Raw genomic sequence first — 115,343 nt, 5'->3', positions numbered from 1 at the left:
GCTGGGGCATCGATGTCTCCTTGTTTTCTAATCTGTCTAGTTAATGAGGGATTCAGCGTCCGACGAGCGCCTGGAAATGCTCGAGCATCCGCATGGCGTCCGGCGCGCGGCCGGTGAAGATCTCGAACGCGTCGACCGCCTGGTAGACCGCCATTCCGCCGCCCGGCAGCGTCTTGCAGCCGAGCGCGTGCGCGGTCCGGATCAGTTCGGTTTCAAGCGGGAAGTAGACGATGTCCGCGACCCACAGGTCGCGGTGCAGCAGTTCGGCGGGCAGCGGCAGGCCGGGATGCTTCAGCATCCCGGTCGGCGTCGCGTGGATCAGGCCGTTCGCGTTCGCGAGCGCGTCGGCGAGCGAGCCGCCCGCGCTCAAGCCTGCTTGCGGGAAGCGCGCCTGCAACTGGTCGGCGAGCGTCCGCGCACGCATCGGGTCGACGTCGAACAGCGCCAGCTCCGCCGCGCCCATCGTCAGCGCCGCATGGGCGACGGCCGCGCCCGCGCCGCCCGCGCCAAGCTGCACGACACGCTCGAGCGGCGCGCCCGGCAGCCCGCGCGCGAACGCCTTTGCGAAACCCGACCAGTCGGTGTTGTGGCCGATCCGCCGGCCGTCGGCGAAGCGCACCGTGTTGACCGCGCCGAGCGCGGCCGCGTCTGGCGACAGTTCGTCGAGCAACTCGATCACGCGCTGCTTGCACGGATGCGTGATGTTCAGGCCGTCGTAGCCCATCCGCTCGGCGGCCGTCAGCAGTTCGGGCAGCGCATCGACCGACAGCCGCAGCGCGTCGAGATCGATGCGCCGGTACACGTAGTTGTAGCCCTGGCGGCGCCCTTCCTCCTCGTGCATCGCAGGCGACAGCGAGCCGCCGATTCCGGAGCCGATCAGGCCGATCAGAAACGAACGTGCGGTCATCGCGCGCCCTCCCGCCCGATCAGCGCCGCGATCCGCTGCAGCGCGAGCACATAGCCGTCGGTGCCGCAGCCGCAGATCACGCCGTCCGCGACCGCGGACACGAACGAATGGTGCCGGAACGCCTCGCGCCGGTGGATGTTCGAGATGTGCACTTCGATGATCGGCTTGCCGAGCGCCGAAAGCGCATCGGCGATCGCGACCGACGTATGCGTGTACGCGGCGGGATTGATCACGACACCCTGCACGCGCTCGCGCGCTTCGTGCAGCCAGTCGATCAGTTCATGCTCGGCGTTCGACTGGCGAAACTCGAGCGCGAGGCCGAGCGTGTGCGCGGCGTCCGCGCAGCGGCGCTCGACGTCCTGCAGCGTTTCCGCGCCGTAGATGTGCGGCTCGCGCTTGCCCAGCAGGTTCAGGTTCGGCCCGTTCAGGACCAGCACCTTCGGCTTGCTCATGTATGACACTCCAGTGAAAAACGGGTACGTATCCGTAGACGAGCACGGCGGCATCGTCAAGATTCGGCGTCAGTGTGCGCTTGCGCGCACGCAATGTCTTTGCGGGTTTTCTATAATTTGTACCATCTAGTTAGTTTGTATAATGCGCGACCAGCGTCCTATCCGATCCTCGATGGGACGCGATCGGCGATCCGCCGTCCATCCGGCCGTGCGCCGCAGCCGATCGCGCACCGTCCTTCGTCCGCAGGAAACCGACCATGCAGCGCTCGATCGCCACCGTCTCGTTGTCAGGCACGCTCGTCGAAAAGCTCAGCGCGATCCGCGCGGCGGGCTTCGACGGCGTCGAGATCTTCGAAAACGACTTGCTGTACTTCGACGGCTCGCCCGCCGACGTCCGCCGCATCGCCGCCGATCTCGGCCTGAAGATCGTGCTGTTCCAGCCGTTCCGCGACTTCGAGGGCGTGCCGGCCGAACGGCTCGCGCGCAACCTCGAACGCGCGAAGCGCAAGTTCGACCTGATGCACGAATTGGGCACGGATCGCATCCTCGTCTGCAGCAACGTGGCGCCGGACACGATCGGCGACGAATCGCTGCTCGTCGACCAGTTGGGCGCGCTCGCGCACGCCGCGCAGCAGGCGGGCGTCGTCGTCGCGTACGAGGCGCTCGCGTGGGGGCGGATCGTGAAGACGTACGGGCACGCGTGGCGGCTCGTCGACGCGGTCGACCATCCGCATCTCGGGCTCGCGCTCGACAGCTTCCACACGCTGTCGCTCGACGACTCGCCGGACGGCATCGTCCGGATTCCGGGCGAGCGGATCGCGTTCGTGCAGATCGCCGACGCGCCGAAGCTCGCGATGGACGTGCTCGAATGGAGCCGCCATTACCGGTCGTTTCCGGGCCAGGGCGATTTCGACGTCGCGGGCTTCACCGCGCGCGTGATCGAATCGGGCTACGCAGGACCGCTGTCGCTCGAGATCTTCAACGACGGCTTTCGCGCCGCGCCGCCCGCGCCGACGGCCGCCGACGGCTATCGGTCGCTGCTGTATCTCGAAGAGACGGCGCGCGCGCGGCTCGCGCGCGCCGCGCGGCAGCCTTCGCAACCCCTCTTCGCGCCGCCGCCCGCCCCCGCGCACGTCGGCTTCCAGTTCATCGAATTCGCGGTCGACGCGGCCGCGGCCGACAACGTCGCCGGCTGGCTCGGCAAGCTGCGCTTCAGGCGCGCGGGCCGCCACCGGTCGAAGGACGTGACGCTGTATCAGCACGGCGCGGCGTCGATCGTGCTGAACGCCGAGCGCGACTCGTTCGCCGACGCGTTCTTCCAGGCGCACGGGCTGTCGCTGTGCGCGTCGGCGTTTCGCGTCGACGACGCGCGGCTCGCGTTCGAGCGCGCGGCGGGCTACGGCTACACGCCGTTCTCGGGCCGCGTCGGCCCGAACGAGCGCGAGTTGCAGAGCGTGCGCGCGCCGGACGGCAGCCTCGAGTATTTCGTCGACGAGGCGCCCGGCGCGCCGACGCTGTACGAATCGGATTTCGTGCTGACCGACGTCGACGGGCCGAGCGAAGTCGGCCCGCTGGCCGGCATCGATCACGTGTGCCTCACGCTACCCGCCGACGCGCTCGACACCTGGGTGCTGTTCTTCAAGACCGCGTTCGGCTTCGAGGCCGAGCGCAACTGGCTCGTGCCCGATCCATACGGGCTCGTGCGCAGCCGCGCGGTGCGCAGCCCGGACGGCTCGGTGCGGATCGCGCTGAACGCATCGGTGGACCGGCATACGGCCGTCGTCGAGTCGCTGCACCGCTATCGCGGCACGGGCCTCAATCACGTCGCGTTCCGCACCGGCGACATCGTCGCGGCGATCGGCGAATTCGCGGCGGACGGCGTGCCGTTCCTGCGGATTCCCCGCAATTACTACGACGATCTCGCCGCGCGCTACGCGCTGCCCGACGACACGATCGAGATGCTGAGCCGCCACCACCTGCTGTACGACCGCAACGAAACGGGCGGCGAGTTCCTGCATGCGTACACCGAGCTCGTCGACAACCGCTTTTCGTTCGAGATCGTCGAGCGGCGCGGCGGCTACGACGGATACGGCGCGGCGAACGCGGCCGTGCGGCTCGCCGCGCAGGCGCAGCGGAGGAAGTGAGCGCGGCGCGCGGCCGCACGCATGACGCCCGCCGCGCGCCGCGCCGCAACGGGCGGCGCGCGCGCCACCCCGACGTCAACGCGGCAGCGCCGGAATCATCCAGCTCAGCACGTGCTGCTGCAGGAACACGAGCACGCCGAGCAGCAGCGTGAGGAACACGCTGTGCCAGAACGTCCGTGCGAACACGACGCCTTCCTGTCCCTTCAGATCCGTCGTCGACACGCCGGTCGCGATGTTCTGCGGCGAGATCATCTTGCCCATCACGCCGCCCGACGAGTTGGTCGCGGCCATCAGCACCGGATCGAAGCCGAGCTGCCGCGCGGCGACCACCTGAAGATTGCCGAACAGCGCGTTGCCCGACGTGTCGCTGCCCGACAGGAACACCGCGATCCAGCCGAGCGTCGCCGACACGAGCGGGAACAGCGCGCCCGTCGACGCGACGCCCATCCCGAGCGTGTAGCTCATCCCCGAGTAGTTGAGCAGATACGCGAGCCCGACGATCATCATCACGGTGACGATCGCGATGCGCGTCTGCCGCCAGGTCTGCGCGACGCAGCCGAAGAAGCTGCCGACGCCGGTGCGCGTCCACACGGCCGTGACGATCGCCGACAATAGAATCGCGGTGCCGGTGCCGAGCGGCTGGAAGTCCCAGATCGCCGCATACGACTTGTGATAGAGCGTCATGTAGACGACGTTGTGCAGGCCGGGCCACTTGATCTTCATGTCGCCGATCGCGGCGACGCCCGCGTGCACCCAGAAGATCACGATCACCGACACGACGAGCCACGGCAGCCAGCCGCCGTAGCCGACGCGATCGCGCGCGGCGCCCACGCCGACGGCGGCGTCGCCGCGCGCGATCGCGAACCGCGGATCGGGCTGCGGCTTCCAGATCTTCAGGAATCCGATCGTCACGATCAGCGACGTCAGCGACGACAGCACGTCGGTCAACTGATAGCTGATGAAATTCGACGTGACGAACTGCGCGAGCGCGAAGCTGCCGCCCGACATGAAGAGCGCCGGCCACAGCTTGCCGATCGATCGAACGCCGCCATAGATCCCGACGACGTAGAACGGCAGCAACAGCGCGAAGAACGGCAACTGGCGGCCGACCATTGCGCCGAGCGTGTCCGGATGCAGCGACGTGACCGCGCCGAGCACGGTGATCGGCACGCCGAGCGCGCCGAACGCGACGGGCGCGGTGTTGAAGATCAGCGCGAAGGTGAGCGCCTCGATCGCCGGAAAGCCGAGCGCGACCAGAAGCGCGCTCGTGATCGCGACCGGCGTGCCGAACCCGGAGATGCCTTCGAGCAGACAGCCGAACGAGAATGCGACGACGAGCAGCACGAGGCGGCGATCGTCGGGCAGATGATCGAGCATCCATTGGCGGAACTGATCGAAGCGGCCCGATTTCACCGCGATGTTGTACAGCAGCAGCGCGTTGAAGACGATCCACATGACGGGAATCAGCGCGAGCGCCATGCCGGCGCCGACCGCGTTCAGCGCGAGCCCGGCGGGCATGCCCCAGACGGCGATCGCGACGACGACGCCGGTCACGAGGCCCGCGAGCGACGCCTGCCACGCGGGGCGTCGGAACAGCCCGAGCATCGCGAGCGCGACCGCGATCGGCAGCACGGCGACGAGAAACGACAAGACGAGCGAGTTGCCGACGGGGGTCAGCGGCTGGGCGAACGCCGTCCCCGCCGGTAGTGCGAATGAAGGGTTCATGTTGTCTCCTATCTCCCCTCGGAATGGTTTTTATGTCGTTCTTGTTGTCGGCTTGCATCGGGCGCCGCATGCTCCATGCGCGGGCCGTCGTCGGATGTCGGATGTCGGATGTCGGATGTCGGATGTCGGATGTCGGATGTCGGATGTCGGATGTCAGATGTCAGATGGGCGGCGGGCGCCGGAGCGCCCGCCCGTCGCGTCAACCCGCTTTCAGGCGCCGCTTGAACGCGAGCCGGTACCGGTGCAGCAGCGGCTCGGTATAGCCGCTCGGCTGCGCCCGGCCTTCCAGCACGAGCGCGCATGCGGCGCGGAACGCGTGCGAGTTCGCGTAATCGGGCGCCATCGGGCGATAATTCGGATCGCCCGCGTTCTGCGCATCGACGACGCGCGCCATCCGCTCGAACACCTCGTCGACGAACGCGCGCGTCACGACGCCGTGACGCAGCCAGTTCGCGACGTGCTGGCTCGAGATGCGCAGCGTCGCGCGGTCCTCCATCAGGCCGACGTCGTGGATGTCGGGCACCTTCGAGCAGCCGACGCCCTGCTCGACCCAGCGCACGACGTAGCCGAGGATGCCTTGCGCGTTGTTCTCGACTTCGGCGCGGATCTCGTCGCCGCTCCACGCCGCGCGCTCGACGACGGGAATCGTCAACAGGCCGTCGAGCAGCGCATCGCGCTCGCGCGCGTAGTCGGTCGTTTCGAGCGCCTGCTGGACCGCTTGCACGTCGACTTCGTGGTAGTGCAGCGCATGCAGCGTCGCTGCGGTCGGCGACGGCACCCATGCGGTGTTCGCGCCCGCGCGCGGATGCGCGATCTTCTGCTCGAGCATCGCGTGCATCAGGTCCGGCATCGCCCACATGCCCTTGCCGATCTGCGCGCGACCGCGCAGCCCGGCAGCGAGGCCCGCCAGCACGTTGTTGCGCTCGTATGCGGCGATCCACGCGGACGACTTCATGTCGCCCTTGCGGTACATCGGCCCGGCTTCCATCGCGCTGTGCATCTCGTCGCCCGTGCGATCGAGAAAGCCCGTGTTGATGAACGCGACGCGCGCCGGCGCCGCCGCGATGCACGCGAACAGGTTCATGCTCGTGCGTCGCTCCTCGTCCATGATCCCCATCTTGATCGTGTGGCGCGGCAGTCCGAGCAGATCCTCGACGCGCGCGAACAGCGTGTCCGCGAACGCGACTTCGGCCGGCCCGTGCATCTTCGGCTTCACGATGTAGATCGAGCCCGTGCGCGAGTTGCGCTTCGACTTCAGGTCGTGCATCGCGCAAAGCGTCGTCACCACGCCGTCGAGGATGCCTTCCGGGATCTCGTTGCCGTCACGGTCGAGCACCGCGTTCGTCGTCATCAGATGTCCGACGTTGCGCACGAACAGGAGCGAGCGGCCATGCAGCGTCAGCGTCGAGCCGTCGGGCGCGCGGTATTCGCGGTCCGCGTTCAGGCGGCGCGTGAACGTGCGCCCGCCCTTGTCCACGGCCTCGGTCAGCGTGCCCTGATTCAGCCCGAGCCAGTTCCGGTAGAGCTGCACCTTGTCGTCCGCGTCGACCGCCGCGACCGAATCCTCGCAATCGATGATCGTGCTCACCGCCGCTTCGAGCACCACGTCGTCCACGTGCGCTGGATCGCCGTTGCCGATCGGCGTCGACGCATCGATCCGGATCTCGATGTGCAGCCCGTGATGCTTGAGCAGCACGGCGGCCGGCGAATCGGCCTCGCCCTGGTGGCCGGCGAACTGGCCCGGGCGCGCGAGCGTCTTCGCGCCGTCGCGCGTGTCGACCGCGAGCGTGCCGTCTTCGACGCGGTAGCGGAGCGCATCGCGGTGCGAGCCGTGCAGCAGCGGCGCCGCGCGATCGAGGAAGTCGCGCGCGTAGCCGATCACGCGCTGCCCGCGCACCGGGTTGTACGCGCCGGCGCGCGTCGCGCCGTCGTCTTCGGGCAGCGCGTCGGTACCGTACAGCGCGTCGTACAGGCTGCCCCAGCGCGCATTCGCCGCGTTCAGCGCGTAGCGCGCGTTCGACAGCGGCACGACGAGCTGCGGCCCCGCCTGCGACGCGATCTCGCCGTCGACGTTCGCAGTCGTTACCGCAACGCGCCCGGGCGGCGGCACCAGATACCCGATCCGCTCGAGGAACACACGGTAGTCGCGCACGTCGCGCACCGGCCCCGGATGCGCGCGGTGCCAGTCGTCGAGCTCGCGCTGCAGGCGGTCGCGCTCGGCGAGCAGCGCGCGGTTTTGCGGCGCAAGATCGTGCACGAGCGCGGCGAAGCCCTGCCAGAACGCGTCGGCGTCGACGCCCGTGCCGGGCATCGCTTCCTGCTCGATGAACCGGGCGAGACCTTCGTCGACCCGGAGTCCGTGTTGTTCGATCATCCTGCTTTCTCCCTCATCCACTTCATTCGGCGCCACGCTCACGCGGCGACGCCCTGCACGCGGCCTTCGCGATCTGCGCATCCTGATCGGACTTCACGCCCGACACGCCGACCGCGCCCGCGACCTGCCCGTCGACGATCACCGGCACGCCGCCTTCGAGCGTCGCCGCGAGCGGCGCGCTCAGGAACGCGGTGCGGCCGCCGTTGATCATGTCTTCATAGAGCTTAGTCTCCCGGCGGCCGAGTGCGGAAGTTCGTGCTTTTTCCAATGCGATGTACGCGCTCGAGGGCGAGGCGCCGTCGAAGCGCGAGAGCCCGAGCGGATGGCCGCCGTCGTCGGCGATCGCGATGGCCCGGCCGTTGCTCGCCGCTTCGGCGCGGGCGGCTTCGAGGGTGCGTTCGACCTCGGCGCGGCCGAGCATGGGTTTCGTCTGCATGTCAGGAATTCTCGTGGTCAGGAGTATGAAGGGAATCGACGAGCTCGATCCAGTGGCGCACGCGCGTGCGGCCCGCGCCGTTCAGGTGCGATTCGCAGCCGACGTTCTCGGTCACGATCTCGTCGGGACGATCGGCTTCGAGCGCGGCGAGCTTGCCCGAGCAGGCGCGCAAGGCGGCGAGCGAGCACATCAAGAGCGTCGTCGAGTGTCTGCGGGAAATCGAGCAAGAGGAGCAGCGGCTCGTGCGCGCGACGCTGCGTCTCGAAGGGTGGAAGTGACGGCGCGCCGCACAACGGCGGCGCGGGCGGCGTGCCCGGCAGTGCGGGCGAGTGCGTCGGGGCGTGTGTTGCCTTCCGGCTTCCGGCCGGCGTGAATGTGCGGCGTCGCAACATCGCCAAGCGGCTTCGCGCACGTCCGCGCGGCGTGGTCCGGCCCCGTTGTGATCCTTGTCCGGCGAGGCTGTTACACGCCGTAACCCCCCCGTTCGGCGCATCCCCGCCACTTTAAGAATCGTTTAAGTCTGCGTCGGCACCATCCGTGACCAATACCCGTTCAGGAGGTTCGCCATGAGCACCGTCGACACATCTGCCGCGGTCCGCCCGGCCGCCCCCCCGGCCAAACCGAAAACCATGCTGCGCCGCCTGCTCAGCCATCACGAGATCGCGACGCTGCTGATCATGCTGCACGCGCCGATCGGCGCGAATGCGAAGCCGGAGCTGCCTGCGCTGCAGGAAGCCGGCCTCGTCGAGATGGTCCGCTCCGACATGGACGCGGCGCCGTCCTTTCGTCTGACGGAAAACGGCACCGCCGTGTTGAAGGGCCTCGGGTATCGGTAATCGTCCGATCGATGCGGCGACGGCCGGGCGATGCCGGTCGAGCGCGCCGACGTTCCGACGATGACCGGCCGGTCGGCCGGTTTGTTTTTGCCGGCGGCTCTTGGTGACGCGCTTTGGCTGTCGGGTTCTTGGCTTTTCGCTTTTCGCTTTTCGCTTTTCGCTTTTCGGCTTCCGGCTTCCGGCTTCCGGCTTCCGGCTTCCGGCTTCCGGCTTCCGGCTTCCGGCTTCCGGAATTATCGAGTTCGTCGGCCCTTGAACGTTTGATGGCCGAGCGATCGAGCGCTCGGCTCCCGGCGCGCCCGTCGCCCCGTTTCTCAATCCGCCGGCATTCCTCCAGCGCTGCGCTCGACAAGCCCGTCCGCTCGCGGCCCCATCGCGCCTCGACATCGCGCGCACCGCACGCGCCAAGCGTTTCCCAGGCGCGACGCCCGCGCTCAAGCCCCTCGCCCCTCCTGCAGCATCAGCCGATACTCGGTCGGCGTCACGCCGACCGTCGCCTTGAACTGCCGCGTGAACGCACTATGGTCGGTGTAGCCGCACAGCGCCGCGACGTCCGTCACCTTGTCGTGCGTGACGAGGAACGCCGTCGCCGCGTCGAGCCGCGCCTTCAGCAGCATCTGCCGCGGCGTCAGATGAAACACCTTGTGGAAGTAGCGTTCGAGCTGCGCGACCGACATCCCCGCCATCGCGGCAAGGTGCTTCAGGTTCAGCGGCTGCACGTAGTGCGCGTGGATGTAGCGGACGACGTCCGCGATGCGGCTGTATGCCGGGTGCGAGCTCTCGTGCGCGCGCAGGTCGCGCGACAGCCCCGCGATCCCGACGATCTTCCCCTGCGCGTTGCGCAGCGGCTCCTTGCAGGTCAGGCACCAGCCGGGCTGGCGGCCCGAGTACAGATGCAGCTCCAACTGGTCGGTCAGTTGCCGGCCGCCCGCGATGATCGCCAGATCCTGCTCGACGTAACTGCGGCCGAAGCGGCGCGGAAAGACTTCGTCCGCGGCCTTGCCGTACAGGTCGCGTTTGTCCTTGTAGCCGCAGCGCTGCGCGAGCGTGCGGTTCACGAGCGCGTAGCGCGCGTGCGCATCCTTCACGAAGAACGCGACGTCGGGCAGCGCATCGAACACCGGCTCGAGCTGCACGAAGTGCGCGAGCATCGCGGCGAAGCCGTCGTCGCCGTCCGGCGCGGCGGGCTGCGCCGAAGCCGATGGCGACGCGGCGGCTGTGGAGACGGCCGCCGTGGAGACGGCCGACGTGGCGGACGACTTCTCGGGCGGTACGGCAAGCAAGGTCATCATACGGATCTCGCGCGTCGAAACACGGATGGCGTCGATTATAGGAGCGCATCGTCGGCCGCGACGAGCAGCGTATCGATTCGCGCAGGTGAGAACGGCGGGCGCGGCGGCGTGTCGTCCCAGCCGAAATACGCGTGCGCCGCCGCGCCGCACACGCGCCCCTGGCACGCGCCCATCCCGCAGCGCGTCTGCAATTTCGCGCCGCGCGCCGATGCGTGCGCGCGCACCGCGCCGATCGTCACGTCCTCGCAGCGGCACAGCAGCGTATCGTCGGGCGGCAGCGTGCGGGCCGCTTCGCGCAGCGCGAACGCATCGGCGATGCGCGCCGCGAAGCGCCGCCATGTCTCGCGGCGGCGCAGCAACGCGGCAAAGCGCGCGCGGCCGTCCGGCGTTGCGTCCGCGCCGCTCGCCGCGAGCCCGGCGAGCTCGCCTTCGATTCGCGCGAGCTCGACGCCGCCGATGCCCGTGCATTCGCCTGCCGCATGAACGTGCTCGACCGACGTGCGCTGCGCGTCGTCGATCGCGATCGCCCGGTCGCGCACCGCGCAGCCGAGCGCCAGCGCGAGCGTCAGGTTCGGCACGAGGCCGAAGCCGCATGCGACGCGGTCGCAGTCGAGCGTCTCGCGCGCACCGTTTCGTTCGATCGTCACCGCGCGCACCCGCGCATCGCCGTGCGCTTCGCGCACGATCGCGCCCGTCAGATAGCGCGTGCCGGCGAAGCCGCGCGTCAGGCGCGCCGCCTGCGCGAGTTTCGACGGCGTCGCCGCGAGCGACAGCGCGAAATGCACGAGCGCATCGAGGGGCGCCTGCTCGACGACCGCGACGACCTTCGCGCCCGCCGCGCGCGCGGTCGCGAGCGATGCGATCAGGAGCGGCCCGCTGCCCGCGATCACGACGCGCTCGCCGCGCACCGGCATGCCGCCCTTGATCAGCGCCTGCAGCCCGCCTGCGCCCGTCACGCCGGGCAGCGTCCAGCCGGGGAACGGCAGCAGTAGCTCGCGCGCGCCGCAGCACAGAATCAGCTTCCGGTAGCCGAGCAGCAGCCCATGTTCCGCATCCTCGAGCAACAGCGTGCCGGCCCGCGGCGCGGCGACGACGCGCGTCGCCGCGAGATGGCGCACGTTCGGCCGCCGCAGCGCGTCGAGGCTCGCCTGCGCCGGCGCGCTCGGCGCGACATCCGGACCCTGCCGCCAGATCTGCCCGCCCGCGCGCGGGTTGTCGTCGACGATCGCGACCGTGCAGCCGCGCTTCGCGACCGCCTGCGCGGCGGCGAGCCCAGCCGGCCCCGCGCCGACGATCGCGACATCGACCGTCAGATGCTCGTTCGTCATCGCGTCCGCTCCACCTGCATGCCCTCGCGGCAGAGCGTCTGGCACGCGAGCCGGCGCCGTCCATCGATCGTCACGCTGCACTCCTGGCAAATGCCCATTCCGCAAAACGGCGCGCGCGCGGCGCCGCTGCACGACGTGCGCGTCGTGTCGTCGCCGCTCAGCGCGACCGCGGCCGCGACGGTCATGCCGTCGGCCACGGTCAGCGCGCGGCGATCCAGATAAATGATCATTGAAGCGCTCCGGTCACGGCCGATTTCGACGTCGACAAGAAGCGCCCCGGCGAGTACGGCTCGACGTCGATCGCCGCGCGCTCGCCGAACATCAGCGCGGCGAGCACGCGCGCGCTGCCGGGCGCGGTCGTCACGCCGAGCCCCTCGTGCCCGACCGCGAGCCACAGGCCGCGCTGCGACGGATGCTCGCCGAGGAGCGGCAGGCCGTCGGGGCTCGCCGAGCGAAAGCCCGTCCACGCGCGGATGCCGTTCAGGCCGGCGAGCGCGGGCAGGTAGCCGACCGCGCGATGCAGCATCCGCGCGAGCACGGGCGCCTCGACGCGCGGGTCCTCGGTGTCGAACTGCCGCGACGAGCCGATCAGCAGTTGCCCCGTCGGCCGCGGCTGCACGTTGAACGCGACCGACGTGCCGTCGCTCGCATGCGCGCTCGCCGCATAGCCGAGCTCGACGAGCTGATGCGACACCTGCGCCGGATAGCGGTCGGTGATCAGCAGATGGCCCTTCTTCGGCCGCAGCGGCAGTTCGGGCAGCAGCGCGCGCGCCGCGACGCCGTTCGCGACGACGACGCGCTCCGCACGCAGCGTGTCGCCGCTTTCGAGCGTCACGCTCGGGCCTTCGACGGCGACGGCTTTCGCGCGGCGCAGCGCGACGCCCGGCAGCCGGTGCAGCAGCCAGTGCGCGGCGGCGGGCGCGTACAGGATGCCGTCGCCCGGAATCTTCAGCGCGCCGCCGAGATCCGCGCGCAGCATCGGCTCGAGCGCCGCGAGCGTCGCGCGATCGATCAGCTCGCCCGCGACGCCGCGCTCGGCGAGCGCCGCCTGCTTCGCGCGCGCGAGGTCCATCTCGTGTGCGTCGGCCGCGAGCCACAGCGTTCCGCAGTTGCGGTACGCGCAGCCGTCGGGCATCGCGTCGCGCAGCGCGTTCCACAGCGCGATCGAGTCATGCGTGAGCGCGAGCTCGGCCGCGTTGTCGTCCATCGCGACGAGGTGGCCCATCCCCGCGCCCGTCGCGCCGCCGCTGCCGTCGTCGACGACGACGACGCGCAGCCCGCGCTGCGCGAACTCGTGCGCGCACGCCGCGCCGACGATGCCCGCGCCGATCACGACGACGTCGGTCTGCGAATCCGTCACGACGCGATGCCCCAGCCGAACGGATCGTCGTCTTCGATCAGGAGCGTCGCCTCGGCGGCGAGGTGCGCGCTGCCGCGAATCGTCGGCACGATGCCGCCGTCGGCGGGCGCGTAGCTCGCCGAGAACACACTGCCGATCACGCTCGCCTGCCGCCACACCGCGCCGGGCGCGAGCTTGCCGTCCGCGGCGAGGCACGCGAGCTTCGCGCTCGTGCCGGTCCCGCACGGCGAGCGGTCGTACGCGTGGCCCGGGCACAGCACGAAGCTGCGGCTGTCGTGCTCGGGATCGTCGGCGAACAGCTCGATGTGATCGATTTCCGCGCCGTCGCGGCCCGTCACGCCCGCGCGTTCGAGCCCCGCGCGCACCGCAGACGCATACGCGGTCAGCGCCGCGACGTTGTCGCCGGCGACGCGCTGGCCGTGGTCGCTCGCGAGGAAGAACCAGTTGCCGCCCCACGCGACGTCGCCCGTCACCGCGCCGTGTCCCGGCACGTCGACGACGACGTCCTTGAGATGCCGGTAAGCGGGCACGTTGCGCACGCTGACCGACAGATCGTCGTGCAGCGTCGCCTCGACATCGCCGACGGGCGTCTCGATCCTGTGCACGCCGGGCGCGATGCGGCCCATGTGATGCAGCGTGCGCACGAGGCCGATCGTGCCGTGCCCGCACATGCCGAGATAGCCCGCGTTGTTGAAGAAGATCACGCCGGCCGCCGCGTCGGCCGCGACCGGTTCGCACAGCAGCGCGCCGACGAGCACGTCGCTGCCGCGCGGCTCGAGGATGCACGCCGCGCGAAAACGGTCGTGGTCGCGCGCGAGCGCCGCGAGGCGTTCGGCCATCGGCCCGTCCCCCAGCGCCGGAAAGCCGGACACGACGACGCGCGTGGGTTCGCCGCCCGTATGCGAATCGATGATGTGGATGTGCTTCATGTCGCGTCGATTCAAGGTGGAAAGGCGCACAGCTTCCCCTGTGGCGCCGCCCGCCGCTTGTGGGTTTTCGATGATGCGCGCGACGAAATCGGCACAGGCCGGCGCACGCGCCGGCGATCGCGCCCCGATTGTGCCGATTTCATCTTTTCACGGCTGGAAAAGCCTCAAGCCTCGCGGCGCATCGACAGCGATACTGGTTCTCGCTCCGACGACGCCCGTCGGCCATCCCATTCGAACGTAGGAGATTCTCAGTGAGCCGTAACGCCATTCAGTGGAGCGGGGTATTCCCCGCCGTCAGCACCCAGTTCAAGCCGGACTTCTCCCTCGACATCGACGCGACGCACCGCGTCGTGAAGAACCTGGTGAACGACGGCGTGTCGGGCCTCGTCGTCTGCGGCACGGTCGGCGAGAACACGTCGCTCAGCACGGCCGAGAAGCTCGCGGTGATCGAGGCGGCGCGCGACGCCGCGGGCGGCAAGATCCCGGTGATCGCCGGCATCGCCGAATTCACGACCGAGTTCGCGCGCAACACGGTGCGCGAGGCGGCGCGCGTCGGCGTCGACGGCGTGATGGTGATGCCCGCGCTCGTCTACTCGGCGAAGCCGCACGAGACGGCCGCGCACTTCCGTGCGGTCGCGACGGGCACCGATCTGCCGGTAATGGTCTACAACAACCCGCCGATCTACAAGAACGACGTGACGCCCGATGTGCTGATCGCGCTTCAGGACTGCGAAAACATCGTCTGCTTCAAGGATTCGTCGGGCGACACGCGCCGCTTCATCGACCTGCGCAACGCGGTCGGCGACCGCTTCGTGCTGTTTGCGGGCCTCGACGACGTCGTCGTCGAGAGCATCGCGGTCGGCGCGGAAGGCTGGGTGTCGGGGATGTCGAACGCATTCCCGAAGGAAGGCGAGACGCTGTTCCGTCTCGCGAAGCAAAAGCGCTTCGACGAAGCGCTTGCGCTGTATCGCTGGTTCATGCCGCTGCTGCATCTCGACGCGCGTCCGGACCTCGTCCAGTGCATCAAGCTGTGCGAAGCGCTCGTCGGCCGCGGCAGCGCGGTCACGCGTCCGCCGCGCCTCGCGCTCTCAGGCGACACGCTCGACGAAGTGAAGGCGATCGTCGCGAAGGCGCTCGCCGCGCGTCCGGCGCTGCCGGACGTCGGTCTCTGACCGACGCGCCCGGCGGCCGGCCGAGGCGCATCGCCCCGGCGACGCGGGCACGCCGCCGCGGACACGCCATCGCGCACCCGCCGGTTTGCGCCCGCCGGTTTGCGCCCGCCGGTTCTCGCCGGATGGTTCTCGCCGGATGGTTCTCGCCGGATGGTTCTCGCCGGATGGTTCTCGCCGGATGGTTCTCGCCGGATGGTTTGCTCCGGATGGTTTGCTCCGGATGGTTTGCGCCGGACGGTTCGCGCCGCACGGTTCGCGCCGGACGGTTCGCGCCGGACGGTTCGCGCCGGACGGTTCGCGCCGCACGGTTCGCGCCGCCCGCCGCCCGCGAACGGGCGCGCGCCGCTTTCCGTCACGCGCGACGGCCGCGCCGCGCCCCCGCCGCAACGCACCGCGCGAAGTACCGCCCGCCGACCGTATCGCTCCGGCCGCCCGTCGGCCCCACTTGTTCGCCCCGACGAGGCCGACCGCCTCAGCCGCGGCGCGCGCAAGCCGCCGCGCCTCCGGCCGCAGCCCGAAACGAAATCACCAATCAAATGGAGACAAGCCCATGCCCGCCCAAGGCAACGTTCATCGATCCGCGCCGCTCGCGCGGTCCGCGCCTCCCGAAGCCGGACACGGCAAGTTCAAGAAACAGCTTTCGCTGACCGATCTGACGTTCATCGGCCTCGGCGCGATTTTCGGTTCAGGGTGGCTGTTCGCCGCGAGCCACGTGTCGACGATCGCGGGCCCGGCCGGCATCCTCTCCTGGCTGCTCGGCGGCTTCGCGGTGCTGCTGCTCGGCATCGTCTATTGCGAGCTCGGCGCCGCGCTGCCGCGCGCGGGCGGCGTCGTCCGCTATCCGGTGTTCTCGCACGGCCCGCTGCTCGGCTACCTGATGGGCGCGATCACGCTGATCGCATTCTCGAGCCTGATCGCGATCGAAGTCGTCGCCGCGCGCCAATACGCGGCCGCGTGGTTTCCGGGCCTGACAGTCGTTGGCTCGAGCAATCCGACGACGCTCGGCTGGCTCGTGCAGGCCGCCCTCCTCTGTTTCTTCTTCTACCTGAACTATTCGAGCGTGAAGACGTTCGCGAAGGCGAACAACATCATCAGCATCTTCAAGTTCGTCGTGCCGCTGTCGGTGATCGGCGTGCTGTTCGCGTTCTTCAAGCCCGCGAACCTGACGATGCACGGCTTCGCGCCGTTCGGCATGCCCGGCATCGAAATGGCCGTGTCGGCGGGCGGCATCATCTTCGCGTATCTGGGCTTGACGCCGATCGTGTCGGTCGCGAGCGAGGTGCGCAATCCGCAGCGGACGATCCCGATCGCGCTGATCCTGTCGATCCTGCTGTCGACGCTGATCTACGTGCTGCTGCAGCTCGCGTTCATCGGCAGCATCCCGACTGCGATGCTCGCGGGCGGCTGGCACGACGTCAGCAAGGCTTTCTCGCTGCCGTATCGCGACATCGCGCTCGCGCTCGGGGTCGGCTGGCTCGCGTATATGGTCGTCGCCGACGCGATGATCTCGCCCTCCGGCTGCGGCAACATCTACATGAACGCGACACCGCGCGTCGTCTACGGCTGGGCGAAGACGGGCACGTTCTTCAAGGTGTTCACGCGTGTCGACGAGGCGTCCGGCATTCCGCGCGCGGGCCTGTGGCTCACGTTCGGCCTCACGGTGTTCTGGACGATGCCGTTTCCGTCGTGGGAGGCGCTCATCAACATCGTGTCGGCCGCGCTCGTGCTGAGCTACGCGGTCGCGCCGATTTCGGTCGCCGCGCTGCGGCGCACCGCGCCCGACCTGCCGCGGCCGTTCCGCGCAAGCGCGTTCGCGATCACCGGCCCCGCGTCGTTCGTGATCGCCGCGCTGATCGTCTACTGGTCGGGCTGGAGCACGGTGTCCTGGCTGCTCGGCCTGCAGATCGCGATGTTCGTCATCTATCTCGCGTGCCGCCGCTGGGTGCCGACCGCGCATCTGAGCCTCGCCGAGCAAGTGCGCTCGTCGCTGTGGCTGATCGCGTTCTACGCGCTGATGATCGCCGCGTCGTATTTCGGCGGCTTCGGCGGCACGGGACAGCTCGCGCATCCGTACGACACCGTCGTCGTCGCGGTCATCGCGCTCGTCATCTACTACTGGGGCGCGCATACCGGCGTGCCGGCCGCGAAGCTGCGGCTCGCCGACGACGAGGACTGACGCGCCACACATCCTTCTTTCTTTTTCATCGGCCGGGCCGGCAAGCCCGGCCTGCACGCTTCGAGGAAAAACCATGCGACTCACAGGCCAGCTTTTGATCGGTCAATCGGCGGCGTTCGGGCAGAACGGCGCATTCCGCGCGATCGAGGCCGCGACCGGCGCGCCGCTCGAACCCGCATTCGGCGGCGCGAGCCTGCACGACCTGGAAACGGCCTGCGCGCTCGCCGACGACGCATTCGACGCGTATCGCGAAACGCGTCTCGACGCGCGCGCCGCGTTTCTCGACGCGATCGGCCGGCACATCATCGCGCTCGGCGACGCACTGATCGAACGCTGCGTCGCCGAATCGGGACTGCCGCGCGCGCGGATCGAAGGCGAGCGCGCGCGCACCGTCGGGCAGCTCGCGCTGTTCGCGTCGATCGTGCGCGACGGCGGGTTCCTCGACGCGCGGATCGATCCCGCGCGCCCGGACCGCAAGCCGCTGCCGCGCGTCGATCTGCGGCTGCGCAACGTCGCGATCGGGCCTGTCGCCGTGTTCGGCGCGTCGAACTTTCCGCTCGCGTTCTCGGTCGCGGGCGGCGACACGGCGTCCGCGCTCGCGGCCGGCTGCCCCGTGATCGTCAAGGCGCATTCCGCGCATCCGGGCACCTCCGAGCTCGTCGGCCGCGCGATCCAGGCGGCCGTGCGCGAATGCGGGCTGCCGGCCGGCGTGTTCTCGCTGCTGTTCGACGCGTCGCGCGAGATCGGCCAGGCGCTCGTCGCCGATCCGCGCATCAAGGCGGTCGGCTTCACCGGCTCGCGGCGCGGCGGCGTCACGTTGATGCACATCGCGGCTGCGCGCCACGAGCCGATTCCGGTCTATGCGGAAATGAGCTCGATCAATCCGGTGCTGCTGCTGCCCGACGCGCTCGCCGCGCGGCACGGCGCGATCGCACAGCAGTTCGCCGCGTCGCTCACGCTCGGCGCGGGGCAGTTCTGCACGAATCCGGGGCTGATCCTCGCGCTCGACGGCCCGGCGTTGCGAGCGTTCGAGGCCGCGGCCGCGGCCGCCGTCGACGCGGCCGCGCCGGCAACGATGCTCACGCCGCACATCCATGCGAGCTATGGCGAAGGCGTCGCGCGGCTCGCGTCGCACGACGCGGTCGAGCGGCTCGGCGAAGGCCCCGCGGGCGATCGCCATCAGGCGCGCGCCGCGCTGTTCGCGACGACGGCGCACGCGTTCATGACGCACGCCGAGCTGCGCGACGAAGTGTTCGGCCCGGCGTCGCTGATCGTCCGCTGCCCGGACGCCGACACGCTGCACCGCGTGCTGAAGTCGCTCGAAGGCCAGTTGACGATCGCCGCGCATCTCGGCGACGGCGACGCGCCGCTCTTCCGCACGCTGCTGCCGACGCTCGAGCGCAAGGCCGGCCGCATTCTCGTCAACGGCTTCGGCACGGGCGTCGAAGTCGGCCACGCGATGGTGCACGGCGGCCCGTTCCCGGCGACGTCGGACACGCGCACGACGTCGGTCGGCGCGCGCGCGATCGAGCGCTTCCTGCGGCCGGTGTCGTATCAGGACCTGCCCGCCGCGCTGCTGCCCGACGCGATCCGGGACGGCAACCCGCTGCGTGTTCCTCAACGCATCGACGGCGCGATCGCGCCGCGGGAGCCGCGCGATGCCTGATCCGCAAGATCTCGCGCAAGACGTCGTCCTGTCGCTCGACGACGTGCAGGCGCTCGCGCTGCGCGTGCTGACGCACCACGGGCTGTCCGACGAGCACGCGCAGGCGATCGCGAACGTCGTCACGCAAGGCCAGCGCGACGAATGCCATTCGCACGGCGTCTACCGGCTGCTCGTCTGCGTGCGCTCGCTGCGCGTCGGCAAGGTCGATCCGCGGGCGGTGCCGACGCTGCGCCGGCGCTCGTCGTCGATCGTGTCGGTCGACGCGCATCGCGGCTTCTCGCTGCTCGCGTTCGAGACCGGCCTGCCGGTGCTCGTCGAGATGGCGCGGCGGCACGGCATTGCGGCGATGACGATCAACCGCTGCTATCACTTCTCCGCGCTGTGGCCGGAAGTCGAGGCGATCGCCGCGCACGGCCTCGCCGGCCTCGCGATGAACCCGAGCCATAGCTGGGTCGCGCCGGAAGGCGGCGCGAAGCCGGTGTTCGGCACGAACCCGCTCGCGTTCGCGTGGCCCCGGCCGGGCGGTCTGCCGTTCGTGTTCGATTTCGCGACGAGCGCGATCGCGCGCGGCGACATCGAATTGCACGCGAAAGCGGACAAGCCGATTCCGCCGCACTGGGCGATCGACGCGAACGGCGAGCCGACCACCGATCCGAAGGCCGCGCTGCAAGGCGCGATGCGCACGTTCGGCGGCCACAAGGGCTCGGCGCTCGCGGCGATGGTCGAGTTGCTCGGCGGCGCGCTGATCGGCGACATGACGAGTCTCGAATCGATGGCGTTCGACGACGGCGTCGGCGCGACGCCGTGCCATGGCGAGCTCGTCGTCGCATTCGATCCGAAGGTGTTCCTCGGCGACGATTTCGACGCGGGCCTCGCGCGCGGCGAGCGGATGCTCGATGCGATCGTCGCGCAGGGCGCGCGGCTGCCGTCGCAACGGCGCTTCGACGCACGCGCGCGCAGCGTCGCGAACGGCGTGCGAATTCCGGTCCGGCTCCACGACGAGATCCTCGCGCTGCTCGATTGACCGATCGTCCGCGTCACCGGACGCCGCTCGCCTGCCGCCCCGCGCAAGCGAGCGACGCGCCCCCACGCATCGTTCGCCGCCGGCCCGCAATTGCCGATTTCCACGATATCGCCCCCGCCTTTCGGCGTTCCGCCGTCCTGTAGAATCGCCGGCATTGCGTCACGTTCGTCTCCGCGCGGCCCGTATCCGGCCGCCGCGCGGTGCGTGTCCCGTGCTCCATCCCGCGCGTTGCACCGTCTGTCCGACGACGAGGCCCGCCGCCCGGCCCCGATCCGCGCGGTACACAACCATTCGAACCCAGATCGCCCTGACCATGCCCGCATCCGAATTGAGCGCCGTTTCGAGCGCCGCGCCACGCGCCCTCACGGGCCGCGACTACAAGACCCTGAGCCTCGCCGCGTTGGGCGGCGCGCTGGAGTTCTACGACTTCATCATCTTCGTGTTCTTCGCGCCCGCGATCGGCCAGTTGTTTTTCCCGCACGACATTCCCGACTGGCTGCGCCAGTTGCAGACGTTCGGCATCTTCGCAGCCGGCTATCTCGCGCGGCCGCTCGGCGGCATCGTGATGGCGCACTTCGGCGACCTCGTCGGCCGCAAGCGGATGTTCACGCTGAGTGTGCTGCTGATGTCGGTGCCGACGCTCCTGATGGGCCTGCTGCCGACCTACGACAGCGTCGGCCTGCTCGCGCCGGTCGCGCTCCTGCTGTTTCGCGTGCTGCAAGGCGCGGCGGTCGGCGGCGAAGTGCCGGGCGCGTGGGTGTTCGTGTCCGAGCACGTGCCGTCGCAGCGCATCGGCTACGCGTGCGGCACGCTGACTTCGGGCCTGACGGCGGGCATTCTGCTCGGCTCGCTCGTCGCGACGGCCGTCAACAGCCGCTTCTCGGCCGCCGAAGTCGGCGCGTTCGCGTGGCGCATTCCGTTCCTGCTCGGCGGCGTGTTCGGCCTCTTCTCCGTCTATCTGCGCCGCTGGCTGCACGAGACGCCCGTGTTCGCCGAGATGAAGGCGCGCAAGACGCTCGCGGCCGAGATCCCGCTGAAGGCGGTGATCCGGGACCACGGCCGCGCGGTGATCGTGTCGATGCTGCTCACGTGGATGCTGTCGGCGGCGATCGTCGTCGTGATCCTGATGACGCCGACGCTGCTGCAAAAGCAATTCCACATCGCGCCCGCGACCGCGCTGTTCGCGAACAGCATCGCGACGCTGTGCCTGACGGCCGGCTGCATCACCGCCGGCTCGCTCGCGGACCGCTTCGGCGCGAAGGCGGTGCTGTCGATCGGCGGCATCGTGCTCGCCGCGTGCTACTACGCGATGTTCACGCAGCTCGCGGCCGACGCGACGCGCCTCGTGCCGCTCTACGCGCTCGCGGGCTTCGTCGTCGGCACGATCGGCGCGGTGCCGTTCGTGCTGGTCAAGAGCTTTCCGGCCGTCGTGCGCTTCTCGGGCATCTCGTTCTCGTACAACGTCGCATATGCGGTGTTCGGCGGGCTCACGCCGGTGATCGTGTCGCTGATGATGAAGTCGAATCCGCTCGCGCCCGCGCTGTACGTCGCGGCGATTTGCGTGCTCGGCGCGGTCGCGGCGATGTTCGCGAAGGACGCTGAATAATCGATGTTCGTGCGGGCGGCGATGGCTGCCGCCCGCTCGGCTTTCCGCGCGTGCAGACGCGCGTTCCCCCCTAACTTCGAACTCGAAGCCTGCCCGACGTGCGTTCGCCGGGCGGCCGTCACGACCTTTCCGGCGCGCGAGCACGTTGCCAGGCGGTTCGGTTTCCCTTGACCGAACGCCCGGCTCCGCCATACACATCAACAAGTCGCACTCGCCCTGCCCCGGCGATGCGTGCATCCGAACGACAATGCCGAACGCACCCCGCCGGGTTCGCCGCGACAGGGCTCAGGACGCGATGATGCTGACCAGATCCACCCGCTGAAACGGCCCGGATACCGAACTATCCCCTGACACCTCGACCTGGATGGTGTACGCGCCCGCGACCTTGGCGTCAAATTCCGCCGCAAGGCGTTCGTGTCCGTCATGGAGGTGAACGACGAAACGCCGATGTCCAAGGATGTCTTCGTCCGGCAACAGCTTGGCGCGCAACACCGCGAGCCTCGCCAGCGGTTCGGGCATTCCGTGGGCGAGATCGGACACGCTCAGCTCCACCGAACCCAGTCTGTCATCGTACTTCGCCAAAGCATCCTGCAAGCTGATGATCGGCGCGATGACGGCCGCATGCGCGCGAACGTTGGTCAACACGCCGCCGTCCTCCGTCAACCGAACGTCGATCGGCAGACGCTGACCAGCCGCGATCGTTCGTGGAACCTGGACGTGCAGCTTCGGCCCCGGCAGCGCGTTTCTCGTCGACGACGGATATTGCAGCGCGCCGCCCGTGCAGTTGATCGTCTGGCCGCGCCCGGCGAATTCCAGTTGAATCTGCCACAGACCGGGCGCCGGGTTGTCGACGTTGTAAATGACGAACCCGTTGCCGACGACGGTCGGATTCAGCGGGCTCGTGCTCCCGGACGGATCGACGAGCGTGACGGACAATTGATTGCCGGACGGGCTGCCGCGCGTGTAGGCAATGCCGCCATCGGACCACACTGCCGATATCTGCGCGCCGCCGGGTGTGTGCGAAACCGTGGCGGGAATCAATTGATAGTCGTTCGAAGGAATATCGTTGAGTTGATTCGCCAGCAGCGCGGCTGTCGCCGATTTCGCCCGGATCGTGTTGTAGACCTTCATCATGTCGGCCGCGCGGGGCACGTAGAAAAACTCGCCGCCCGTGCGTCGCGCGATTTCGGACAGCAACGCCTTGTCTGACTCCGGTCCCATCGCACAGGCCATGACCGGATAGTTCGGCAGCCCGTCCAATGGAGACGGGCCATTGTTCTGGTAGCCGTCGGTCAGCAGCACGCAGGCCTTCGGCAGGGCCGCCGAGTCCAAGAACGTGCGCGCCCACGCGAGCCCCCTCCCGATGGCCGTCCAATCGCCGTTGAACGTCAGCCGGTCGACGGCGGCCGCCGCATTTGCGGTAACCGTCAGCGACGAATCGACCGTCGCGAGTTTCCCGCGATCGGAATACACGTCGTAGGCATTCTCGCCGAACGCGACGACCCCGACCTTGTCGCCCTCCTTTAACAAGCGCAGGAACGCTTTGGTGTCGATGACGGTTTGCGCGACGTAACCGTTGTGCGTCATGCTGTATGACGTGTCGACAATCGGAACGCTGGATACATACGCCATGGTCCGTGCTCCTTGCTCACGACTGGTCGGATTGAGAACGATCGACGCGCACCGCCAATCGCCCGCCGGACGCGACGATGTCGAAGAAGGCGCGTCCCGCTTCGTCGACGGTCGTCTTCGCGATCGGCGCGCCGTCGGACAGCAGTTCGAGAGGCAGGCCCTCGGCGAGCTCGCCGGAGGCCAGGTTGACAACGATGGAAATTGACATGTCGGCTCTCCCCTCAAGGTGTCTTGTCGACGAACACGGTCACGCCCTTGGCGACGGACCCGATCAAAGTAGGCGCGCCGCCTCGGAATTGCCGGAAGATATTGCGCCCTGCCGCTTTGCCGGACGGATCGTCAGGCACGGTCAAGGTCGGGAAATAGTTGCCGTCGAGTTCGGCGTATGGCGACCACGGCCCCGTGTAGGACTGGTTCAAGCCGTTCGTGTAGCTGAACGCATAACGGACAGCCGCTCCGTCGACCCAGTTGGGCGGAACGGGCGTGTGACTCTGCCAGCCGTTCGGTTGGATCGTCGGCGCGACAGTCGGCGCCTCCAGATATCCATTCGGCTTGTTCGGCTCGTAGTTGCGCAGCAGCGTATACGTCGACCATCCCCACCAGTCGGCGGTCCAGTGCCGGTCGTTGAGATCGTTGACGTTCTTGCGACGCAAGACGGTCGATCCGCTCGCGACAAAAAGCGGGGAATAGTTGGTCGTGCTCGTGTTGTCCTGCACCGCCCGGAGATCCGGCAGCCAGGTGTTGGCTGCATAGGCGTCGGGCGTCGGGGCAGTGCCCGTCAGGTAGCTTTCGAACACTTCGTCCACCGAACTCTGCACGATCAGATTCACGTGGTTGCGGTTTGCGACATCGACGGTATCGAAGTATCGCTTGTCGCCGTAGGCGTGCCAGCTTTCGCCGTAGGCGTGCCAGCTTTCGTCGTAGGCATTGACCACGTTGAGGCCGAACTTGCAGTCCTCGTCGTGCATGAAGCGCGACAGCAACGAGCCCAGGTCGCTGGGAGTGACCGTCTGATAGAGCTGCTTGCGCGGCGTGCGCAGGTGGCCGCCCGAGAACAGATCCGACAGGAAGTGGTCGGCGAACGCGTTCATCGCGTAGGCCAGTTCCAGATCGCGACGCGAGCCGCTACCGTGCGCGCGTATGGCCTGGTTCAGAGCCACCGCGTGACCGGCCTTGTAAGCGAGCACCGCCCAGGCCCCGAAATGATCCCAGTTCGTCGCGGCCAGCTTGAGATAGCGGCCCATCGGAATCCACGGCGACACGGCGCTGCCTCCGCCCGTGATCCTGTTCCATTGCTCCGACAGCTTGTCACCCAGTTTGTCGTAGGCTTCGTGCGGCTGAACCCCGTCCAGGATGGCTTGATTGGCGGCGTCGATCTCCTGCTGCATGACGGCAAGAATCCTCGTCGCCTCGTCCTTCGACGCGGGGAGCCGCGCCAGCGTGTCGAACGCACTCGTAAAGCGTTTCACGCGATCCTCCGCCGTCGAGCCGTCGGAAATGGGCCTTTCCGGATCACCGTAAAAATCGCCACCGAGCGCGACAATTTGGCCATAGGTGAGCGCAAGCCCGTTCGGCAGGTTCAGCACCACCTGCCAGGCCGGGAGGCCCGGCTCGCTCGCGGAGAAATAGAGCGTCGCGCTGTCACCGATTGCCGTGTGCTCGCCCCCTTCGAACCGCTCCCGCCGCCCGCTGCCGGTCGCGGGCTTCAACTTCGTCACGGGCGGAGAGGTCATCTTGTGATACTTGAGCGTATGGTCGCCCAACGCGACCAGGATCAGCGTCGCGCCGTCGCCCGGAATCGGAATGCCCTCCTGCGTAAACAAGCGATCGAGCTTGTCTACTATCGTCCCTTTGGGAATTGACGACGCATTCTTCGACAACTCATCAGCTGACATTTTCTGCTCCTTATCGGCTTATTCGCCTCGCCGTTTGCGCCACAGTCGATCAACGCTCGCACGTCCCCGTTCGTGCTCCAAACTAGTGTGCGACCTCGCATACCCTCCCGCTTCCGACGGCACATTGTCTTTCCGCGTGTTGTGCATCCGTGCCGCCCGACATCCGCTGCCGCGGCTCGTTCTCCGCTGGTCCGACACACGATGCCATCGCGGCGCCGCGACGGCATCCCGGTAAGCTCGTCATCGATCCTCGGACTTGCGCCGTATACGAGTATGGGGAGCACGCATCCCGTTCGCTACTACCATTCCTTATAGGCAGCAAGGTGCTTTCCTCGGCACCGGCACCATTCGAGACGGTGCGCATGGATGGCCAGCCCTGGCCACAGCCGGGACATACGGTCTCGGATCGCATGCGGCCATCGAATTCGCACGCCGCGCATCCGACATTTCAGAAGAGTCCGCAACGTCGCCGCGCCGCGCGGCACTACGATGCGCGCATGGACACGCACACGCCCCACCCCGCTCTCTCCCGCGCCGCGCTCGTGCGCATCGTCTCGACCGCGAGCGCCGGCTTCGTCATCACGCAGCTCGACGTCACGATCGTCAACGTCGCGCTCGCGCGCATCGGCCTCGATCTGCGCACGGGCGTCGCGGGCCTGCAATGGATCGTCGACGCGTACACGCTCGCGGTCGCCGGTCTGATGCTGTCGGCCGGCGCGCTCGGCGACCGCTTCGGCGCACGCCGGCTGTTCGCAGCCGGGCTCGCGCTGTTCGCGGTCGCGTCGTTCGTCTGCGGCATCGCCGCGAACGCGACGACGCTGATCGCCGCACGCGCACTGCAAGGACTCGCGGCCGCCGCGATGCTGCCGAACTCGCTCGCGCTCCTCAATCACGCATGCGCGCACGATCCGCGCCTACGGGCGCGCGCGGTCGGCTGGTGGACCGCGTCGGGCGCGATCTCGATCGCCGCCGGCCCGGTGATCGGCGGCGTGCTGATCGCGCAATTCGGCTGGCGCAGCATCTTCTTCGTCAATCTGCCGCTGTGCGCCGCGGGGCTCGTTGCAACGTTGCTGTGGATCGACAAGGATGAAACGAGCGCGGCGGCTTTCGCTTCCGGCAAGCGCGCCGCCGCCGCATCGCGCTTCGCCAATCCGACCGCGAACCCGGATGCGTCCCGTCCGAACGCCGCCGTCCGCGCCGCCGCCGGCATCCGTCCGCGCGGCATCGACCTCCCCGGCCAATCCCTCGCCGTCGTCGCGCTGACACTCTTCACCGGTGCGGTGATCGACTGGCATCCGACGCTCGTCGCCGTCGCGCTCACGGCCGCCGCCGCGTTCGTGTTCGTCGAATCGCGCAGCGCACATCCGATGATGCCGCTCGCGCTGTTCAGGCAGCGCTCGTTCAGCGTCGCCGTGCTGTTCGGCGTCTGCATGAATCTGTCGTACTACGGCGTCATCTTCGTGCTGAGCCTGTATTTGCAGCGCGTGCGGCACGACACACCGCTCGAGGCGGGGCTCGCGTTCCTGCCGCTGACGGGCGGCTTCCTGCTGTCGAACGTCGCGAGCGGCTGGGCCACCGCGCGTTACGGCGCGCGCCGGCCGATGATCGTCGGCGCGCTGATCGGCGCGACCGGGTTCGCGCTGCTGAGCGCGACGCGCGCCGATACGCCGATCGCCGCGCTCGCCGTGCCGTTCCTGCTGATTCCGGGCGGCATGGGGCTCGCCGTGCCCGCGATGACGACGACCGTGCTCGCATCGGTCGAGCGTGCGCGCGCCGCGACTGCGTCGGCCGTGCTCAACACCGCGCGGCAGGCGGGCGGCGCGATCGGCGTTGCCGGATTCGGTGCGCTCGCGAGCGGCGCGCTGCCGGCGCAGATCGTTTCGGGCTTGCACGCGTCGGCGCTCGTGTCGGCGGCGCTCTTCGTCGCCGCGGCGGCGATCGCAACCGCCGCGCGCGGCGCGCCGCATCCCGCCTCGTCCGCCGCGCGCACGGAGCACGCGAATCCCGCAAGCGCGGACGCGCGCTGACGCGGCCGCACCATCCAAGGCCGGCCGGGTCGGTTCCGCCGCGCTGATATGACTCCCGATGTCAATCTGGATCGGTTTTCAAGATCTACTCCGTGGTTAGAGCAAATTTCCTGAGGGCGGCGCAGCAGTAAATCTCGACGGTGGATCAAGCTGATATTCGCGGGTTGGTTACCGCATTACAGAGGTCCGTCTCATGAGCCTGCCGCTTCCTTACTACGCAAGTCGACTGATGTCGTTGCCAAACGCGGTCGCGGGCTACTCGAATACCGGGCTGCGCCGCCTTCAGGAAACTTCCGGTGGTGGTTGGATTTTCGTCGGCTACGTCCTCCATTCATGCGGCTTGTTCGCTTTGCGGTGCAGCCAGAGTCATCCCCAGTCGACCAACGTCCCAGATGAAGGCGGCCAGCTCGCGTGCGACCGCGATGATGGCAACGTGTGCGGTCTTCCCTCTGGCGACGAGCTTACGATATCGCCGGCAAAGCCTCAGCTGCGCGTCCCAGGCGCGATCGATGATCGGTTTGGGTAGACCTTCATGCCGGCGCTGAATATCGATGCTCACGCGTGCCGGATGACGATAGCTCCAGGCGGATTCAACCAGCAGCTTACGTGCGTAGCTGTTGCCGGTCTTGGTAATGCGACCTTGGCGTCGTTTCCCGCCCGAGGAATGCTCCGAAGGCGTCACGCCAATCCAAGCCATCAGTTGGCGCGGATGTTCGAAACGCGTGAGGTCACCCAGTTCGGACACCAGGCCGATTGCCGACGTGAAGTTGATTCCGCGCATCGCTTGCAAAGCCAGTACGACTGGATAGAACCGCCAACTAATGACGGCTTCACGCAAAGCCAGTTCCAGCCGCTCGCATTGCGCGAGCCGGTCCTCAATCGAGCGCCGATGTTCGTCGAACGCCAATTGCTGCCAGGCGCTGTCGAACGAGAACGTACTTAACCAGCGCCTGTGTGTCGGCCCCCAGTTGGGACGGCCGAGATAGTGGATGCCGTGGGCCAGCAGGAAAGATTTGAGCCTGCAGCGTGCTGCCTTCAGGTCTTCCCTGGCAGCCGACCAGGCGCGGGCCAGGTCGCGGAACGCTTCATCTTCAACCGTCGGCACATGCACGGCTGACAGATCGCCGGCACGCAGCGAGCGCACCAGCTTGATCGCGTCGCGGCGGTCTGTCTGCGAAATTGCCATGTCGCGGCGGTCTGTCTTGACACGATCACCCGGCTTGCGTGGAATGAGCGATGGTGCGCAGACCATGCAGTCAAAACCTTTATCGACCAGCCGTCGGTACAGGCCGTACCCGCACGGACCCGCTTCATAGACAAAGCAGATGTGCCGCGCCTTCTGCTGCAGCCGCTTGCACAACCGGTCGAGATCAATCTGCATCGTGCCGACCTTGCCGAATAATTCCACGTCGCTCATCCCGACCGCATAGACGACTGTGATCGAATCCTTGTGGACATCCAGGCCCACATACAGCGTGCTATCGTGTTCCATGCTGGCCTCCGCGGCGGAATACACCGTTGAGTGGCGGTTCCGCCCCCACTCAATGCGGCTCTGGCAGCCATGCTAACCCGCGCAGACCTCCCCACGGCGGCCAGCCCTACCGAGCGGGAGTCATACTGACTTGCTCGATGTCACCGCGTCGCCGCCGGATCGCGGCCGCGTCGCTCGAGGCCGAAGCACGGCGTCTCACGACACCCTCGATCCCGCCGCGCGTTCCCCCCGGCGCGACGCTCGCCGCGCGACATCGGCACGACAATTACATTACAAAGAACATTGCATTCGCCCTTCTATCAAGAGACCGCAGCACGTCGTTCGTAACCCTCACCATTACAAACGGTAATCTATACAAGAATCATTCTCATTTATATTGACTTCCGATTCCCGCGTGCCTACGATGCGCCCGCATCGCGCCATTTATGCGCTTTCACGAACGATCGCAACAAGCCTCTCGCAATGACGATCGCACGACAAAGGGAAGGGACATCAATGCAATTCTCGCCGCGCCTCGGGCAACCCGTTCGCCACCTTCAACACCGCGCCGTCCGACACGCGGCATTCGCCTGCGCGTGGCTCTTCAGCTCGGCCGCCTTCGCCGATGCGTCGCCTGACGCGTTGCCCGAAGCCCCCGAAGCCGACCTCTCGATCCACGCGCAGCCCGCGACGCAATGGACAGGCGTGTGGACGCGCCAAAACCTGCTCGGCGACATCGGCGGCCTGCGTCCGTGGCTCGGCAAATACGGCGTCACGCTCGGCCTCGCCGAAACGAGCGAATATCTCGCGAACCTGCGCGGCGGCTTGAAGCGCGGCGGCACGTACGACGGCCTCACGACCGCGACGCTCACCGTCGACACGCAAAAGGCGTTCGGCCTGCCGGGCGGCACGTTCAACGCGAGCGCGCTGCAGATCCACGGCCGCAACCTGAGCCAGTACAACCTCGGCACGCTGAACACCGCGAGCGGCATCGAGGCGCAGGACACGACGCGCCTCTGGGAGCTGTGGTATCAGCAGTCGTTCCTCGGTCAGCGCGTCGACGTGAAGATCGGCCAGCAGAGCGTCGATCAGGAATTCATGGTCAGCCAGTACGCCGCAACGTTCGTCAACACGATGTTCGGCTGGCCCGCACTGCCGTCGTACGACCTGCCGAACGGCGGGCCGGCGTACCCGCTCGCCGCGCTCGGCGTGCGCGTGCGCGGCAAGATCACGCCGTCGCTGACGGCGCTCGCGGGCGTATTCGACGGCGATCCGCTCGGCAACCATCCGAACAACCTGAGCGGCACCAACTTCAACCTGCACAACGGCACGCTCTTCATAGGCGAGCTGCAATACGCGCTCAACCAGCCGGCCGAAGGCCAGATGGACACGGGGCCGTCGAATGCGCTGCCCGGCACGTACAAGCTCGGCGTCTGGTATCACAACGGCCGCTTCGCTGATCAGCAGATCGACAACACCGGTCTGTCGCTGGCGAACCCGGCGTCGAGCGGCGTCGCGAGCGCGCATCACGGCGACTACAGCGTCTACGCGGTCGCCGACCAGATGGTGTGGCGGCCGGACCCGACGGGCGCGAAGAGCCTCGGCGTGTTCGCGCGCGTGATGGCCGCGCCGGGCGACCGCAACCTCGTGAGCGTCGCCGCGAATGCAGGCGTCGTGCTGAAAGCGCCGTTCGAAGGCCGTGACAACGACAGCGTCGGTCTCGCCGTCACGTACATCAAGGTCGGCTCGCACGCGAGCGCGCTCGACGAGGACTTCGCCAGCGTCACGGGCGGCCCGTACGGCGTGCGCACGAGCGAAACGGCGCTCGAGGCGACCTACCAGTACCAGGTCACGCCATGGTGGCAATTGCAGGCGGACGCGCAGTACACGTTCAACGCGGGCGCGGGCCAGAACCCGAGCGATCCGACGCAGCCGCTGCGCAACACGTTCGTCGTCGGCCTGCGCACGAACATCACGTTCTGAGCGCCGCATCCAGCGGCACGGTTTTCGTCAGTTCATGCGACGGCGCGCAACGCCGTCGCCCCTGCAAGGAGATTCACCGATGCTATCGTCCTCATCCTCGCCGCGCGTGCGCCGCGCCGCGCGCGCATTCGCCGCCGCGCTGGCCGCGCTGGCTGCGGCCGCCGCCGCGCGCGCGGAGCCGCAGGGCTTTCTCGAAACGCTGCATCGCCACGCGACGCTCGTCAACACCGTGCCCGACAACGGCGACCAGAACCCGTACGCGATCGCCGTCGCGCCGGTGTCGGCGGGTGCGGTGCGGCAAGGCGACGTGCTCGTCGACAACTTCAACAACGCGGCGAACCTGCAAGGCACCGGCAGCACGATCGTCGACTATCGCCCGTCGACGAAACAGATGAGCGTGTTCGCCGCGATCCCGCGCGACCTGAAGACGTGCCCGGGCGGCGTCGGCCTGTCGACCGCGATGACGATGCTGAAATCCGGCTGGGTGATCGTCGGCAGCACACCGAGCAACGACGGCACGACCGACACGAAGGGCGCGGGCTGCCTGATCGTGCTCGACAGCGAAGGCAAGGTCGCGTCGACGATCTCGAGCCCGAACATCAACGATCCGTGGGGCAACGTGGCGGTCGTCGACGACGGCGACCGCGCGACGCTCTTCGTCAGCAACGCGGGCTTCGGCGTCGGCGGCGCGAACGGCAATCCGCCCGTGTTCAAGCAGGCCACCGTGCTGCGGCTCGATCTCGAGATTCCGGCCGGCAAGCCGCCCGTCGTGAAGCGAGAGACGGTCGTCGCGAGCGGTCTCGGCGCGCAGGCCGACAAGGGCGTGTTCCTGGTCGGCCCGACGGGCCTCGCGCTGTCGGGCGACCGCAGCAAGCTGTACGTGTCGGACGCGATCGGCAACCGGATCGTCGAGATCGACGATCCGCTCACGCGCGACACGAGCGCGGGCGTCGGCCGCCAGGTGACGGCGGACGGCTTCCTGCGCCGCCCGCTCGCGCTCGCGACCGCGCCGAACGGCCATCTGCTCGTCACCAACGCGCTCAACGGGCAGGTCGTCGAGATCGATCCGGCGACGGGCAAGCAGCTCTATGCGCGCTGGATCGACACCGACAAGGCGCAATCGCCGCCCGGCAACGGCGACCTGTTCGGCATCGCGATGACGCCGGAAGGCGACGGCTTCTATTACGTCGAGGACGACGTGAACACCCTGATGCTGGCGAAGTGAGCGCTCCGATGACAGACGACCTCCATTCTCTTTCACGCCCCGCGCGGCGCGGCTTTCTGAAGGCCGGCGGCGCAGCGATGGCGGCGGGCCTCGCGGCCGCCGCCGTACCCGCGGCCGCCAACGCGGCGCAGGCTGCACCCGCCGGCGCGGCGCCGCACGATGCCGTCGAACCGTTCTACGGCCCGCACCAGGGCGGCATCGTGACGCCGCAGCAGAGTCACGCGTATTTCGCGGCGTTCGACCTGACGGCCGCCACGCGCGCCGACCTGATCGCGCTCCTGAAGTCGTGGACCGAAGCGGCTGCACGCCTTGCCCGCGGTGAAACCGCCCAGCCGCTCGCCGCCGAGGGACCCGGCGACGACAAGCCGCCCGTCGATTCGGGCGACGCGCTCGGCCTCGGCGCGGCGGGCCTCACGATCACGTTCGGCTTCGGACCGGGCATGTTCGTGCTGAACGGCAAGGATCGCTACGGCCTCGCGCGCCGCCGCCCGGCCGCGCTCGTCGATCTGCCGCGCTTCAACGGCGACCAGTTGCTGCCCGAGAAAACGGGCGGCGACCTCTTCGTGCAGGCGTGCGCGAACGACGCGCAAGTCGCGTTCCACGCGGTGCGACAGCTCGCGCGCCTCGGTGCGAGCGCCGCGCGCATCCGCTGGGGCCAGACGGGCTTCATCTCGGGCAAGCCCGGCGAAACGCCGCGCAACCTGATGGGCTTCAAGGACGGCACGCAGAACCCGCCGCGCGACGATCCGGCCGCGATGAAGCAATTTGTCTGGGCGGGCGACGAAGGTCCGGCATGGATGAAGGACGGCACGTACACGGTCGTGCGCCGCATCCGCATCACGCTCGAGCACTGGGACGGCACGGAACTCGGCTTTCAGGAGCAGGTGGTCGGCCGCCACAAGTACAGCGGCGCGCCGCTCGGCAAGCGCAACGAATCCGATCCGCTCGATCTCGATGCAGTCGACGCCGACGGCAATCCGGTGATTCCGGACAACGCGCACGCGCGGCTCGCGTCCGCGCAAGCCAACAACGGCGCGCAGATCCTGCGCCGCGCGTATTCGTACAACGACAGCACGAACTTCTACATCGAGCGCTGGCCGCCGTGGCGCCAGCAGACCGAGTACGACGCGGGGCTGATGTTCGTCGCGCACCAGCGCGACCCGCGCACGGGCTTCATTCCGATCAACGAAAAGCTCGCGAAGCTCGACATCATGAACCAGTTCACGACGCACGTCGGCAGCGCGATCTTCGCGTGCCCGCCGGGTGCGCGAACGGGTTCGTACATCGGCGCCGCGCTGTTCGAAGCCTGAACGCCGACGTCCCGACCAATCCGGATCACCGAAAGAGACACACCGACATGAACAACGCATGCATCCTCCGCGGCCTGCGCCGCCATGCGTCGACGACGGCCATCGCCGCCGCCGCCGCGCTAGCGCTCGCCGGCGCGCTGGCCGCGCCGCTCGCGTCCGCCGCGACGCTCACGCTCTATAGCGCGCAACACGAGCAAGTGGTCAACCAGCTCGTGAAGGACTTCGAAGCGCAGACGGGCATCGGCGTGAAGGTGCGCACGGGCGAAGGCCCGGCGCTCGCCGCGCAGCTCGTCGCCGAAGGCGACAGGACACCCGCCGACGTCTACTTCACCGAGAACTCGCCCGAGCTCGTGCTGCTCGACGAAAAGGGCCTGCTCGCGAAAACCGACGCGGCGACGCTCGCAGCCGTGCCCGACCGCTTCAGCTCGCCGGACGGCAACTGGGTCGGCGTGCTCGCGCGCGAGAACGTGCTCATCTACAACGTCACGAAAATCCAGCCGCAGCAGTTGCCGGCGTCGCTCCTGGATCTCGCGAAGCCGGAATGGAAGGGCAAGGTCGGCATCGCGCCGAGCGACGCCGATTTCCTGCCGCTCGTGAGCGGCGTGCTCGCGCTGAAAGGCGAGGCGGCGACGCTGCAGTGGCTGAAGGGTCTGAAGACCAACGCGCAGATCTTCGACGACGAAGAAGGCGTGACGGCCGCCGTCAATCGCGGCGCCGTCGCGACGGGCATCGTCAACAACTACTACTGGGCGCGCCTGCACGCCGAGCTCGGCGACAAGGCGATCCGCAGCGCGATGTTCCATTTCGCGAACGGCGACGTCGGCGGCCTCGTCAACGTATCGGGCGCGGCTGTGATGAAGGCGTCGAAGCATGGCGCCGACGCGCAGAAGTTCGTCGCCTATCTCGCCGGCGAGCGCGCGCAGAACCTGATGGCGAAGGGGCGCGTCAGCTTCGAGTATCCGCTGCACCCGGGCGTCGCGCCCGATCCGATCCTCAAGCCGTTCGACCAGTTGAGCCCGCCCGCGATCACGTTCAAGCAGCTCGGCGACGACAGCCAGGCCGGCAAGCTGCTGCGCCGCGCCGGCCTCCTGTGAGCGCGCCCGCATGACCGACACCGTCGCCCGCGCGACGCCCGCCGCGCCGCCGTCCGTTCCCGACCGCGTGCCGCGCCGCGTGCCGCGCGGGCTCGCCGCGGCGGCGGCGCTCGGGCCGCTCGCCGTGCTGCTGCCGATCGCGTTTACCGCGTATCGCGCGGCAAGCCTCGGCGCCGGCGACGCGAGCGAGCTGCTGTTCCGCCCGATCGTCGCCGAGCTGCTCGGCAACACGCTCGCGATCACGTTCGCCGCGACGCTCGTGTGCGCGGTGCTCGGCACGGCTGTCGCGTGGCTCGTCGAGCGCACCGATCTGCCCGCACGCCATCTGTGGGCCGCGCTCGCCGCGGCGCCGCTCGCCGTGCCGCCGTTCATCACCAGCTATGCGTGGGTATCGATCAGCCTCGACCTGCAGGATTTTATCGGCGCGCTGCTCGTGCTCGCGTCGTCGTATTTCCCGCTCGTCTATCTGCCCGTCGCCGCCGCGCTGCGCGGGCTCGATCCGGCGCTCGAGGAAAGCGCGCGCACGCTCGGCTGCCGCCCCGCGCACGTGTTCGCGCGCGTCGTGCTGCCGCAACTGCGGCCCGCGCTGCTGGGCGGCATGCTGCTCGTCGCGCTCGGCGTGCTGTCCGAGTTCGGCGCGTTCACGCTGCTGCGCTATCGCACCTTCACGACCGAGATCTACGCCGAATACCGGATCGAGTTCGACGGCGGCGGCGCCTCGCTGCTCGGCTGCCTGCTGATCGCGCTGTGCCTCTTGTGCGTCGTGCTCGAATTCCGCGTGCGCGGCCGCGCACGCTACGACCTCACGCATCGCGGCACGCGTCGCGCCGCTCACCGCTACGCGCTCGGCGCATGGCGCTGGGCGGCGGTCGCGGGCCTCGCGGCGCTCGCCGCCGCGACGCTCGGCGTGCCGCTTACGATGATCGGCTACTGGCTCACCCAGCAGGGCGTCGCCGCCGTCACGCCCGCCGACGTGTCGCCCGAGTTGCTGTGGAACGCGACGCTCGCATCGGCCGGCTTCGGCATCGCCGCCGCCGCGCTCACGGCCGCGCTCGCGCTGCCGCTCGCCTTCCTGCTGGTGCGCTATCCGAGCCGCATCGCAACCGCGCTCGAGCGCCTCGTGTTCACAGCGCAGGGGATGCCCGGCATCGTCGTCGCGCTCGCGATCGTGTCGCTGACTGTGCGGCTGTTGCAGCCGCTGTATCAAAGCACGCCGATGCTGATCGTCGCGTATGCGATCCTGTTCCTGCCGCTCGCGCTCGTCAGCGTGCGTGCGGCGGTTGCGCAGGCGCAGGTGCGCCTGGAGGAAACCGCGCGCGCGCTCGGCCTCACGTGGATGCAAACCATGTGGCGCGTGCTGCTGCCGCTCGCGGGCCCGGGCCTCGGCGCGGCGGCGACGATGGTGTTCATTTCCGTCGTCACCGAGCTGAACGCGACGCTGCTGCTGTCGCCGATCGGCACGCGCACGCTCGCGACGCAGGTATGGAGCGATACGTCGACGCTCGCGTTCGCCGCCGCCGCGCCCTATGCGGCGCTGCTCGTCGCGCTGTCGCTCGTCGCATCCGCACTGCTGTTCGTGCTGCTCGGCCGCTCGGCGGTCCGCGCGGTTCCGTCGGGCGGCGCCTGACATCTTGTCTTTTGCGGTCCCCATGAGCGAACTTCGCATCCAGCACGTGCACAAATCGTTCGACGGCCACGCCGTGCTGCACGACGTGAGCCTGACCGTCGGGCGCGGCGCGCTGCTCGCGCTGCTCGGCCCGTCCGGCAGCGGCAAGACGACGCTGTTGCGCATCCTGTGCGGCTTCGAGCGCGCGGAGCACGGCACCGTCGACATCGACGGACGCCGCGTCGCGGGGCCCGGCGTCCATCTGCCGCCCGAAGCGCGGCGCATCGGCTACGTGCCGCAGGAAGGCGCGCTGTTCCCGCATCTGACGGTCGCCGACAACATCGCGTTCGGCCTGCCGCGCGCGCAGCGGCGCGCGCACCATCGCGTCGCGGAACTGCTCGACATGGTCGGCCTGCCCGGCGCGTTCGCGCACCGCGCGCCGCAGCAGCTCTCGGGCGGCCAGCAGCAGCGCGTCGCGCTCGCCCGCGCGCTCGCACCCGGGCCGTCGCTCGTGATGCTCGACGAACCGTTCTCGTCGCTCGACACGTCTCTGCGGCTCGAAACGCGCGCGGCCGTCGTCGACGCGCTCGCCGCCGCCCGCGCGACCGCCGTGCTCGTCACGCACGATCAGCCCGAAGCGCTGTCGCTCGGCGACGAGGTCGCGGTGATGTGGCAGGGTCGGCTCGTGCAGACGGCGCGGCCCGAAACGCTCTATCGTCAGCCGGCGACGCGCGAGCTCGCGTCGTTCATCGGCGATGCGATGCTGTTCGAAGGCGTCGTCGAACGCGGCTTCGTCGTGTGCGTGCTCGGGCGCCTGCCGCTGCGCGCACCGCTGCCCGACGGCCCCGTCGATGCGCTGCTGCGCCCCGAGCAGATCCGGGTCCAAAGCGCATCCGCGCCGCGCGCCGACCATGAGCGCTGGCACGATGCGATCGTGCGCGACGTGACGTTCGGCGGACAGGATGCATATCTGCGCGCGCAGCTCGTCGACGCGCCCGATACGCTGATCCGCGCGCGCGTGCCGGGCTATCGGTGCCCGGCGCTCGGCGAGCGGATCGTGCTCTCGGTAGACGACGGCGTGATCGCGTATCCGCGCTGAGGGCGCGCGAAGGCAGGCAAGGGAAAGGACCGGTGCGCCGCGCGGGCCGCCGCTATCCGCGGCTCAGCGCAGCGATCCGTACGAGGACGACGACCGCCGCGCGCCATCGATGCTGACGCTGCCCGCGCCCGTCACGTACAGCAGCAGGAAGCCGCCCGCGATCGCGACGTTCTTCCAGAAGTGCACGACCATGTCGCGCTGCAAAGCCGAATTGGTCGCGTCCCAGAAATTGTGACCGATGAGCGCGGCGGCGAGCGTGTAGAACGCGAGCACGAGCGCGAGCGGCTTCACCTTGTACCCGACGACGAGCAGCAGGCCGCCCAGCGCTTCGAGCGCGACGATCGCGGGCGCCGCGACCTGCGTGAACGGCACGCCGAGCCCCTTCAGATAGCCGACGAACTCGCCGTAGCCCAGAAGCTTCATCGCGCCGCCCCAAAGGAACAGCACGGCAAGCAGGAGCCGTGCGAAAAAAATGACGCCGGAATCGACGGAACGCGTCATGCGTGACCTCCTGGTGATGAATCGACGCAGCCGCGCCGGGCGCGGCTATCTCGTAAATCCGCCAGAATAGGAGGTCTCGTCCGTCGTTCCAAGCAAAAGGTTGTAGCAAATCTTTACACGGCAGTCCGTACGAAGCAGCGCAAAACAGGGCCGCAGCGCAGGTGCGCGGACCCGCATGCATCACGTTTTCGCCGGCAGCAACGAGCCAGCCCACGCTGTCACGAACCGCGGCGTGCGCACCGGCGCGCTCGCCGCCGACGCGTTCAATGCACGACCATCCCCGTCAGCCAATACGCCTGCACGCAAGTCATCACGCCGACGATCAACGCGAAGAACAGGCTATGCCGGAGCGTGAAGCGGAACAGATCCGCCTCGTGTCCGACGAGACCGACCGCCGCGCAAGCGACCGCGATCGACTGCGGCGAAATCATCTTGCCCGCGACGCCGCCCGTCGTGTTCGCCGCGACGAGCAGCGTGCTCGGCACGCCGATCTGCTGCGCGGTCGTCGCCTGCAGCGAGCAGAACAGCGCATTCGACGATGTGTCGGAGCCCGTCAGGAACACGCCGATCCAGCCGAGCAGCGGCGAGAAGAACGGGAACGCGGCGCCCGTGCCCGCGAGCAGCAGCGCGAGCGTCGTCGACATCCCCGAATAGTTCTCGACGAACGCGAACGCGAGCACGAGACCGATCGACAGCACCGGACGCTTCAGGTCCTTCAGCGTCTCGACGAACGTGCGCAGCCCGGCGCGCGCCGGAACGTTCAGGATTGCCATCGATACGACCGCCGACAGCAGGATCGCCGTGCCCGTCGCCGCGAGCAGATCCCAGTTGAACACGGCGGGCACGGGCGTCGGATGCGCGACGACGGGCGCCATCTTCTGCGTGAGCTTGTCGAGATGCGGAACGTGGAACGGCAGCGTCGTGAACGCGAGCGCGCCGCCCTTCGCGAACAGCGCCTTGAACGGCTTCATGCTCCAGATCGTCACCATCACGGTCAGCACGACGAATGGCGACCACGCGCGCACGATCTGCGCAAGCGAATACGGCGAAGGCTGACGGCCGCCCATCGCGCGCGCGCCACCCAGGCCGCCCGGCATGCCGCCCAGCGCGAGCGCGCCGCCGCCCGCCGCGGCGACCATGCTCGCGCCCGCGGCCTCGCGCGCGCGCTTCGGCTGCCACACCTTCAGGAACGACGCGAGCGCGACGAGGCTCGCGAGCGCGGACGTCACGTCGGGCAGCTCGGGCCCGATGTAGTTCGACGTGAAGAACTGCACGAGCGAGAAGCTGCCGCCCGCGACGAGCGCGGCGGGCCACGTTTCGCGCACGCCCTTCACGCCGTCCATCACGAACACGAGCCAGAACGGCAGGAAGAACGACAGGAACGGCAACTGGCGTCCCGCCATCGCGCCGACCGCCATCGGATCGAGGCCCGATACCTGCCCCGCGACGATCACGGGAATCCCGAGCGCGCCGAACGCGACGGGCGCGGTATCCGCGATCAGGCAGAGGCCCGCCGCGTAGAGCGGATTGAAGCCGAGGCCGACGAGCAGCGCGGCCGTGATCGCGACCGGCGCGCCGAAGCCCGCCGCGCCTTCGAGGAATGCGCCGAACGAGAAGCCGATCAGCAGCATCTGCAAGCGCTGATCGTCGGTCAGCGACACGATCGAGCTGCGGATGACATCGAACTGGCCGCTCTTCACGACGATCTTGTAGAGGAACACCGCGGTGACGATGATCCATGCGATCGGCCACAGGCCGTACGCGAAGCCGTAGGCGGCCGATGCGAACGCGCGCTCGGCGGGCATCCCGTAGACGGCGATCGCGATGACGAGCGAAAGCGCGAGCGTCAGCGCGCCCGCGACGTGCCCCTTGAGCCGCAGCACCGCGAGCGACACGAAGAAAAGAATGATCGGCGCGCCGGCTGCAAGCGCCGACCAGCCGACGCCGCGAAGCGGCAAATAGACCTGGTTCCAAACCTGCACGGGTGTCTCCTTCCATGAATGAATCTGAATCGGGCGACGGCCTCGCGGCCGTTCGAATCGATGCGCCGGTCAGTGCCGGCGCTTTGGTATCGGTGCGGTGCGCGAGGTGGGCGCGCGTCGCCTGCTTCTGGGTGTCGGGGGATTCAACGTCGTCGAATCGCCGGGTTGCTGCGTTCGGTTTTCGCTTCTTGCCGCTTCTTGCCGCTTCTTTGCTTCTTTGCTTCTTTGCTTCTTTGCTTCTTTGCTTTGATGCTTTGATGCCGCCCCGCGCATTTGCGATATCGCGACGACGCCGCGCAACAATCAGCACACCGCACTGCTTTGCGCGACCGCGTCGTGCATCAACGAGCATTTCGACGAGCAACGCGCGATGCAACGCGCGACTTGACGCGGCACGATCCATCGAGCACGCCGCGGTCGAACGCGGCGCGCATCGGATGCCCCATCCATGCTGGCTTTCAGGCGTCGTCGCAAATCAGCACGAGAACCCGCTGCGGCCCATGCACGCCGACCTGAACGGTCTGCTCGACGTCGGCGGTGCGCGACGGTCCCGTGATCACGTTGACCGCGCGCGGCAACACAGGCACCGACGCGCGCACGCGCGCCCACGCGTCCTCCATCGTCGCGACGATCGCACTGCGATTCACGAGCACGACGTGCGTCGCGGCGACGAAGTTGAGCGACGTCGGCGTCGCTGCCGACGACAGGCACATGACGCTGCCCGTCTCCGCGATCGCCGCGAACGACGGCGTCACGCTGACGAGTCCGTCGCGCCGCAAGTCGACGCCGGGCAGCGCGCCGTGCGTGCGCCACGGCAGCGCTTCGAGCGCCGCCGCGACGACGAACGGCGCACCGGCCAGGCCCGCGTCGCGCAGATATGCATCGACGGCCGCGGGCGCGTCGGCGGCCGTCGCGATACGCGTGCACGTCGCCGACACCTGCTGCGCCTTCGCGACGAAGCGCGCGACGAGATCGACGTCGCCGAGCGAAATCGCCGGGCCGCACGCGGCGGAAGACGCGGCGGAAAACGATGCGTCCGGCGCGAACGCGGCATTCGCATTCGACGCGGCGGATGCACCCGCGCCCTTCGTTTGCGCCTGCGCCGGAAACTGCGCGGCGAGCTGCGCGCGCTCGCTGCCGAGCGCCGCGCGAATACGGCCGAGAATGTCGTCGCGCGCGCTCATCGACGCACCTCCGATTGGTTCGCGCGCGTCGCGTCCCACGTCTCGAAGAACGTGCGCGGCGGCGGTTTCGGCAATTCGCGCGAATCGGTCCAGCCGGATGCGAACGGCACGCGCGCGATGCTGCCGCGCTTGCCGCCGAGGCCGCGCAGCACGCGCGCGCCGACGCGCGTCAGCCAGTGATACAGCGTCGGCCGCCGCGCGACCACGCCGAACGCGCGCAGCAGGAAGCGCGTACCGGGCGCGGTGAGCCGCGCGTCGAACTGCATCCCGCGCAGCTTCTTGAGCAGCGTCGGCAGCGGAATCTTCACCGGACACACTTCCGCACAGCGTCCGTTCAGCGTGCACGCGTTCGGCAGATCGGTGTCGTGTTCGATACCTTGCAGAAGCGGCGTGAGGACGGCGCCCATCGGCCCCGGATAGACCCAGCCGTATGCATGCCCGCCGACCGCGCCGTACACCGGGCAATGGTTCATGCACGCGCCGCATCTGATGCAGCGGAGCATGTCGCGGAACTCGCCCGCGAGCATCCGCGTGCGGCCGTTGTCGACGAGCACGACGTGATACTCGCGCGGCCCGTCGAGATCGTCGTCGCGCTTCGGGCCCGTGCTGAACGTCGTGTACGACGTGATCTCCTGCCCCGTCGCGCTGCGGCCGAGCAGGCGCACGAACAGCGCGACGTCGTCGAGCGTCGGCACGACGCGTTCGATGCCCGCCGTCACGATGTGCACGCGCGACAGCGTCGACGTGAGATCGCCGTTGCCTTCGTTCGTGCAGATCACGTTCGAGCCTGTCTCGGCGACGAGATAGTTCGCGCCCGTGATGCCGACGTCGGCGACGAAGAACTTGTCGCGCAGCACCTTGCGCGCCTCGCCGACGACGTCCGCGACGGTCTCGCGCGGCCCGTCGTATTGCGCGGCCGAATGATGCTCGGCGAACAGTTCGGTAACCTGACCGATCGTCTTGTGCAGCGCCGGGAACACGATGTGGCTCGGTCCTTCGTGCGCGAGCTGCACGATGTATTCGCCGAGATCGGTTTCGACGACCTCCATCCCCGCGCCCTCGAGCGCGGCGGGCAGCCCGATCTCCTCGCCGACCATCGACTTGCCGCGCGTGATGGTCTTCGCGTTCGCGTCGCGGCAGATCTTCAGCACGATCTCGCGCGCGTCGGCCGCGTCGTTCGCCCAGTGGACGACGCCGCCCGCGCGCGTGACGGCCGCTTCGTAGCGTTCGAGATACGTATCGAGATTCGCGAGCACGTGATCCTTCACCGTCTTCGCGCGCTCGCGCAGCAGCTCGAACTCCGGCAACAGCGACACGACGCGCCGCCGCTTCTCGATCCAGCCTTCGCCGAGCATCCCGAGCGCTTCCTGGAGCTGCGCATCGTGCAGCGCGGCGCTCGCGCGCGCCTTGAACGTCGTCGTCGCAGAAGGTTGCGCGCTCATTCGCCCTCCCCGCAGATCGGATCGACGTTCATCCCGGTCAGCACTTCGGCGACGTGATAGACGCGCACCGGGCTCCCTTCGCGCTTCAGCCGCCCGCCGATGTTCATCAGGCAGCCGAGATCGCCGCCCGCGAGCACGGCCGCGCCGCTCGCGGCGACGTTCGCGGTCTTGTCGCTGACGATCTTCGTCGAGATCTCCGGATACTTCACGCAGAACGTGCCGCCGAAGCCGCAGCAGACTTCGGCATCCTTCATTTCCTTCAGCGCGACGCCCTCGACGCGCGACAACAGCGCGCGCGGCTGCGCCTTGATGCCGAGGCCGCGCAGGCCCGAGCAGGTGTCGTGATAGGTCAGCGTGCAGTCCGGCACCGCGACGCGCTCGGGGCCCGCCCAGCCGAGCACGTCGGTCAGAAAGCTCGTCAGCTCGTGCGCGCGCGCGGCGAGCCGCTCGGCGCGCGGCTTCCAGGCGGGATCGCTCGCGAGCAGGTCCGGATAGTCGTGGCGCAGCGTGCGGATGCACGAGCCGGACGGCGCGACGACGTAGTCGTAGCCTTCGAACACGTCGATCGTGCGGCGCGCGATGCGGCGCACGTCGTCGAAATCGCCGCTGTTCAGCGCCGGCTGGCCGCAGCAGGTCTGCGCGCGCGGCGCATCGACCGTGCAACCGGCCGCCTCGAGCAATTGCACGGCGGCGAGCGCGGCGCTCGGCCGAAAGAGATTCGCGAGGCACGTGACGAACAGTCCGACGCGCGGCGTCTCGCGGGCGCCGCCGGGCAAGCCGGCGGTCTGCGGGGATGGGTCCATGTGTTTCTTCCCGGCCGCTCGTCGCGGCCGCTTCTTCGCTTCAACGGATCGCCGCGCGATCGCGCGCGGCTGGCTTCGGTGACCTATACTTGGTCATGTTGGTCTGACCACGCTGGCCAAGATAGTGAGATGGCAACCGGCTGTCAATGTCGCGGCCATCAGGGAAAACGCCGATCCCAATCTTGCCGATCGCGCCGAAACCCGCGCCGGCATTGCCTCGGACGGCCGTCGGCGCCCCGGCGGGTATAATCCCGCGCGGCCGCCGCACGCCCCGGCGCAGGTCGGCCGACGCGCCGCGAACGCCCGGCCGCACCGACCGGCGCCCGCGCACCCCAACCGTCCAGAAGGCCCGTGCATGACGTTTCAGCCTGTCGAGTCCTATACCCGCGTACGCCTGTCCGACGTGGTGTCCGATCAGATCAAGTCGCTCATCTCGGCCGGCAAGCTGCTGCCCGGTCAGAAGCTGCCGACCGAGCGCGAGCTCGCCGCGCAGTTGAACGTGTCGCGCCCGTCGCTGCGCGAGGCGCTCGTGCGGCTCGAAGCGGACGGCTTCATCGGCTCGGTCGGACGCGGCGGCTTCGTCGTCGCGGACATCACGGCGCCCGTCGTGTCGAACCCGCTCGCCGATCTGCTGCTGCAAAACCCTGAAGCGAGCCACGACGTGCTCGAACTGCGGCATGGCCTCGAAACGATCTCGACCGCCTACGCGGCCGAGCGCGCGACGCCCGGCGATCTCGCGAAGATCAAGGACGCGTTCGATTCGCTCGCGGGCCTGTCGCTGAAGCACGAGCCAGGCCGGCTCGCCGAGGTCGACGCGAACTTCCACCTCGCGATCGCCGATGCGACGCACAACGTCGCGCTGATCCACGTGATGCACGGCATCCACGGGCTGCTGCAGGAATCGATGCACAAGTCGCACCGGCTCGTGAACCATGCGGACACGATGGAGCGCGCGCTCCTCGAGCAGCACACCGAAATTTACGAAGCGATCGCCGCCAAGGACCCCGAACGCGCGCGCGCCGCGGCTGAGCGGCATCTGCAGTACGTGCGGACGCTGTACGAACGGGCGGCGTAACGCGTTCGTCACGCCGCGGCCGCCGTCGCCGATGCTAAATTGGGATTTTTCGACGAGGAGCGCGCATGCCGACGCCGGACCATCCATGGAATTCGCTGGAGATCGTCAAGCTCGCCGCCGATGTCCTCACGCCGCTGTCCGTCGCCGCGTTCGGCTGGCTCCTCAGCCATCGGCTCAAGCAGCTCGAGCTCGTCCAGTGGACGAACCAGAAGCTGATCGAAAAGCGGCTCGCCGTCTATGACGCGGTCGCGCCGCTCCTCAACCGCCTGCTGTGCTTCTACACGTGGGTCGGCCCGTGGAAGGACATCTCGCCCGACGACGTGATCCGCACGAAGCGCGAGCTCGACCGGACGATCCACATCTACCGCCACCTGTTCGACGACGACGTCTACCGCGCCTATCAGGCGTACCTCGACGCGCTGTTCGACACGCATTCCGGCGCCGGACAGGACGCGCGGATCAGGTCGACGATCGCGAGCCCCGACGGCGACCGCATCGGTCACGGCACCTATCGATGGCATCCCGCCTGGTCCGCCCGCTTCTCGAGCACGGACGTCGCGTCGAGGGACGAAGTGAGGGCGCGCTATCAACGCATCATGGACGGATTGCGCGTGTCGCTGGGCGTCGCGCGATGACAGCCGCGGGCAGCGCGCGACGCCCAGCCGTCGGGCCCTCGGGCCCTCCGGCCGCTGCAACATCCGCCGATACAAAAATCGCGAAACGTCACGGACTGCACATCAACGTGTCACACGCAGCGTGTCTGATTCGGGGTACCGATCTTGGTTGACTTCGTTGATCTCACGGCCCGCACGTGGCGTCGGCGCATGCGCGCCGCGTCGTCCGGGACCGGACCGGCACCGACATGAAAGCACGGCCGATGCTCGAATACGCGCTGCACCCGGTGGAGGATCGACTGGTCCACGTCGACGAACTCTGTCGTGCGGAACCCGTCCCGCGCGGGTGGGCACGCTGCCCGCTCTGCCTGGAAGCGCTCTACGTCGTGCAGTTGCGCGACCGCTCGCACGCGCGCCGCTTCGTCCATCTGGCAGGCGAATTCGCGCGCTGCCCGCTCGTCAACGACGCGCTGCCGAACCCGCTCGCGGTCCACGTCGGCCCGCCGCTCGACGAGCACGGCCGGCGGCAGCGCGCAACCTTCTTCCGCCACTGGCAGCGGCATCTGCACACGATCCGGCAGACAGCGTCCGCGTTCGGGATCGCGCGCTTCATGCGCGTGATCGAGCACGCGGACGTGCTGAAGCTGTGGGCGTGGCCAACGCTCGCGCAACGCGACATCCCATACATCCTGCTCGTGCTGACCGAGTTCATCGCCGCGCCCCGCGGCGAGAAACAGGCTGCGTGGTCGCGCTTCTGGTTCGATGCGTCGGTGCAGCAGATCGACGATCTGCGCAAGCCGCGCGGCATGCTGCCGCGGCTGTTCCGGCTGCGCTACCGATTGCCCAGGATGTCTAAGTTTCCGAATGCGCGGCATCTGATCGACTGCCAGCCGGTGCAGATGGACGATGCCGGCCCGAGCGACACGGCAATCGGCACGCCGCGCGCCGACATCGCCGCGTTCGAGACGTTCGCCGCGCGTTTCGCGCGGCAACCGATCGAATGAGAAGGAAGATCGCGCGGCTCGCGAACCTGCGACGCGCGCGGACGCGTCACGTGTAGAGCGACGCGTCGGGCAGCATGCCCGTCAGCGCATAGCGGCCGACGTCGCGCAGCCGGTAGTCGAGAGGATCGTGCAGCGTATGCGTGCGCGCATTGCGCCAGAAGCGGTCGAGCGCGAGCGGCGCGGCCGTCGCACGCGCGCCGCAGGCGTCGAACAGCGCCTCGCTGACGTCAAGCGCCGCACGCTGCGCGACGATCTTCGCCTCCGACACCGCGAGCGCGACTTCCGCGCGCGCATCGGCCGTCAGCGCCGCCTTCTTCGCCCATGCGGTCTGCAGCGCCCGCGCCGCGCGATCCGCGAGCGCCTCGGCGCTCACTGCCTGCACGCGCATGTCGCCGAAGCGCTGCAGCGTGTACGGATCGTCGGCCGCTCGGTCGACGCCCGAATGCACCCATGGCCGCCCCGCTCGCTGCACGTAGTCGCGCGCCTCGGCGAGCGCGCCTTCCGCGATGCCGACGAAGAGATTCGTCAGCACGAGCTGCGACACGAGCGTGCGCAGCGTCGCGCGCGGCGTCGGCGGCGTCTCCGAGCGATGCAGCACTTCGTCGGGCTCGACGCGCACGCCGTCGAACGACACGCTGCCGCTGTCGGTTTGCCGCTGGCCGATCGGATCCCAGTCGTCGCGCACCGCGATCCCTTCGCGCCCGGTCGGCACGACGGCGAACACCGGCTTGCCCGTGTCCGGATCGTGCGCGGATATCGTCATCCGCTGCGAGCCGCGCGTGCCTGAGCAGAAGCCCTTGACGCCGTCGAGCCGGTAGCCGCCGTCGCCCGTCGCGTGTGCGACGAGCCGCGCGTCGAGCGGGTTCACCGCGTTGCCCCACCACCAGTCGTGCTCGACCGTGCCGCGCAGATAGCGCTCGCGCTGCGCGGCGCTGCCCCATACGTCGACGCTGACGATCTGCAAGCATTGAAAGCCGAGCAGATGCGCGAGCGCACTGTCGACGCGCGCGAGCGCGCGGATCGTGTGATAGATCACGGGCCAGCCGGCTTCCTGGCCGCCGAATTCGCGCGGCACCGCAAGCGTCAGCAAGCCGGCGTCGGCGATCCACCGCTTCTCGCGCGCCGCGTGGCCGCCCGCGCGATCGCGCTCGGGCGCGCTCGCGCGCAGTGCCGCGATCAGCTCGGCGAGCGTGCGCGGCCCTCGGTCCGCTTCGGCAGTCAGTTCAACCAGGACTCGTGGATCGTTCATTCGGAGGCTTCCCAGATGGCGGGCTCGCCGGTCGATGCGACGGCGGACCGCGATGTCACGCGTCCGCACGCGCCGCACCGCCGGTTGTTGTCGATCGCCCGATAAGCAGTGTGGTGTACGTCGAATACTAGCGCCGGGCACCTGTAATCAATGTACAAATATGTGTCGGAACATCATCGCGTCACACAACCGCGCCGACATGCATCGAAATGTGCGACGCGCGGCTGTATGAAGGATCAGCGTTGCTCCGCAAGCATGCGCGTCGACGATCGACGAGGATTGCTTACGTTTCTTGCGATTGCTCCACTGCCCGGACATTCGCTCGTCGCGGCAACGCGGCTGCCTGCCCGACGTTCATGCATGGCGCGCCGCGCGGCCTTCGACGGATGTCGGACGACTCGAACCGCGCCATGCTGCGAGCCGATTACGATCATCATCGTCTCGCCGTCGTCGCGACGCGGCCGTGGCATTGCTTCCCGAAAACCGCCATCGTCACGAGCCCGCATGTCAGTTCCATGTTCCATGCGCGGGCGCTCGCGCGGCGCATGTCGTCGGCGTCGCCATCGCAATGGCAGCCGTGGCGCTCGCCATCCGCGTACCGCGTCGACGCGCCGTGAACGATGCGCACGTTCCGAATCGTTCCGCAGGTGCAACGGTGAGCTTCTTCGGGAGCCGACGCGACGCCCGCCATGCGGACGCGATGTCCGGCCCGCGCGACGCTCGACGTCCCATCCGGCGCGCCGACGTCGACGCCGTTCACGCCCGCGCCCGACGACGGCCGTTCGAGCCCGTTGATGAGCCGCAGCAGCGTCGACTTGCCTGCGCCGCTGCGGCCGATCACGCCGAACACGCCGCCGCGCGCGACGTCGAGCGTCACGGCGCGCAGCGCGGCCGACGGGCCGTGCGGACCGTTGAACACCTTGCTCGCATGCTCGAACGACACGGCCGCACCCGCCGCAAATGCAGCCGCCGCGTCGCGCGCGGCCGCGCCGGCTTCTCGCCTGGCCGCCGTCGAGCGTTCGATGAAACATGGGGAATCGAATAGTTGCACCATCGGATCGCCTCGTCGCCTTCTCACACTTTCTCGGCTTCGCGCACGCGGCCGAACCGGTGCTGCGCGCCCGCATGCCAGTCGGGCAGCCGCGCGCTTCCGCCGAAGAGCTTCGCGCGCAGCGTCGGCGCGCAATCGTAGTCCTCCTTATAAAGGCCGCGATTCTGCAGTTCCGGCACGACCCAGTCGACGAAATCTTCGAACGACTCGGGCATCACCGTGCGCGTCACGTTGAAGCCGTCGACGCCCGTTTCGTCGATCCACGCGGCAAGCTCGTCCGCGACCTGAGACGGCGAGCCGACGACCGGGTGATAGCGCCCGCCGATCGACATCTGCTCGAGCATGCGCCGCACGGTCCACACGCCCGACGTGCTTTTCTTCGAGATCGCGTCAACGGCCGACTGGATCGAATCGGTCTTCACGTGCGCGATCGGCTCGTCGAGACCGAAGCGCGCGAAATCGATGCCGGTCGAGCTCGCGAAATGCGCGAGCCCTGCTTCGGGGTTCGCGTAGCGCCGGTATTCGTCGAACTTCTCGCGTGCGAGCCGCGCGTTCTCCGCCGTCACGACCGTGATGCCCGCGAAGATCTTGATCGACGCCGGATCGCGTCCGATCCGCGCGGCGGCCGCGCGAATGTCCGTCACCGCCGAGCGCGCGGCGGCCTTGCTCTGCCCGTTCACGAACACGCACTCGGCGTGCTTCGCGGCGAACTCGACGCCGCGCACCGACGATCCGGCCTGATAAAGCACCGGCGTGCGCTGCGGCGACGGCTCGCTCAGATGGATCGCGTCAACCGAATAATACGGCCCGTCGTGACGCACGCGTCGCACCTTGTCCGGCTGCGCAAACACGCGCGCGTCGCGGTCGCGGATCACCGCGTCGTCGTCCCAGCTCCGCTCCCACAGCTTGTAGACGACGTCCATGTAATCGTCGCCGCGTGCGTAGCGATCGTCGTGCTCGATCTGCTTCACGAGCCCCATTCCGCGTGCGGCGCTGTCGAGGTAGCCGGTGACGATGTTCCAGCCGATGCGCCCCTTCGTCAGATGATCGAGCGTCGACATCCGCCGCGCGAACAGATACGGCGGCTCGTACGTGAGATTCGCGGTCACGCCGAAGCCGAGGTGTCGCGTCACCTGCGCCATCGCCGGCACGAGCAGCAGCGGATCGTTGACGGGCACCTGCACCGATTCGCGCAGCGCGACGTCGGGGCTGCCGCCATAGACGTCGTAGACGCCGACGATGTCGGCGAGGAAGATCCCGTCGAACTTGCCGCGCTCGAGCGTGCGCGCGAGATCGGCCCAGTAGTCGAGGTCGGTGTAATGTGCGGAGCGGTCGCGCGGATGCGTCCACAAACCGTGGTTGATGTGGCCGACGCAATTCATGTTGAACGCGTTCAGCAGGATCTTCCTGTTCGCCATTGCACGGGCTCCCGCGTCACCACGCGACCGCGTACAGCGAGCCGAATGCGTTGTCGGGCGCCTTGCGGATCGCCGGCGAATGCGGGTAGATCGAAATGAACTTGCGGATACGCGGATCGTCGACGCGTTCCGGCCGCACGACCCATTGCAGCGCGGATAGCTTGTTCTCGACGCCGTCGAACAGCAGCGCGCTGTTCGGATCGGCGGCGCCCGCGAGCTTGATGAAGCTCGGATAGCCTTGCGCGAGGTAGACGTCGTCGAGAGTGCGCGCGAGCTGCGACGCTTCGAGCGGCACGATCTTCAGATGTTTCGGATTCGCAACGATGTCGCGCGTCGTCGCGCGGTAATCGGCGCCCGGTCTCAGCTTGACGAGCTCCGCACGCTGCTGCAGCAACAGGCGGCCGTTGACGGGATCGTTTGCGATCGCGGCGAAGTCGTAGCCGCCCTGCTGCTTCGCATTCTCGAGGAACGGGATGTGCTGGAAGTAGTTGACGTCGATGTCCTCGTTCGCGAGCGCGGCGTTCGGTGTGTTCCAGTCGGTGAATTCGATGATCTTCACGTCGAGTCCCTGCGCCTTCGCCTCCTTCGCGGCGACCTTCAGCGCTTCGATCTGCGGGCTCGTCGCGATGCCGACCTTGAGCGGTGCGGAATCGGCATGCGCGAGCGGCGCAACGAACGCGGCGCTCGCGAGCACCGCCACAAAAGCGCGCGAAGCGCGCCGGACGATGCGCGCAAGAAACGGGCGAGACTGCATAGGAGGTACTCTCTTCAGGATGCCGGAGCGAACGATGTCGGCGGGCGGACGAAGCCGCCCGCGCTTGCGCGTCGATGCGGCTGCTTCATTTGGAGAATGAACTTCGATCGATGATAGGACCGCCCGATGGGGCGGTCTACGAAGCGATTTCGCAAAGTAAATCGCGGCGGGCGATATAGCGCGGCATGCGCTGCAACAGGGTCAGGGCGCGGCCGCGCGGCATCCTCGCACGCCGCGGCATTCGCGTGCGCCGTTGCGATCCGGATACGTCGTCGACCGGCGATGCCGGCACATGATGCACGCACATGACGCACGCCGCGATCGCGCGCCCATGCTGCCCGTCGGCGCGCACCGTCAGATCAATCCGCGCGCCGCCGCGATGACGACCGCCTGCGCGCGATTGTTCGCGCCGATTTTCCGCGCGGCGTTCGACAGATGGAACACCACCGTCCGCTCGGAAATACCGAGAATCTTCGAGATTTCCCAAGCCGTCTTGCCGCGTCCCGCCCATTGCAGCGATTCCCGCTCGCGCGCCGTCAGATCGCACGAGCCTTGCCGCCTGAGCCGGCAGTCGAGCAGTTCCTGCATCGCCGCATGCACGAAGCTCGCGAGCAGCTGCGACAGGCTCAGCAATCTCAGTACGTCGATCGTGTCGCGCTCGAAAGGCGCGTCGGTCGCCATGCTGAGCATGCTGATCGTGCCGCCGCGGTCGTGAACCGGGCAACTGAGCCCGTAGACGAGACCGTACGACTTCGCTTCGTCGCGCATGATCTTCGCGCGGCCGGTCGTGTACAGCTCGTCGCTCCAGATCAGCGGCACGGTCCGGCATCGGCAATGCTGGACCACGGGATCGATCGACAGATAGTCGGCGGAGTCGTATCGCAGGCGCCATTCGGCGGGAAAGCCGTCGAGCATGCAGCGACTCGACGACATCCCGGCGATCTGATGCCGGTACGCGAAATTCTTGAAGCCCAGTTGACGAACGTGGTACGCCGTCTGCTCAAAGAGGCTGTTCTTGCAAGTGGCGTTCAGAATTTCGTTAAACGAACAAATGGACAAGCCTTCGAACATAGAACCGCCCAGCTCAAGTAAGAATATTAGATTAGCGAACCAATGAAGAAAGCGTGCTCGAAAGGGCAATGTGGCGACGGCCACTCGTTTGCGGCGGCGGCTTCGCTGCGCGCGTCGCGCGAGCCTGTCCCCTGAAATGTGCGCCGCCGAAGCGCAGACGCGCGGCGCGCAATCGCGCCGCCCGATCCATCGGACGCGGTGCGGCGATTCGTCGCCGGCGCCGGACTAGCGATCGACCAAGCATCGTTCGAATTCCTGCATGTGTCGGCAGCGTTCGCCTCGAAACCGGCTGTCGCAAACGCTGTCGCTCGACGACGTCTCCCCTCGCCCGCCACTGCTTCAGCGGCGGCATGCGCCCTTGTGCGCATCGTGATCGAGCGTGACTGGCTGAAGGTAATTTTCAGCACGCCCGGCACCGGCAGGGCAAACGTCGACCGACGATCGAACAAAAAATCCCCGGAAGACTATAGACGAACGCGACGCCCGCATGGCTCGTCGGCCCAAAAGCGTCTGAAGCATGCAATACGGGCGCCAGCGATGAGCCATATGCTGCGCGCGCCACGACGATGGCCCTTCGTCGCGGCAAATCGGCAACGGCATTTCCGACAATTTCGAGAAGAGAAAAGTTCAGTTTGTTTTTAAATTGGCCCGGATTATTTCAAAATATTTGATCAAATTTTAGTTTCATGCGCCCATTCGCTTCAAACGAAAATCAATTACATCGATTTCCTGCCTTTATTTTTCTGCAGCCAAATAATTACCGCAATGTCGAACTGGAAGTCATCGATTCGATGATATCCACCATGAAGAAATCCGGCAGCCCAGCTTTACAGCTTTCATGATCTGGCTTCGGAATCGTTTCCAATAATCGAATTTACATATCCGGAATTTCGAAAGATAAAAATTTCCCGAGTATGCACGTATGGTATTCGGTCAAAAAATGGTTTCTCCGGCTTTTAAAGTTCATTTCATTTGCACATTTTAACGACGATTTCAGTGAATCTCGGATGTCAAGATCGGTGGTTTTTCGTGCCGCCCAGGATCATTCCTATAGGAAATTTCCAGAAATCCATGATGGCCCGGCTTGCACATTTTCCGCTCCCGATTTACACGGAATACACTGCAATTCGACTACATCGCGACTGTAAGAAATTGCAGTATCGATTGATTCATTGCCTCTGATAATTTACCGCCGGTCATTCGGAGTAGTTCTCATGAGGCAAATAGTTTCTACGAGCAACGGATCCCTCGACAGCCGGGTCCGGATCATTGCGTTCCCGTTCGCAGGCGGAAGCGATTCCAGTTATGGAGACATCGCACGCGAGCTCGGCGACGCGTTCGCGTTCACGACGCTCGGTCTGCCCGGGCGCGGCGCGGCGCAGCACATCCCGTTCTACGACGATTGGCCGTCACTCGTCGACGATCTCGCGGCCGAGATCGCGCGGCTCGACGACGGGACGCCGCTGTTTCTGTTCGGCCATAGTCTCGGCGCGCTGCTCGCGTATGAGGTCGCACGCGTGCTCGAGCAACGGAGCGGCGTACAACCGGCCGGCCTGTTCCTGTCCGGCCATCCCGCGCCCGCACGCGAACGCGCCACCGACGCATGGCGTCAGCAGACGCACGCGCTGCCCGATGCGGATTTCATCGAAGCCGTGCGGCGCTGGGGCTTCTTCCCCGACGGCGCACTCGACGATCCCGACGTCGCGCGCTACGTCCTCCCGCCGCTCCGAGCGGACCTTCGGCTGGCCGAGATCTACCGGCATGCGCCCGGCGACGCGCTGCGCGCGCCATGCGTGATCTACGGCGGCGCCGCCGATCCGAGCACGACCGTCGACGACCTGCGCGCCTGGCGCGCGCACGTTTCGTCGCAACGCGCGTGCCCGGTCGAAGTGCTCGACGGCAACCACTTCTATTTTCTCGACGCATCTTCTCGCGCGGCGCTGTGCGCCAGTGTCGCCGGCCACGTCGAGCGGCTCCTCGCGGACCGTCCCGCGTCGATCGCCGCGGCGACGCCCGATTCGAACACGCGCGCCGCGGCGTGCCTGCGCGCCGCGGATGATTGGGGCGATGCGCATTCGGTGCTCGCCGCGATTCGCGAGCGCGTCGCGCGCATGCCCGAAGCGCTCGCGCTGAAGGACGGCGAGCGCGCATGGACCTATCGCGAGCTCGCGTCGCATGCGGCCGAACTCGCCGACGCGCTGCGCGCGGCGGGCGTCGGCCGTCAGGACGTCGTCGGCGTCTTTTTGCCGCACGGCGCGGAGTACGTGCTGACGATCATCGCCGCATGGTCGATCGGTGCGTCGGTGTGCCTGCTCGAGAAGAGCTGGCCCGATACGCTCGTCGGCGAATTCGTCGCGAGCTGCCGCGTCGCGCAGATCGCGACGATCCCGGCGCTGCTCGCGCGCGCGAGCAAGCATCTGCCCGCCGCGCGCTGCACGCTCGTCGCCGCATCGCCGGAGCGCACGGATCGCGCATGGACGCCCGTTGCGCCGCGCCGCGACGACATCGCGTTCGTCTCGCTGACGAGCGGCTCGACGGGCAAGCCGAAGGCCGTCCTCACGACGCACGTCGGCACGAGCTATTGCTTCTACGCGCGCGATGCGCTGTATCCGTACGCCGACGACGAGCGCGAAGGCCTCAACGTCTTTCTCGCATGGGAATGCCTGCGTCCGCTGATGTTCGGCCGCCCGGCCGTCACCATCGGCGACGACGTGATCTTCGATCCGCCACGGCTCGTCGCGCTGCTGCGGCGGGAGCGGATCACGCGGCTCGTCGTCACGCCGTCGCTGCTCGAAAGCGTGCTCGATTTCCCCGGCATCGCCGCCCAATTGCGCGACGCGCTCGCGCACATGTCCGCGTGGTTCCTGATGGGCGAAGTCGTGCCGCAGCGCGTCGTCGACAAGGCCCGCGCGGCGTTCCCGCCGTCGGTGCGGCTCGTGAACGCGTACAGCACGTGGGAAAGCCTCGACGTCTGCTACGCCGATCTGCTGCCGTCGAGCGGCGACGCCGGCGGACGGCGCGTGCCGATCGGGCGGCCGCTGCCCGGCTGCGCGCTCGCGGTGCTCGACGAAGCAGGACGCGCGGTGCCTGCGGGCGCGACGGGCGAGCTCCATGTCGCATCGCCCGGCCTCGGGCCCGGCTATCTCGACGACGCGGCCCGCACCGCCGAAAAGTTCCTGCCGTCCGTGCCCGCGCTCGCCGAGCGCGGGCACGACACGCCCGTCTACCGGACGGGCGACCGCGCGCGGCTGCTGCCGGACGGCCAGATCGCGATCCTCGGCCGCATCGACAACACGGTGAAGATCCGCGGCTTCAAGGTGCTGCTGCATTCAATCGAGAACGCACTCGACGCGGTCGACGGCGTCAGCAAGTCGCTCGTCGTGCCGATCGGCGATCCGCACACGCGGCAGCCGTCAGCGCTCGCCGCGTACGTCGTCGGCAACGACGGCGCGCCGTCCGAGACGACGCTCGCGCGGCTGCGCCAGCAAGCGCGCGCGAAGCTGCCCGAATACGCGGTGCCCGCGCATTTCATCGGCCTCGACGCGTTTCCGCTGCGCGCGGGCACATCGCGCAAGCTCGACAAGAACGCGCTGCCGCCGCCCCCGCCGACGGCCGCGCCGCCCGCCCCGCGCGACGCCGCGGCGCGCTTCGCGGGCGACGGCCTCGAAGCGCGGCTCGCGGACGTCTGGCGCGACGTGCTCGGCGTCGCATCGGTCGCGCGCGACGATCATTTCTTCGAGCTCGGCGGCAATTCGCTGAGCGCGGCGAAAGTCGTCGGCCTGCTCGGCGAACGGCTCGGGCTCGCGCTCGCCGTCGTCGATCTGTATCAGCACAGCCGGCTGCGCGATCTCGCCGAATACTGCCGCCGCTCGCGAGACGGCGCGGCGCGCCCGCATGCGGCCGAGGCGCGCGACGCGCGCGCGGCACGCGCGACGCCCGCCGCCGATGCGCCGAAGGTCGCGATCATCGGCATGGCCGGACGCTTCCCCGGCGCCGATTCGATCGACGCGTTCTGGCACAACCTGACGCAGGGCATCGACAGTCTGTCGCGCTTCTCGCGTGAGCAGCTGCTCGCGAAGGGCGTCGACGCCGCGCAGCTCGATCATCCGGACTGGGTGTCGGCCGCGCAGGTCGTCAGCGACGCCGACAAGTTCGACGCGCTCTTCTTCGGCATCGGCGCGCGCGAAGCCGTGCTGATGGACCCGCAGCACCGGCTCTTCATGGAAGTCGCGTGGAACGCGCTCGAACAGGCGGGCTACGCGCGCAGCGACAACCGCTACCGCGCGCGCACCGGCGTGTTCGCGAGCTGCGGGATCGACGGCTATCTCGTCCATCACCTGCAAGGCGGCGGCCTGCATACGCCGCTCGATCCGGGCCGGCTGATGCTCACCGAGATCGGCAACGAGAAGGACTACATCGCGACGCGCGTCGCGTACCAGCTCGATCTCGGCGGACCCGCGATCTCGGTCGGCGCCGCGTGCAGCAGCGCGCTCGTCGCGGTCGTGCAGGCGGTGCAGGCGATCCGCTCCGGCCAGTGCGAGATGGCGATCGCGGGCGCGTCCGCGCTGTCGTTCCCGAACTTCGGCTTCTGCCACGAGGACGGCCTCGTCGGCAGCGCCGACGGCCACGTGCGTCCGTTCGACACGCGCGCGAGCGGCACGCTGTTCGGCGATGCGGTCGGCGCGGTCGTGTTGAAGCGTCTCGATCTCGCGGAAGCGGACGGCGACCCGATTCTCGCCGTGATCTCGGGCGTCGGGCTATCGAACGACGGCCGCATGAAGGCGGGCTACACCGCGCCGAACGCGGACGCGCAGCGGCGCTGCATCGTCGACGCGCTCGACATGGCGGGCGTGCGCTCCGGGCAGATTTCGTACGTCGAATGCCACGCGACCGCGACGCTGATCGGCGACGCGATCGAGTTGAAGGGACTCTCCGACGCATTCGCCCAGACGCGCGGCGGCGATGCGCCCGTCGCGGGCAACTGCGCGATCGGCTGCGTGAAGGGCAACATCGGTCACGCGAACTGCGCGGCCGGAATCACGGGGCTCGTCAAGACGGTGCTGCAGCTCCAGCACCGGCAGCGCGTGCCGACCGTGCATTTCGACACGCTCAATCCGAAGCTCGTGCCATTCGTCGAGCACGACGCGTCGCCGTTCGTCGTGCAGCGGCACGGCGACGACTGGACGGTCGCCGATCCGTCGACGCAATTGCCGCGGCGCGCCGGCGTGTCGAGCTTCGGAATCGGCGGCACGAATGCGCACGTGATCGTCGAGGAAGCGCCCGCGCGCGCCGCCGCGCCCGCCGTCGGCGGGCCGCGCGCGCGTCATCTGATGACCGTCTCCGCACGCTCGCCGGGCGCGCTCGCGCGCCATCTGCGCGCGCTCGCGGAACGCGTCGCGACGATGGACGCCGCCGAACTCGCGTGCGGCGCGTACACGCTGCACGTCGCACGCGAAGCGCATCCGCTGCGAGTCGCGCTCACCGTGCCCGCGCAGCCGGCCGAAGCGGCCGCCGCGCTTCACGCCAATGCCGACAGGCTGTCCGAAATCCTCGATGCGCCCGACGCGCCCGACACGCTGAACGCCCCCGTTCGCGCGAAGCCGGGCGCGACCGTCGCGTTCTGCTTCTCGGGCCAAGGCTCGCAGCATCCGGGCATGGCGCGCGCGCTCTATCGATCGAGCGCGGAAGCCGGCCGCTTCCGTCATCACTTCGACGACGCCTGCGCGGCGCTCGAACGCGCGCTCGGCATGCCGATCGCGGACGCGATCCTGAACGCCGACGACGCCGCGATGCGCCGTCCGCTCGTCACGCAATGCGGGCTGTTCGCGGTCGAGCACGCGCTCGCGTCGGTGCTCGGCGAGTATGGCGTGCGGCCCGTCGCCGTCGCGGGGCACAGCATCGGCCAGTACGCGGCCGCCGTCGCCGCCGAGGCGCTCACGCTCGATCAGGCGGCCGCGCTCGTCGCGGCCCGCGCGAGCGCGACGGAAGCGCTGGCGACGTTCGCCGCCGCCGACGGCGCGCTCACGCGCGGCGGCATGCTCGCCGTGACGGGCGACGAAGCGCGCATCGAGCAGTGGGTCGCGCAGCGCGCCGACCTCTGGATCGCGGTGCGCAACGCGCCGCGCACGCTCGTGCTGGCGGGCGGCGAGCCCGCGCTCGCGGACGCCGCGCGCGCGCTCGCCGCGCTCGACTGCCGTTGCCGGCCGGTGCCGGTGTCGCATCCGTTCCATACGCCGCTGATGCGGCCCGTTGCCGAAGCGATCGCCGCGCGGCGCATCGAAGGCGCGGCGCCGCGGATTCCGATGACGTGCAACGTGTCGGGCGGCTGGCTCGGCGCCGACGCGGCGTCGGCCGACTACTGGGCGCGCCATCTGCTCGCGCCGGTGCGCTGGTCGGACAACGTCGCGGCGCTGCTGCGCTGGAAGCCGGATGTCGTGCTCGAAATCGGCCCCGGCGCCGTGCTGTGCAGCCTGCTCGGCAAGCATCTCGCGGCCGAGGCGATCGCGGACACGCCTGCCGATGCGAACGCGGGCGCGCATGCGGCGACGATCGCGCCGCGCGTGCTGTCGTCGCTGCCCGCCGCGCGCAGCGAGGCGGACGACGCCGATCATTTCAGCAACGTGCTCGGCGAATTGTGGTGCGCCGGCGTGCCGATCGATTGGCGCGCGTATCACGCGCACGACGCCGCCTCGCCGGGCCGTGCGCTCGCTCGCGCGCCGCTGCCCGGCTACGCGTTCGAGCGCGACAGCTACTGGACGCGTCCGGAAGCGTCGATCTACGTCGATGCGGCGCTCGATTCGCCCGAATCCGCGACGTCGACGGCATTCGCGACGAACACGGCGGATGCGGAGCGCGCGGCGACCGAGGCTGCGTTCACATCCGCCGGTGAATCGCCATCATCCATCGACGACGGTCACGCCGACAACGCCGCCGGCCTCGCGTCGCCGCGAGCCCCCGCGCCGCGCTGGCTCGCGCGCCTCAGGCCGCGCCGCCGGCCGCGGATGAAGCTGTACTGCTTCCCGTATGCGGGCGGCAGCAGCCGCAGCTTCGACGGCTGGGCGCGCATCGCGCCGGATTGGCTCGACATCGTCGCGATCGAATGGCCGGGCCGCAACGCGCGCGCCGAAGAGCCGCTCGCGCGCGACGACGCCGACGACCTCGCCGCCCGCGACGCGATCGCCGCCGCGATCGTCGCGGACGCGGGCGAATTGCCCGTCGCGTTCTGCGGCTCGAGCTACGGCGGCGCGGCCGCGGCCGAATTGCTGAGCGGGCCGCTGCGCGCGTGGGGCGCGAGCGGGCAGGTGAAGGGGCTCGTCGTCGTCGGGCGCGCGCCGCTCCTCGACCAGCCGGCGATCGACGCGCCGGCGGACAGCTTCCTGCTCGTCCCCGACGCGCTGCGCGACGATCCGCTGTGGCAAGAGATCTTCCGGCCGGTGCTCGAAGCCGACCTCGACGCCGACACGCGCACCGCGCACCGGATCGCGCAGCGCTGGCGCGACGGCGGCCGGCAGCCGCTCCTGACGATCCCGCTGCAGATTCATGGCGGCGCTGACGATCCGGCGTTCGACTGGCGGCTCGCCGACGACTGGGCGCGGATCTCGTCCGCGCCGCTTGCGGGCCGGCACGTCTATCCGGGCGGCCACGATTTCATGATGCGCTGCGAGGTCGAGATCATCTCGCGCGTGTCCGCATGGCTGCGGCCGCAGCGCGAAGCGCGGACGACGGCGCCCGCGCCGACGTTCGCGCTGCATTGGCAGCCGCGGCCGGTTGCTTCGGTTGCTTCGGTTGCTTCGGTTGCTTCGGTTGCTTCGGTTGCTTCGGTTGCTTCGGTTGCTTCGGTTGCTTCGGCGGATTCGTTCGCCTCTGCCGCCGCGCACGCGCCGAATGCGCCCTCGCTGCCCGAATGCGCACTCTACGTGGCCGGCCAAGAAGCCGACGCGCTCGATTGGCTCGCGCCGCGTCTGCGCACAGGCGGCGGCCATGCGGCACTGCTGTGCGTCGGCGCGGGCGACGATCCGCTCGGCGTCGCGCAATGCGCGAGCTTCGTCGAGTTGTGGCAGGCGCTCGCCGCACGCGAATGCGCGGGCGCGCTGACGCTGCTGCTGCCGGCCGACGCGCGCAGCGGCCCGCTCGTCGGCGCGGCGCGCGTCGCGAGCGCCGAGCATGCGGCGTTGCGCGTGCGGCTCGTCCTCGCCGACGACCATCCGGATCTTGCGCCGCGCCCCGCCGATTTGCGCTGGGCCGCCGCGCTCGCGCGCGACGCCGCGAGCTTCGCGAACGAACCTTGGCTGCTGCGCCGCGACGGCCGGCTGTTCGTGCCGCGCCTGATCCCGCACGCGGCGCCCGCGCTGCCCGAAGGCGCGCTCGGCGCGGCAGGCGGCCCGTATCTGGTGACCGGCGCGGCGGGCGGCGTCGGCCGCGCGCTCGTCGACTGGCTGATCGACGAACAGCAAGTGCCGCCGCACCGGATCGTCGCGCTGTGCCGCGACGCCCGCACCGCGCCGCGCGGCGTGCGCGCCGTCGCGGCCGATCTCGCCGACGCGCGCGCGCTCGACGCCGCGCTCCAATCGATCGGCGCGGTCGAAGGCATTTTCCATCTGGCGGGCGTGCTGGACGACGGCGTCATCGGCAACCTCGACGACGCGCGGCTGCGCCGCGTGCTCGCGCCGAAGCAGAGCCTCGCCGCGCTGCTCGCGCACGCGCCGCGCTGGCGCACGCGCTGGGTGGTCGCGTTCTCGTCGACGAGCGCGCTGCTCGGCGTGCCGGGACAGGCGAATTACGCGGCCGCGAACGCGTGGCTCGATCAGCTCGCGTGCTGGCCCGCGCAACCGGGGCAGCCGGCCGTGCTGAGCATCCAATGGGGCAGTTGGGCCGATGTCGGCATGAGCGCGCGCAGCGACAAGGCGCTGCGCCGCGCGATTCAGGATGGCGAGCGCCCGCTCGCGCCCGACGCCGCGTTCGCCGCGCTCGGCGCGCTGCTTGCCGGCGCGCTCGGCGGTGCGCTGCCCGGCCGCCAGTTCACGGTCTGCGACGTCGACTGGCCGCGCTCGCCGTGGCGCGACGCGCCGATCGTCGCCGAGATCGCGCGCGACGATGCGTCCATTGATGCAACGGCTGCGCGCGGCGCAATGCGCGGGATGAACGAGACGCGCGCCAAGCACGCGACGGGGGCGACGGGTGCGACGAACAGCACGAATGCAACGGATGCGATGGGCACGTCGGCGAATGCATCGCTTCACGCGCTCGCGCCCGGGGCAACGGCTGCCATTCCCGCCGAAGCCGACTCGGGCATGGCGCGGCCACCGCGCCCGGCACACGAACGCGCGCGCCCCGCCGCCGCGCCTTCCGCTTCGTCGCCGGCCGCTCGGGCGATGCCGTCCGCAAGCGCATGCGACCCCGTCCGCGCGTTCCTCGAAGACTACGTGAGCCGCTGGGACGAGCGGCTCGATCTCGCGACGCTCGGGCTCGATTCGCTCGATCTCGCGCAGATGCGAAACGGCTTTTTCAAGCAATTCGGTGTGCAGATACCGCTTTCGACGCTCGCATCGCCGACGCTGAAGATCGGCGAGCTGGCCCGCCGGATGCGGAACGTCGCCGGCATCGCGGACGAGTAGATCCGCCCTTCCCGTCACCCGCGCATTCCGACGCGGCCGCAAAGAAGAGGTCCGCCGGGTTTTCCCGCCCGGCGCACGAACTCAGTCAAGGAGAGCAGCATGACGATCACCCTCATCGATCCTGTCCAGCAACGCACGGGGATCTATCCGTCATCCGACCTGAAGGTCGACGACGGCTATCCGTCGACCGACACGTTCCAGATCATCCAGACGCAGGACGGCCGCGGCGCGGGCGTCCGCGTCCTCCACGCGTTCGCGCGCGGCCGGCGGATGGCGCGCGTGTCCGGGCAGATCACCGCGTTCTGCCGGCTGCACACGCTGCAGATCAACGCGCACACGCATCTGTACGACCCGCACTTCAGCGGCCTGCTGCTCCATTCGTGCGATCCGAACGTGCGCCTCGACATGGCGGGATTCGAGCTGTGGTCGCTGCGCGATATCGCGCCGGGCGAAATACTGACGATGGATTACGCGTCGACCGAGGACGTGCTGATGCGCCAGTTCGAGTGCCACTGCGGCGCGCCGAACTGCCGGCGCTGGATCACCGGCGCGAAGGAGCTGCCGAACGAAAACGGGTTGGCGCTCCTCGCCGGATTGCGGACCGCCGCGCTCGCGTGATCGGTGCGTGCGGCGCGCGATGCGCGTCGTAAGCGTGGCCACGATGTTTCGCCGGCGGGCGGTTGCGTACGGTGCGGTTGTGCGATGCGCTTGTGCGATGCGGTTGTGCGATGCGGTCTTGCGATCGGGTCTTGCGATCGGTGGCCGGTCTTCCATGATCGCCGATCGACAGCCGCGGGTCGCACGCCCGGCAGTCGGGCACTTGATGATCGGCGTTCCGATGCCCGGCAATCGGGTGCATGGCGTTCATGTCGGTGCAGAAATCGGCGGCACGCGGTGATCCCGAAATCGTGTTCGACATCGACGTCCATATCGCCATTGCCATCGCCGCGCAATACCCCGATCACGCGCCGCCCGCCCACCACGGGCGTCCGACGCGCGCCGCCGCGCCGCGTCCCGCCCGCCTCATCAACGAATGGAGAACGCGCTATGGATTCCTTCATCGAACTGCAAGAAAACGACCGTCGCCAGGTGCCGGTCCGTGGCCGCGCCTTTCTGGCGGGAGCCGACAGCCCGCTCGTGCCGGTAACGATTCCGATCGCGAACGATCTGGCGCTCGCGCTCGCGCATCCGGCCGACACGCCCGCCGACGCCGCCGTCCTCTGCCGCGACGCGATCGACGCGCGGCTGCCCGACACGGGCGCGCTGCTGTTCCGCGGGCTGCCGATCGCCGGCCGCGCCGGCTTCGACGCGTTCATGCGAGCGCTCGGCTACGCGCCGCGCAGTTACAGCGGCGGCATCGCGGTGCGCGCGCGCGACGCGGGCTACGCGCTCGTCGCGAGCCAGGAAGACCCGCGCATCACGATGGCCCCGCACAACGAGATGGCCTATCTGCCCGACGCTCCGCGCAAGGTGTTCTTCTTCTGCGCGGCCGCCGCGGACGAAGGCGGCGAAGTGCCGATCAACGACATCCGGCTCGCCGCCGGGCAAATCCCCGACGAGATTCTCGCGAAGTTCGAGCGCAAGCGGATCGGCTACCACCGCTATCTGCCGCGCGAATCGACGCCGACGCAGATCGGCTGGATCGACACGTTCGGCGTGCGCGACCGCGACGCCGTCGACGCGCTGATGCGCGACAAAGGCTACGCACACCGCTGGCTCGACGACGACGGCCTCGGCTACGGCTACGTCCACGACGCGTTCCTCGACGATCCCGCGGGCGGCGCGCCGCTGTGGTTCAACCAGGTGACGGAGCTGCACGCGTCGTACTGGCGCAGCCATCCGCTCTTCCCGTCCGACTGGGACGACGCGCGCTATCCGGCGACGACGACGTACGGCGACGGCGAGCCGATCGATCCCGAGCTCGTCACGAAATTGCGCGCGGCGCTGTGGCGCACGTCGCGCGCGGTCTCGATGCGGCCGGGCGACGTGCTCGTGCTCGACAACACCTACGTGCAGCACGGCCGTTTCGCGTTCTCCGGGCCGCGCCTGCATCTCGTCAGCCTGACCGACTGAGGTTTCCGATGGCACACCGAAACGATCCTCCTCTCACGAGCGCGCAGCAGGACACGCGGCATCTGCTGCACCCGTGGGCCGACCTGTCCGCGCTCGGCCGCGAAACGCCGACCGTCGTCGTCGACGCGGACGGCACGCGCGTGACCGACTCGAACGGCCGCACGTATCTCGACGCGATCGGCGGCATGTGGTGCGTGACGGTCGGCTACGGCCGCCGTGAAATCGCGGACGCGATCCGCGACCAGGCGCTGCGCATGCCGTTCTACACGCCGTTCGGCGCGATGACGAACGAGCCGGCCGCCGCGCTCGGCGCGCGGCTCGCCGCGCTCGCGCCCGGCGACCTGAAGCGCGTGCACCTGACCACCTGCGGCTCGACCGCGGTCGAATCCGCGCTGCGCTTCGCGCATTACTACTTCGGCGCGACCGGCCGCCCGCGCAAGCGCCACATCGTCACGCGCGGCGACGCTTACCACGGCAGCACGTATCTCGCCGCGTCGGTGTCCGGCAAGGCGTGGGACCGCACGTGCTTCCATTACGACGACACGATCGTTCATCACCTGTCGTCGCCGAACCCTTACCGGCGGCCGCCCGGCATGAGCGTCGACGCGTTCTGCGCGACGCTCGTCGACGAATTCGACGCGCTGATCGCGAAGCTCGGCGCGGACCGGATCGCGTGCTTCATCGCCGAGCCGATCCTCGCGTCCGGCGGCGTGATCGTGCCGCCGCCCGGCTACCTCGCCGCGATGCGCGAGCGCTGCCGCCAGCACGACATCCTGTACATCTCCGACGAAGTCGTCACGGGCTTCGGCCGCGTCGGCCACTTCTTCGCGTCGCACGCGCACTTCGGCATCGAGCCCGACATGATCGTCGTCGCGAAGGGGCTCACGTCCGGCTATCAGCCGCTCGGCGCGGTGCTGATCTCGGAGCGGCTCGTCGATGCGGTGTCGGGCGAACACGCTTACGGCAACGGCGTGTTTACGAACGGCTTCACGTATTCCGGCCATCCGGTCGCGAGCGCCGCCGCGCTCGCGAACATCGAGCTGATGGAGCGCGAGCGGATCTGCGAGCACGTGCGCGACGTCGGCCCATACCTCATCCGCCAGCTCGACGCGCTGCGGCGCTTCCCCATAGTCGGCGACGTGCGCGGCGATCACCTGATGGCGTGCATCGAATGCACGAGCGGCGCGGGCGCGGCCGGCGCGCTGCCGACGCCGGACGACATCGCGATCGCGCAGCGCGTCGACCGCCATTGCGAGGCGATGGGCCTGCTCGTCCGGCCGTACGAGAGCATGTGCATCCTGTCGCCGCCCCTCACCGTGACCCGCGCCGACATCGACGAAATCTGCGCGATTCTCGCCACCGCACTCGAACGCACGCAGCGCGAGCTCGCCGAATGCGCGCCCCTTCCCGAGGAAAACGAGACATGCTGATCAACGGCGTCTGCATCGAAGGGGGCGGCGAGCCGCTCTCGATCGTCGATCCGGCGACGGGCGCGCCGCTCGCGTCGCCCGCTTCCGCGAGCGCGGCCGACATCGAGCGCGCGGTCGCGGCGGCCGAAGCCGCGTTCCCCGCATGGCGCGCAACGACGCCGCAGACGCGCGCGAGCCTGCTGCTCGCGCTCGCCGACGAAATCGACCGCCAGGCCGAGACGCTCGCCCGCATCGAAAGCCGCAACACCGGCAAGCCGCTGCATCTCGTCGTGCAGGACGAGATGCCCGCCGTCGCCGACTGCTTCCGCTTCTACGCGGGCGCGGCGCGCACCGCGAGCGGGCCGTCCGCGGGCGAATACGTCGAAGGCCATACGAGCATGGTGCGGCGCGATCCCGTCGGCGTCGTCGCGCAGATCGCGCCATGGAACTACCCGCTGATGATGGCCGCGTGGAAGCTCGCGCCGGCGCTCGCCGCCGGCAACACGATCGTGTTCAAGCCGTCGGAGTGGACGCCGCTGTCGATCGTCGCGCTCGAAGCCGCGCTCGCCCGCATCTTCCCCGCGGGCGTCGTCAACATCGTGCTCGGCGGCGGCGCGACGGTCGGCCGCGCGCTCGCCGCGCATCCGCGCGTGCGGATGGTCTCGCTGACGGGCTCGGTCGAAGCCGGCAAGTCCGTGCTCGCCGCGGCCACCGGCAATCTGAAGCGCACGCATCTCGAACTCGGCGGCAAGGCGCCCGTCCTCGTGTTCGACGATGCCGATCTCGACGCGGTCGTCGCCGGCATCCGCTACGCGGGCTTTTACAACGCCGGGCAGGACTGCACGGCGGCGACGCGGATCTACGCGCAGCGCGGCGTCTACGACACGCTCGCGCAGCGGCTCGCGGACGCGGCCGGCATGCTGCGCGTCGGCGCGCCCGAACGCGCCGACGCCGAGATGGGGCCGCTCGTCAGCGCCGCGCACCGCGCGCGCGTCGATCGCTTCGTGCAGGAAGCGGCCGCGCCGCCGCACGCGACGGTGCTCGCGGGCGGCGCGCCGCTCGCCGGCCCCGGCTGCTATTACGCGCCGACCGTGATCGCCGGCGTGCGCCACGACGATGCGGCGATGCGCCGCGAAGCGTTCGGCCCGGTGGTCACGCTGACGCCGTTCGATACCGAATCTCAGGCGCTTCGCTGGGCGAACGATTCGGAATACGGATTGGCGTCGTCGGTGTGGACCCGCGACGCGGCGCGCGGCATGCGGCTCGCCGCTTGCATCGAGGCGGGCGTCACGTGGGTGAACGCGCATTTCACCTACACGGCCGACATGCCGCACGGCGGGACCAAGCAGTCCGGCTACGGCTCCGATCTGTCGACGCTCGGCCTCGCCGACTACACGCAGCCGCGCCACGTGATGTGGCGGTACTGACGCGCACGACGCACCGCGTACTTTTTCGAACCCGACACAGACGATTCCCATGACCGCACCCACCCCTTCCCGCGAACTCGCCACGGCCGTCGAAGCGGCCGTCCTGTCGCTCGCCGGCGACGTCGCCGGCCGCCCGTTCGACGCGGCGGCCGCTGAGCATCCGTTGCACACGCTGGGCTTCGGCTCGCTGCAGTACGTCGAACTGTCCGGACGCCTGAACGAATACTACGGACTCGATCTCGCGCCGACGCTGTTCTTCGATGTGCACGCGCCGCGCCAGATCGCGGCGTATCTGCTCGCGCGGCACGCGGCCGAGATCGCGTCCAAGCATCACGGCGCGATCGAAAGCGAGACGGACGCGGCGGCGGCCACGACCGCTGCGGACGCAGCCGGCAGCCGCGCCGAAGCCGGGACGGCGGCGGAGCAGCCCGCGACCGTGCAAGCCGCGGACATGCCGCACATGATCGCCCGGCGCGCGGACGCGCCGTTTGTTGGCGCGCATTCGCAACACGACACATTGCACGACGAAGCTCGCGATGAAACGCGTCACGACACGACCGCCGGCGCGCACGACGAATCGGCAAGCGACGTCGCGATCGTCGGCATGGCCGGCCTCTTCCCGCAATCGGCCGATCTCGCCGAATTCTGGCGGCACCTCGCCGCCGGCGACGACCTGATCACCGATGCGCCGCCGTCGCGCTGGGACTGGCGCGCGGTCGACGGCGAACCCGCATCGCGCTGGGGCGGCTTCATTCCGCGCGTCGAATATTTCGACGCCGCGTTCTTCGGCGTCTCGCCGCGCGAGGCCGAGCAGATGGATCCGCAGCAGCGCCTGCTGCTGCAGACCGCGTGGGCCGCGCTCGAGGACGCGGCGATCCGCCCGTCCGATCTGATGGGCAGCGACACGGCGGTGTTCGTCGGCGTCAGCACGTCCGACTACCTCGATCTGCTGCCCGGCGCGGACGGCCATCTCGCGGTCGGCAACGCGCACGCGATGCTGCCGAACCGGCTGTCGCATCTGCTCGGCACGCACGGGCCGAGCGAGGCCGTCGACACCGCGTGCTCGAGCTCGCTCGTCGCGCTGCACCGCGCGGTGCGCGCGCTGCGGCGCGGCGAGAGCGGCGTCGCGATCGTGGGCGGCGTCAACGTGATGCTGACGACGCGGCTGCATCGCGCGCTCGCCGCCGCCGGCATGCTGAGTCCGGACGGGCGGTGCAAGACATTCGATGCGTCGGCGAACGGCTATGTGCGCGGCGAAGGCGTCGCGGCGCTCGTGCTGATGCCGCTCGAACACGCGCGCGCGGGCCGGCATCCGGTGCTCGCGGTGATCAAGGGCAGCGCGATCAATCACGGCGGCCGCGCGGCGTTCCTGACCGCGCCCGACGCGAACGCGCAGGCCGCGCTGATCGAGGCCGCGTATCGCGACGCGGGCGTCGATCCGGCGACCGTCTCGTACGTCGAAGCCCACGGCACCGGCACGCCGCTCGGCGATCCGATCGAAGTGCAGGCGCTGCGCCAGGGCTTCGACGCATGCGCTCGCGAGCATGCCGATGCACGTGCGCCGGCGCGCTGCGGCCTCGGCTCGGTCAAGACCAACATCGGGCATCTCGAAGCGGCGGCGGGTCTCGCGGGCATCGTCAAGGTCGTGCTCGCGATGAACCGGCGGATGCTGCCGCCGAGCCTGCATTGCCGCGAGCCGAATCCGTACCTGAAGCTCGACGACAGCCGCTACCACATCGTCACCGAGCCGACGCCGTGGCCGGGCGAAGCGACGCCGACGCCGCTTCGCGCGGGCGTCAGTTCGTTCGGGTTCGGTGGATCGAACGCGCACGTCGTGCTGCAGTCGGCCGATGCTCAGCCGGCCGACGGCGCGAACTCGTCGCGGCCGGCGTCCGTTCCTGCGTCCGCGGGCGCAGTCGCAGTCGCATCCGCAACCGCAGCCGAAGCCGCTTTCGCGAACGCAGCGGACGCGACCGATCCGCCGACCTGGTTCATCCCCTTGTCGGCGCGCACCGACACCGCGCTGCGCATGCGCGCCGCGCAGCTCGCGCGCTGGCTCGACGCCGAGCGCGCCGACGATGCATGGCTGCCGGCGCTCGCGAAAACGCTGTCGATCGGCCGCGAACCGATGTCGCGCCGCTTCGGCGTTACGTGCGCGTCGCTCGACACGCTTCGCGCGCAGCTCGCGATCGCACTGGACGGCGACGCCGAGACGCTCGTGCGCAACGACGCGCGCCTGCGGCCGCACGCCCCCGAGCATGCCGCGTGGCTCGCGGGCGCGTCCGCGCCGCTGCCCGTCGCGTGGCGCGACGCGACGCCGCGCTTGCGATTGCCCGTCTATCCGTTCGAAGGCGAGCGGCACTGGCCGACCGACGAAGCGACGCCGTCGCGCTTCGCGCTCGCGCCCGCAGGCGAAAGCGCATACCGGCTACCCATCGCGCCCGATGCGCCGCTCGTCGCCGATCACCGGCTCGCGGGCGAACCCGTGCTCGCCGCCGCCGCGCAGATCGTGATCGCATGGCGCGCGTTCGAAGCCGAGGCGAGCGGTTCGAGCCATTCAGACGACTGGAGCGGCGCGGACACCCGCGCGCACGTCGCGCTGCACGACATCGAATGGCTCGCGCCGATCGCGATCGGCGCGCCGACCGATCTGCACGTCACGTTCGCGCGCGACGAAGACGAAGACGAAGACAAAGACAAAGACAAAGACGAAGACGAAGACGAAGACGACAACGGTAACGATGACGACGGCCGCGGCAATAACAGAGACGCCGCACGATTCGCGATCGCCGCCTCCCCCGCCGTCGACACGCCGCTCGGCCGCGGACGCGCGACCCGCTCCACAAGCGCCCGGCCGGCAGCCCCCGCGCTCGACATCGCAGCGATCCGCGCACGCTGCACGCAGCCGATCTCGGCCGACGCGTGCTACGACGCATTCGCCGCGATCGGCATCGATTACGGACCGACCTTTCGCCCGCTGCGCGCGCTCGCGGTCGGCCGCGAAGAAGTGCTCGCCGAGTTCGACGCGGCGGCGCTCGCGCGCATGGCGGACGATGCGCGGCTCGTCGCGCTGCTCGACGGCGCGTTCCAGGCGATCGCGGGCCTGCAACTCGCGGACGCGGGACGCATCGACGGCGCGCTCCTGCCTGCGGCGCTCGCGCGCATCGAATTCGTCGGGCCGCTCGCGGACAGCGTCCATGCATGGATTCGCGAAGTGCCGGCCGCGTCGGGCCATCGCACGTTCGACCTCGATCTCGTGACCGAGCGCGGCGAGCGGTGCGCATCGCTGCGCGGCTTCGCGCTCGCGTCGGGACGACGCGCGGCGTCGCACGAAGCGCCGCGGCTCGCGACGCCCGGCGAGCATCTGCTTGCGCCGCAGTGGCTGGCGTGCGCGGCGAACGCAGCGACGCACGCGCCGCACGCCGCCAGACTGACCGTATTGGGCGGCACGCCCGCCCAGCGCGCAGCGCTCGCCGCGACGCGCCCAGCGTTGCGCGCGATCGACGACCTCGCCGAACTCGACGCGCATGTCGAGCATCTCGTCTGGCTGCCGCCCGCCTCGGCGGATCCGCGCGCACAGCTCACGCGATGCGCGGGCCTCGACGGCTTCCGGCTCGTCAAGCGGCTGCTCGCGCTCGGCGTCGGCGACCGCGCATTCGAGCTGACCGTGCTGACCGTGCGCGCGTGGGCGATGCCGGGCGACGCGCCCGCGTTCCCCGCGCATGCGGACCTCGCCGGACTGTGCGGGTCGCTTGCGAACGAATATCCGCATTGGCGCGTGCGGCTGCTCGATCTGTCCGACGCCGACGCGCTGCCCGCCGACTGGCGAACGCAGGACACCGAAAGCGGCCACCCGCTGCTGCTGCACCGGCACGGCCAATGGTTCGCGCGCCGGCTCGTGCCGCTCTCGGCGCTGCCCGCGCGCACCGAGCCGCCGTACCGGCCGGGCGGCGTCTATGTCGCGATCGGCGGCGCGGGCGGCATCGGCCGGGTCTGGACCGAGCACGCGATTCGCGCGTGCGGCGCGCAGATCGTGTGGATCGGACGGCGGCCGCTCGACGCGCAGATCGATGCACACTGCGACACACTCGCCGCACTCGGCCCGCGCCCGTCGTATCTGCGCGCGGACGCGAGCGACGTCGCCAGCCTGCGCGCCGCGCGCGACGCGGTGCTCGAGCGCTTCGGCCGGATCGACGGCATCGTGCACACGGCGATCGTGCTGCACGACGGCGGCCTCGCGCAGCAGGACGAAGCGCAGTTCAGCGCGGCGCTGAACGCGCAGGTCGCAACGACTACGAACCTGGCAAGCGTGTTCGGCGACGACACGCTCGACTTCATCCTGTTCTTCTCGTCGCTGCAGAGCGCGTTCGTCGCGGCGGGCCAGAGCAATTACGCAGCGGGCTGCACGTTCCGCGACGCGTTCGCCGATTGGCTGCGCACGCAGGTCCGGTGCGCGGTCAAGGTCGTGAACTGGGGCTATTGGGGGCAGACGGGCGTCGTCGCGTCCGAGCCCTATCGTCGGCGGATGGCCGCGCTCGGCATCGGCTCGATCGAGCCGGCGGCGGCAATGGCCGTCGTCGACGCGCTGCTCGGCGCGCCCGTCGATCAGGTCGGCTACCTGAAGACGATCGCGAGCGCGGCGGTGCCGACGCTCGAGCCCGCGCTCGCGGCCCGCGTCGCGCCGCGCTCGGATGCGCTCGCCGAAGCGCCGCCGCCGCGCGTCGACGCGACGGGCGACAGCGCGCAGTGGCAACGCGCGCTCGCCGATCTCGACCGTGCGATCGCGCGCCGCCTGTTCGCGGAGCTCGCCGCGCTGCGCGTGTTCGCCGACGGCAGAACCGACGGCACAGCGACGGCAAGCGACAATGCCGATGCCCCGCACGTGCACACGAACGCGCAAATCGGCAAGACGACGATACGCGTCGCCGCATCCGACGATCGCCCCGCGTGCGACGGCGCACACGCGGGCCAGTGCGAATGCGCATCGGCTTGCCGCGCCGCGCAACCCGGCGCATCGTTCGACGTCGACACTGCGCTGCACGCCGGCCTCATCGCGCCCGCCTACCGCCGCTGGCTCGCGCACGCGCTGACGCTGATCGCACGGCACGGCTGCATCGCGTGGGACGGCCGCACGGGCCGCATCGCCGGCCTGCCGCCGTCCGTGGACGCCGCGCGCGCCGAATGGCGGCAAGCGCGCGCCGAGCTCGCGCGCACGGCGCTGCTGAACGCTCACCTCGCGCTCGTCGACGCGACGCTCGACGCGCTGCCCTCGATCCTGCAAGGCCGCGTGCCCGCGACATCGGTCCTGTTCCCCGACGGCGACCTGAGCCGCGTCGAAGCCGTCTATCAGCGCAACGAGCAGGCAGACCGCTGCAACCGTGCGCTCGCCGACGCGGTGCTGCACCTCGTCGCCGGCACGGGCGCCCGCCAGCCCGCGACGCTCGCCGAGATCGGCGCGGGCACGGGCGGCACGACCGCGCCGCTCCTCGCGGCGCTCGACGCAAGCGGCGCGCGGCTCGGCCGCTACGATTTCACCGACATCTCGAAGGCGTTCCTGCTGAACGCCGAGCAATCGTTCGGCCGAGGCCGCGACATGCTGCGCTACCGGCTGTTCGACGTCGAGCGGCCGGTCGGCGATCAGGCGCTCGACGCGGGCGGCTACGACATCGTGATCGCGACCAACGTGCTGCACGCGACGCAGGACATCGGCGTCACGCTGCGCAACGCGAAGGCGCTGCTGAAGACAGGCGGCCATCTGATCGTCAACGAGCTGCTCGACACGCACGGCTTCGCGCATGCGACGTTCGGCCTGCTGCCGGGCTGGTGGCGGCATCGCGACAGCGCGCGCCGCCTGCCGGGCAGCCCGCTGCTGTCGCGCGACGGCTGGACGCATGCATTGCGCGAGGCAGGCTTCACGGTGCTCGACGGCGGCCCTGTCGATGGCGCGAACGCCGGCCAGGGCGTGATCGTCGCGATCAGCGACGGCGTGATCGTGCAGCCCGCGGCCGTCGATGCGCGCGGTCCGGCGCAGGTCGATGCGCGGCCGCACGCGGCCGCCGCGACGCCGGCCACCGCAGCCGCGCGCGCGATTTCGGCTTCGTCGCCGGCCGCGCCGGCAGCCGGCGCGAACCTGCGCGAGCGCTGCCTGCAGTGGCTGACGCAGCTCGTCGCGCGAACGCTGAAAATGCCGGCCGGCAAGCTCGCGCCGGATCAGCCGCTCGGCAGCTACGGCGTCGACTCGATTCTCGTGATCGGCCTGACGAAGACGCTGCGCGAAACGTTCGGCGTCGCGCTGTCGAACGCGACGCTGTTCGAGCACGCGACGCTGAATGCGCTCGCCGATTTCTTCGTCGCCGAGCATCGCGCCGCGTGCGAGCGCGTGCTCGGCGGCGATGCGGCTGCAGCTGCCGCCGCAAACACGTCGCTCGCTGAACGCGCCGCTGCGCAGGCGAACGCGACCGGCCGCGCATTCTGCGGCACACCCGCGCCCATGTCCGCATCGACGATGCCGGATCGAGCCGCATCGAGCGAGCGCGCATCGCACCCGGCGACACCGGCAATGCTCCCCCACGTGCGCTCCGCGATGCCAGCGAGCACCGACGATACGGCCGTCGCCGTGATCGGCATGTCGGGCCGCTACGCACAGGCGGACAACCTGCGCGAGTTCTGGGACAACCTCCGCGCGGGCCGCCACTGCATCACCGAGGTGCCCGCCGAGCGCTGGGACTGGCGCACGCACTTCGACACGGAGAAAGGCGTGCCCGGCCGCACGTACAGCCGCTGGGGCGGCTTCCTGAAGCAGATCGACCGCTTCGACGCCGCGTTCTTCCGGATCGCGCCGAGCGACGCGGAGAACATCGATCCGCAAGGCCGCCTGTTTCTCGAAGAATCGTGGGCCGCAATCGAGGATGCGGGCTACACGCCCGCGACGCTCAGCACGCGCCGCGAGGTCGGCGTGTTCGTCGGCGTGATGAACGGCGGCTACCCGACGGGCGCGCAGTTCTGGAGCATCGCGAACCGCGTGTCGCACGCGCTCGACCTGCACGGGCCGAGCCTCGCCGTCGACACCGCATGCTCGTCGTCGCTGACCGCGATCCATCTCGCGCTCGAAAGCCTGCGCAGCGGCACCTGCGACTGCGCGCTCGCGGGCGGCGTCAATCTCATTCAGAGTCCGAATCATCTGGTCGGCCTGTCCTCGCTGACGATGCTGTCGGCGGGCGACGCGTGCCGCGCGTTCGGCGCGGGCGCGGACGGCTTCGTCGACGGCGAGGGCGTCGGCGTGCTCGTGCTGAAGCCGCTGTCGCGCGCGCTCGCCGACGGCGACGCGATCCACGGCATCATCCGCGGCAGCATGATCAACGCGGGCGGCAAGACGCACGGCCTCACCGTGCCGAATCCGCGCGCGCAACAGGCGGTCGTCGGCGCGGCGCTCGCGAGAAGCGGCGTGCCCGCGCGCGCGGTCGGCTACGTCGAGGCGCACGGCACCGGCACCGCGCTCGGCGATCCGATCGAGCTCGCCGGCCTCACGCGCGCGTTCGCCGAAACCACCGGCGATCGCGGCTTCTGCGCGCTCGGCTCGGTCAAGTCGAACATCGGCCATTGCGAGAGCGCGGCGGGCATCGCCGGCGTCACGAAGGTGCTGCTGCAGATGAAGCACCGCGCGCTCGTGCCGACGCTGCACGCGGACGAGACGAATCCCGACATCGATTTCGCGCAATCGCCGTTCGTGCTGCAGCGCCGGCTCGCGCCATGGCCGAAGCCGGACACGGGCGATTGGCCGCGAATCGCCGGCGTGTCGTCGTTCGGCGCGGGCGGCGCGAACGCGCACGTCGTGCTCGAAGAGTTCGTCGACGCGCGCGTCGCGACTGACGCCGACGATGCCAGTTCCGCGATCATCGTGCTGTCCGCCGCGACCGACGACGCGCTGCGCCGCCGCGCGCGGCAGCTTCACGCGGCGCTCGCCGACGGCGAAATCGACGCGGATCGTCTGCACGATCTCGCGTACACGCTGCAAGCGGGCCGCGAAGCGATGGCCGCGCGCTTCGGCTGCGTCGTCGGCTCCGTCGCCGCGCTGCAAGCGATGCTCGCCGCGTTCGTCGAAGGCGACGCATCGCACGGCTGGCACGCGCATCGGCTCGCTGCTGACCGGCAGAGCCTCGCCGAACTCGACGCCGATCCCGAGCTGCGCGCGTCGCTCGTCGGCCAATGCATCGCGAGCGGCAAGCTCGACAAGCTCGCGGCGCTCTGGTGCCAGGGGCTCGGCGTCGACTGGTCCGCGCTGCATCGCGGCGGCGCGCGCCGGCGCGTGCATTTGCCAACGTATCCGTTCGACGGCCCGAGCTACTGGTTCCGCGACGACCACGCGCTCGCGACCGAGCCGGCGCACCGCCCTTCAGTCGAATCCGCACGCGGCGATACGGCTGCGGCAAGCGACGCGAACGTCGGCGCGCCGGCTGCCTCGACGCCCGACGCCGCGGCGCTCGTCCGCCGGACGGTCGCGCAAGTGCTCGGCTATCCGGACGTCGACATGGGCGAATCGTTCTTCTCGCTCGGCGGCGATTCGATCCGCGCGGCGCGCGCACACCGGGCGCTGCAACAGACGCTCGGCGTGAAAATTCCGCTCAGCCTGATGCTGGAAGCGAAAACGCTCGCCGAATGTGCGCGCGCAATCGATGCGCTGCTGCCGAAGGAACCGCCGATCGCGGCGGGCATGTCGAATACCGGCGCTGTCAAGACCGATGCGCGCGCCGCCGATATGTCCGCGACCGGCACGTCCGCAACCGGCACGTCCGCGACCGGCACGTCCGCGACCGGCACGTCCGCAACCGGCACGTCCGCAACCGGCGCGTCCGCCGCCGGCGCCTCGGCGACTCAACCGCAAACGCCGCGCGCGCAGCAGCTCGCATCGCCCCCGGCATCGCCAACGGAGCCCGCGCACGCCCCGCGCGACACCCGCCCGCGACTGCACACGCTGTCGTCGAACCAACAGCAATTCTTCTTCCTCGATCGCCTGAATCCCGCGAATCCGGCGTTCAACCTTCCGGGCGCGCTGCGCGTGCGCGGCGAATGGCACGCGGATGCGCTCGAAGCCGCGTACCGGACGCTCATCGATTCGCACGACGTGCTGCGCACCCGCTTCGTCGTGCGCGGCGGCGAACCGTGCGCCGAGGTTGCGCCGCATCGCGCGGCGGCGATCCGCCATCACGATCTGTCCGCGCTGCTGCCGAAGCACCAGGCCGCGCGCATCGCCGAATGCCTGACGGAATCGAGCCGCGAAGGCTTTGCGCTCGAGCAGGGCGAGCCGAGCCGGCTGACGGTGCTCGAATTGCGCGACGACGACCACGTGATCCTGCTGAACCTGCATCACATCGTCGGCGACGCGGTGTCCGTCGTCGTGCTGCTCGACGCGCTCGCGCGCGCCGCGCTCACGGGCCGCGCGCCCGCATCGCGCGCCGAGCGCCCGCAATACGCGGAATGGGCCGCGCGCGAACACGAGCAATTGCCCGAGGTCGTCGAACGCGAGCTGCCATACTGGCTCGATCGTCTGCGCGACGCGCCGCCGCCGCTGCCGCTGCCGTGCGACCGCGCGCGGCCGCCCGTGCCGAGCTATCGAGGGCAGAGCGTGCCGCTCGCATTCCCGGCGGAACTGATCGCGCAGCTCGACGCATACTGCAAGACGCACGGGCTGTCGCGCTTCGTCGTGATGCTCGCCGCGTTCAAGGTTGCGCTGCGCGTGCTGTCGGGCCGCGACGACGTGGTCGTCGGCAGTCCCTACGCGAATCGCGCCGACGACGACACGGCCGACATGATCGGCAGCCTCGCCTATGCGCTCGTGCTGCGCACGCGGTTCGACGCGGCCGAAACCTTCCCGGACGCGATCGCGCTCGTGCGGCGCACCGTGCACGGCGCGTTCGATCATCTCGGCGTGCCGTATCCGCGGCTCGTCGAGGCGCTGAATCCGGCGCGCCACGGCGGCGCGAATCCGCTCTACCAGATCATGTTCAACGTCATCCCGATGCCGGCGCTGCCCGACGGCGTCACGCCCGTCGAAGTCGATTCCGGCTGGCTCGACTACGACCTGTTCGTGCGGCTGCGCGCATCGGACCGCGCGATCGAAGGCGTGCTGCAATTCAGCGCCGATCTTTTCGATCGCCGGACCGCCGAAGCGATCGCCACGTACTACGTCGAGCTGCTGCACACGCTGCTCGCGCATCCGTCGCTGCCGCTCGCCGGCCTCGCGCCGCCCGCCGAGCTTGCGCTCGAACGGACGATCGCCGACGCGATGCCGCCGCTGCGTCTCGAAATCGCGTCGACGTTCACGGATAGCCCCCTCGCCGGCACGCTGCGCTACTGGAGCGTCGCGACGGGCCAATCGATCGAGCCGAACTTCGCTCCGTACGGTCAGTTGTTCCAGACGCTTTACGATCCGTCGACGCCGTTCCATGCGAACCGGCACGGGATGAACGTCGTGCTCGTCAGGCCCGGCGACTGGCTGCGCTTCGACGGAGCGAGCGCGAACGCGAGCGCCGAAGCCGAAGCCAATGCAGGCGCAGACGCCGCCGCCGCACGGATCGCACTCTACGTCGACGAGCTCGCCGACGCGCTGCGCGACGCGGCGCCGTCGCTCGCCGTGCCGCTGCTCGTGCTGGTTCTGCCTGACGATGCGGCGTCGCTCGCGAGCGGCGGCGAGCATGAAGACGCAAACACAGACGACGTGTCGCTCGCGCCATACCGCACGCTAGCCGCGGCGCTCGCGGATCTGCCGGCCGTGACGGTTGCGCACTGGCGCGACGTCGCCGCGATCTATCCGGTCGCCGACGTGTTCGATCCGCACGCGGACGCCGCCGGCCACGTGCCGTTCACGAGCGAGTACTACGCGGCGCTCGCGAGCTATATCGCACGCACCGCGTTCCAGCACGCGGCGATGCCGCTCGACGACGCGTGGAACCGGCTCGCCGCGCAGATCCGCGACGATGCCGAGCAGCGCGTCGCCGCGCCGTCAGCCGACGCGCGCGATCGCCGCGCGCCGTACGCGCCGCCGGCGAACGAAACCGAAGCGGCGCTCGCACCGATCTTCGCAACGGCGCTGAAGCTCGACGATCTCGGCATCGATGACAACTTCTTCGACTGCGGCGGCCATTCGATCCTCGCGATCGGCGTCGTCTATCAGATCAACGAAGCATTCGGCGTCACGCTGTCGGTCGCGGACATCTTCATGGCGCCGACGGTGCGCCGGCTCGCCGAGCGGATGCGCGACGCGCCGGACGGCCCGGCATACGTCGACCTCGCGAGCGCGGCCGCGCTGCCCGGCGACATCGCGCCGCTGCCCGCCCCCGTCGCCGACACGCCGCGCGCGCTGCTGCTGACGGGCGCGACGGGCTTCGTCGGCCGTCACCTGCTGCGCGAGCTGATCGACCGCACGGATGCGACGATCTACTGCCTCGTGCGCTCGCCCGACGCCACGCAGGGCCTCGCGCGGATCCGCGCGACGCTCGAGCGCTGGTCGCTGTGGCGTGACGGCGACGACGCGCGCGTGATCGCCGTGCCGGGCGATCTCGGCCGCCCGCGTATCGGCTTGTCGAACGCCGATCGCGCGCGGCTCGTCGCCGAAGTCGACGCGATCTATCACAACGGCACCAGCATGAACCATCTCGAATCGTTCGAGATGGCGCGCGCCGCGAACGTCGACGGCGTGATCGAACTGCTGCGCATCGCGACCGAAGGCCGGCCGAAGACGTTCAACTACGTGTCGACGCTCGCCGTGTTCAGCATGCGCGAGCGCACCGGCAAGCACATATTCGACGAATCCGCGCCGATCGACGACGAAAAACACCCTTCCGACCAGGGCTACACGACGAGCAAGTGGGTCGGCGAGCAGTTGACGCATCTCGCGGCCGCGCGCGGCGTGCCGTGCAACGTGTTCCGGCTCGGCCTCGTGACAGGCGACGCGCGGCACGGGCATTACGACCCGCTGCAGGCCTACTATCGGCTGCTGAAGAGCTGCATGCTGATGGGCGCCGCGTTCGACGACTTCCGCTACGACCTCGTGATCACGCCGGTCGACTACGTCGCGCGCGCGCTCGCGCATCTCGGCGCGAAGCACCCGCACGGCAGCCGTGTGTTCCATCTGTCGACGATGCAGGTCACGCCGATGCGCACGGTGTTCGACATGATGAACGCTCAGTTGCCGACGCCGATGCGCATGCTCACGCACCGCGCGTGGATCGACGAGCTGCGCGTGCGCTACCGACGCGGCGACGTGCAATCGATCGTGCCTGTCGTGCAATGGTTGATGAACATGAGCGACGCCGAGCTCATGAAGCTCGCCCGCGAGCGCGAGGAAACGACGTTCATCTACGACTGCACGGCGACACATCGCGAGCTCGAGGAAGCCGGCATCGTCGTGCCCGTGTTCGACGACGCGCTGCTGCGCCGCTACCTGCGCGGCATGTTCGACGACGACACGGACCTGCGCGCGCTCGCCGGCCAGCCGAACGACGGTGAGCGACTTTCCTCCTTTCACTCCCACACGTGATTTCCATGGACGATCTCATCTATCAAGACGAACACACTTCGCTGCTGCCGCTCGAAGGCCTTGCTGTCAGCGTGATCGGCTACGGCATCCAGGGCCGCGCATTCGCCGCGAATCTGCGCGACAGCGGCGTTTCGGTGCGCGTCGGCAACATCGACGACCACTACTTCGAGCTCGCGCGAGCGGAGGGCCATCGCGTGACGGGCATCGCCGAAGCGGTCGCGCACGCGGACATCGTGCTGCTGCTGATTCCGGACGAGGCGCACGGCGCGGTGTTCGACGTCGACATCGCGCCGAACCTGCGCGACGGCGCGCTCCTGTGCGTCGCGCACGGGCACTCGCTCGTGCAGGGCGACGTCCGCTCGCTCGCGGGACGCGATCTCGCGATGCTCGCGCCGCGCATGTACGGCGATCCGATCCGCCGCTATTACCTCGCGGGCCAGGGCGCGCCCGCATACTTCGACATCGTCGCGGACCACACCGGCCGGGCGCGCGACAGAGTGCTCGCGATCGCGCACGCGATGGGCTTCACGCGCGCGGGCGTGATGGCGCTCGGCCACCGGCAGGAGACGTTCCTCGATCTGTTCCAGGAGCAGTTCCTCGCGCCCGCGCTCGTCGATCTCGTCGAAACGGGGTTTCAGGTGCTCGTCGAACGCGGCTTCAATCCGAAGGCCGCGCTGCTCGAAGTCTACGGCTCCGGCGAGATGGGCAAGATGATGCTCGACGGCGCGGACATCGGACTCGACGAAGTGGTCGCGCTCCAGGGCTCGCCGACCTGCCAGGTCGGCTATCACCGCTGGCGCGGCCGCACGCTGCCCGCCGCCGTGCGCGAGCTCGCCGCGCGCGTGCTCGATCAGATCGACAGCGGCGATTTCTCCGCGTATCTGAAGGAGCATGCGACGAACGACTACGCGTCGCTCGACGAAGCACGCCGCGCGGTGCTGAAGCGGCCGCTCAACGTGACGCATGCGGAGGTCCGCGCGGCGTTCCGGTTCCCGGCCGAGCGGGCGGGCGGGCTCTATCAGTCGGCATCGGCAGAGGCCGCCGCCGAGCCGGAGATCGCGCAATGAGCGCCCGCCGCCTGCTCGTCGGCGCGACGTTCACCGCATCGCCGCTCGATCCGTTGTTGCGCGCGCGGCGCTTCGACGACGTCGCGTTCACGCGCTACAACCAATTGCTGCAAGCGCTGCTCGCGCCCGATCCGCAGCATGCGCGCGACGAAACGCTGCTGCTCGTGCGGCTCGCCGATTTCGTGCGGCACGAGGCAAGCGATCGCGCGCAATCGCCGGATTCGCTTGCCGCGCTGCTCACGCAGCGCGCGGATGCATGGCTCGACGCGCTCGCGTCGTTCAGCGCGAGCCGCGCGATGCCGCCGTGCATCGTCGTGCTGCCGTCGCCCGCGCTCGACGCGCGAGGCGCGGCGCTCGCCGATACGTGCCGGCGACTCGAATGCGCGTTGCAATCGGTGCCGGGCGTGCGCGCGCTGGATTGGGCCGATTTCGTCTCGGCGAGTGCGATCGCGCAGCCGTTCGATCCGGTCGCGGACAAGCTCGGCCACGTGCCGTTGACGATCGAGTGCTTCGCGGCGTTCGCAAAGTGGATCGCCGCGCGGCTGCATGACGGCGGCGGTGCGGACAGCGGCGCGGCGAAGCGGGACGCAAGCGCAGTCTCCGGCGCGCACACGCACACGCAAACGGCCGCGGTTGCCGATGCGGACGCGAACGCGAACGCAAGCGCCGACGTGAACGCAACGGCTGCGGCGACTCCGCACGAAGCAGCGCCGCACACGCGTGTCAACGCAGACGCCGCTGCCGGACACATACGCAACGCAGCGCCGACCGACGCATGCAGCCGGGACGCTGCCTCCCCGAGCGCCCCGGCTCCTAGCGCATCGCTCGCCCGTTTCTTCGAACGCCTGCAACTGCGCATCACGGGCGTCCCGCTCGACGACGAAACGGCGCTCGCCAAAAGCGCACGCCTCAGCCACACGGCCGCGACGTTCCATCTGAGCGGCCGCCCGTATCTCGAAGCCGACCTGCTCGACGCGGCCGAGCGCAATGCGAGCGGACTCGCGCTGACAGTCGCCGACCGCTTCGGCCAATACGGCTGCAGCGGCTTCGCGCTCGTGCGCGCCGACGCCGGCCTGCCCGTTCTCGCCGAATTCGTGCTGAGCTGCACGGTGCTCGGCAAGCAGGTCGAGCATGGCGCGCTGCTCGCGTTCGCGCACGCCGCGCGGCAAGCCGCGCTGCCGGCCATCGCGATCGATTACGCGCGCACGGACGGCAATCAGCCGGCCGTCGAGTTTGTCGACGCGCTCGCCGCGCAAGCGGGCGTCGCTGTCGAACGGAACGGCTCGCGTGCGCGGCTGCGCATCGCGCCGTCCGCACTCGCCGACGCGGTGCTCGCGCGCGCGAAAGCGCCGCAAGCGCTCGCGGCGACCGCACAGGCGCTCGACCTCGCGCCGCTCTTCTCCCGTTCAACCACTCACCTGGCCGTCCACCGATGAACGCGAACCTCGACGCTGTCTCCCCCGCCCATGCCGCACCGCCCGCCGACTGGTGGGCGCGCGAGCGGCTGCACTACCGCGACGGCGTCCTGCATTTCTGCGGACGCAACGTCGCGGCACTCGCCGCCGCATTCGCCGAGCCGCTCTTCCTGTACGACCCGCAGCGCGCGGTCGACAACGTCGAGCGCCTGCGCGGCGCGCTCGGCGGCCTGCAAGACGGCGACTTCCGCATTCATTACGCGATGAAGGCAAATCGCTTCCGGCCACTCCTGTCCGAGCTGCGGCGCTCGCCGATATTCGGCATCGACGCGTGCTCGCCCGAGGAATTGCGCGAAGCGCTCGCCTGCGGCTTCGCGCCCGAGCGCATCTCGTATACCGCGCACGGGATGATGCCGGACGAGGCGGCCCTCCTAGCCGCACTGCCGGACGTGCACGTGAACTGCGACACGCTGAGCGCGATCGCGCTGCTCGGCAGCCGCTCGCCCGGACGCGAAATCGGCATCCGCGTGAATCCCGGCGTCGGCATCGGCTACGGCGACAGCGAGCGACTCAGTTATGCGGGCGCAACCGTCACGAAGTTCGGCATCTATGCGGAGCAGTTCGGCGCGGCGCTCGAACTCGCCGCGCGGCACAGCCTGACCGTGACCTGGCTGCACTGCCACGCGGGCTGCGGCTACTTGGACCCGCAACTCGCGTCGTTCGAGCGCGTGCTCGACGCGCTCGACGCGTTCGCCGCACGCGTGCCCGGCCTGCGCGGCATCAATCTCGGCGGCGGGCTCGGCCTGCCCCATCGCGCGACCGACCGGCCGCTCGACCTCGAGCGCTGGCGGGCGGCCGTGCACGCACGCTTCGGCCGCCGCCCGCTGACGATCGCGATCGAGCCCGGCGATTTCATCGCGAAGGACGGCGGCATGCTCGTGCTGCGCGTCGCGTATGTCGAGCTCAAGCGCAATCGCCGTTTCGTCGGGCTGAACGGCGGCTTCAACCTCGCGATCGAGCCCGCGTTCTACGACCTGCCGTGCGAGCCCGTGCCGTGCATACGCCGGCCGGGCGCCGCGCAATCGGTGTGCCTCGCCGGCAACATCAACGAGGCGCTCGACCTGTGGGGCAACGACATGAGCCTGCCGCCCGTCGAGCCGGGCGACTTCGTCGCGCTGTTGAACGCGGGCGGCTATGCTTCGTCGATGAGCTCGAACCACTGTCTGCGCGGACAGTTCCGCGAGCTCGCGCTGTTCGGCGCGGCGTCCCGTTGATTTCCATTACATGACAAGGAGCCCCAGCGTGTCTTCGCTTTCACGACAATTGAGCGCTCTCGGCAGCCGGATCTTCACGAGCGCGCCGTTCGGCCCCGGCGTGTCGATGCAGAACCTCGCCGAATGGTCGTCGCTCGCGCACGTCCAGCTGCTCGGCAAGGTCGCCGCCGAATTCGGCATCGACATCGACATCGAAGAAGCCTACCGGCTCGACAGCTTCGAGCGCCTGCTGCATTACGTCGAGCGGCAACGCGAAGCGGGCGGCGACGCGCCGCACGCGAGCGCAACGCCCGGTGCGACGGCGGACGCGACCGGCGTCGCGCCCGACACGATCGGCGCGCTGCTGCGCGCGCGCGCCGACGCGCTGCCCGACGAACCTTTCCTGTTCTTCCCCGCGGACGACCGCAGCTACACGTATCGCGCGTTCGACCGGCTCGCGTGCGCGGCCGCCGAAAAGCTGCACGCGCACGGACTGCGGCGTGGCGACCGGTTGTCGGTCGTGCTGCCGAACGGCCCGGAGTTCCTCGCGTATTATTTCGGCGCGCATCGGCTCGGCGTCGTGTCGGTGCCGATCAACCCGGCGCTCAGCGCGGCCGAATGCGCGTACATCGTCCGCAACAGCGGCGCGAAGCTCGTCGTCTTCGACCGGCGGCTCACGAGCCTGCGCGACGCGGTGCACGCGGCGCTCGGCGACGACGGCGCGCCGCTCGCGTGCGCCGACGCCGCGTCCGGCTTTGGCCTCGAAGCGCTCGCGGCGACGGCGGCAGCCGAGCACGAGCATGCATCGATCGCGCCGGAACCGAGCCTGTCAGCCAACGACGACGCGAGCATTCTCTACACGTCCGGCACGACGGGCCACCCGAAGGGCGTCGTGCTGTCGCACCGGAACCTGTTGTCCGACGCGCGCGCGCTCGTCGACTGGTTCGCGTTCGAGCCCGGCGCGCGCACGATGTGCATCCTGCCGCTCTTCCACAACAACGGCCAAGTGATCACGCTGCTGTCGCCGCTGATCGCGGGCGGCAGCTCGGTGATCCTCGAAGGCAAATCGGCGCTGCCGTCGTTCTGGAAGCTGATCGACACATACCGCGTGAACTGGACGAGCGTGATGCCCGCGTTCCTGTCCGCGTTCCTCGAATACGGACTGAAGCGCACCGACGATACGCTGCGCGGCATCGTCTGCGGCGGCCAGGTGCTGCTCGATGAGGTGCGCAACCGCTTCGAGAGCGAATACCGCGTGCCGGTGTTCGAAGGCTTCGGGCTCACCGAGACGACGTCGTTCGCGACGATGAACCGCCATCCCGCCGAGCGCCGGCACTTCGGATCGATCGGCGTCGCGCTGCCATGCAACGAGCTGCGGATCGTCGACGCCGACGGCCGCCCCGTCGCGGCGGGCGAGACGGGCGAGATCCTGATCCGCGGCGACAACGTCGCGACGCGCTATCACGCGCGCCCCGAACTCAGCGCCGAACGCTTTCGCGACGGCTGGCTACACACGGGCGACTACGGTTATCGCGACGACGAAGGCCACTTCTTCTTCGCGACACGCGTCGACGATCTCATCATCAAGGGCGGCGAGAACATCTATCCGGCCGAGATCGAGAACGTGCTGCACGGCTGCGACGACGTCGTCGAATGTGCGGCGCTCGGCGTGCCCGATCCGATTCTCGGGCAGGAGGTGTGCGTGTACGTGAAGCTGAAGCCGTCGTCGACGCTCGGCAAGGACGACGTCCGCCGCCTGTGCGAAGGCCGCATCGCGCACTACAAGTGCCCGCGCCACGTCGTGCTGCTCCACGAGCTCGACGATCTGCCCGAGCTGCCGAAAGGGCCGACGCGCAAGATACTCCGCCGCCGGCTGCTCGAGCATTTCGCGACGCAGCGCGTGCGGGCCTCGGCGTGACGCCCGGCGCCGCGCATCGCACTTTTTTCGTCGAACGACATCGACCGAACATGAAGGACGCCATGAAGCTCGTACTGTTCCTGCATCTGATTTTCGTCGCCGCGTGGATGAGCTGCGTGATCGTAGAAGGCATCTTCGAGCACGCGATCGATCGGAGTCCGGAGCAACGCGCGTTTATCTCGAAGCTGCACTGGACCACCGACAAGTACGTCGAAATCCCCGCGTTCACGATCGTGCTCGTCACCGGCGCGATCCTGCTCGCGCATCGCGCGCCGACGCCGCTGCTGCTAACGAAGGTCGCGTTCGGCACGCTCGCGATCGCATTGAACGCGGTGTGCGTGTGGATCGTCGTCCGGCGCAGGCGCCATGCGGCGCACGGCGACTACGCCGCATGGGAGCGCATCGACCGCGTTCAGCACAAGCTCGGCGGAGTCGTCGCGATCGCAATGCTCGTCGCGCTCGGCATCGGCGGCTACATGTTCGCAGGAGGGTAAATGAAGGCATTGATTTTTCCTGGGCAGGGCTCACAGGCCGCGGGCATGGGCGCGGGTCTCTTCGAACGGTATCCGGAAATCGTCGGAGCGGCGGACGATGCGATGGGCCTATCGGTTGCGCGTCTTTGCATCGACGATCCCGACGGCCTGCTCGCCGACACCCGCTATGCGCAGCCCGCGATCTTCGTCGTCAACGCGCTGCAGCTCGCCGCGTGGCGCGAAACGCACGACGACGCGAACGTCTGGCTCGCCGGACACAGTCTCGGCGAATACAGCGCGCTCCTCGCGGCGGGCGTATTCGACTTCCGCACCGGGCTCGAGATCGTCAAGCGGCGCGGCGAGCTGTTCGCGTCGGTCAACGGCGGCGCGATGGCGGCGGTCGTCGGCGTGACCGCCGCTGAGCTCGGCCGCCGCCTGCGCGCGTTCGGCTTCGACGACGTCGATCTCGCGAACTTCAACAGCGCCGAGCAGACCGTGATCGCGGGGCCGGCCGCATCGGTCGCCGACGCGACGCGCATGCTCGACGCATGCGGCGACGTCACCGTCCACCCGCTGAAGGTAAGCGGCGCGTTCCACTCGCGCTGCATGACGCCGCTCAAGCCCGAGTTCGACGCGTTCCTCGCACACTTCGCGCTCGCCGAGCCGGCGCGGCCCGTCGTGTCGAACGTGACCGCGCGCATCTATCAGGCGCCCGGCACGCCGGCCGACTATCTCGTCGAGCAGCTCGACCAGCCCGTGCGCTGGCGCGACAGCATCCGCTTCATGCTGCGCTCGGGCGTCGACGAATGGGACGAGCTCGGCCCCGGGCGCCGCTTCCTGACGAAACTCGTCGACGCCATCCGGTACGAGCAACCCGCATCACTTTGAAGAGGACCGATCCGACATGTCATCCATCCAATCCGCCCTCGCCGCCTGCCGATCGCTGAGCGCGCCGCCGCCGCTCGCGCCGGCGGCCAACTTCGCCGACGTGCTGCGATTCCGCGCAGAGACGACGCCCGACGAGTTCGCGTACGGTTATCTCGGCTTCGGCCGTATGCCGGACCGCGTGATGCGCTATGGCGACATGCATCGTCGCGCACTCGCGATCGCGCGCGAAATCGTCACGCACGGCCGTCCGGGCGACCCCGTGCTGCTGATTTTCCCGTCGGCCGCCGATTTCATCGAGGCGTTCTTCGGCTGCCTGTACGCAGGCCGGATGGCCGTCCCGGCGCTGCCGCCGCACACCGAAAAGGAGCGGCGCCGGCTGATCTCGATCACGCGCGACTGCGCGCCGTCGCTCGCGATCTGCGGCACTGGCGAAATGGACGCCGTGCTCGCCGAACTGTGCGCGGCGGGCGTCGTCGCACCGCCGTGCCGCGAAGTCGACGCGATCCCCGACGGCATCGGCGACGCTTCGCCCGACCTGCCCGCCGTCGCGCCCGACAGCATCGCGTTCCTGCAGTACACGTCCGGCTCGACGTCCGATCCGAAGGGCGTGATGGTCGGCCACGACAACCTGCTCGCGAACGAGCGGCTGCTGTATCAACACTGCGGGAGCGCCCGCGCGCGCTGGCTGATGGTCTCGTGGCTGCCGCACTATCACGACATGGGGCTTATTTGCAGCATTCTGCAGCCGATCTACGCGGGACGGCCCGCTGTGTTCATGTCGCCGCAGGACTTCCTGCAGCATCCGGCGCGCTGGCTCCACGCGGTGTCCGACTACGGCGCGACCTGTAGCGGCGCGCCGAACTTCGGCTACGAGCTGTGCCGGCGCCGCGCGAGCCGGATGGATCTCGCGCGGCTCGATCTGTCGACGTGGGAGCATGCATTCAACGGAGCGGAGCCGGTGCGGCCGCGGACGATGCGCGAATTCGCCGATGCGTTCGCGTCCGCCGGCTTCCGCTACGACGCTTTCGCGCCATGCTACGGACTCGCGGAGCTGACGCTTGTCGCAACGTCGAAGCAGGTCGGCGCACCCGTCGTCATGCGGCGCGCCGACTACGCGGCGCTCGCCGATGGACGCTTCGAGCCGCTGCACGGCGACGGCCGCTCGATCGACGTCGTATCGGTCGGCGCGCTCGCCCACGCGCATCAGGCGATCCGCATCGTCGACCCGGCGACGGGCGATCCGCGGCGGGCGGGCGCGATCGGCGAGATTTGCGTCGCGAGCGACAGCGTCTGCCATGGCTACTTCGGCCGCCCGGACGCAACCGACGCGACGTTCCGCGCATACCGCTCCGACGCGTTTCCGCACGGCATGCTGCGCACGGGCGACCTCGGCTTCGTCGACGACCGAGGCCACCTGTTCATCTCGGGGCGCATCAAGGACCTGATCATCCTGAACGGCGTCAACTACTATCCGCAGGACATCGAAGGCGCGGTGCTGAACGTGTCCGATCAGATCCGCGCGAACCGGCTCGCCGCGATCATGGTCGAGCGCGACGAGCAGGCGGGGGTCGTCGTCGTGCTGGAGGCGACCGGCCGGTTCGATCTCGCGGCGCTCGCGCCGGAGATCGGCCGCGAAGTCTGGGACGCGTGCCAGCTGACGCTGAGCGGCGTGATCCGCGTGAAGAAGGGCGAGATTCATACGACGTCGAGCGGCAAGATCCAGCGCTCGACCTGCGCGCGGATGCTCGCGGACGGCGCGTTCACGATCGAGGACGCGTATCTGCCGGACACCGCGCGGGCATGGCTTGCGCCCGTGATCGAACGGTGCGCGAGCGTCTGCGGCGAGCCGTCCGGCGACGCGCAGGCCGCTGCCTGACGATGCGCAGCGGCTCGCCGCGCACGGCGCACGGCAGCCGATTGCGCGGTACGGCGCCGCATGCGCGTCGCTTGCATCGCGAGCGCATGCCGGGCATATCTCGCGTCCGTTTCTCGCATACCCTCGCATCGAGCCGCCCGTCGGGTTATAGTCCGGCGGGCGCGCGCCGCGAAGGCACACGATGCAACGTGCGCGCCGCAAGCGCATCTGTCCCGGTCCCGCGCCGGTTTTTCGACACCCGCAACCCGCACGGACGGCCCACCGAGCCATCCGGCATCCGATTCGTACAAGCGCCGATCGATGGCTTCGTTGATTCTCGTTCTCGCCTGCCTGTTCGCGGGCGCCGCGCTCGCGCGGAGCAAGCGCCTGCCGGACAACTTCCCGGCCAGCCTCAACTTCTTCGTCATCCAGATTTCATTGCCCGCGCTCGTGCTGCAGCATCTGCACAAGATCGCATTCAGCGCGGACGTGCTGTGGCTCTTCGCGACGCCCGTCATCGTATTCGCGGCGACTGCGGCGCTCGCGCTCATCGCGGGCGCGCTGCTTCGCCTCGGCAAGGCGACCATCGGCTGCCTCACGCTCGTCTGCGGCACGAGCAACACGTCGATCGTCGGCGTGCCGGTCGTGCAGGCGCTCATCGGAAGCGCGGCGGTCGGCCACGCGCTCGTCGTCGATCAGGCGAACTTCATCGTGATGTGCACGGCGGGTCTCGTCGCCGCCGATCTGTATGCGGGCAGCGTGACCCGCTGGCGCGGCGTCGCGCGGCAGCTCGCCGGCTACCGGCCGATTCAGGCGATGGCGCTCGCGTTATTGCTGCGGCCGGTGCCGTTTCCGCCTGTCGTCGAAGATGTGCTGACCGCGCTCGGCGCAACGCTCACGCCGATCGCGATGATCTCGGTGGGCGCGAGCTTCAGCTTGCGCAGCGCGCGCGGCGCCGCCCGGAATTTCGCTGTGGGCCTCGGCTTCAAGCTGCTCGTCGTGCCGGCGATCGTGCTCGCTTGCGGTCTTTGCGTCTTCGCTCAGCAGGGGGTGCCGCTCGCCGTCGCGCTCTTGCAGGCCACGATGCCGCCGATGATCATCGCGGGGCTCATCGCGATCGACAAGAAACTCGATCCGCCGCTCGCGGGCGCGCTGATGACATTGGGCGTGCCTGCGTCGATCGTCGCCGCATGGCTGTGGCGCGGCGTGCTGCCTTATTGACGCGGACGAGACGGCCGACGAATATGTTTCGGAACGCGAATCGTCCGATGCACGATGCATTAGCTTCGTCGAATGATGCGCGGCGCGCACATGCCGTCGTTGGCGCCGCGCCCGAATCGACAGGCACGTCGGCGGCCCGCTCATCGCACACGGGACACACGGCGAGACGGCGCTCGCACGGCCGTCACGCGCCGTTCGGCAGCAGCCGGTACATTTCGTGGAACACCATGTCGGTGCGCCCGGCGATCGCGAACGGCACGCCCGTCGCGACGAACCCGAGCGATTCGTAGAAGCCGCGCGCCGATTCGCGCGCGGTGCACCACACGACTTTTCCGTTCTGCCGCCGCGCGTACTCGATGCACGCGTGCATCAGCCGCGTGCCGACGCCGTGCCCCTGCATGAACGGCTCGACGGCCACGCCCCGCAGCCGCCACGCGCTATCCGCGGGGAAATCGCGAAACGCTTGCCGGCAGATCGTCGCGACCGCGACGATCCCGTCCGATGTCCGAGCCGCCTGATGGAGCGTCACATCATGGTCGTCGCACGGAAAGCGGCTCGCGTTCTCGTCTCCGTCCAACAGAATTCTGGCCCTGAGCGGCAACACGGACGCAACCGGCACGGTCACGATGGAGTACGACTGTTGATCGACGAACATCGGCTGTTTATGAAAAAATTGATTGACTCATTCTAAATCCGTGAAAGATTTCGTTCTCAAAAAAATATTTGTTGTTCGCCTCAGCCAATGCGGTTAATCTAAATCAATGTTGCTCGCGTCATTAAATTTCAAGCAAACAAACTGCGATCACAGAAAATGGAGAAAATCTCGTCCGATACGGGAAGCGCCTATGACGAAATCCGTTCGCGGATCTTCGACGGCCGATTGTCGCCCGGGCAGAAAATCTCTCACCGGGGCCTCGCTCACGAGCTCGGCGTCGGGCAAATGCCGGTGCGCAGCGCATTGCAATTGCTCGCTTCCGAAGGGCTCGTGAATATCGTCGACAAGAGCGGCACCTTCGTCAACGAGCCGACGCGCGACGATCTGCGCGAAATCTACGAACTGCGCCTCGCGCTCGAGAGCGCCGCCGCGTACCTCGCGGCGCGCGGCGGCGCAACGGACGGCCTGTCGCGCTCGCATGCGCAGATGCGCAGGCTCGTCGACGAAAACAGCGCCGACATCATGACTGAGCAGAAAGTCGGCTGGGTCTTTCATGACGAAATATTCAAGGCCGCACGCAACGATCGGCTATTTACGACATACAAGCTGCTGCGCGCGCAAACCCATGCGCTGAACGAACTGCCGCGAAACGATTTCGCGACGGTCAGGCGCGGCACGCTCGAACATTTGGAGATTTACGCGGCCATCGATGCGCAGGACGCGGAATCGGCGCGGCGACTGATGTGGAATCACGTGATCGACGGTACTTCGGACAGAATCCGATTAATTCGAGCTCAATATGACACTGGCCAATAAAAAAATTCCTTTACCGCTACAGATGATTCTCGGCCTCGCGCTCGGCGCGGTCTTCGGGCTGTTCGCGCCCGCCGCGAGCCGCGATCTGGCGTTCATCTCGACGCTGTTCGGTCACGCGATCAAGATGGTCGTGCTGCCGCTGATCCTGCTGTCGGTGACGCTCGGCGCGTTTCGCGCAGGCACGCAGCGCGGCCGGCTCGGCAAGACGGCCGCGTTCAGCCTCGTGTTCTTCGTGCTGATGACGGTGATCGCCGCGTCGCTCGGCCTCGCGCTCAACTGGCTGTTCCGGCCCGGCATCGGCGCGAGCCATGTGCTGACGGCGTCGATGCCGGCGAACCTCGCGAGCGGCATCGACTGGATGAAGTTCCTGACCGACATGATCCCGTCGAACATCGTCGGCGCGCTCGCGGCCGGCAACTCGCTGCCGGTGCTCGTGTTCGGCGTGCTGCTCGGCTGCGCGCTCGCGGCCGTCCAGGATCGCGCGGCGCCGTTCGTCGCCGTCTGCGAATCGATGCTCGCCGCATTCTTCAAGATGACGGAGTGGGTGGTGTCGCTGTCCCCGATTGCGATCTTTGCTGCGATCGCAGTGCTGCTGTCGTCGAAAGGGCTTGCCGCGATGACGCCGCTCGCGAAGCTGCTCGGCATCGCGTATCTCGGCATGGCGATCCTCGCCGTGTGGCTCACGCTGATCGTCAAGCTCGCCGGCCACTCGCCGCGCGCGGTCGTCCGCAAGGTCAGCGAGCCGCTGATCCTCGGCTTCACGACGCGCTCGTCCGAAATCACGTTTCCCGTGCATCTGAAGAAGCTGACGGAGATGGGCGTGCCGTCGTCGGTCGCGTCGACCGTGCTGCCGCTGTCGTACATCTTCAATCGCGAAGGCGCGGTGCTCTACACGGTGCTCGCGGTCTGCTATCTCGCGGACGCGTACCAACTCGCATGGAGCTGGCCGCTGATGATCACGATCGCGATCCTGACGATCATCACGATCGACGGCGCCGCGAACGTGCCGTCGGGCGCGGTCGTCGCGATCACGGTGATCCTCGCCGCGATCGGGCTGCCTGCCGACGCCGTGCTGCTGATTCTCGGCGTCGATGCGTTCTTCGACATGGGCCGCACCGCGCTGAACGTCTACGCGAGCACCGTCGCGACGACGCTCGCGAGCCGCGTGTCCGGCGTGGCGCCCGAGCTTGCGGACACCGCGGCGCACGTGTCGCGCGTCTGAAGGCTGTCGTTCGCGCCGGCGGATGCCGGCGCGCGGAATGAAATCGGTACGGCGATGGCTGCCGGAAGTTCGATGGTCGGCGCGATACGCCGGCCCGATGCAGGAGAGTATTGGCGAGCGTGATGCTCGGCGGTTCGGTGGGTGCAGCACGCCGTGCGTGCACGGGCACGCACGGCGGCCGCCTCGCATGACATCGCTCGCGCGATTGTAGTTCCGTCTGCGAGTATTTCTGGCCCTCGGATGCAGGCGGTTACGCAGTCCCTGTCGCCCCATGCTGGGACTGCGCTTTTTATTGTCGAACCAGCGGCGCAACGAAACGATTACAACGCGTTTCGCTGCGCCGCTGCCAAGTGTAAGTCGAGACCGCGCGGTGCGAAACAGAATTCGCGATGCCGCTCGCGGTCGGATCGGTTCGGCCCGGATCGTCTTTCGTGTGCCGTCGGCGCATAACGACGGCCCCCCTGCCACCCTTTCCGACGTTCATTCCGAATGCCACCCGTCACGCGACGGACGCCGGAACTGCACGCCCGTCGCGTTCGCGCGGCTCTCAGGCTCTTCGGCTCTCGAACGTTTCGGCGCTCGGACATTCGAGCTTTTGGACGCTCAGGTTCGCGAGCGTCATCAGCATTCCCGACGTTCGGACGCTCGACCTCTCGGGCTTTCGAGCAACGCACGCGCGGCCACGCGCAACACGCGCGCATCGGCGCAACGGCGGCTCGCGACCTGGAGCCGCCGCGCCCTCGTCAACGCGCCGCCACGTCCTGCCGCGCCGGCTCGCGCGCACCGACGGCCACGTCCGCCCCCCAGCCGCCGCCGAGCGCACGAATCAGGTTGACCGTCGATACCGCCTGCGTGCCCGTCAACTGATTCGATTGCAACTGCGACTCGAGCACCGAGCGCTCGCTGTCGATCACGTCGAGATAGCTGACCGCGCCTTCCTGATACTGCGTGCGCGACAGCGTCGCCGCGCGCCGCGACGCGTTGACCGCATCGTTCTGCGCGTGGATCTGGTCGTCGAGCAGACGCAGATCGGCGAGGTTGTCCTCGACTTCGCGGAACGCGACGAGCACCTGCTGCCGGTAGTTTGCGACTTCTTCGTCGTACTTCGCGCGCGCCTGCGCAACGCCCGCGCTCCGCCGCCCGCCATCGAAGATCGGCAGCGTGAGCGCGGCGCCCGCGAACGGTCCGAGCAGGAACGTGCGACTCGACCACAGGAACAGGTTGCCGAGCGTCGCCGCTTCATAGCCGAACGCGCCCGTGATATCGAGCTTCGGGAAGTAAGCGGACTTCGCGAGGCCGACGCGCGCGTTCGCGGCCATCATAGCGCGCTCGGCGGCCGCGATGTCCGGCCGCCGCTCGAGCAGCGCCGACGGCAGCCCCGCCGGCACCCGCACCGCGACCGGCGCGATCGGCGTCTCCTTGAACGAGAAATCCGCAGGCGCCTTGCCGAGCAGGATCGCGAGCGCATGCTCGGACACCGCGCGCCGCCGCGCGACGCCGACCGCGTCCGCCTGCGCGGTCGCGAGTTCGTTCTTCGCGCGCGACACGTCGAGCTCGCTGATGTCGCCTTCGCTGAAGCGCCGCTGCACGAGCTTCAGCGCTTCCTCGCGCAGCTCGACCGTGCGGCGGTACAGATCCTGGTCGGAATCGAGCCGGCGCAGCTCGAAGTAGTTCTGCGCAACGTCCGCCTGCAGCGCGAGCTGCACCGAGCGGAACAGCGCCTCGCTCTGCGCGGCGTCCGCGCGCGACGCTTCGACATTGCGGCTCACGCGGCCGAACAGGTCCGCCTCGTACGACACCGTGCCTTGCGCGCGCCAGAGCGTCGCCGTCGTGGGTCCGGCGCCCTGCGGCTGGAACTGCGACGCCGACGACAGCCCCTCGCGCGTCGGCCCGAAACCGACGCCCACTTGCGGAAACCACTGCGAACGCGCGGCGCGGGTCGCCGCACGCGCCTGCTCGACGCGCGCCGCCGCAGCCTTCAGGTTCTGGTTCGCGGCGAGCGCCTGCTCCTCGAGCGCGTCGAGCACCGGGTCGCCGAACGCCCGCCACCATTCGCCGCGATGCGCGGCGTCGGCGGGCTCGGCCGTCTTCCACGTGCCGGCCTGCTCGCCCGGCGACAGCGCCGGCGCTTCCTTGAACGCGGCGGGCGTCGCGACGTCCGGCCGCTTGTAGTCGGGCCCGACCGCGCACGCGGCGAGCAGCACGACGAGCAGGCCGCTCGCCGCCGCGATCTTCGCGAGACGCTTGAAGCCGTCGTTGATCTTGGTCTTGTTCATCTTTCTATCCTCAAGCGTCCGGAGCCGGCAGACCATAGCCCGCCGAATCCTTCTGCGCGACGTGAATCTTGCCGCCCGCGAGCGTGCGCAGCACCACGTAGAACACCGGCGTCAGCATCAGGCCGAACAGCGTCACGCCGAGCATCCCGAAGAACACCGCGACGCCCATCGCATGCCGCATCTCCGCGCCCGCGCCCGTCGACAGCACGAGCGGCACCACGCCCATGATGAACGCGATCGACGTCATCAGGATCGGCCGCAGCCGCAGCCGGCTCGCCTCCACCGCCGCCTCGAACGGCGTCTTGCCGTCATGCTCGAGCTCCCGTGCGAATTCCACGATCAGGATCGCGTTCTTCGCGGACAGCCCCACCAGCACCATCAGGCCGATCTGCGTGAAGATGTTGTTGTCGCCCTGCGTGAGCCACACGCCCGTCAGCGCCGACAGAATGCTCATCGGCACGATCAGGATCACCGCGAGCGGCAGCGTCAGGCTCTCGTACAGCGCGGCGAGCACGAGGAACACCAGCAGCACGCTGATCGGGAACACCCAGATCGCCGAGTCGCCGGCCAGAATCTGCTGATACGTGAGGTCCGTCCACTCGAACTTCACGCCGCGCGGCAGCGTCTGCGCCGCGATCCGCTCGATCGCCGCCTGCGCCTGTCCCGACGAGTAGCCGGGCGCGGGGCCGCCGTTCACGTCGGCCGCCGTGTACGCGTTGTAGCGCACGACCATCTCCGGACCGAACGTCGGCGATACCGTCACCAGCGACGACAGCGGCACCATCTCGCCCGCCGCGTTGCGCGTCTTCAGTTGCAGGATGTCGTCCGCGCGCTGGCGGAACGGCGCATCGGCCTGCACGCGCACCTGATAGACGCGGCCGAACCGGTTGAAGTCGTTCACGTACAGCGAGCCGAGATAGATCTGCATCGTATCGAACACGTCGGTCACGTTCACGCCCAGCTGCTTCGCCTTCACGCGATCGAGATCGACGTTGAGCTGCGGCACGTTGATCTGGTAGCTCGTGAAGAGCGGGCCCAGTTCCGGCGCCTGCTGCGCGCGCTTGATGAAATCGTTCGTCGCATCCGCAAGCCGTGCGTAGCCGACCGCGCCGCGATCCTCGATCTGCATCTTGAAGCCGCCGAGCGTCCCGAGGCCCAGCACGGGCGGCGGCGGGAACACCGCGACGAACGAATCCTTCATCGCCGAATACCGCTGGTTCAGCGCGCCCGCGATCGCGCCCGCCGACAGCGCCTTGCCGTGGCGCTGATCGAACGGCTTGAGCGTGACGAACACGATGCCCGCGCTCGAGCTGTTCGTGAAGCCGTTCACGGACAGCCCCGGAAACGCGACCGCGCTCTCGACGCCCGGCTGCTTCAGCGCGATCGCGCCCATGTCGCGAATCACCTTCTCGGTGCGGTCGAGCGACGCGCCGTTCGGCAGTTGCGCGAACGCGATCAGATACTCCTTGTCCTGCGCTGGCACGAAGCCGCCCGGCACGATCTTCGAGATCATCAAGGTCGCGGCGACGAGCGCGAGATACACGCCGAGCATCGCCGCCTTTCTCGACAGCACGCCGCGCACGCCGCGGCCGTAGTGCTCCGCGCCGCGATGGAACACCTTGTTGAAGCCCTTGAAGAAGCCGCCGAGCACGCGATTCATCACGCGCGTCAACCCGTCTTCCTTCTCGCCGTGCCCCTTCAGCAGGATCGCCGACAGCGCGGGCGACAGCGTCAGCGAGTTGAACGCCGAGATCACCGTCGAGATCGCGATCGTCATCGCGAACTGCTTGTAGAACTGGCCGGTCAGGCCCGACATGAACGCGAGCGGCACGAACACCGCGACGAGCGTGAGCGCGATCGCGATGATCGGCCCGCTCACTTCCTGCATCGCCTTGTAGGTGGCCGCGCGCGCGGTGAGCCCGTTCTCGATGTTCCGCTCGACGTTCTCGACGACGACGATCGCATCGTCGACGACGATCCCGATCGCGAGCACCATCCCGAACAGCGACAGCGCGTTGATCGAATACCCGAACAGCAGCAGGAGCGAGAACGTGCCGACGATCGACACCGGCACCGCGATCAGCGGAATGATCGATGCGCGCCAGGTCTGCAGGAACACGATCACGACGATCACGACGAGCGCGATCGCTTCGAGCAGCGTATGGACGACCGCCTTGATCGACGAGCGCACGAACTGCGTCGGGTCGTAGACGATCTTGTAGTCGACGCCCGCCGGGAAGTCCTGCTTCAGCTCGGCCATCGTCTTGCGCACTTCGTCGGAAATCGCGAGCGAGTTCGCGCCTGGCGACTGGTTGATCGCCATCGCGACGGCCGGCTTGTTGTCGAGCAGCGAACGCAGCCCGTACTCGGACGCGTCGAGCTCGATCCGCGCGATGTCGCGCAGATGCGTGACGCCGCCGTCCGGCGCGGTCTTCACGACGATGTCGCCGAACTCTTCTTCGCTCTGCAGACGGCCGCGCGCGTTCACCGACAACTGCAGCGGCGTGCCGGGCAACGTCGGCGACGCGCCGATCACGCCCGCCGCGACCTGCACGTTCTGCTCGCGGATCGCGCGCACGACATCGTCGGCCGTCAAATTGCGCTGCGCGACCTTCTGCGGATCGAGCCACACGCGCATCGCGTAGTCGCCCGAACCCCACAGCTGCACCTGGCCCACGCCCTGAATGCGCGACAGCCGATCCTTCACGTTGATGAGCGCGTAGTTGCGCAGATACGTCATGTCGTAGCGGTTGTCGGGCGAGATCAGGTGCACGACCATCGTCAGCGTCGGCGAGCTCTTGACCGTCGTGATCCCGAGCCGCTGCACGTCTTCCGGCAGGCGCGGCAGCGCCTGGTTCACGCGGTTCTGCACGAGCTGCGTGGCCTTGTCCGGATCGGTGCCGAGCTTGAACGTGACGGTGATCGTCATGTTGCCGTCGCTGTTCGCCTGCGACTGCATGTACAGCATGTCCTCGACGCCGTTGATCTGTTCCTCGAGCGGCGACGCGACCGCCTCGGCGATCACCTTCGGGTTCGCGCCCGGGTATTGCGCCTTGACGATCACGGACGGCGGCACGACTTCCGGATACTCGGAAATCGGCAGCAGGAACATCGCGATCATCCCGGCGAGCAGGATGACGACCGACAGCACCCCTGCAAAGATCGGTCGATCGATGAAGAATTTCGATATGTTCATGAAAGGCTCTGTCTGATTGAGCGCGCTTGCGCGGCGGGCTTGCCTGGACGGCCGCCCGTCACGCGCGCGCGTTGCCTGGCGCGCCCTGCGGACGCTGCACGCCGCCCGCGACCGGCGCGGCAGCCGTCGCGGCCGCGTCGTCGCCGCCCGTCATCGGCACGAGATGCGGCTTCACCTGCTCGCCCGGACGCACGCGCTGCGTGCCGTTCACGACGATCCGGTCGCCCGCCGACAAGCCGCCGACGATCACGCGCTGATTGCCGTGCTGCGAGCCGAGCTGCACTTCGCGATACGACACGCGGCCCTGCGGATCGACGACGAACACGAACTTCTTGTCCTGGTCGGTGTTGATCGCCGCGTCGTCGATGAGGAGCGCCGGATGCGGCGCGCTGCCGCCCACCTTCACGCGCGCATAGAGGCCGGGGACGAGCGCGCCGTCCTGATTGTCGAAGCGCGCGCGCACGCGGATCGTGCCGGACGACGTGTCGAGCCGGTTGTCGACCGAATCGATCACGCCCTGCCGCGAATAGCCGCTCTCATTCGCGAGGCCGAGCTCGACGGGCACCTTGCGGCCGTCCTTCGCGCCGCCGATGTATTGCAGGTAGGTCTGCTCGTCCGCGTCGAACGACGCGTAGATCGGCGACACCGAAACCAGCGTCGTCAGCGGCGCGGCCGACGCGCCCGCCGACACGACGTTGCCGAGTGTGATCTCCGCACGCGACACGCGGCCCGACACGGGCGCCGTGATCTTCGTGTAGCCGAGGTTGATCCGCGCGGTCTCGAGCGCGGCATCGGCCGCCTTCAGGTTCGCAAACGCCTCGCGCGCGGCGTTCTGCTTCTCGTCGTAGTCGCGCTTCGCGATCGCGTTGTCGCCGATCAGGCGCTGCGCGCGCTGCCAGTCGCTCTGCGCGTAGCCGCTGCGCGCCTGCGCGGCGGCGAGCTGCGCGGCCGCGCGATCGAGTTCGGCTTGATACGGACGCGGATCGATCACGAACAGCACGTCGCCCTTCTTCACGAGCGCGCCGTCCTTGAAGTTCACCGACACGATCGTGCCCGACACGAGCGGACGCACGTCGACTTTCTCGACCGCCTCGAGGCGTCCCGAGTAGGACTGCCAGTCGGTGATCGTCCTCGACAGCACGTTCGCGACGTCGACCTCCGGCAGCGGCGCCGCCGACTTGTCCGGAGCGCTCGCGTTCACGCGGATCGCGCCGAACGCGCCAAGGCCCGCGATGACGACGGCCGCAAGCGTCGCGGCCGCGATCCGCGAACGGGAAGTACGCAAGATAGCCATGAAAAAACCCCCAAGTTGTCGGTTGTTCTGGATTCGGATGAAACGGCTTCAGCCCGGCAAACCCGCGCTGAAACGGCATTGGAAGAACCGCGTCGCCTCTTCGAGCGCAGGCGCGTGGCCGGAGAGCGTCGCGTGCGAGATGTCTCGATAGCGGACCACCTGCGTCGGCACGCCCGCCTCGATCAGACAGCTCGCGTACTTCTCCGCCTCGACGTGCAGCACGTCGTTCTGCGCGGTCGCGACGAGCGTCGGCGGCAGCCCCGCGAGGCGCACCGATTCGAGCGGCGCCGCGTACGGATGCATCCGCTGCGACGGCTGCGGCAAGTACGCGCGATAGCACGCAGCGCACTCCTGCGCGGTAACGTCGGACGAAGCGAGGCGCGCCGCGTCGGCGAGACGCGTGAGGCTCGGATCGAGCATCGGGCCGATCAGCGCCTGCGCGGCGATGCGAATCTCGCCGCGGTCGCGCGCGATGAACGCGAGACAGTTCGCGAGCTGGCCGCCCGCGTCGTGCCCCGCGACGCCGATCTTGCGCGGATTGCCGCCGAACGCGCGCGCGCGGGCTTCGGCCCAGCGCGCCGCGCAATACGCGTCTTCCGGCGCGGCTGGAAACGGATGCTGCGGCGCGAGCGAATAATCGACCGACACGACGAGCGCCGGCACGTGCTCGGCGAGATGGCGCGCGGCTTGGTCGGCGTCGTCGAGCGAGCCGCGCACGAAACCGCCGCCGTGGAAATAAAGCACTACAGGCAACGCGGACTTGTCGGGGCGCCGATATAGACGCAGCACGATGTCTTGCGCGTAGCCGCCGATCACGACATCCGACACCGCGAGCGCCGGCCGCGCGCGAGCGGCGTCTGCGCTCGCGCGGGGAATTTGGCTGCGGAAATCGAATGCGTCCATGACGTGTCGTGCGCGGCGTTGCGCGTCCATTACGGGATGGATCGCATTCTGGGTCCGGCAGACATCGGGATAAATGCCTATAATCCGGCAACACAATTCACGCCCCCTGAACAATCGTCGGCTGCGTCGCCTTATCCGGTGTCGCGGCCTGTATTTGTTCGGGGTTCAGATACCGCGGAGGTAGAGTAATGGACCGATTGCAGGCCATGCAGGTGTTTACGCGCGTCGTCGATACGAACAGCTTTACCAAAGCGGCCGAGACGCTCGGCCTGCCGCGCGCGTCGGTGACGACGATCATCCAGAATCTGGAAGCATTCCTCGGCGTGCGGCTGATGCACCGGACGACGCGCCGCCTGTCGCTCACGCCCGACGGCGCCGCGTACTACGAGCGCTGCGTGCGCATCCTCGCGGACGTCGAGGAAACCGAAGCGAGCTTCCAGATCAACAACCGAAAACCGCACGGCAAGCTGCGGGTCGACATGCCGGGCTCGATCGGACGCCTGATCGTGATCCCTTCTTTGTGCGAATTCCATACGCGCTTTCCGGATATCGACCTGCAGCTCGGCCTGTCGGACCGGCCGGTCGATCTGCTGCAGGAAGGCATCGACTGCGTGATCCGCGTCGGCGCGCTGCAGGATTCGTCGCTCGTCGCGCGGCGAGTCGGGCTGTTCGAGGGCACGACGGTCGCGTCGCCCGCGTATCTCGAGAAGTACGGCGAGCCGCAAACAATCGAGGCGCTCGCGCAGCACAAGGCGGTCAACTACTTCTCGAGCCGCACCGGGCGCACGATCGACTGGGCGTTCCTGATCGACGGCAAGGAAGTCGAGGTGAAGATGAACGGCCTCGTGTCGGTCAACGACGCGGACGCGTACGTGACTTGCGGGATCGAAGGCTTCGGGCTGATCCAGCCGCCGCTCTTCATGGTGCTGCCGCAATTGCGCGACGGCACGCTGAAGGAAGTGCTGCCGGGCTACAAGCCGCTGCCGATGCCGATTTCGGTCGTCTATCCGCACAGCCGGCATCTGTCGCCGAAGGTGCGCGTATTCGTCGACTGGATCGCCGAGATCTTCGACCGCTGCCCGTTGCTGAGCGGCCGCAAGGGGCTCGACGCGACCTGCAGCAAGCGCACCTTCGAGGACGCCGAGCGCGCGCCTTCGCTCGACACGCCGGTGTTGAACGAGTGGGTGGCTTGAGCGGTTGGTTGCGTAATCCGGGCGCGTGGCCGCGGCGCGCGTACGTCGGACGTTTGGTTTGCCGAGGACGAAGAGGCACATCGCACAAGGCTGTTCGCAGCGCGTGCTTCCCGACCGCAGCACGCGTACGCCGCGAAATCGTGGCGTACGCAATTCACTTTTCCGCCTTCTTTTTTAAGAAGTCGCTCAATTAAAAGCGGCTCGCTTTGCCGCTGCAATCGGTGCCTCGGCTTTCCTCGCGAGTCTTCGGGAACGCACACGGCAGGATGCGCATCGTCCGCCGGCTTGCCGGCGTCATGCGCAACGCGCTTTCCTTCCAGCGCATTCGACGCGCCGACGCCGTTATGTTCGCGCACCCCGCAGCCTGCAACCAATCGACACGCTACGGCGGCGAGCGAGCGGCGGACTTCTCGCTCGCGCGGCGCTTGATCGTGCTGCTACGGAAGCGCATTCGGTGGACCTGCCGGTGAAGCGCGTCGATGCGCGGTCGTCGCTTGTCGCTTGTCGCGCTGCATCGCACGGATCGCACAGACTCGACCACTTGCGCCATCTCATCGATTGCTTGCGAAATGCGCATCATCGATGCGATCAGCACACGAGTTCCGGTACGCTATCGCTCGACCGGAGCACACGCGTTACGCGGCATCGATGCGACGTGAACGCGATGCGCCGCGTTCGAACGACGTGCGCATTCGATTTGCGCGTTCCATGTCGCCGCATTTCGTCCGTTCACCATTCGACGCAGCGCGTGCCGCGCGGCGTTGCTTTCTCATCTCGTCGGCCTCGAAAAACCTGCGCGAAAAACCCGACGGCACGCCGATCCGAATCGCGCCGAACACCACGATCAACGCGTGACGCTCTCATGCTCGATCGACGCATCCGCTCGGTCGAACGCACCGCGACCGCGCGTCGCCGCGCACCACCACGCACCGCCACGACAAGCCGCTCGCGTCCGTCAGAGCAAAACCCTGCCGGCGTCACGGACTCCGATTGTTCCATCCTCGCGATAATTCAATTCGCGACATCGCCATTTATCGCCGTTGCGCACGCACCTAAAGTACAACCTGTCGCGCACCGTTTCCGGCGTGCGCATCGAATCGACAGGAGTCACATCATGAAACGCAGCAGTCTTCTCGCCCTCGCAGCCGTCGCGCTCACCATTGCCGCGCCGGCGTTCGCGGACGGCGGGATCGGTCCTGCTGGCGGCTACGGCGACGCGTCGTGGCACGGCAACAGCACCCGCACGCGCGCCGAAGTCCGCGCGGAACTCGAACAGGCGCAGCGCGACGGTACGCTCGCGGCATTGCGCAAGTCGATGTCGTACGCGCCGCCCGGCGCCGAGCTCGTCGCGCAACGTCCGTATCGCCCGGACCCGGACGCGAACCAGCTCGCGGGCGCGGGCCGGTAAACGCAGCGCGCCGCGCATCGAAGCCGATGCGCGGCGCGCTATCCATCATGCAGTCACGTCTTTCGTCAGCATGAGACTACGATCATGAACAGTCCGATTCCGTCGCAGCTCGATCACTGGGACGACAGCACGCCTGTCTGGAAACCGTTTCGCTCGACCGCGCCCGCACGCTGACGGGCATCGCGCATCGCGCGCATCAACGGCGCGGCACGCCGTCCCTCCATTCGCCCCAGTGCGTGACGATGTCCTGCACAAGCGGATTGCCCGCGCGATACAGGTTCTCGGTCGCGAGCGGGAAGCCGCCCTGATCCGCGTAGTTGAGCAGATTGTCGACGCTCGTCTGCCCTTGATACGGACGATCGAAATCCGAGCCGGTGCGCAGCACCGCGACGCGATTCAGGTCGACGCGATTCGCGCTCGACGCGCGCTTGAGCGCCTCGAACGTCGCGTTGTCCTCCTGCGCGGTCATGCAGTACGTGCCCTTGTTGTCGGTGAGGATCTTCGTCCACTGGCGCGCGCGCTCGCCGAGCCGCGTGCCGGAGAACCACGTGTTGCCCGACGACGTATCGCAGCGAGTCACGACAGGCGGCTGGTTCGCTGGCGCGTAGTTGAACTTCGCGCGCGCCGCCTGCGCCTGCGCGCTGTCCGCGAGCGGCACGTTGCGCGACAGCGCATAGGCGGTGTCCGCGAGCTTGCCGTTGAGCTGAAACACTTCGGTGCGATAGTCGAGCGGCGGCTTGTCGTTCGGGCTCTTCGTGTTGATGCCGAGATAGCCGCCGCTCCAGCCGGGCGGAATTTCGCGCGCGTCGAGCTCCCACTGAATGCCGAAATCGACGAGGTACTTCGACCACGCGGCGGTGCCGAGCGTGCCGCTCGCCGGATCGACGCCCGCGATGCCCGAGATCAGGAAATACGTCTGCCGCAGATCGAAGCGGCGCGAGAACGTGAGCGCCATCATCGTCGATGCGGCGTTCGCGTAGCCCATGCCGGTCGTGATGACGCACACGTCCTGCTTATTGCAATGCACGTCCGGATAGTCGGGCGACAGGCCGGGCACCGCGATGTTCTTCCACGGACCGAGACGATCGAGCCACGCCTGACCTTCGGGGCCGAACATCGTGATGATCATCACCTTGACCGGGCGGCCCTGGGCGCCGGCTTCGGCGAATGCGTCGCCGTTGTTCTGCGCAACGGACGGCGCCATCGCGCAAGCAGCGAGCGAAAACACGGCTGCGGAAAGTACCGAGCGAGTCAGCATTAGCGTTCCTTATTAAAAGTGAGTTCGATGAGAACGGCGTTCGGAGACTGCGCGTGAAGTATAAAGGACGCCAATATTCAGACGTGAGCGAAACTTGGGACGCCGTGTGCGTGCACGACGACGGCGGCCGCTGCCTGCATCGCCGCGAGCCGGCGGAGAGATTCGACGAAACGCCCGAGTGCGCTGCCGTCGAGCGCGAACAGGAGCTATTCGGCGAGATGGCCGATGAGCACCGCGATTGCGCGCGACAGTCAATGCGCACGAGCGAGCGTGACCGATGACGATGACGATGACGCATCGCCACGGAACAGCAGGATCGTCAGCAGGCTCGCGCGCGTGGCGAAGAACATCGACATGACCGCGCGCTCGCGCAATTCGGGCCATGCGCGGCCGCGTGCATGGCGCACGTTCGCGCGTGAGTGAGATACGAAATACGAAGGCCACGACGCCAATCACCCGGCGTCGCAAACGCAAGCGCGCGTCAGCTCACGTCGACGCGCGCCGGCCCGTCGACCATCTCGCCGATCACCGCGGCGCGATCGAAGCCGTCATCGCGGAAGCACGCGAGCACGTCGTCGACCGCCTCGGGCGCGCACGCGACGAGCAGCCCGCCCGACGTCTGCGGATCGGTAAGCAGCGCCTGCGCGACGGCGGACAGGCCGTCGCGCAGGCGCACGTCGTGGCCGTACGCTGCCCAATTGCGGCCGGACGCGCCCGTGAACACGCCGTCGGCCGCAAGCGCCTCGACGCCCGCGAGCCAAGGCAGCGCGCCGTAGCGCACGCGCGCGGTCAGCCCCGCGCCGCGCGCGAGCTCGAGCGTATGGCCGAGCAGGCCGAAGCCCGTCACGTCGGTCAGCGCATGAACGCCCGACAGCGCGGCGAGCGCCGTGCCTGGCCGGTTGAGCTTCGTCGTCGTCGCGATCATCTGCGCGTAGCCGTCGGCATCGAGCCGGCCCTTCTTCAGCGCGGCGGACAGCACGCCGACGCCGAGCGGCTTGCCGAGCACGAGCACGTCGCCCGCACGCGCGGCCGCATTGCGCTTCACGCGCGCCGGATGAACGATGCCGAGCGCCGCGAGCCCGTAGATCGGCTCGACCGAATCGATCGAATGGCCGCCCGCGACCGGAATGCCCGCGTCCGCGCACACCGCCTCGCCGCCGCGCAGCACCGCGGCGATCGTCTCGTGCGGCAGCACGTTGATCGGCATGCCGACGAGCGCGAGCGCGAGAACCGGCTTGCCGCCCATCGCGTAGACGTCGGACAGCGCGTTCGTCGCGGCGATCCGGCCGAAGTCGAACGGATCGTCGACGATCGGCATGAAGAAATCGGTGGTCGCGACGATCGCCTGCTCGTCGTTCAGACGATAGACGGCCGCGTCATCGGATGTCTCGGTGCCGACGAGCAGATCGGGAAAGAGCGCGGGCGGCGCATTGCGCTTGAGCAGTTCCGACAGCACGCCGGGCGCGATCTTGCAGCCGCAGCCGCCGCCGTGCGACAGGCTCGTGAGGCGCGGCGCCGCCGCGTCGGTTTGCTTGGTCTCGGTCATCGCGGAATCCAGTAAAAGACAGAACGCTCTATTATCGACAATCCGGCGCGCTATTGCGCACAAGCCCGCCGTGCGCCGTACTGTGCCCCTGCCACACGCGGCCCCCGCGTGCCCGCGAGCCGGCGCGAAACCGGAAACGCGGCGATAATCGTGCGCTTCGCCATCCCGGCCGGCCGCTGTCGGCCGCACGCGCCCGCGTCGATGGATCAACTGTTCGTTCTGCTCGTGTTGTTCTCCGCGCTGCTGCACGCGGCGTGGAACGCATTCCGGCACGTCAGCGAAGACCGCGTCGCGCAGCTCGACATGATGTCGGCGCCGTATCTGGTGTTCGGCGCGGCGCTCGCGCTCGCGTTGCCGCCCGCGCCCGCGTGGCCGTACATCGCGGCGTCGGCGCTCCTCGAGCTCGGCTATTGCTTCGCGCTGCCGCTCTTCGGCGTGCTGCTCGCGCTGTCGTGCGGCGTGCTCGCGTTCGCCGTGTGGATCGGCTACTGACGGCGGGCGTCGGCTCGACGCGCGCGCGACGACCATCGAGCACGCGTTGCCGATCCGGCCGCGAAACGGCCCCTCGACGCGCCGGGCCGAGCGCGCTGCCGCGAGGCGTTTCGGACGTCACTGGCCTTGGTGCTTTCGGCCGTAGTCGTCGAGGCTCAGCACAACCTCGAGTTCGTCGCCGTAGGCGCCGCCCGTCAGGCTGAAGCCGAGGCGTCGGTAAAAACCTTCCGGGCTGCCGTCGCCGAGACCGTAACTCGTATGGAGTTCGTTGAAGCCCTTGAGCCGAAGGTTCCGGACCAGCAAATCGATCGCCTTCCTGCCGATTCCCGTTCGCTGATACGGTCCGGCGATCATGAAGCGCCAGAGAAACACGCCCGGACAATCGATGCCGTCGTCGTGATCGGCCCCGATGTGCAACATGATGAAGCCGACGAGCGTTTCATCGGCATAGATCGCACGAAACCAGGCATTTTCGGAAAAGTGCGCTTCGGCGATCGACGTGCCGTTGTCCGCGACCATCTCGCGCTGCGCTTCCGATAGCGTCTCGCTGAGCTCGCAGACGTCGGTCACGGTGAACGCCGAAACGCGCCGGAATGAAATTCTGGCGTCCTGCAAAGCAATGAGTGGCTCGCTCACGATATCCCCGTTGTATGAAGCAAAGGCCGATTATCGGTGCAAGCGCCGATTTCGCGCCGTCTTCCGACGATTCGCGCGCGCACTCGAAGCCGGCGGGCTCATCGCCCCGTGAATGCCGGACGCGCATGCGTCGACGGCCACACGAGCCGCGCATCGCGTCCGCCGCGTTTATCCAGCCGCGACGCTCAGGCTCGCCGACGCAGTTTCGTCGATTGCATGCGACAGCGTATCGAACGCACGCGCGATCTCGTCCTCCGGCACGCACGCGTATCCCAGCAGCAGCCCCGGCGACGCGCGCTGCGCATCCGCGTAATAGCCTGACAGCGCGCGCACCACGATGTCGCGCTCGAGCGCCGCGCGCGTGACCGCCTGATCGTCGGCGCCGTCCGGCAGCCGCATCACGAGATGCAGCCCGGCGTCGCCGCCGACCGCGGGCAGCGCGTCGCCATAGCGGCGCGCGAGCGCGTCGAGCAGCGTCTGCCGACGCTGCCCGTACAGCGTGCGCATCTTGCGGATGTGCGACACGAAGTGCCCTTCGGCGATGAACTCGGCGAGCACCGCCTGCTGCAGCAATTGCCCTTCGCGGTACAGCTCGGCGCTCGCGGTCGCGAAGCGCTCGGCGAGCGGCTCCGGCACGACTAGATAGCCGACCCGCAAGCCCGGAAACAGCGTCTTGCTGAAGCTGCCGACGTAGATCACCTGCTCCGCCGTGTCGAGTCCCTGCAGCGACGCGAGCGGCCGGCTGCCGTAGCGAAATTCGCTGTCGTAGTCGTCTTCGATGATCCACGCGCCGTGCTGGCGCGCGTATTCGAGCAACATCCGACGCCGCGCGAGGCTCATCACCATCCCGAGCGGGTACTGGTGCGACGGCGTGACGAGCATCAGCTTCGGCGGCGCCGCGAAATCGGCAGCGGCCGGCGCGATCCCCTCTTCGTCGACGGAAATCGGCCGCGTCGTCAGGCCCGACACGTGCATCACGCTGCGCACGCCCCAGTAGCACGGATCTTCGGTCCAGATCACGTCGCCCGGATCGGTCAGCAAGCGCACCGCCAGATCGATCGACTGGTGGATTCCCGTCGTCACGATGATCTGCCCGGGCGCGCAGCGCACCGAGCGCGACGTGCGCAGATAGTCGGCGAGCGCCTCGCGCAGCGACGCGAGCCCGCCGCCCGGCGCGTAGGTCAGCAATTCGGGGCGCAAGCGCCGCCAGTACTTGTTGTGCAACCGCGTCCATACGCGCGCCGGGAAGCGCGACACGTCCGGCACGCCCGGCATGAACGCGCCGCCCTGCCGCTTCGACACGCCCGCGCCGCCGACGAGGCGCGCGCCGCGCGCGGACAGCGAGCGGGGCGCGGGATTGAGCTCGGAGCCGAGGTCGGATGCCGCATCGGTTCCCCCGGACTTGGCAGCCGGGGCCGCCGACGCCGGCGCTCCCGGCTGCGGCTCGGCCGGCGCGCCGACGATCTCGTCGGGCGCGCTGTCCGCGACGAACGTGCCGCGCCCGGTCGCCGACGTCACATAGCCTTCGAGCGCGAGCTGCTCATAGACCTGCGTGACGGTGTTGCGCGCGATTCCAAGCTCCGCCGCGAGGAGCCGCGACGACGGCACGCGCGCGCCCGCCGGCAGTTCGCGGGTCAGGATCGCCTGCTGCAGCAACCGGTGCAGTTGCCGATAGATCGGCTGCGCGCCGCCGCCGCGCACGATCCGCTGCGCCAGCCAGTCCGACAGCACGCTCGCCCGCATGATTGGCTCCTATATATTTATCAAAATGGCTCTGATTTTCAGAGCCAAGTTTGATTATAGTCGTTTCAACGCGCACGCCGGGACGACGTGCCCGCCGACGGCCGTCGCCGCCGGCGCATTCGAACCACGAGGAGAGACGATTGTGAACAATGCCGATCTGCACGCCCGCAAGAACGCGGCGACGCCGCGTGGCGTCGGCGTGATGTGCGACTTCTACGCCGCGCGCGCCGAGAACGCGGAGCTGTGGGACGTCGAGGGCCGCCGCTTCATCGACTTCGCGGCCGGCATCGCGGTCCTGAACACGGGCCATCGCCATCCGAAGATCGTGAAGGCGATCGCCGACCAGCTCGAGCACTTCACGCACACCGCGTACCAGATCGTGCCGTACGCGTCGTACGTCGAGCTCGCCGAGAAGATCAACGCGCGCGCGCCGATCGCGCAACCGAAGAAGACCGCGTTCTTCACGACGGGCGCGGAAGCGGTCGAGAACGCCGTGAAGATCGCACGCGCGTACACCGGCCGGCCGGGCGTGATCGCGTTCGCGGGCGGCTTCCACGGCCGCACGATGATGGGCATGGCGCTGACGGGCAAGGTCGCGCCGTACAAGCTCGGCTTCGGCCCGTTCCCGGGCGACGTGTTCCACGCGCCGTACCCGAACGCGCTGCGCGGCGTGACGACCGCCGATTCGATCGACGCCGTCGAGACGCTGTTCAAGGCCGACATCGATCCGAAGCGCGTCGCCGCGATCATCTTCGAGCCGGTGCAGGGCGAAGGCGGCTTCAACCCGGCGCCCGCCGACTTCGTGCGCGCGCTGCGCAAGCTGTGCGACGCGCACGGCATCCTCCTGATCGCCGATGAAGTACAGACGGGCTTCGCGCGCACGGGCAAGCTGTTCGCGATGGAGCACTACGACGTGTCCGCCGATCTGATGACGATCGCGAAGAGCCTCGCGGGCGGGATGCCGCTGTCAGGCGTCGTCGGCCGCGCGGACGTGATGGACGCCGCCGCGCCGGGCGGCCTCGGCGGCACGTACGCGGGCAATCCGCTCGCCGTCGCCGCCGCGCATGCGGTGCTCGACGTGATCGACGAAGAAAAGCTCGCCGACCGCGCGGCCGTGCTCGGTGACAAGCTGAAGGCGAAGCTCGCTGCCTTGCGCGCCGACGTGCCGCAGATCGTCGACGTGCGTGGCCCGGGCGCGATGGTCGCCGCCGAGTTCGTCGATCCAGACACGCGCGCATCCGACGCCGCGTTCACGAAGCGCGTGCAGGCGGCGGCGCTCGAGCGCGGTCTGCTGCTGCTCATCTGCGGCGTCGACGCGAACGTGATACGTTTCCTGTTTCCTCTCACCATACCGGATGCCGTGTTCGACGAAGCGCTCGGCATTCTCGAGAGCGTGCTGAAGGAGGCGGTGGGCGTGCCCGCCTGAGCGCCTGGGTCTTCGCCGCCGCGCGCGCGTCACGGCATCGCCGCGCCGCGCCCGGCGGCGCCAATCGTTTCCGCATACGGTCGACACACGATGAGTACAGATCACGAAACCCTTGCACTGAAAGATCCCGCGCTGCTGCGCAAGCGCGCGTTTGTCGCGGGCGAATGGCAGGCCGCCGACGACGGCGCGACTTTCGAAGTCCGCAACCCGGCGACGGGCGCGCCGATCGGCACCGTGCCCGCGATGGGCGCGGCCGAGACGCGCCGCGCGATCGACGCGGCGAACGCCGCATGGCCCGCGTGGCGCAAGAAGACCGCGAAGGAACGCGCGGCGATCCTGCGCAAGTGGCACGACCTGATGGTCGCGCACGCGGACGACCTCGCGCTCATCCTGACGACCGAGCAAGGCAAGCCCCTCACGGAAGCGAAGGGCGAGATCGGCTATGCGGCGTCGTTCCTCGAATGGTTCGCGGAAGAAGGCAAGCGCGTGTACGGCGACACGATCCCGACGCCCGCCGCCGACAAGCGGATCGTCGTGACGAAGGAGCCGGTCGGCGTGTGCGCGGCGATCACGCCGTGGAACTTCCCGGCGGCGATGATCACGCGCAAGGTCGGCCCGGCGCTTGCGGCAGGCTGCCCGATCGTCGTAAAGCCGGCCGAGGCGACGCCGTTCTCCGCGCTCGCGATGGCGGTGCTCGCCGAGCGCGCGGGCGTGCCGGCCGGCGTGTTCAGCGTCGTCACCGGCGACCCGAAGGCGATCGGCGGCGAGCTGACATCGAACCCGATCGTGCGCAAGCTGTCGTTCACCGGCTCGACGCCCGTCGGGCGCCTGCTGATGGCGCAATGCGCGCCGACCGTGAAGAAGGTGTCGCTCGAGCTCGGCGGCAATGCGCCGTTCATCGTGTTCGACGATGCGGATCTCGATGCGGCGGTCGACGGCGCGATCGCGTCGAAGTACCGCAACAGCGGGCAGACGTGCGTATGCACGAACCGCTTCTACGTGCACGAGAAGGTCTACGACGCGTTCGCCGAGAAGCTGTCCGCCGCCGTCGCGAAGCTGAAGGTCGGGCTCGGCACGGAAGCAGGCGTCGTCCAGGGGCCGCTCATCAACGAAGCGGCCGTGAAGAAGATCGAATCGCACATCGCGGACGCGCTCGGCAAGGGCGCGCGCGTGACGACGGGCGGCAAGCGCCACGCGCTCGGCCACGGCTTCTTCGAGCCGACCGTGCTGACGGGCGTGACGGCCGACATGAAGGTCGCGAAGGACGAGACGTTCGGCCCGCTCGCGCCGCTCTTCAGGTTCTCGACCGACGACGAGGCGATCCGCCATGCGAACGACACCGAGTTCGGCCTCGCCGCGTACTTCTACAGCCGCGACATCGGCCGCGTGTGGCGCGTCGCGGAATCGCTCGAATACGGGATGGTCGGCATCAACACCGGGATCATCTCGAACGAGGTCGCGCCGTTCGGCGGCGTCAAGCAGTCGGGCCTCGGCCGCGAAGGATCGCACTACGGGATCGATGACTACGTCGTGATCAAGTACATGTGTCTCGCTGTGTGACGTGTGACGCGCGTCATGCGAAATGCGGTCGGACTCCCTGTCCGAACAGACTGCAAAATCAGCCTCCCCAATCCCTCGAAACCGCATAGCGTATCGTTCAAATGGGGCGCGGCGAGACAGTCAGGTTTCTGTTTTGATTTTTAATTGAAGGAGCATTGATTTTCGAAGCGATTGAAGCACTCCTCATAGAGCGTCAATTTTAAAATTCAGTCAAATTAACGAATATTCACGATAACTCTGCCGATGGCACCATGGGTGTGTGGCGCGAAACCTATCAAATTTAACAGGTTAGTTAGTGGCATTGGCGAGTCGAGCATCTCCGGCAGCGAGACCAAGCGCACAGAGTGTTCTCCGCTCACTCGCGCGAATCCCATTTCCACCGTTGGAATTGGCACGAACGCTCCGGGCGATGTTCGACTGGCAAGTCGTAAATTCAAATTCGCTCGATATTACGCAACGCGAAAGGCGGCTCGAGTATCGTGCCAGTGCTCAATGGCTTACTGCGTAGGCCGATCGATGAGGAAATCGTCGCGGGATAGGCTGGACATCCATTTCGGAATCCGTCCTCGGCCGTTCCACGTCTCCCCCGTCATCGGGTTTCGATATTTAGGAGGAAGCGAGCCTCGCCGTTTATCACGTGTCCTTAGTCTCGTCCAAGTTGGGAAAATTTGCTCGGGCCGGATCTCATATTTCAAGACAGCTTCTCGGATGTCTGACAAAACTGTTGTTACTTCACGTTGACGAGCTGCTTCGGTTTCCTTATTAAGCTCATCAAGCTTTGCTTTTAGCTCTTCATATGTTTCCATAATACATCTCCCTTCGAGCGCGGAATAAAAAGGCGACCGCCGTAAACAGCGATCGCAAGGCCGCCTGCACCGAGGCAGATTGAAGGCAGGCGGCGGCCACTAACGCATAATGGATTTTCGAAATTCCCGGCGCAAGCGACTTTAAGCTTGCGACGCGCTACAGCCGCGTTTGGAGAAACGGTATCGCTTATCAGGGCCGAGAGTTTGAAATCTCCGGCAGCATCTAGGTCGGCCGGGCGGCGGCGGTGGATGAAATCGTGTAGTCTGGCCGCCAAAGATCGACACGAAAAAGTGTCGGCGGCAAATAAGATAGAACCGACAATGTACTCGGATTTTCGAGTACCATGTGCTTAGTCATAGGGCTCGCTCTCTTCTTGACGAATCTATGATTAGGTTTCGCCGGGTGCTGCAACACTCGGTGAAGCCGTTTTCGGTTAATACACTCTTCTAGTTTGAGTACCCGGTCCAAGTCGCATCCGTGGATCGATTTTTCTCCACGGTAAACGCTCGGGGTCGGTCACAATGCCCGTTGTCGTTCGCGCGATGAGGATTGCCTCGGCTATAGGCTCGAATGCCGCTCGAAAGTGAACGGAACTCTTGTTTACCAAGATAGCCATTTTCTCTGGAGCGATCCCGACCATCCTGTACAGATTGCGATCCAGGAGTTGGGTTTTCACGGTGCTGACCACCACACGCACGCCATCGATCTTTAAACATGCGCACGGACCGAGGTGAAGTTCCAAGTCTCGCATCATCGGGCCTTCGAGTCTGCACCGACCGTGAGATATCGACTCGACGAGAAATTCGCCACGGAGCGGATGACTCGTGTGCCCTGCAAGCGCCAGGCTCACGCGAGCACCGACGCCGGACTCATGAGCGCTCCGCGCCGCAGCAGGATCGCAGACGATCCCGATAGCTGCGCGTCGCACCCGATGACGAAGTAGCGCCTCGATCATTTCCGTCGTGTCGGAATCCGCGCCAGCACCGGGATTGTCGTGCGTGTCCGCGATCACGATTGGGCGCGTCGCCGCGACGGCGAGCGTCTTGGCCCGCAGGACTGCCTCATCAGGGCTGAAATACGTCGCTTTCCATTTTCCCTCGCTCTCCACGATCCGCTGCTTGAGTTCTTCAAGTGCACTCTTGACCTCGCGCTTGCTGGAACCGCATGCCCATACGGCCGGCCCACACTCGCGGATGTCGGCAGCGGGAAAACCGAGCGCAACCCCAAGGTCGACGCCATACCTTAGCTCTACATCCGCGACGAGAGCATAAGTCTCCGCAGCGGGCGACTGGGAAGTCGACATCGCTTCAATCGGAATCAAGAATGGAGCACGCCAAAACGCGCGATAAGGGCGTCTGCCCGATTCGGCGATTCGGAACAAAGTCCGCGCGGAACGCGCCCCTGTCTCCGCCATGTCGACATGCGGATAGGTACGAAACGGCACGAGCGCGTCAGCATACTCAAACATCTGCTCGGTGACGTTTGCGTGCAAATCGAGGGACGCAACGATTATCGGCCTCGGACCAACCATCATGCGTAGCCGCTTCAACAGTTCGCCTTCCCCATCTTCGTATCGTTCGGACACCATTGCCCCGTGCAAATCCAAATAGACTGCATCTGGGCGTGCCTCACAAGCGCGACGCAGAATTTCATTGACGATTCGTTCGTACGCGTCACCCGTCACAACGCCGGATGGAGTCGCATAAGTCCATATCCCAGGGGCGACAACGTTCAGCGTATCCGCGACCGATTGCAAAAAGCCGGAAACCGGAAGGTTCGCGTCACGCATTGCAAAGAGAGCGTCGCCTACTGCTATCGGACCGTTTGCGCCATGTGCGAAGTCGACATACTGCGTGCGCGTCTCAACGAATGTGTTGGTCTCATGCAAGAATCCAGCAACATAGATTCTCATGATGTGAGCACCTTGACGTTACCTGCGGGACGAGCGGCAAGCGCGAAGGCACTTGCGAGCAGAAGCACCGCGATCGCGAGAAAGCCGGCTTCACTGCTGCCCGTTGTGGTCTTCACCCAGCCGATCAGGGTTGGGCTGACGAATCCGCCAAACAAACCTAACGTGTTGACGAATGCAATGCCGATGGCGGCGGTGTCTTCAGAAAAATAGTCGGCCGGTATGGCCCAGAAGACGGTGTAACCAGCGTACGTGCCCGCCGTCGCAATCGAGATGGCCGTAAGTGCCACGACAAACTGATCGGAGAAATGGGCCGCTGCCATGAGGGCAACTGCGCCCACTGCGGTCGACAATGCCGCATGAAGTTGTCGTTCACGGTTGCGGTCGGAGAGTCGACCAACCACATAGATCACGATGATAGTCAGCACATACGGTACGGCCGAATACGCACCAATTTCGAAATAACTGTGTAGCCCAGCTGTTTTGAGAATGGTCGGTAGCCAGAACCCAACAGCATAGATTCCACTGATGAGACCGAAGTACGTCAGCGCCAACAGGAGGACGCGCCCGTCGGTAGCGACACGCATCAATGCTCGATGACCCAGGTGTGCCGGCGAAGTGTGGCCGAGTTCAGTCAAGACTGCGCGTTTCTCGTCCGCTGTGAGCCAGTTTGCCCCAACGGGTGATTCGCTCAGCGTTCCGAATGTGACGATCCCCATAATCAATGCGGGAATGCCTTCAAGAATGAACATCCATTGCCACCCGGACAATCCCGCCAACCCACTGAAGTACTCGATAATCGCTCCGGATGCTAGGCCTCCCGCGATTGACCCGACCGGTAACGCCCACATCAAAATCGCCATCGTCCGTCCCATCTGCCGTCTCGGATACCAACGAGTCAGAAAGTAGATGATGCCGGGCGCGAAGCCTGCTTCGAAAACGCCAAGAAAGAAGCGAAGGACATAAAACGTCGTAGCGTCGGAAACCATGCTTGTCGCCACGGTTGTTCCACCCCACAGCACCATGATCCGGCTTAACGTCTTTCGTGCGCCAATACGTACGAGGAGCATATTGCTCGGCACCTCGAGCAGAACGTAACCCAGAAAGAAGATGCCGGCACCCAGGCCGTAGGCAGCATCACTGAGCCCGAGTTCTTGCTGCATTTGCAGCTTCGCAAATCCAACGTTGACGCGATCTACGTACGCGATGCAGTAGCATACTGTCAAAAATGCCAGTATCCGTAAGTTGATTTTTCTGAAAGCACTGGCTCGTGGGGCAGACACATCTACAAATGGAGTGGACATTCAGGTCTTGGCAGCGTTAAGTTATCGAATTATTGTGCAGCTAAATTAATAACGACTATACAGAAGATTTATCTCGACTGGATGTCATTATGCGAGACACCCCGTGGTGAAATCTGCCACCCACAAGGCACTTGCATTAGGATTCGTTCATGGATTTAAACAAATCACGGCAAGTTCAATGTTTCGAAGCAGTCATGATAGAACGCTCTCTTAGAAAGGCTGCAGAACGTCTTGAGATGTCCGTCTCAGAAGTCAGTCGGCAGATTCGTAAGCTGGAAGCAGAACTGAGGCTTCAGCTATTTAACCGTGAGCCGTCCGGAGTAATGCCGACACGCGAGGCGGAGCTCTATTTGGAGTACCACCGCGGTTGTGAGTCGCAATTTGAGGTTTTCAAGGGTCAGATTGACTCGCTACGCTCACTGAAGACGGGTATTGTTTCGGTCTCTGCTAGCGAAAGCATGATGGGTCCGTTTACAAACGAAATATTATGGGGATTCTGTCGAGACTATCCGAATGTTCGTGTTTTACTGAACCAGCGTGCAACTCGGGAGATTATCGAGGATATCCTTACCGATACCGCGCATATTGGCCTCGTTTATAATCCGCCTCCCACCGATGGAATCTCCGTCTACCGCAGTGTTCGGGACGGACTGATCGCCGCCATTCACCCGGATCATCCGTTGGCAAAGCATACCGGCCCTATTCCTTTCGCGCGCGCGGTCGCATATCCGTTCGCAACAATGCCTTCGCTTTATGGTTTAGGTGGATTGATGGAAAGCGTCGCACATACCGAAGCAGTGAAGTTCAAGCCGATAGTCGTCGCGAATACGCTTGACGTGCTTCGCCGATTTGCACTGCAAGGCCTTGGGGTCGCTTTTGTCTCTACTTTTACGATCCAGCGGGAGGTCGAAGCTGGAACATTGGTCGGAGTGCCTATTGATCACCCTGCGCTAGGTAAGCAATCGACGTCCATCATCGTCAAAGCTGGCCGCGCGCTCGCGGCTGCGGCGGATGAGTTGTTGAAGCGGATCGAATCTAACATGAGCGCATTTCGTCAATGATCAGGGTCCGGTCGTTCAACGCATTACCACCGAGCGTTGGGCGTAAGCGAAACGGGCGACGCAAATACGACGCGGTGGCCAAGCTCGAATTGACACAGGCAACATTGATTTACCCCTGCATCTCCGGACACCGCCCCACGTTTGAGTTGATGAATCGGTTCTGCGCCTGAACTCGCGTGCCGAGCGAAATTTCAGTGCGCTGTGAGGATGCTGCTCATTGTAATGCTCGAACGCGACGGCGATGTTACGCACTACGGTAGCCGCATCTGGTTTCGGCGAGCGACATCTCATCTGGACGGTCCGATGCGCAGATGTAGTTTCTGCGCGCCGTGACCACCTGATCCGAGCATCGACGCACGTTCGCCGCGCGCCGCCGCCCCGCTCTCAGCGAAACACCCCCACCGCCTCGACGAGCATCGTCGCCTGCTGCCGCAGGCTCTCCGACGCCGCCGCGCTTTCTTCGACGAGCGCGGCGTTCTGCTGCGTGATGTTATCGAGTCGAACCTGAACAATCCTGGACGGCTTATACGGAAAGGCGGTGAGGCCGAAACGGTGTTGTTGGATTTGCAGGAA

Annotated in this window: 78 protein-coding genes and 6 pseudogenes (1 of these 84 running past the window's edge); 42 read left to right on the top strand and 42 right to left on the bottom strand. The window is 68.2% G+C overall.

The features are described 5' to 3' along the window. The 3 genes in view from WS69_RS20745 to aroQ are tightly spaced (at most 42 nt apart) and all read right to left on the bottom strand, a layout consistent with a single transcriptional unit that may run on beyond the window. A protein-coding gene (locus WS69_RS20745; RefSeq protein WP_059472559.1) for an MFS transporter crosses the window boundary here: on the bottom strand, window positions 1–10 show its 5' portion. 1,334 nt of this gene lie to the left of the window's left edge; the window shows 10 of its 1,344 coding nt (coding positions 1–10); its start codon is at window positions 8–10; the stop codon falls past the left edge of the window. Between the two features lie 42 nt (window positions 11–52). Further along, a complete protein-coding gene (locus tag WS69_RS20740) occupies window positions 53–907 on the bottom strand; it encodes a shikimate dehydrogenase (protein WP_059472558.1) in 855 nt (284 codons plus the stop codon). Then, window positions 904–1,359, bottom strand: coding sequence for a type II 3-dehydroquinate dehydratase (aroQ, locus tag WS69_RS20735; RefSeq protein WP_059472557.1), 456 nt, complete (start codon window positions 1,357–1,359; stop codon window positions 904–906). The genes WS69_RS20740 and aroQ overlap by 4 nt, the downstream gene beginning before the upstream one ends. Before the next feature lie 257 nt (window positions 1,360–1,616). On the opposite strand from aroQ, the gene WS69_RS20730 reads away from it, so the two are divergent. Then, window positions 1,617–3,503, top strand: coding sequence for a bifunctional sugar phosphate isomerase/epimerase/4-hydroxyphenylpyruvate dioxygenase family protein (locus tag WS69_RS20730; RefSeq protein WP_059472556.1), 1,887 nt, complete (start codon window positions 1,617–1,619; stop codon window positions 3,501–3,503). A 75-nt stretch (window positions 3,504–3,578) separates the two neighbouring features. On the opposite strand, the gene WS69_RS20725 is transcribed toward WS69_RS20730, so the two are convergent. The 4 genes and pseudogenes from WS69_RS20725 to glcF all read right to left on the bottom strand — a co-directional run. After that, complete coding sequence (locus WS69_RS20725) at window positions 3,579–5,228, bottom strand: L-lactate permease (protein ID WP_059472555.1); 1,650 nt, start codon at window positions 5,226–5,228, stop codon at window positions 3,579–3,581. 199 nt (window positions 5,229–5,427) lie between these two features. Then, window positions 5,428–7,602, bottom strand: a complete 2,175-nt coding sequence (locus tag WS69_RS20720; RefSeq protein WP_059472554.1) for a malate synthase G — start codon at window positions 7,600–7,602, stop codon at window positions 5,428–5,430. Between the two features lie 22 nt (window positions 7,603–7,624). Further along, window positions 7,625–8,038, bottom strand: coding sequence for a heme-binding protein (locus WS69_RS20715; RefSeq protein WP_059472553.1), 414 nt, complete (start codon window positions 8,036–8,038; stop codon window positions 7,625–7,627). A 1-nt stretch (window position 8,039) separates the two neighbouring features. Continuing rightward, window positions 8,040–8,192: pseudogene (glcF, locus tag WS69_RS20710) on the bottom strand (glycolate oxidase subunit GlcF); the annotation flags it as partial. Between glcF and WS69_RS34975 the strand changes: the two are divergent. Beyond that, a pseudogene (locus WS69_RS34975) lies at window positions 8,191–8,316 on the top strand (transcriptional regulator GlcC); the annotation flags it as partial. The pseudogenes glcF and WS69_RS34975 overlap by 2 nt on opposite strands. 288 nt (window positions 8,317–8,604) lie before the next feature. Further along, on the top strand, window positions 8,605–8,874 hold the full coding sequence (locus tag WS69_RS20705) for a hypothetical protein (protein ID WP_059472551.1): 270 nt from the start codon (window positions 8,605–8,607) through the stop codon (window positions 8,872–8,874). A 434-nt stretch (window positions 8,875–9,308) separates the two neighbouring features. Here WS69_RS20705 and WS69_RS20700 read toward each other — a convergent pair whose 3' ends face one another. The 5 genes from WS69_RS20700 to WS69_RS20680 are packed head-to-tail and all read right to left on the bottom strand — an operon-like array spanning window position 9,309 to window position 13,783. Beyond that, on the bottom strand, window positions 9,309–10,166 hold the full coding sequence (locus WS69_RS20700) for an AraC family transcriptional regulator (protein WP_059472550.1): 858 nt from the start codon (window positions 10,164–10,166) through the stop codon (window positions 9,309–9,311). Window positions 10,167–10,201: 35 nt separating this feature from the next. Then, window positions 10,202–11,494, bottom strand: coding sequence for an NAD(P)/FAD-dependent oxidoreductase (locus tag WS69_RS20695; RefSeq protein WP_059472549.1), 1,293 nt, complete (start codon window positions 11,492–11,494; stop codon window positions 10,202–10,204). Next, on the bottom strand, window positions 11,491–11,724 hold the full coding sequence (locus tag WS69_RS20690) for a (2Fe-2S)-binding protein (protein WP_059472548.1): 234 nt from the start codon (window positions 11,722–11,724) through the stop codon (window positions 11,491–11,493). Before WS69_RS20690 ends, WS69_RS20695 begins: the two co-directional genes overlap by 4 nt. Beyond that, on the bottom strand, window positions 11,721–12,854 hold the full coding sequence (locus tag WS69_RS20685; RefSeq protein WP_059472547.1) for an NAD(P)/FAD-dependent oxidoreductase: 1,134 nt from the start codon (window positions 12,852–12,854) through the stop codon (window positions 11,721–11,723). Before WS69_RS20685 ends, WS69_RS20690 begins: the two co-directional genes overlap by 4 nt. Continuing rightward, window positions 12,851–13,783 carry a 4-hydroxyproline epimerase gene (locus WS69_RS20680; RefSeq protein ID WP_059472546.1) on the bottom strand — a complete coding sequence of 311 codons (933 nt, stop codon included), beginning with the start codon at window positions 13,781–13,783 and terminating at the stop codon, window positions 12,851–12,853. The genes WS69_RS20685 and WS69_RS20680 overlap by 4 nt, the downstream gene beginning before the upstream one ends. A gap of 57 nt (window positions 13,784–13,840) precedes the next feature. On the opposite strand from WS69_RS20680, the pseudogene WS69_RS35530 reads away from it, so the two are divergent. The 6 genes and pseudogenes from WS69_RS35530 (at window position 13,841) to WS69_RS20655 (ending at window position 21,427) form a co-directional block, all read left to right on the top strand. After that, window positions 13,841–14,024 (top strand): annotated as a pseudogene (locus WS69_RS35530) (hypothetical protein). A 10-nt stretch (window positions 14,025–14,034) separates the two neighbouring features. After that, complete coding sequence (locus WS69_RS20675) at window positions 14,035–14,955, top strand: dihydrodipicolinate synthase family protein (RefSeq protein ID WP_059472545.1); 921 nt, start codon at window positions 14,035–14,037, stop codon at window positions 14,953–14,955. A 550-nt stretch (window positions 14,956–15,505) separates the two neighbouring features. Beyond that, window positions 15,506–17,131, top strand: a complete 1,626-nt coding sequence (locus WS69_RS20670; RefSeq protein ID WP_059472544.1) for an APC family permease — start codon at window positions 15,506–15,508, stop codon at window positions 17,129–17,131. A gap of 73 nt (window positions 17,132–17,204) precedes the next feature. Further along, the gene (locus WS69_RS20665; RefSeq protein ID WP_059472543.1) at window positions 17,205–18,797 is read left to right on the top strand and encodes an aldehyde dehydrogenase (NADP(+)); all 1,593 of its coding nucleotides are present in this window, start codon (window positions 17,205–17,207) and stop codon (window positions 18,795–18,797) included. Beyond that, window positions 18,790–19,821 carry an Ldh family oxidoreductase gene (locus tag WS69_RS20660; RefSeq protein WP_059472542.1) on the top strand — a complete coding sequence of 344 codons (1,032 nt, stop codon included), beginning with the start codon at window positions 18,790–18,792 and terminating at the stop codon, window positions 19,819–19,821. The genes WS69_RS20665 and WS69_RS20660 overlap by 8 nt, the downstream gene beginning before the upstream one ends. Before the next feature lie 313 nt (window positions 19,822–20,134). Beyond that, complete coding sequence (locus WS69_RS20655) at window positions 20,135–21,427, top strand: MFS transporter (RefSeq protein ID WP_059472541.1); 1,293 nt, start codon at window positions 20,135–20,137, stop codon at window positions 21,425–21,427. A 285-nt stretch (window positions 21,428–21,712) separates the two neighbouring features. Here the strand turns inward: WS69_RS20655 and WS69_RS20650 are convergent, their stop codons facing one another. Genes WS69_RS20650 through WS69_RS20640 form a run of 3 tightly spaced genes read right to left on the bottom strand, consistent with a single transcriptional unit; the run spans window position 21,713 to window position 24,954 of the window. Continuing rightward, on the bottom strand, window positions 21,713–23,059 hold the full coding sequence (locus WS69_RS20650; RefSeq protein WP_082716345.1) for a vWA domain-containing protein: 1,347 nt from the start codon (window positions 23,057–23,059) through the stop codon (window positions 21,713–21,715). Between the two features lie 16 nt (window positions 23,060–23,075). Next, a complete protein-coding gene (locus tag WS69_RS20645) occupies window positions 23,076–23,267 on the bottom strand; it encodes a hypothetical protein (protein WP_059472539.1) in 192 nt (63 codons plus the stop codon). A 13-nt stretch (window positions 23,268–23,280) separates the two neighbouring features. Beyond that, window positions 23,281–24,954 carry a hypothetical protein gene (locus WS69_RS20640; protein WP_059472538.1) on the bottom strand — a complete coding sequence of 558 codons (1,674 nt, stop codon included), beginning with the start codon at window positions 24,952–24,954 and terminating at the stop codon, window positions 23,281–23,283. 497 nt (window positions 24,955–25,451) lie between these two features. On the opposite strand from WS69_RS20640, the gene WS69_RS20635 reads away from it, so the two are divergent. Beyond that, entirely contained in the window at window positions 25,452–26,981 is a 1,530-nt protein-coding gene (locus WS69_RS20635; RefSeq protein WP_059472572.1) for an MFS transporter, read from the top strand. 331 nt (window positions 26,982–27,312) lie between these two features. Here the strand turns inward: WS69_RS20635 and WS69_RS20630 are convergent, their stop codons facing one another. After that, the gene (locus tag WS69_RS20630) at window positions 27,313–28,473 is read right to left on the bottom strand and encodes an IS110 family transposase (protein WP_059472571.1); all 1,161 of its coding nucleotides are present in this window, start codon (window positions 28,471–28,473) and stop codon (window positions 27,313–27,315) included. Window positions 28,474–28,968: 495 nt separating this feature from the next. Here WS69_RS20630 and WS69_RS20625 point away from each other — a divergent pair, with 495 nt between their 5' ends. From WS69_RS20625 to WS69_RS20600, 6 genes are all read left to right on the top strand, one after another. Continuing rightward, the gene (locus tag WS69_RS20625; protein WP_059472537.1) at window positions 28,969–30,435 is read left to right on the top strand and encodes a carbohydrate porin; all 1,467 of its coding nucleotides are present in this window, start codon (window positions 28,969–28,971) and stop codon (window positions 30,433–30,435) included. Between the two features lie 79 nt (window positions 30,436–30,514). Continuing rightward, a complete protein-coding gene (locus tag WS69_RS20620) occupies window positions 30,515–31,660 on the top strand; it encodes a hypothetical protein (protein ID WP_059472536.1) in 1,146 nt (381 codons plus the stop codon). Window positions 31,661–31,668: 8 nt separating this feature from the next. Next, entirely contained in the window at window positions 31,669–32,970 is a 1,302-nt protein-coding gene (gene efeB / locus WS69_RS20615) for an iron uptake transporter deferrochelatase/peroxidase subunit (protein ID WP_059472535.1), read from the top strand. A gap of 47 nt (window positions 32,971–33,017) precedes the next feature. Next, window positions 33,018–34,064 (top strand): iron ABC transporter substrate-binding protein, encoded by a 1,047-nt coding sequence (locus tag WS69_RS20610; protein WP_059472534.1) that lies wholly within the window; start codon window positions 33,018–33,020, stop codon window positions 34,062–34,064. Between the two features lie 10 nt (window positions 34,065–34,074). Beyond that, window positions 34,075–35,691, top strand: a complete 1,617-nt coding sequence (locus tag WS69_RS20605) for an ABC transporter permease (protein ID WP_059472533.1) — start codon at window positions 34,075–34,077, stop codon at window positions 35,689–35,691. Window positions 35,692–35,713: 22 nt separating this feature from the next. Next, complete coding sequence (locus WS69_RS20600; protein WP_059472532.1) at window positions 35,714–36,769, top strand: ABC transporter ATP-binding protein; 1,056 nt, start codon at window positions 35,714–35,716, stop codon at window positions 36,767–36,769. A gap of 63 nt (window positions 36,770–36,832) precedes the next feature. Here WS69_RS20600 and WS69_RS20595 read toward each other — a convergent pair whose 3' ends face one another. The 5 genes from WS69_RS20595 to WS69_RS20575 all read right to left on the bottom strand — a co-directional run bounded on the left by WS69_RS20595 (window position 36,833) and on the right by WS69_RS20575 (window position 42,681). Next, a complete protein-coding gene (locus tag WS69_RS20595; RefSeq protein WP_059472531.1) occupies window positions 36,833–37,270 on the bottom strand; it encodes a DoxX family protein in 438 nt (145 codons plus the stop codon). A 263-nt stretch (window positions 37,271–37,533) separates the two neighbouring features. Continuing rightward, a complete protein-coding gene (locus WS69_RS20590; RefSeq protein ID WP_059472530.1) occupies window positions 37,534–39,252 on the bottom strand; it encodes a lactate permease LctP family transporter in 1,719 nt (572 codons plus the stop codon). Window positions 39,253–39,710: 458 nt separating this feature from the next. Continuing rightward, entirely contained in the window at window positions 39,711–40,436 is a 726-nt protein-coding gene (locus WS69_RS20585; protein ID WP_059472529.1) for a LutC/YkgG family protein, read from the bottom strand. Then, window positions 40,433–41,878, bottom strand: a complete 1,446-nt coding sequence (locus WS69_RS20580; RefSeq protein WP_059472528.1) for a LutB/LldF family L-lactate oxidation iron-sulfur protein — start codon at window positions 41,876–41,878, stop codon at window positions 40,433–40,435. Before WS69_RS20580 ends, WS69_RS20585 begins: the two co-directional genes overlap by 4 nt. Continuing rightward, a complete protein-coding gene (locus tag WS69_RS20575) occupies window positions 41,875–42,681 on the bottom strand; it encodes a (Fe-S)-binding protein (RefSeq protein WP_059472527.1) in 807 nt (268 codons plus the stop codon). Before WS69_RS20575 ends, WS69_RS20580 begins: the two co-directional genes overlap by 4 nt. Window positions 42,682–43,036: 355 nt before the next feature. On the opposite strand from WS69_RS20575, the gene WS69_RS20570 reads away from it, so the two are divergent. The 3 genes from WS69_RS20570 (at window position 43,037) to WS69_RS20560 (ending at window position 45,374) form a co-directional block, all read left to right on the top strand. Further along, window positions 43,037–43,756 (top strand): FadR/GntR family transcriptional regulator, encoded by a 720-nt coding sequence (locus WS69_RS20570; protein WP_059472526.1) that lies wholly within the window; start codon window positions 43,037–43,039, stop codon window positions 43,754–43,756. Window positions 43,757–43,821: 65 nt separating this feature from the next. Further along, on the top strand, window positions 43,822–44,391 hold the full coding sequence (locus WS69_RS20565; RefSeq protein WP_059472525.1) for a hypothetical protein: 570 nt from the start codon (window positions 43,822–43,824) through the stop codon (window positions 44,389–44,391). A gap of 242 nt (window positions 44,392–44,633) precedes the next feature. Next, window positions 44,634–45,374 (top strand): hypothetical protein, encoded by a 741-nt coding sequence (locus WS69_RS20560; protein WP_059472570.1) that lies wholly within the window; start codon window positions 44,634–44,636, stop codon window positions 45,372–45,374. Between the two features lie 46 nt (window positions 45,375–45,420). On the opposite strand, the gene WS69_RS20555 is transcribed toward WS69_RS20560, so the two are convergent. The 5 genes and pseudogenes from WS69_RS20555 to WS69_RS20530 all read right to left on the bottom strand — a co-directional run bounded on the left by WS69_RS20555 (window position 45,421) and on the right by WS69_RS20530 (window position 50,905). Then, complete coding sequence (locus WS69_RS20555; RefSeq protein WP_059472569.1) at window positions 45,421–46,596, bottom strand: acyl-CoA dehydrogenase family protein; 1,176 nt, start codon at window positions 46,594–46,596, stop codon at window positions 45,421–45,423. 739 nt (window positions 46,597–47,335) lie between these two features. Continuing rightward, window positions 47,336–47,677, bottom strand: a pseudogene (locus WS69_RS35320) (ATP-binding cassette domain-containing protein); the annotation flags it as partial. Window positions 47,678–47,697: 20 nt separating this feature from the next. Further along, window positions 47,698–49,092, bottom strand: a complete 1,395-nt coding sequence (locus WS69_RS20545) for an LLM class flavin-dependent oxidoreductase (protein ID WP_059472523.1) — start codon at window positions 49,090–49,092, stop codon at window positions 47,698–47,700. A gap of 16 nt (window positions 49,093–49,108) precedes the next feature. Further along, window positions 49,109–49,846, bottom strand: a complete 738-nt coding sequence (locus WS69_RS20540) for a MetQ/NlpA family ABC transporter substrate-binding protein (protein WP_059472522.1) — start codon at window positions 49,844–49,846, stop codon at window positions 49,109–49,111. Window positions 49,847–50,200: 354 nt separating this feature from the next. Beyond that, entirely contained in the window at window positions 50,201–50,905 is a 705-nt protein-coding gene (locus WS69_RS20530; RefSeq protein WP_197419290.1) for a LuxR family transcriptional regulator, read from the bottom strand. A 1,226-nt stretch (window positions 50,906–52,131) separates the two neighbouring features. Here WS69_RS20530 and WS69_RS20525 point away from each other — a divergent pair. The 14 genes from WS69_RS20525 (at window position 52,132) to WS69_RS20460 (ending at window position 88,065) form a co-directional block, all read left to right on the top strand. Beyond that, entirely contained in the window at window positions 52,132–60,531 is an 8,400-nt protein-coding gene (locus WS69_RS20525; RefSeq protein WP_059472519.1) for a type I polyketide synthase, read from the top strand. Window positions 60,532–60,630: 99 nt separating this feature from the next. Next, entirely contained in the window at window positions 60,631–61,149 is a 519-nt protein-coding gene (locus WS69_RS20520; RefSeq protein WP_059472518.1) for an SET domain-containing protein-lysine N-methyltransferase, read from the top strand. Window positions 61,150–61,578: 429 nt separating this feature from the next. Next, window positions 61,579–62,604 carry a TauD/TfdA family dioxygenase gene (locus WS69_RS20515; RefSeq protein ID WP_059472517.1) on the top strand — a complete coding sequence of 342 codons (1,026 nt, stop codon included), beginning with the start codon at window positions 61,579–61,581 and terminating at the stop codon, window positions 62,602–62,604. 8 nt (window positions 62,605–62,612) lie between these two features. After that, window positions 62,613–64,034, top strand: coding sequence for an aminotransferase (locus WS69_RS20510; protein WP_059472516.1), 1,422 nt, complete (start codon window positions 62,613–62,615; stop codon window positions 64,032–64,034). Continuing rightward, window positions 64,028–65,440 (top strand): gamma-aminobutyraldehyde dehydrogenase, encoded by a 1,413-nt coding sequence (locus WS69_RS20505; protein ID WP_059472515.1) that lies wholly within the window; start codon window positions 64,028–64,030, stop codon window positions 65,438–65,440. The genes WS69_RS20510 and WS69_RS20505 overlap by 7 nt, the downstream gene beginning before the upstream one ends. 49 nt (window positions 65,441–65,489) lie before the next feature. Next, window positions 65,490–77,975 carry a thioester reductase domain-containing protein gene (locus WS69_RS20500; protein ID WP_059472514.1) on the top strand — a complete coding sequence of 4,162 codons (12,486 nt, stop codon included), beginning with the start codon at window positions 65,490–65,492 and terminating at the stop codon, window positions 77,973–77,975. Between the two features lie 5 nt (window positions 77,976–77,980). After that, window positions 77,981–79,042: an NAD(P)-binding domain-containing protein gene (locus WS69_RS20495; RefSeq protein WP_059472513.1), complete on the top strand. Its 1,062-nt coding sequence runs from the start codon at window positions 77,981–77,983 to the stop codon at window positions 79,040–79,042. Further along, the gene (locus tag WS69_RS20490) at window positions 79,039–80,478 is read left to right on the top strand and encodes a hypothetical protein (protein ID WP_059472512.1); all 1,440 of its coding nucleotides are present in this window, start codon (window positions 79,039–79,041) and stop codon (window positions 80,476–80,478) included. The genes WS69_RS20495 and WS69_RS20490 overlap by 4 nt, the downstream gene beginning before the upstream one ends. Then, window positions 80,475–81,731, top strand: a complete 1,257-nt coding sequence (locus tag WS69_RS20485; RefSeq protein ID WP_059472511.1) for a diaminopimelate decarboxylase — start codon at window positions 80,475–80,477, stop codon at window positions 81,729–81,731. Before WS69_RS20490 ends, WS69_RS20485 begins: the two co-directional genes overlap by 4 nt. A 28-nt stretch (window positions 81,732–81,759) precedes the next feature. Next, the gene (locus tag WS69_RS20480) at window positions 81,760–83,628 is read left to right on the top strand and encodes an AMP-binding protein (RefSeq protein ID WP_059472510.1); all 1,869 of its coding nucleotides are present in this window, start codon (window positions 81,760–81,762) and stop codon (window positions 83,626–83,628) included. Window positions 83,629–83,690: 62 nt separating this feature from the next. Next, on the top strand, window positions 83,691–84,122 hold the full coding sequence (locus tag WS69_RS20475; RefSeq protein ID WP_059472568.1) for a hypothetical protein: 432 nt from the start codon (window positions 83,691–83,693) through the stop codon (window positions 84,120–84,122). Then, window positions 84,123–84,989, top strand: a complete 867-nt coding sequence (fabD, locus tag WS69_RS20470; RefSeq protein ID WP_059472509.1) for an ACP S-malonyltransferase — start codon at window positions 84,123–84,125, stop codon at window positions 84,987–84,989. A 16-nt stretch (window positions 84,990–85,005) separates the two neighbouring features. Beyond that, window positions 85,006–86,865: a fatty acyl-AMP ligase gene (locus tag WS69_RS20465; protein WP_059472508.1), complete on the top strand. Its 1,860-nt coding sequence runs from the start codon at window positions 85,006–85,008 to the stop codon at window positions 86,863–86,865. 300 nt (window positions 86,866–87,165) lie between these two features. After that, window positions 87,166–88,065: an AEC family transporter gene (locus tag WS69_RS20460; RefSeq protein ID WP_059472507.1), complete on the top strand. Its 900-nt coding sequence runs from the start codon at window positions 87,166–87,168 to the stop codon at window positions 88,063–88,065. A gap of 184 nt (window positions 88,066–88,249) precedes the next feature. Here WS69_RS20460 and WS69_RS20455 read toward each other — a convergent pair whose 3' ends face one another. Continuing rightward, a complete protein-coding gene (locus tag WS69_RS20455; RefSeq protein WP_059472506.1) occupies window positions 88,250–88,720 on the bottom strand; it encodes a GNAT family N-acetyltransferase in 471 nt (156 codons plus the stop codon). Between the two features lie 156 nt (window positions 88,721–88,876). Between WS69_RS20455 and WS69_RS20450 the strand changes: the two genes are divergently transcribed. Together WS69_RS20450 and WS69_RS20445 are read left to right on the top strand one after the other, a co-directional pair. Beyond that, window positions 88,877–89,536: a GntR family transcriptional regulator gene (locus tag WS69_RS20450; protein ID WP_059472505.1), complete on the top strand. Its 660-nt coding sequence runs from the start codon at window positions 88,877–88,879 to the stop codon at window positions 89,534–89,536. Then, a complete protein-coding gene (locus tag WS69_RS20445; protein ID WP_059472504.1) occupies window positions 89,520–90,758 on the top strand; it encodes a dicarboxylate/amino acid:cation symporter in 1,239 nt (412 codons plus the stop codon). The genes WS69_RS20450 and WS69_RS20445 overlap by 17 nt, the downstream gene beginning before the upstream one ends. Before the next feature lie 743 nt (window positions 90,759–91,501). On the opposite strand, the gene WS69_RS20440 is transcribed toward WS69_RS20445, so the two are convergent. Genes WS69_RS20440 through WS69_RS20425 form a run of 4 tightly spaced genes read right to left on the bottom strand, consistent with a single transcriptional unit; the run spans window position 91,502 to window position 98,427 of the window. Then, window positions 91,502–93,034, bottom strand: a complete 1,533-nt coding sequence (locus WS69_RS20440; protein WP_059472567.1) for an efflux transporter outer membrane subunit — start codon at window positions 93,032–93,034, stop codon at window positions 91,502–91,504. A 10-nt stretch (window positions 93,035–93,044) separates the two neighbouring features. After that, window positions 93,045–96,230: a multidrug efflux RND transporter permease subunit CeoB gene (ceoB, locus tag WS69_RS20435; protein WP_059472503.1), complete on the bottom strand. Its 3,186-nt coding sequence runs from the start codon at window positions 96,228–96,230 to the stop codon at window positions 93,045–93,047. Between the two features lie 58 nt (window positions 96,231–96,288). Beyond that, complete coding sequence (locus WS69_RS20430) at window positions 96,289–97,524, bottom strand: efflux RND transporter periplasmic adaptor subunit (protein WP_059472502.1); 1,236 nt, start codon at window positions 97,522–97,524, stop codon at window positions 96,289–96,291. A 48-nt stretch (window positions 97,525–97,572) separates the two neighbouring features. Continuing rightward, entirely contained in the window at window positions 97,573–98,427 is an 855-nt protein-coding gene (locus tag WS69_RS20425; RefSeq protein WP_059472501.1) for an alpha/beta hydrolase, read from the bottom strand. Between the two features lie 188 nt (window positions 98,428–98,615). On the opposite strand from WS69_RS20425, the gene ceoR reads away from it, so the two are divergent. Together ceoR and WS69_RS33610 are read left to right on the top strand one after the other, a co-directional pair. After that, window positions 98,616–99,620, top strand: coding sequence for a putative multidrug efflux transcriptional regulator CeoR (ceoR, locus tag WS69_RS20420; RefSeq protein ID WP_059472500.1), 1,005 nt, complete (start codon window positions 98,616–98,618; stop codon window positions 99,618–99,620). A gap of 266 nt (window positions 99,621–99,886) precedes the next feature. After that, the gene (locus WS69_RS33610; protein ID WP_156438283.1) at window positions 99,887–100,090 is read left to right on the top strand and encodes a hypothetical protein; all 204 of its coding nucleotides are present in this window, start codon (window positions 99,887–99,889) and stop codon (window positions 100,088–100,090) included. Window positions 100,091–100,255: 165 nt separating this feature from the next. Here the strand turns inward: WS69_RS33610 and WS69_RS20410 are convergent, their stop codons facing one another. After that, entirely contained in the window at window positions 100,256–100,468 is a 213-nt protein-coding gene (locus WS69_RS20410) for a hypothetical protein (RefSeq protein ID WP_059472498.1), read from the bottom strand. Between the two features lie 266 nt (window positions 100,469–100,734). Between WS69_RS20410 and WS69_RS20405 the strand changes: the two genes are divergently transcribed. Next, window positions 100,735–101,028: a DUF4148 domain-containing protein gene (locus WS69_RS20405; RefSeq protein WP_059472497.1), complete on the top strand. Its 294-nt coding sequence runs from the start codon at window positions 100,735–100,737 to the stop codon at window positions 101,026–101,028. 196 nt (window positions 101,029–101,224) lie between these two features. On the opposite strand, the gene WS69_RS20400 is transcribed toward WS69_RS20405, so the two are convergent. The 3 genes from WS69_RS20400 to selD form a co-directional block, all read right to left on the bottom strand. Beyond that, window positions 101,225–102,286, bottom strand: a complete 1,062-nt coding sequence (locus WS69_RS20400; RefSeq protein WP_059472496.1) for a purine-nucleoside phosphorylase — start codon at window positions 102,284–102,286, stop codon at window positions 101,225–101,227. Window positions 102,287–102,537: 251 nt separating this feature from the next. Next, the gene (locus tag WS69_RS34965; RefSeq protein WP_231747180.1) at window positions 102,538–102,693 is read right to left on the bottom strand and encodes a hypothetical protein; all 156 of its coding nucleotides are present in this window, start codon (window positions 102,691–102,693) and stop codon (window positions 102,538–102,540) included. A 74-nt stretch (window positions 102,694–102,767) separates the two neighbouring features. After that, the gene (selD, locus tag WS69_RS20390; RefSeq protein WP_059472494.1) at window positions 102,768–103,832 is read right to left on the bottom strand and encodes a selenide, water dikinase SelD; all 1,065 of its coding nucleotides are present in this window, start codon (window positions 103,830–103,832) and stop codon (window positions 102,768–102,770) included. Between the two features lie 162 nt (window positions 103,833–103,994). Here selD and WS69_RS35525 point away from each other — a divergent pair. Further along, window positions 103,995–104,255: pseudogene (locus WS69_RS35525) on the top strand (EamA family transporter); the annotation flags it as partial. A gap of 186 nt (window positions 104,256–104,441) precedes the next feature. Here the strand turns inward: WS69_RS35525 and WS69_RS20380 are convergent. Then, window positions 104,442–104,894, bottom strand: a complete 453-nt coding sequence (locus WS69_RS20380; protein ID WP_231747179.1) for a GNAT family N-acetyltransferase — start codon at window positions 104,892–104,894, stop codon at window positions 104,442–104,444. Window positions 104,895–105,128: 234 nt separating this feature from the next. Continuing rightward, complete coding sequence (gene pdxR, locus WS69_RS20375) at window positions 105,129–106,703, bottom strand: MocR-like pyridoxine biosynthesis transcription factor PdxR (RefSeq protein ID WP_059472491.1); 1,575 nt, start codon at window positions 106,701–106,703, stop codon at window positions 105,129–105,131. Window positions 106,704–106,845: 142 nt separating this feature from the next. Here pdxR and WS69_RS20370 point away from each other — a divergent pair, with 142 nt between their 5' ends. Then, window positions 106,846–108,129 (top strand): 4-aminobutyrate--2-oxoglutarate transaminase, encoded by a 1,284-nt coding sequence (locus WS69_RS20370; protein ID WP_059472490.1) that lies wholly within the window; start codon window positions 106,846–106,848, stop codon window positions 108,127–108,129. 90 nt (window positions 108,130–108,219) lie between these two features. After that, entirely contained in the window at window positions 108,220–109,689 is a 1,470-nt protein-coding gene (gene gabD / locus WS69_RS20365; RefSeq protein ID WP_059472489.1) for an NADP-dependent succinate-semialdehyde dehydrogenase, read from the top strand. A gap of 497 nt (window positions 109,690–110,186) precedes the next feature. Here the strand turns inward: gabD and WS69_RS31650 are convergent, their stop codons facing one another. The 3 genes from WS69_RS31650 to WS69_RS20355 all read right to left on the bottom strand — a co-directional run bounded on the left by WS69_RS31650 (window position 110,187) and on the right by WS69_RS20355 (window position 113,709). Next, window positions 110,187–110,495, bottom strand: a complete 309-nt coding sequence (locus WS69_RS31650; RefSeq protein WP_082716341.1) for an H-NS histone family protein — start codon at window positions 110,493–110,495, stop codon at window positions 110,187–110,189. A gap of 434 nt (window positions 110,496–110,929) precedes the next feature. Next, window positions 110,930–112,408, bottom strand: a complete 1,479-nt coding sequence (locus WS69_RS20360; protein ID WP_059472488.1) for a M81 family metallopeptidase — start codon at window positions 112,406–112,408, stop codon at window positions 110,930–110,932. Next, window positions 112,405–113,709, bottom strand: a complete 1,305-nt coding sequence (locus tag WS69_RS20355; RefSeq protein ID WP_059472487.1) for an MFS transporter — start codon at window positions 113,707–113,709, stop codon at window positions 112,405–112,407. The genes WS69_RS20360 and WS69_RS20355 overlap by 4 nt, the downstream gene beginning before the upstream one ends. Window positions 113,710–113,858: 149 nt before the next feature. On the opposite strand from WS69_RS20355, the gene WS69_RS20350 reads away from it, so the two are divergent. Continuing rightward, window positions 113,859–114,770 (top strand): LysR family transcriptional regulator, encoded by a 912-nt coding sequence (locus WS69_RS20350; RefSeq protein WP_059472486.1) that lies wholly within the window; start codon window positions 113,859–113,861, stop codon window positions 114,768–114,770. A gap of 144 nt (window positions 114,771–114,914) precedes the next feature. Here the strand turns inward: WS69_RS20350 and WS69_RS33605 are convergent. Continuing rightward, window positions 114,915–115,046, bottom strand: a pseudogene (locus WS69_RS33605) (IS3 family transposase); the annotation flags it as partial. A 108-nt stretch (window positions 115,047–115,154) separates the two neighbouring features. Then, a partial coding sequence (locus WS69_RS33600; protein WP_156438281.1) for a hypothetical protein occupies window positions 115,155–115,343 on the bottom strand: 189 nt, incomplete at its 5' end.

The organism is Burkholderia sp. BDU5, assembly GCF_001522845.1.
In the GTDB taxonomy this organism is placed as follows: domain Bacteria; phylum Pseudomonadota; class Gammaproteobacteria; order Burkholderiales; family Burkholderiaceae; genus Burkholderia; species Burkholderia mayonis.
Note: the sequence above shows the minus strand (reverse complement) of the source record. Positions and strands in the feature narration are given on the sequence as shown.

Bases quoted from the DNA above. Each gene is read 5' to 3' on its own strand.
- WS69_RS20600 (WP_059472532.1), top strand. From the start codon at position 35,714: ATGAGCGAACTTCGCATCCAGCACGTGCACAAATCGTTCGACGGCCAC.
- WS69_RS20690 (WP_059472548.1), bottom strand. From the start codon at position 11,724: ATGATCATTTATCTGGATCGCCGCGCGCTGACCGTGGCCGACGGCATG.
- WS69_RS20540 (WP_059472522.1), bottom strand. From the start codon at position 49,846: ATGCAGTCTCGCCCGTTTCTTGCGCGCATCGTCCGGCGCGCTTCGCGC.
- WS69_RS20430 (WP_059472502.1), bottom strand. From the start codon at position 97,524: ATGGCTATCTTGCGTACTTCCCGTTCGCGGATCGCGGCCGCGACGCTT.
- WS69_RS20740 (WP_059472558.1), bottom strand. From the start codon at position 907: ATGACCGCACGTTCGTTTCTGATCGGCCTGATCGGCTCCGGAATCGGC.
- WS69_RS20400 (WP_059472496.1), bottom strand. From the start codon at position 102,286: ATGCTGACTCGCTCGGTACTTTCCGCAGCCGTGTTTTCGCTCGCTGCT.
- WS69_RS20490 (WP_059472512.1), top strand. From the start codon at position 79,039: ATGAGCGCCCGCCGCCTGCTCGTCGGCGCGACGTTCACCGCATCGCCG.
- ceoR (WP_059472500.1), top strand. From the start codon at position 98,616: ATGGACCGATTGCAGGCCATGCAGGTGTTTACGCGCGTCGTCGATACG.
- gabD (WP_059472489.1), top strand. From the start codon at position 108,220: ATGAGTACAGATCACGAAACCCTTGCACTGAAAGATCCCGCGCTGCTG.
- WS69_RS20705 (WP_059472551.1), top strand. From the start codon at position 8,605: ATGAGCACCGTCGACACATCTGCCGCGGTCCGCCCGGCCGCCCCCCCG.
- WS69_RS20355 (WP_059472487.1), bottom strand. From the start codon at position 113,709: ATGTCCACTCCATTTGTAGATGTGTCTGCCCCACGAGCCAGTGCTTTC.
- WS69_RS20440 (WP_059472567.1), bottom strand. From the start codon at position 93,034: ATGAACAAGACCAAGATCAACGACGGCTTCAAGCGTCTCGCGAAGATC.
- WS69_RS20610 (WP_059472534.1), top strand. From the start codon at position 33,018: ATGAACAACGCATGCATCCTCCGCGGCCTGCGCCGCCATGCGTCGACG.
- selD (WP_059472494.1), bottom strand. From the start codon at position 103,832: ATGACCGAGACCAAGCAAACCGACGCGGCGGCGCCGCGCCTCACGAGC.
- WS69_RS20560 (WP_059472570.1), top strand. From the start codon at position 44,634: ATGCTCGAATACGCGCTGCACCCGGTGGAGGATCGACTGGTCCACGTC.
- WS69_RS33610 (WP_156438283.1), top strand. From the start codon at position 99,887: ATGCGCATCGTCCGCCGGCTTGCCGGCGTCATGCGCAACGCGCTTTCC.
- WS69_RS20595 (WP_059472531.1), bottom strand. From the start codon at position 37,270: ATGACGCGTTCCGTCGATTCCGGCGTCATTTTTTTCGCACGGCTCCTG.
- WS69_RS20730 (WP_059472556.1), top strand. From the start codon at position 1,617: ATGCAGCGCTCGATCGCCACCGTCTCGTTGTCAGGCACGCTCGTCGAA.
- aroQ (WP_059472557.1), bottom strand. From the start codon at position 1,359: ATGAGCAAGCCGAAGGTGCTGGTCCTGAACGGGCCGAACCTGAACCTG.
- WS69_RS20700 (WP_059472550.1), bottom strand. From the start codon at position 10,166: ATGATGACCTTGCTTGCCGTACCGCCCGAGAAGTCGTCCGCCACGTCG.
- WS69_RS20405 (WP_059472497.1), top strand. From the start codon at position 100,735: ATGAAACGCAGCAGTCTTCTCGCCCTCGCAGCCGTCGCGCTCACCATT.
- WS69_RS20645 (WP_059472539.1), bottom strand. From the start codon at position 23,267: ATGTCAATTTCCATCGTTGTCAACCTGGCCTCCGGCGAGCTCGCCGAG.
- WS69_RS20450 (WP_059472505.1), top strand. From the start codon at position 88,877: ATGGAGAAAATCTCGTCCGATACGGGAAGCGCCTATGACGAAATCCGT.
- WS69_RS20445 (WP_059472504.1), top strand. From the start codon at position 89,520: ATGACACTGGCCAATAAAAAAATTCCTTTACCGCTACAGATGATTCTC.
- WS69_RS20670 (WP_059472544.1), top strand. From the start codon at position 15,506: ATGCCCGCCCAAGGCAACGTTCATCGATCCGCGCCGCTCGCGCGGTCC.
- WS69_RS20360 (WP_059472488.1), bottom strand. From the start codon at position 112,408: ATGAGAATCTATGTTGCTGGATTCTTGCATGAGACCAACACATTCGTT.
- WS69_RS20725 (WP_059472555.1), bottom strand. From the start codon at position 5,228: ATGAACCCTTCATTCGCACTACCGGCGGGGACGGCGTTCGCCCAGCCG.
- WS69_RS20545 (WP_059472523.1), bottom strand. From the start codon at position 49,092: ATGGCGAACAGGAAGATCCTGCTGAACGCGTTCAACATGAATTGCGTC.
- WS69_RS20620 (WP_059472536.1), top strand. From the start codon at position 30,515: ATGCTATCGTCCTCATCCTCGCCGCGCGTGCGCCGCGCCGCGCGCGCA.
- WS69_RS20350 (WP_059472486.1), top strand. From the start codon at position 113,859: ATGGATTTAAACAAATCACGGCAAGTTCAATGTTTCGAAGCAGTCATG.
- WS69_RS20460 (WP_059472507.1), top strand. From the start codon at position 87,166: ATGGCTTCGTTGATTCTCGTTCTCGCCTGCCTGTTCGCGGGCGCCGCG.
- WS69_RS20510 (WP_059472516.1), top strand. From the start codon at position 62,613: ATGGCACACCGAAACGATCCTCCTCTCACGAGCGCGCAGCAGGACACG.
- ceoB (WP_059472503.1), bottom strand. From the start codon at position 96,230: ATGAACATATCGAAATTCTTCATCGATCGACCGATCTTTGCAGGGGTG.
- efeB (WP_059472535.1), top strand. From the start codon at position 31,669: ATGACAGACGACCTCCATTCTCTTTCACGCCCCGCGCGGCGCGGCTTT.
- WS69_RS20565 (WP_059472525.1), top strand. From the start codon at position 43,822: ATGCCGACGCCGGACCATCCATGGAATTCGCTGGAGATCGTCAAGCTC.
- WS69_RS20665 (WP_059472543.1), top strand. From the start codon at position 17,205: ATGCGACTCACAGGCCAGCTTTTGATCGGTCAATCGGCGGCGTTCGGG.
- WS69_RS20500 (WP_059472514.1), top strand. From the start codon at position 65,490: ATGACCGCACCCACCCCTTCCCGCGAACTCGCCACGGCCGTCGAAGCG.
- WS69_RS20580 (WP_059472528.1), bottom strand. From the start codon at position 41,878: ATGAGCGCGCAACCTTCTGCGACGACGACGTTCAAGGCGCGCGCGAGC.
- WS69_RS20475 (WP_059472568.1), top strand. From the start codon at position 83,691: ATGAAGCTCGTACTGTTCCTGCATCTGATTTTCGTCGCCGCGTGGATG.
- pdxR (WP_059472491.1), bottom strand. From the start codon at position 106,703: ATGCGGGCGAGCGTGCTGTCGGACTGGCTGGCGCAGCGGATCGTGCGC.
- WS69_RS20425 (WP_059472501.1), bottom strand. From the start codon at position 98,427: ATGGACGCATTCGATTTCCGCAGCCAAATTCCCCGCGCGAGCGCAGAC.
- WS69_RS20520 (WP_059472518.1), top strand. From the start codon at position 60,631: ATGACGATCACCCTCATCGATCCTGTCCAGCAACGCACGGGGATCTAT.
- WS69_RS20695 (WP_059472549.1), bottom strand. From the start codon at position 11,494: ATGACGAACGAGCATCTGACGGTCGATGTCGCGATCGTCGGCGCGGGG.
- WS69_RS20715 (WP_059472553.1), bottom strand. From the start codon at position 8,038: ATGCAGACGAAACCCATGCTCGGCCGCGCCGAGGTCGAACGCACCCTC.
- WS69_RS20485 (WP_059472511.1), top strand. From the start codon at position 80,475: ATGAACGCGAACCTCGACGCTGTCTCCCCCGCCCATGCCGCACCGCCC.
- WS69_RS20660 (WP_059472542.1), top strand. From the start codon at position 18,790: ATGCCTGATCCGCAAGATCTCGCGCAAGACGTCGTCCTGTCGCTCGAC.
- WS69_RS20455 (WP_059472506.1), bottom strand. From the start codon at position 88,720: ATGTTCGTCGATCAACAGTCGTACTCCATCGTGACCGTGCCGGTTGCG.
- WS69_RS31650 (WP_082716341.1), bottom strand. From the start codon at position 110,495: ATGGAAACATATGAAGAGCTAAAAGCAAAGCTTGATGAGCTTAATAAG.
- WS69_RS20655 (WP_059472541.1), top strand. From the start codon at position 20,135: ATGCCCGCATCCGAATTGAGCGCCGTTTCGAGCGCCGCGCCACGCGCC.
- WS69_RS20650 (WP_082716345.1), bottom strand. From the start codon at position 23,059: ATGGCGTATGTATCCAGCGTTCCGATTGTCGACACGTCATACAGCATG.
- WS69_RS20505 (WP_059472515.1), top strand. From the start codon at position 64,028: ATGCTGATCAACGGCGTCTGCATCGAAGGGGGCGGCGAGCCGCTCTCG.
- WS69_RS20720 (WP_059472554.1), bottom strand. From the start codon at position 7,602: ATGATCGAACAACACGGACTCCGGGTCGACGAAGGTCTCGCCCGGTTC.
- WS69_RS20495 (WP_059472513.1), top strand. From the start codon at position 77,981: ATGGACGATCTCATCTATCAAGACGAACACACTTCGCTGCTGCCGCTC.
- WS69_RS20605 (WP_059472533.1), top strand. From the start codon at position 34,075: ATGACCGACACCGTCGCCCGCGCGACGCCCGCCGCGCCGCCGTCCGTT.
- fabD (WP_059472509.1), top strand. From the start codon at position 84,123: ATGAAGGCATTGATTTTTCCTGGGCAGGGCTCACAGGCCGCGGGCATG.
- WS69_RS20635 (WP_059472572.1), top strand. From the start codon at position 25,452: ATGGACACGCACACGCCCCACCCCGCTCTCTCCCGCGCCGCGCTCGTG.
- WS69_RS20585 (WP_059472529.1), bottom strand. From the start codon at position 40,436: ATGAGCGCGCGCGACGACATTCTCGGCCGTATTCGCGCGGCGCTCGGC.
- WS69_RS20680 (WP_059472546.1), bottom strand. From the start codon at position 13,783: ATGAAGCACATCCACATCATCGATTCGCATACGGGCGGCGAACCCACG.
- WS69_RS20575 (WP_059472527.1), bottom strand. From the start codon at position 42,681: ATGGACCCATCCCCGCAGACCGCCGGCTTGCCCGGCGGCGCCCGCGAG.
- WS69_RS20640 (WP_059472538.1), bottom strand. From the start codon at position 24,954: ATGTCAGCTGATGAGTTGTCGAAGAATGCGTCGTCAATTCCCAAAGGG.
- WS69_RS20625 (WP_059472537.1), top strand. From the start codon at position 28,969: ATGCAATTCTCGCCGCGCCTCGGGCAACCCGTTCGCCACCTTCAACAC.
- WS69_RS20570 (WP_059472526.1), top strand. From the start codon at position 43,037: ATGACGTTTCAGCCTGTCGAGTCCTATACCCGCGTACGCCTGTCCGAC.
- WS69_RS20515 (WP_059472517.1), top strand. From the start codon at position 61,579: ATGGATTCCTTCATCGAACTGCAAGAAAACGACCGTCGCCAGGTGCCG.
- WS69_RS20465 (WP_059472508.1), top strand. From the start codon at position 85,006: ATGTCATCCATCCAATCCGCCCTCGCCGCCTGCCGATCGCTGAGCGCG.
- WS69_RS20525 (WP_059472519.1), top strand. From the start codon at position 52,132: ATGAGGCAAATAGTTTCTACGAGCAACGGATCCCTCGACAGCCGGGTC.
- WS69_RS20630 (WP_059472571.1), bottom strand. From the start codon at position 28,473: ATGGAACACGATAGCACGCTGTATGTGGGCCTGGATGTCCACAAGGAT.